General features: G+C 64.4%; 103 protein-coding genes and 2 tRNA genes (1 of these 105 only partly in view). 40 read left to right on the forward strand and 65 right to left on the reverse strand.

The features are described from left to right. Positions 1-268 precede the first annotated feature (268 nt). Entirely contained in the window at positions 269-1,138 is an 870-nt protein-coding gene (gene purU, locus ACIPHN_RS05725; protein WP_400434659.1) for a formyltetrahydrofolate deformylase, read from the reverse strand. Positions 1,139-1,461: 323 nt separating this feature from the next. After that, a complete protein-coding gene (locus ACIPHN_RS05730) occupies positions 1,462-1,989 on the reverse strand; it encodes a polymer-forming cytoskeletal protein (protein WP_400434065.1) in 528 nt (175 codons plus the stop codon). A 799-nt stretch (positions 1,990-2,788) separates the two neighbouring features. Here ACIPHN_RS05730 and ACIPHN_RS05735 point away from each other — a divergent pair. Further along, positions 2,789-3,505 carry a Pr6Pr family membrane protein gene (locus ACIPHN_RS05735; protein WP_400434067.1) on the forward strand — a complete coding sequence of 239 codons (717 nt, stop codon included), beginning with the start codon at positions 2,789-2,791 and terminating at the stop codon, positions 3,503-3,505. Between the two features lie 504 nt (positions 3,506-4,009). After that, on the forward strand, positions 4,010-5,722 hold the full coding sequence (locus ACIPHN_RS05740) for an acid phosphatase (protein WP_400434070.1): 1,713 nt from the start codon (positions 4,010-4,012) through the stop codon (positions 5,720-5,722). Positions 5,723-5,808: 86 nt separating this feature from the next. Here the strand turns inward: ACIPHN_RS05740 and ACIPHN_RS05745 are convergent, their stop codons facing one another. Next, a complete protein-coding gene (locus ACIPHN_RS05745; protein ID WP_400434073.1) occupies positions 5,809-6,816 on the reverse strand; it encodes a sulfonate ABC transporter substrate-binding protein in 1,008 nt (335 codons plus the stop codon). Between the two features lie 207 nt (positions 6,817-7,023). Between ACIPHN_RS05745 and ACIPHN_RS05750 the strand changes: the two genes are divergently transcribed. Beyond that, on the forward strand, positions 7,024-8,742 hold the full coding sequence (locus ACIPHN_RS05750) for a chloride channel protein (protein WP_400434076.1): 1,719 nt from the start codon (positions 7,024-7,026) through the stop codon (positions 8,740-8,742). Between the two features lie 7 nt (positions 8,743-8,749). On the opposite strand, the gene ACIPHN_RS05755 is transcribed toward ACIPHN_RS05750, so the two are convergent. Continuing rightward, positions 8,750-9,109: a hypothetical protein gene (locus tag ACIPHN_RS05755; RefSeq protein ID WP_400434079.1), complete on the reverse strand. Its 360-nt coding sequence runs from the start codon at positions 9,107-9,109 to the stop codon at positions 8,750-8,752. A 662-nt stretch (positions 9,110-9,771) separates the two neighbouring features. Between ACIPHN_RS05755 and epsC the strand changes: the two genes are divergently transcribed. Next, a complete protein-coding gene (gene epsC, locus ACIPHN_RS05760) occupies positions 9,772-10,719 on the forward strand; it encodes a serine O-acetyltransferase EpsC (protein ID WP_400434081.1) in 948 nt (315 codons plus the stop codon). On the opposite strand, the gene ACIPHN_RS05765 is transcribed toward epsC, so the two are convergent. Both ACIPHN_RS05765 and ACIPHN_RS05770 read right to left on the reverse strand, forming a co-directional pair. Next, positions 10,716-10,871, reverse strand: a complete 156-nt coding sequence (locus ACIPHN_RS05765) for a hypothetical protein (RefSeq protein ID WP_400434083.1) — start codon at positions 10,869-10,871, stop codon at positions 10,716-10,718. The genes epsC and ACIPHN_RS05765 overlap by 4 nt on opposite strands. Before the next feature lie 133 nt (positions 10,872-11,004). Further along, positions 11,005-12,156, reverse strand: coding sequence for an MFS transporter (locus ACIPHN_RS05770; RefSeq protein ID WP_400434084.1), 1,152 nt, complete (start codon positions 12,154-12,156; stop codon positions 11,005-11,007). Positions 12,157-12,232: 76 nt separating this feature from the next. On the opposite strand from ACIPHN_RS05770, the gene ACIPHN_RS05775 reads away from it, so the two are divergent. Continuing rightward, the gene (locus ACIPHN_RS05775) at positions 12,233-13,129 is read left to right on the forward strand and encodes a LysR substrate-binding domain-containing protein (RefSeq protein ID WP_400434087.1); all 897 of its coding nucleotides are present in this window, start codon (positions 12,233-12,235) and stop codon (positions 13,127-13,129) included. Here ACIPHN_RS05775 and ACIPHN_RS05780 read toward each other — a convergent pair. From ACIPHN_RS05780 to ACIPHN_RS05845, 14 genes are all read right to left on the reverse strand, one after another. Continuing rightward, positions 13,126-14,004 (reverse strand): ABC transporter permease subunit, encoded by an 879-nt coding sequence (locus tag ACIPHN_RS05780; protein ID WP_400434088.1) that lies wholly within the window; start codon positions 14,002-14,004, stop codon positions 13,126-13,128. The genes ACIPHN_RS05775 and ACIPHN_RS05780 overlap by 4 nt on opposite strands. Continuing rightward, complete coding sequence (locus ACIPHN_RS05785; protein ID WP_400434089.1) at positions 14,001-14,822, reverse strand: taurine ABC transporter ATP-binding protein; 822 nt, start codon at positions 14,820-14,822, stop codon at positions 14,001-14,003. Before ACIPHN_RS05785 ends, ACIPHN_RS05780 begins: the two co-directional genes overlap by 4 nt. After that, positions 14,819-15,814, reverse strand: coding sequence for a taurine ABC transporter substrate-binding protein (gene tauA, locus ACIPHN_RS05790; RefSeq protein ID WP_400434090.1), 996 nt, complete (start codon positions 15,812-15,814; stop codon positions 14,819-14,821). Before tauA ends, ACIPHN_RS05785 begins: the two co-directional genes overlap by 4 nt. 881 nt (positions 15,815-16,695) lie before the next feature. Beyond that, positions 16,696-17,073 (reverse strand): glycine cleavage system protein GcvH, encoded by a 378-nt coding sequence (gene gcvH, locus ACIPHN_RS05795; protein ID WP_400434092.1) that lies wholly within the window; start codon positions 17,071-17,073, stop codon positions 16,696-16,698. Between the two features lie 27 nt (positions 17,074-17,100). Then, positions 17,101-17,703: a peroxidase-related enzyme gene (locus ACIPHN_RS05800; RefSeq protein ID WP_400434094.1), complete on the reverse strand. Its 603-nt coding sequence runs from the start codon at positions 17,701-17,703 to the stop codon at positions 17,101-17,103. Positions 17,704-17,714: 11 nt separating this feature from the next. Then, positions 17,715-18,236: a CMD domain protein gene (locus tag ACIPHN_RS05805; RefSeq protein ID WP_400434096.1), complete on the reverse strand. Its 522-nt coding sequence runs from the start codon at positions 18,234-18,236 to the stop codon at positions 17,715-17,717. Further along, positions 18,237-19,565 (reverse strand): acyl-CoA thioesterase/bile acid-CoA:amino acid N-acyltransferase family protein, encoded by a 1,329-nt coding sequence (locus ACIPHN_RS05810; protein ID WP_400434098.1) that lies wholly within the window; start codon positions 19,563-19,565, stop codon positions 18,237-18,239. Positions 19,566-19,569: 4 nt separating this feature from the next. Beyond that, the gene (locus tag ACIPHN_RS05815; RefSeq protein ID WP_400434100.1) at positions 19,570-21,156 is read right to left on the reverse strand and encodes an ABC transporter substrate-binding protein; all 1,587 of its coding nucleotides are present in this window, start codon (positions 21,154-21,156) and stop codon (positions 19,570-19,572) included. Positions 21,157-21,256: 100 nt separating this feature from the next. Beyond that, a complete protein-coding gene (locus tag ACIPHN_RS05820) occupies positions 21,257-22,264 on the reverse strand; it encodes an ABC transporter ATP-binding protein (protein WP_400434102.1) in 1,008 nt (335 codons plus the stop codon). Next, entirely contained in the window at positions 22,257-23,282 is a 1,026-nt protein-coding gene (locus ACIPHN_RS05825; protein WP_400434104.1) for an ABC transporter ATP-binding protein, read from the reverse strand. The genes ACIPHN_RS05820 and ACIPHN_RS05825 overlap by 8 nt, the downstream gene beginning before the upstream one ends. Further along, complete coding sequence (locus tag ACIPHN_RS05830; protein ID WP_400434661.1) at positions 23,279-24,223, reverse strand: ABC transporter permease; 945 nt, start codon at positions 24,221-24,223, stop codon at positions 23,279-23,281. Before ACIPHN_RS05830 ends, ACIPHN_RS05825 begins: the two co-directional genes overlap by 4 nt. Before the next feature lie 26 nt (positions 24,224-24,249). Next, positions 24,250-25,224 carry an ABC transporter permease gene (locus ACIPHN_RS05835; protein ID WP_400434106.1) on the reverse strand — a complete coding sequence of 325 codons (975 nt, stop codon included), beginning with the start codon at positions 25,222-25,224 and terminating at the stop codon, positions 24,250-24,252. Continuing rightward, positions 25,221-26,693, reverse strand: coding sequence for an NAD(P)-binding domain-containing protein (locus tag ACIPHN_RS05840; protein ID WP_400434108.1), 1,473 nt, complete (start codon positions 26,691-26,693; stop codon positions 25,221-25,223). Before ACIPHN_RS05840 ends, ACIPHN_RS05835 begins: the two co-directional genes overlap by 4 nt. Positions 26,694-26,996: 303 nt before the next feature. Beyond that, a complete protein-coding gene (locus ACIPHN_RS05845; RefSeq protein ID WP_400434110.1) occupies positions 26,997-27,935 on the reverse strand; it encodes a LysR family transcriptional regulator in 939 nt (312 codons plus the stop codon). Positions 27,936-28,248: 313 nt separating this feature from the next. On the opposite strand from ACIPHN_RS05845, the gene ACIPHN_RS05850 reads away from it, so the two are divergent. From ACIPHN_RS05850 to ACIPHN_RS05865, 4 genes are all read left to right on the forward strand, one after another. Continuing rightward, positions 28,249-29,445 carry an aminotransferase class V-fold PLP-dependent enzyme gene (locus ACIPHN_RS05850; RefSeq protein ID WP_400434112.1) on the forward strand — a complete coding sequence of 399 codons (1,197 nt, stop codon included), beginning with the start codon at positions 28,249-28,251 and terminating at the stop codon, positions 29,443-29,445. Between the two features lie 139 nt (positions 29,446-29,584). Further along, complete coding sequence (locus tag ACIPHN_RS05855) at positions 29,585-30,595, forward strand: methionine ABC transporter ATP-binding protein (protein ID WP_400434113.1); 1,011 nt, start codon at positions 29,585-29,587, stop codon at positions 30,593-30,595. Then, positions 30,592-31,272: a methionine ABC transporter permease gene (locus ACIPHN_RS05860; protein ID WP_400434115.1), complete on the forward strand. Its 681-nt coding sequence runs from the start codon at positions 30,592-30,594 to the stop codon at positions 31,270-31,272. The genes ACIPHN_RS05855 and ACIPHN_RS05860 overlap by 4 nt, the downstream gene beginning before the upstream one ends. Before the next feature lie 89 nt (positions 31,273-31,361). Continuing rightward, on the forward strand, positions 31,362-32,153 hold the full coding sequence (locus ACIPHN_RS05865) for a MetQ/NlpA family ABC transporter substrate-binding protein (RefSeq protein WP_400434117.1): 792 nt from the start codon (positions 31,362-31,364) through the stop codon (positions 32,151-32,153). 94 nt (positions 32,154-32,247) lie between these two features. Here the strand turns inward: ACIPHN_RS05865 and ACIPHN_RS05870 are convergent, their stop codons facing one another. The 9 genes from ACIPHN_RS05870 to ACIPHN_RS05910 all read right to left on the reverse strand — a co-directional run bounded on the left by ACIPHN_RS05870 (position 32,248) and on the right by ACIPHN_RS05910 (position 40,303). After that, entirely contained in the window at positions 32,248-32,853 is a 606-nt protein-coding gene (locus ACIPHN_RS05870) for an SCO family protein (RefSeq protein WP_400434119.1), read from the reverse strand. Then, positions 32,850-33,653 (reverse strand): formylglycine-generating enzyme family protein, encoded by an 804-nt coding sequence (locus tag ACIPHN_RS05875; RefSeq protein ID WP_400434121.1) that lies wholly within the window; start codon positions 33,651-33,653, stop codon positions 32,850-32,852. The genes ACIPHN_RS05870 and ACIPHN_RS05875 overlap by 4 nt, the downstream gene beginning before the upstream one ends. Positions 33,654-33,661: 8 nt before the next feature. Then, entirely contained in the window at positions 33,662-35,134 is a 1,473-nt protein-coding gene (gene nirK / locus ACIPHN_RS05880) for a copper-containing nitrite reductase (RefSeq protein ID WP_400434663.1), read from the reverse strand. 140 nt (positions 35,135-35,274) lie between these two features. Continuing rightward, positions 35,275-36,414: a hypothetical protein gene (locus ACIPHN_RS05885; RefSeq protein ID WP_400434122.1), complete on the reverse strand. Its 1,140-nt coding sequence runs from the start codon at positions 36,412-36,414 to the stop codon at positions 35,275-35,277. Continuing rightward, a complete protein-coding gene (locus ACIPHN_RS05890; RefSeq protein ID WP_400434123.1) occupies positions 36,414-36,761 on the reverse strand; it encodes a metal-sulfur cluster assembly factor in 348 nt (115 codons plus the stop codon). Before ACIPHN_RS05890 ends, ACIPHN_RS05885 begins: the two co-directional genes overlap by 1 nt. Positions 36,762-36,795: 34 nt before the next feature. Continuing rightward, positions 36,796-37,245 (reverse strand): Rrf2 family transcriptional regulator, encoded by a 450-nt coding sequence (locus ACIPHN_RS05895; RefSeq protein WP_400434125.1) that lies wholly within the window; start codon positions 37,243-37,245, stop codon positions 36,796-36,798. Positions 37,246-37,267: 22 nt separating this feature from the next. Beyond that, a complete protein-coding gene (locus tag ACIPHN_RS05900; protein ID WP_400434127.1) occupies positions 37,268-39,544 on the reverse strand; it encodes a nitric-oxide reductase large subunit in 2,277 nt (758 codons plus the stop codon). A 165-nt stretch (positions 39,545-39,709) separates the two neighbouring features. Continuing rightward, complete coding sequence (locus tag ACIPHN_RS05905) at positions 39,710-40,015, reverse strand: HigA family addiction module antitoxin (RefSeq protein WP_400434129.1); 306 nt, start codon at positions 40,013-40,015, stop codon at positions 39,710-39,712. 9 nt (positions 40,016-40,024) lie between these two features. After that, positions 40,025-40,303, reverse strand: a complete 279-nt coding sequence (locus ACIPHN_RS05910) for a type II toxin-antitoxin system RelE/ParE family toxin (protein ID WP_400434131.1) — start codon at positions 40,301-40,303, stop codon at positions 40,025-40,027. A gap of 347 nt (positions 40,304-40,650) precedes the next feature. On the opposite strand from ACIPHN_RS05910, the gene ACIPHN_RS05915 reads away from it, so the two are divergent. Further along, complete coding sequence (locus ACIPHN_RS05915; protein WP_400434133.1) at positions 40,651-41,457, forward strand: transporter substrate-binding domain-containing protein; 807 nt, start codon at positions 40,651-40,653, stop codon at positions 41,455-41,457. A gap of 64 nt (positions 41,458-41,521) precedes the next feature. Here ACIPHN_RS05915 and ACIPHN_RS05920 read toward each other — a convergent pair whose 3' ends face one another. Both ACIPHN_RS05920 and ACIPHN_RS05925 read right to left on the reverse strand, forming a co-directional pair. Continuing rightward, positions 41,522-42,892 carry an NAD(P)H-dependent oxidoreductase gene (locus ACIPHN_RS05920; RefSeq protein ID WP_400434135.1) on the reverse strand — a complete coding sequence of 457 codons (1,371 nt, stop codon included), beginning with the start codon at positions 42,890-42,892 and terminating at the stop codon, positions 41,522-41,524. Between the two features lie 64 nt (positions 42,893-42,956). Beyond that, positions 42,957-44,306: a gluconate:H+ symporter gene (locus ACIPHN_RS05925; protein WP_400434137.1), complete on the reverse strand. Its 1,350-nt coding sequence runs from the start codon at positions 44,304-44,306 to the stop codon at positions 42,957-42,959. Between the two features lie 213 nt (positions 44,307-44,519). Between ACIPHN_RS05925 and ACIPHN_RS05930 the strand changes: the two genes are divergently transcribed. Continuing rightward, positions 44,520-45,239, forward strand: coding sequence for a GntR family transcriptional regulator (locus ACIPHN_RS05930; RefSeq protein WP_400434139.1), 720 nt, complete (start codon positions 44,520-44,522; stop codon positions 45,237-45,239). Here the strand turns inward: ACIPHN_RS05930 and ACIPHN_RS05935 are convergent, their stop codons facing one another. Both ACIPHN_RS05935 and ACIPHN_RS05940 read right to left on the reverse strand, forming a co-directional pair. Continuing rightward, a complete protein-coding gene (locus tag ACIPHN_RS05935) occupies positions 45,240-46,886 on the reverse strand; it encodes a methyl-accepting chemotaxis protein (RefSeq protein ID WP_400434141.1) in 1,647 nt (548 codons plus the stop codon). A 174-nt stretch (positions 46,887-47,060) separates the two neighbouring features. Continuing rightward, positions 47,061-47,858, reverse strand: a complete 798-nt coding sequence (locus ACIPHN_RS05940) for a transporter substrate-binding domain-containing protein (RefSeq protein ID WP_400434143.1) — start codon at positions 47,856-47,858, stop codon at positions 47,061-47,063. A gap of 633 nt (positions 47,859-48,491) precedes the next feature. On the opposite strand from ACIPHN_RS05940, the gene ACIPHN_RS05945 reads away from it, so the two are divergent. The 5 genes from ACIPHN_RS05945 (at position 48,492) to ACIPHN_RS05965 (ending at position 51,533) form a co-directional block, all read left to right on the forward strand. Beyond that, a complete protein-coding gene (locus ACIPHN_RS05945; protein ID WP_400434145.1) occupies positions 48,492-48,692 on the forward strand; it encodes a hypothetical protein in 201 nt (66 codons plus the stop codon). 429 nt (positions 48,693-49,121) lie between these two features. After that, positions 49,122-49,523, forward strand: a complete 402-nt coding sequence (locus ACIPHN_RS05950; protein ID WP_400434147.1) for a response regulator — start codon at positions 49,122-49,124, stop codon at positions 49,521-49,523. A gap of 10 nt (positions 49,524-49,533) precedes the next feature. Next, positions 49,534-49,764, forward strand: coding sequence for a hypothetical protein (locus ACIPHN_RS05955; protein WP_400434149.1), 231 nt, complete (start codon positions 49,534-49,536; stop codon positions 49,762-49,764). Between the two features lie 565 nt (positions 49,765-50,329). Beyond that, positions 50,330-50,830: a winged helix-turn-helix domain-containing protein gene (locus ACIPHN_RS05960; protein ID WP_400434151.1), complete on the forward strand. Its 501-nt coding sequence runs from the start codon at positions 50,330-50,332 to the stop codon at positions 50,828-50,830. Further along, positions 50,814-51,533 (forward strand): diguanylate cyclase domain-containing protein, encoded by a 720-nt coding sequence (locus tag ACIPHN_RS05965; protein ID WP_400434153.1) that lies wholly within the window; start codon positions 50,814-50,816, stop codon positions 51,531-51,533. The genes ACIPHN_RS05960 and ACIPHN_RS05965 overlap by 17 nt, the downstream gene beginning before the upstream one ends. Here ACIPHN_RS05965 and ACIPHN_RS05970 read toward each other — a convergent pair. Together ACIPHN_RS05970 and ACIPHN_RS05975 are read right to left on the reverse strand one after the other, a co-directional pair. After that, positions 51,510-53,132, reverse strand: coding sequence for an FAD-dependent oxidoreductase (locus tag ACIPHN_RS05970; protein WP_400434155.1), 1,623 nt, complete (start codon positions 53,130-53,132; stop codon positions 51,510-51,512). The two genes, ACIPHN_RS05965 and ACIPHN_RS05970, sit on opposite strands and share 24 nt — an antisense overlap. Positions 53,133-53,201: 69 nt before the next feature. Continuing rightward, positions 53,202-53,753 (reverse strand): VOC family protein, encoded by a 552-nt coding sequence (locus tag ACIPHN_RS05975; RefSeq protein WP_400434157.1) that lies wholly within the window; start codon positions 53,751-53,753, stop codon positions 53,202-53,204. Between the two features lie 172 nt (positions 53,754-53,925). Between ACIPHN_RS05975 and ACIPHN_RS05980 the strand changes: the two genes are divergently transcribed. The 12 genes from ACIPHN_RS05980 to ACIPHN_RS06035 all read left to right on the forward strand — a co-directional run bounded on the left by ACIPHN_RS05980 (position 53,926) and on the right by ACIPHN_RS06035 (position 64,776). Further along, a complete protein-coding gene (locus tag ACIPHN_RS05980; protein WP_400434159.1) occupies positions 53,926-54,387 on the forward strand; it encodes a MarR family winged helix-turn-helix transcriptional regulator in 462 nt (153 codons plus the stop codon). Positions 54,388-54,538: 151 nt separating this feature from the next. Continuing rightward, complete coding sequence (locus ACIPHN_RS05985) at positions 54,539-55,525, forward strand: LysR family transcriptional regulator (protein ID WP_400434161.1); 987 nt, start codon at positions 54,539-54,541, stop codon at positions 55,523-55,525. A gap of 257 nt (positions 55,526-55,782) precedes the next feature. Beyond that, on the forward strand, positions 55,783-57,264 hold the full coding sequence (locus ACIPHN_RS05990; protein ID WP_400434163.1) for a 2-hydroxymuconic semialdehyde dehydrogenase: 1,482 nt from the start codon (positions 55,783-55,785) through the stop codon (positions 57,262-57,264). 11 nt (positions 57,265-57,275) lie between these two features. Then, positions 57,276-57,674, forward strand: a complete 399-nt coding sequence (locus ACIPHN_RS05995) for a RidA family protein (protein WP_400434165.1) — start codon at positions 57,276-57,278, stop codon at positions 57,672-57,674. A 7-nt stretch (positions 57,675-57,681) separates the two neighbouring features. Further along, positions 57,682-58,485, forward strand: coding sequence for a 2-keto-4-pentenoate hydratase (gene mhpD, locus ACIPHN_RS06000; protein WP_400434167.1), 804 nt, complete (start codon positions 57,682-57,684; stop codon positions 58,483-58,485). 4 nt (positions 58,486-58,489) lie between these two features. Next, entirely contained in the window at positions 58,490-59,434 is a 945-nt protein-coding gene (locus ACIPHN_RS06005) for an acetaldehyde dehydrogenase (acetylating) (RefSeq protein ID WP_400434169.1), read from the forward strand. A gap of 8 nt (positions 59,435-59,442) precedes the next feature. After that, positions 59,443-60,474: a 4-hydroxy-2-oxovalerate aldolase gene (gene dmpG, locus ACIPHN_RS06010; protein WP_400434171.1), complete on the forward strand. Its 1,032-nt coding sequence runs from the start codon at positions 59,443-59,445 to the stop codon at positions 60,472-60,474. Continuing rightward, positions 60,471-61,250, forward strand: a complete 780-nt coding sequence (locus ACIPHN_RS06015) for a 2-keto-4-pentenoate hydratase (protein WP_400434172.1) — start codon at positions 60,471-60,473, stop codon at positions 61,248-61,250. Before dmpG ends, ACIPHN_RS06015 begins: the two co-directional genes overlap by 4 nt. Continuing rightward, entirely contained in the window at positions 61,247-61,678 is a 432-nt protein-coding gene (locus ACIPHN_RS06020) for a RidA family protein (RefSeq protein WP_400434174.1), read from the forward strand. Before ACIPHN_RS06015 ends, ACIPHN_RS06020 begins: the two co-directional genes overlap by 4 nt. Positions 61,679-61,741: 63 nt before the next feature. Then, on the forward strand, positions 61,742-62,284 hold the full coding sequence (locus tag ACIPHN_RS06025; protein WP_400434175.1) for a 3-hydroxyanthranilate 3,4-dioxygenase: 543 nt from the start codon (positions 61,742-61,744) through the stop codon (positions 62,282-62,284). Between the two features lie 23 nt (positions 62,285-62,307). Beyond that, the gene (locus ACIPHN_RS06030) at positions 62,308-63,315 is read left to right on the forward strand and encodes an amidohydrolase family protein (protein ID WP_400434177.1); all 1,008 of its coding nucleotides are present in this window, start codon (positions 62,308-62,310) and stop codon (positions 63,313-63,315) included. Positions 63,316-63,378: 63 nt separating this feature from the next. Next, the gene (locus tag ACIPHN_RS06035; RefSeq protein WP_400434178.1) at positions 63,379-64,776 is read left to right on the forward strand and encodes an amino acid permease; all 1,398 of its coding nucleotides are present in this window, start codon (positions 63,379-63,381) and stop codon (positions 64,774-64,776) included. 124 nt (positions 64,777-64,900) lie between these two features. Here the strand turns inward: ACIPHN_RS06035 and ACIPHN_RS06040 are convergent, their stop codons facing one another. From ACIPHN_RS06040 to ACIPHN_RS06100, 13 genes are all read right to left on the reverse strand, one after another. Further along, positions 64,901-65,233: a c-type cytochrome gene (locus ACIPHN_RS06040; protein WP_400434180.1), complete on the reverse strand. Its 333-nt coding sequence runs from the start codon at positions 65,231-65,233 to the stop codon at positions 64,901-64,903. Between the two features lie 228 nt (positions 65,234-65,461). Continuing rightward, a complete protein-coding gene (locus tag ACIPHN_RS06045; protein ID WP_400434182.1) occupies positions 65,462-67,168 on the reverse strand; it encodes an LVIVD repeat-containing protein in 1,707 nt (568 codons plus the stop codon). A gap of 91 nt (positions 67,169-67,259) precedes the next feature. Further along, positions 67,260-68,294 carry a porin gene (locus ACIPHN_RS06050; protein ID WP_400434184.1) on the reverse strand — a complete coding sequence of 345 codons (1,035 nt, stop codon included), beginning with the start codon at positions 68,292-68,294 and terminating at the stop codon, positions 67,260-67,262. A 142-nt stretch (positions 68,295-68,436) separates the two neighbouring features. Next, positions 68,437-69,672, reverse strand: a complete 1,236-nt coding sequence (kynU, locus tag ACIPHN_RS06055) for a kynureninase (RefSeq protein ID WP_400434186.1) — start codon at positions 69,670-69,672, stop codon at positions 68,437-68,439. A 294-nt stretch (positions 69,673-69,966) separates the two neighbouring features. Further along, positions 69,967-70,566, reverse strand: coding sequence for a malonic semialdehyde reductase (locus ACIPHN_RS06060; RefSeq protein WP_400434188.1), 600 nt, complete (start codon positions 70,564-70,566; stop codon positions 69,967-69,969). Next, positions 70,563-70,937, reverse strand: a complete 375-nt coding sequence (locus ACIPHN_RS06065) for a RidA family protein (protein WP_400434190.1) — start codon at positions 70,935-70,937, stop codon at positions 70,563-70,565. Before ACIPHN_RS06065 ends, ACIPHN_RS06060 begins: the two co-directional genes overlap by 4 nt. Before the next feature lies 1 nt (position 70,938). Then, positions 70,939-71,850: a dihydrodipicolinate synthase family protein gene (locus tag ACIPHN_RS06070; protein ID WP_400434192.1), complete on the reverse strand. Its 912-nt coding sequence runs from the start codon at positions 71,848-71,850 to the stop codon at positions 70,939-70,941. Between the two features lie 35 nt (positions 71,851-71,885). After that, positions 71,886-72,806 (reverse strand): alpha/beta hydrolase, encoded by a 921-nt coding sequence (locus tag ACIPHN_RS06075; RefSeq protein WP_400434194.1) that lies wholly within the window; start codon positions 72,804-72,806, stop codon positions 71,886-71,888. After that, positions 72,806-73,579 (reverse strand): ABC transporter ATP-binding protein, encoded by a 774-nt coding sequence (locus ACIPHN_RS06080; protein WP_400434665.1) that lies wholly within the window; start codon positions 73,577-73,579, stop codon positions 72,806-72,808. Before ACIPHN_RS06080 ends, ACIPHN_RS06075 begins: the two co-directional genes overlap by 1 nt. 61 nt (positions 73,580-73,640) lie before the next feature. Beyond that, complete coding sequence (locus ACIPHN_RS06085; RefSeq protein WP_400434196.1) at positions 73,641-74,384, reverse strand: ABC transporter permease; 744 nt, start codon at positions 74,382-74,384, stop codon at positions 73,641-73,643. Positions 74,385-74,426: 42 nt separating this feature from the next. After that, positions 74,427-74,969 (reverse strand): VOC family protein, encoded by a 543-nt coding sequence (locus ACIPHN_RS06090; protein ID WP_400434198.1) that lies wholly within the window; start codon positions 74,967-74,969, stop codon positions 74,427-74,429. A 39-nt stretch (positions 74,970-75,008) separates the two neighbouring features. Then, positions 75,009-76,025, reverse strand: a complete 1,017-nt coding sequence (locus tag ACIPHN_RS06095; RefSeq protein ID WP_400434200.1) for an ABC transporter substrate-binding protein — start codon at positions 76,023-76,025, stop codon at positions 75,009-75,011. A 95-nt stretch (positions 76,026-76,120) separates the two neighbouring features. Beyond that, entirely contained in the window at positions 76,121-77,053 is a 933-nt protein-coding gene (locus ACIPHN_RS06100) for a fumarylacetoacetate hydrolase family protein (RefSeq protein WP_400434202.1), read from the reverse strand. A 144-nt stretch (positions 77,054-77,197) separates the two neighbouring features. Between ACIPHN_RS06100 and ACIPHN_RS06105 the strand changes: the two genes are divergently transcribed. Then, positions 77,198-78,142 carry a 2-hydroxyacid dehydrogenase gene (locus ACIPHN_RS06105; protein WP_400434204.1) on the forward strand — a complete coding sequence of 315 codons (945 nt, stop codon included), beginning with the start codon at positions 77,198-77,200 and terminating at the stop codon, positions 78,140-78,142. A 107-nt stretch (positions 78,143-78,249) separates the two neighbouring features. Here ACIPHN_RS06105 and ACIPHN_RS06110 read toward each other — a convergent pair whose 3' ends face one another. Then, on the reverse strand, positions 78,250-78,720 hold the full coding sequence (locus ACIPHN_RS06110) for a VOC family protein (RefSeq protein WP_400434206.1): 471 nt from the start codon (positions 78,718-78,720) through the stop codon (positions 78,250-78,252). A gap of 244 nt (positions 78,721-78,964) precedes the next feature. Here ACIPHN_RS06110 and ACIPHN_RS06115 point away from each other — a divergent pair, with 244 nt between their 5' ends. Together ACIPHN_RS06115 and ACIPHN_RS06120 are read left to right on the forward strand one after the other, a co-directional pair. Next, positions 78,965-79,609, forward strand: a complete 645-nt coding sequence (locus tag ACIPHN_RS06115) for a GntR family transcriptional regulator (protein WP_400434208.1) — start codon at positions 78,965-78,967, stop codon at positions 79,607-79,609. 283 nt (positions 79,610-79,892) lie between these two features. Then, complete coding sequence (locus tag ACIPHN_RS06120) at positions 79,893-81,002, forward strand: porin (protein ID WP_400434210.1); 1,110 nt, start codon at positions 79,893-79,895, stop codon at positions 81,000-81,002. Positions 81,003-81,073: 71 nt separating this feature from the next. Here the strand turns inward: ACIPHN_RS06120 and ACIPHN_RS06125 are convergent. Continuing rightward, positions 81,074-81,164: transfer RNA gene (locus ACIPHN_RS06125), tRNA-Ser, on the reverse strand. 175 nt (positions 81,165-81,339) lie between these two features. Continuing rightward, positions 81,340-83,322: an acetate--CoA ligase gene (acs, locus tag ACIPHN_RS06130; RefSeq protein ID WP_400434212.1), complete on the reverse strand. Its 1,983-nt coding sequence runs from the start codon at positions 83,320-83,322 to the stop codon at positions 81,340-81,342. A 418-nt stretch (positions 83,323-83,740) separates the two neighbouring features. On the opposite strand from acs, the gene ACIPHN_RS06135 reads away from it, so the two are divergent. The 4 genes from ACIPHN_RS06135 to ACIPHN_RS06150 all read left to right on the forward strand — a co-directional run bounded on the left by ACIPHN_RS06135 (position 83,741) and on the right by ACIPHN_RS06150 (position 87,054). Next, positions 83,741-84,340, forward strand: coding sequence for a YqhA family protein (locus ACIPHN_RS06135; protein WP_400434214.1), 600 nt, complete (start codon positions 83,741-83,743; stop codon positions 84,338-84,340). Between the two features lie 32 nt (positions 84,341-84,372). Then, positions 84,373-85,914, forward strand: a complete 1,542-nt coding sequence (locus ACIPHN_RS06140) for a fumarate hydratase (protein ID WP_400434216.1) — start codon at positions 84,373-84,375, stop codon at positions 85,912-85,914. 42 nt (positions 85,915-85,956) lie between these two features. Next, positions 85,957-86,850 (forward strand): glutamate racemase, encoded by an 894-nt coding sequence (gene murI / locus ACIPHN_RS06145; protein WP_400434218.1) that lies wholly within the window; start codon positions 85,957-85,959, stop codon positions 86,848-86,850. A gap of 128 nt (positions 86,851-86,978) precedes the next feature. Then, a tRNA-His gene (locus ACIPHN_RS06150) sits at positions 86,979-87,054 on the forward strand. A 141-nt stretch (positions 87,055-87,195) separates the two neighbouring features. On the opposite strand, the gene ACIPHN_RS06155 is transcribed toward ACIPHN_RS06150, so the two are convergent. The 3 genes from ACIPHN_RS06155 to ACIPHN_RS06165 all read right to left on the reverse strand — a co-directional run bounded on the left by ACIPHN_RS06155 (position 87,196) and on the right by ACIPHN_RS06165 (position 89,058). Continuing rightward, on the reverse strand, positions 87,196-87,861 hold the full coding sequence (locus ACIPHN_RS06155) for a response regulator (RefSeq protein WP_400434220.1): 666 nt from the start codon (positions 87,859-87,861) through the stop codon (positions 87,196-87,198). 100 nt (positions 87,862-87,961) lie between these two features. Further along, positions 87,962-88,270: a hypothetical protein gene (locus ACIPHN_RS06160; protein ID WP_400434223.1), complete on the reverse strand. Its 309-nt coding sequence runs from the start codon at positions 88,268-88,270 to the stop codon at positions 87,962-87,964. After that, positions 88,267-89,058: a ferredoxin--NADP reductase gene (locus ACIPHN_RS06165; protein WP_400434225.1), complete on the reverse strand. Its 792-nt coding sequence runs from the start codon at positions 89,056-89,058 to the stop codon at positions 88,267-88,269. Before ACIPHN_RS06165 ends, ACIPHN_RS06160 begins: the two co-directional genes overlap by 4 nt. A gap of 279 nt (positions 89,059-89,337) precedes the next feature. Here ACIPHN_RS06165 and ACIPHN_RS06170 point away from each other — a divergent pair, with 279 nt between their 5' ends. The 4 genes from ACIPHN_RS06170 to ACIPHN_RS06185 all read left to right on the forward strand — a co-directional run bounded on the left by ACIPHN_RS06170 (position 89,338) and on the right by ACIPHN_RS06185 (position 97,183). After that, a complete protein-coding gene (locus ACIPHN_RS06170) occupies positions 89,338-91,113 on the forward strand; it encodes an autotransporter assembly complex family protein (RefSeq protein ID WP_400434228.1) in 1,776 nt (591 codons plus the stop codon). A gap of 48 nt (positions 91,114-91,161) precedes the next feature. Beyond that, positions 91,162-95,166, forward strand: coding sequence for a translocation/assembly module TamB domain-containing protein (locus tag ACIPHN_RS06175; RefSeq protein WP_400434231.1), 4,005 nt, complete (start codon positions 91,162-91,164; stop codon positions 95,164-95,166). Positions 95,167-95,284: 118 nt separating this feature from the next. Then, positions 95,285-96,847 (forward strand): diguanylate cyclase, encoded by a 1,563-nt coding sequence (locus ACIPHN_RS06180; RefSeq protein WP_400434234.1) that lies wholly within the window; start codon positions 95,285-95,287, stop codon positions 96,845-96,847. 45 nt (positions 96,848-96,892) lie between these two features. Continuing rightward, positions 96,893-97,183: a hypothetical protein gene (locus tag ACIPHN_RS06185; protein WP_400434237.1), complete on the forward strand. Its 291-nt coding sequence runs from the start codon at positions 96,893-96,895 to the stop codon at positions 97,181-97,183. 10 nt (positions 97,184-97,193) lie between these two features. On the opposite strand, the gene ACIPHN_RS06190 is transcribed toward ACIPHN_RS06185, so the two are convergent. From ACIPHN_RS06190 to ACIPHN_RS06225, 8 genes are all read right to left on the reverse strand, one after another. Then, on the reverse strand, positions 97,194-98,636 hold the full coding sequence (locus tag ACIPHN_RS06190; protein WP_400434239.1) for an ABC transporter ATP-binding protein: 1,443 nt from the start codon (positions 98,634-98,636) through the stop codon (positions 97,194-97,196). Next, positions 98,633-99,469 carry an ABC transporter permease gene (locus ACIPHN_RS06195; RefSeq protein ID WP_400434242.1) on the reverse strand — a complete coding sequence of 279 codons (837 nt, stop codon included), beginning with the start codon at positions 99,467-99,469 and terminating at the stop codon, positions 98,633-98,635. Before ACIPHN_RS06195 ends, ACIPHN_RS06190 begins: the two co-directional genes overlap by 4 nt. Next, the gene (locus tag ACIPHN_RS06200) at positions 99,466-100,413 is read right to left on the reverse strand and encodes an ABC transporter permease (RefSeq protein ID WP_400434245.1); all 948 of its coding nucleotides are present in this window, start codon (positions 100,411-100,413) and stop codon (positions 99,466-99,468) included. The genes ACIPHN_RS06195 and ACIPHN_RS06200 overlap by 4 nt, the downstream gene beginning before the upstream one ends. Further along, positions 100,404-101,819, reverse strand: coding sequence for an ABC transporter substrate-binding protein (locus ACIPHN_RS06205; RefSeq protein WP_400434667.1), 1,416 nt, complete (start codon positions 101,817-101,819; stop codon positions 100,404-100,406). Before ACIPHN_RS06205 ends, ACIPHN_RS06200 begins: the two co-directional genes overlap by 10 nt. A gap of 201 nt (positions 101,820-102,020) precedes the next feature. After that, positions 102,021-104,138: a TonB-dependent siderophore receptor gene (locus ACIPHN_RS06210; RefSeq protein WP_400434248.1), complete on the reverse strand. Its 2,118-nt coding sequence runs from the start codon at positions 104,136-104,138 to the stop codon at positions 102,021-102,023. Between the two features lie 193 nt (positions 104,139-104,331). Further along, positions 104,332-105,318, reverse strand: coding sequence for a magnesium and cobalt transport protein CorA (locus ACIPHN_RS06215; RefSeq protein ID WP_400434251.1), 987 nt, complete (start codon positions 105,316-105,318; stop codon positions 104,332-104,334). A gap of 53 nt (positions 105,319-105,371) precedes the next feature. Then, the gene (locus ACIPHN_RS06220) at positions 105,372-106,268 is read right to left on the reverse strand and encodes a DMT family transporter (RefSeq protein WP_400434668.1); all 897 of its coding nucleotides are present in this window, start codon (positions 106,266-106,268) and stop codon (positions 105,372-105,374) included. Positions 106,269-106,294: 26 nt separating this feature from the next. Continuing rightward, positions 106,295-107,698 (reverse strand): MFS transporter, encoded by a 1,404-nt coding sequence (locus ACIPHN_RS06225; RefSeq protein ID WP_400434253.1) that lies wholly within the window; start codon positions 107,696-107,698, stop codon positions 106,295-106,297. A gap of 143 nt (positions 107,699-107,841) precedes the next feature. On the opposite strand from ACIPHN_RS06225, the gene pabB reads away from it, so the two are divergent. After that, the gene (pabB, locus tag ACIPHN_RS06230; RefSeq protein WP_400434256.1) at positions 107,842-109,680 is read left to right on the forward strand and encodes an aminodeoxychorismate synthase component I; all 1,839 of its coding nucleotides are present in this window, start codon (positions 107,842-107,844) and stop codon (positions 109,678-109,680) included. A gap of 50 nt (positions 109,681-109,730) precedes the next feature. Here pabB and ACIPHN_RS06235 read toward each other — a convergent pair whose 3' ends face one another. The 3 genes in view from ACIPHN_RS06235 to ACIPHN_RS06245 are tightly spaced (at most 22 nt apart) and all read right to left on the reverse strand, a layout consistent with a single transcriptional unit that may run on beyond the window. Then, the gene (locus tag ACIPHN_RS06235; RefSeq protein WP_400434259.1) at positions 109,731-111,254 is read right to left on the reverse strand and encodes an efflux transporter outer membrane subunit; all 1,524 of its coding nucleotides are present in this window, start codon (positions 111,252-111,254) and stop codon (positions 109,731-109,733) included. 22 nt (positions 111,255-111,276) lie between these two features. Then, entirely contained in the window at positions 111,277-114,513 is a 3,237-nt protein-coding gene (locus ACIPHN_RS06240) for an efflux RND transporter permease subunit (RefSeq protein ID WP_400434262.1), read from the reverse strand. Between the two features lie 12 nt (positions 114,514-114,525). Next, positions 114,526-115,092 carry the 3' end of an MdtB/MuxB family multidrug efflux RND transporter permease subunit gene (locus ACIPHN_RS06245; RefSeq protein WP_400434265.1) on the reverse strand. It continues 2,592 nt past the right edge of the window, so the window shows 567 of its 3,159 coding nt (coding positions 2,593-3,159); its start codon lies beyond the right edge, outside the window — the gene reads right to left on this strand; the stop codon is at positions 114,526-114,528.

Below are 115,092 nucleotides of genomic sequence, written 5' to 3' on the forward strand. Positions count from 1 at the left end.
CTTGGTAAGCACCAACGCGGGAACCCTCCGAAGGAGGGCGGAGGCAGCAGCGGTCGCCTTCTTTTGCTTACTTTTCTTGGCGAGACAAGAAAAGTAAGCGGCTGCCGGGCCGCCCCCGGCGCTCCGCCCCGACCGGAGAAAGATCAGCATTAAGCCAGAGCGCACACAAGAATCCCGTGCAGACTACCCAAAATACAAAAGCAAAAGCAAAAACAAAAACGCCGCCCAGCCCAAGCCAGACGGCGTCCAAAAAACTAAAAAAACCAGATCAGTTAAAGATCACAGTCTTATGTCCATTGAGCAAGATCCGATGCTCGGTGAACCACTTGACCGCACGCGCGAGAACGACGCACTCGATATCGCGACCGATAGCGGTAAGGGTATCCGGCCCCATGGAATGATCCACCCGCTCCACACCCTGCTCGATGATAGGACCTTCATCCAGGTCACCGGTAACAAAGTGCGCCGTCGCCCCGATCAGCTTCACACCGCGATCATGCGCTTGGTAGTAAGGCTTGGCGCCCTTGAAGCTAGGCAGGAAGGAGTGATGGATATTGATCGCACGGCCGCGCAGGGCCTCGCACATCTCCGGCGAGAGGATCTGCATGTAACGCGCCAGCACCACCAGATCAATCTGGTTGGCATCGACGATTTCCATGATCCGCTGTTCCTGGACACGCTTGACCTCGGCAGGAGCACCGGTCGCCAGGGGCAGATGATGGAAGGGAATGTTATAGCTGGCTGCGAGCTGATAGAAGTCCGTATGGTTGGACACGATCGCCGGGATCTCCACCGGCAGCAGACCGCTCTTGTAGCGGAACAGCAAGTCATTCAGGCAATGCCCGATCTTGGACACCATCAGCATCACACGCGGCTTCTTGCCCGCATCATGCAATTGCCAGTTCATCTGCAAGGCCTCGCCCAGCAAACCGAACGCCGCGCGCAGGGCCGCGTCGGACACCGAAGCATCCTCCGACGAGAAATGCACGCGCATGAAGAAAAGCTTGGACTGGGCATCGCCAAACTGCGCCGAGTCGATGATGTTGCAGCCGTGTTCGGCCAGGAAGCCCGAGACGCGATGCACGATGCCACGCTGGTCCAGGCAGGACAAGGTAAGGATATATTCCGGGTGAGCCATGAGAATGAACTGAGATACTGAACTGTGATTCGCCAGCGTCCCGAACGACAGCACCAGCGAGGCGCTGCCATCGGCCAGCCAGGCCGGCGCAAAAGGACGAAAGGCGCTATTGTCGCACGGCCCGGCCATGCGGACAAATACACCGTCTCCTTTGCCGCGTCAGCTCAGCCAATCCAGCAATGAAGCACGCAAATCAGCGCAGGATAACAACAGAAGACAGGATCTTCCCACCTGATCACACGCGAGCCAACAGTTCATTCCACCCAGGAAACATCACCAGGCACCGCCAGGCCGGCATCCGGCCCCACGGTGCCCGGCCTGCCTCAGGCCGTCTTCTGCAGCAGGTCCTTCTGCTCGTGACCACCGCCGACCTGCAGATCGCCGGCCAGTTGACCACCTTCCTCGATGACCAGCTTGCCATAGCGGATCTTGCCGGTGACCTTGCCGCTGGAATAGATCACCAGCTTCTGGCGCACCGTCAGGTCGCCGTCGAACTCGCCACGGATCTCGGCCAGGTCGATCTCCGCCGATCCCTTGAAGGCACCGCGCTCGGCGATCTGCACCACACGGCAGTTGATGGTGGCCTGCACGCGGCCCTCCACTACCAGCGTGTCGCAATCCTCGATCTCGCCCTTGACCTTGATGTTGGGGCCGACGGTGAGCTTGCTGCCGGTCTCCTCGGCAGCCGCCGGGGCGCTGGTGGCAACGGAAGAGGGATATTGGGCCGGTTTGTTGACGCTGGTCACATTGCCACCTGTAGATGTAGAAGAGACGCTGCTGCCCGCATTGCTGAACGGGGAATTGGTCGAGCTGGTTTCGCGTTTGCCGAAGAGGGATTCTGAGCGAAGCATGGGATCTCCTGAAATTGATGATGCCTTGAGCGGGCAGATAAGCGAAAAATACGCGGATAAATGAGCGTACAAAAACGAGCGTACAAAAATGAGCGTGCAAAACGGGAAGCACGAAAACAGCGGCGCGCATGGATCGGATGGTCGCAGGCAAGCGTCCTTGCCCTGCCCTCCGAAAGACCTTCTGGGCGGGTCCAGGAGTCCAGCGGCGCGTCGCAACGTCGACAGGTTTCCATGATCTCGGACAGCGGCGACACGATGTCACCAAGCCTTGCCAGAGAAGAAACCTGTGCGGTTCGGCAGGTTGCCTTTTCGAAAGTTCACGACAATTTTGTAACAGCCCGGCACGTCCTTACAGCCGAGACCGTTGACGCAAATTATTTATATTTCAGGCGGCCTTGTAACTAAAAAAAATGTAACAGTCGAGCACGCCACATCGTCGCCATATGGCGACACATACCTTCTCCAAAAGCGCTCCGCGACTGCCTTCCAGGAGACCATGCAATTTTCCGGATGGAATTTTCTTCCCGATGAAACGAAAAAAAACTTAGTCTTTCACCCCACGTCATCGCGGCCATCATGAGCCTCGCATCGCCGCAGGATTTCACGCACCGGGCACAGCAAGTTCACGCCCTCACAGCATGTGACGCAATGTAAGCAGTGCAAGTGAATGTCATCAATGCAGCGGATCGGCGCCAGCCGATCTATCATGTCGGGCATTGCCGCTGTCCTTGCTGCGCCTGCCTTGCCCAGGAGCGCGGCAATCCACCAGCGGCGCCACGACCGTCTCCCGGAAAATCCCATGAGCCACGACCAGAAACCTACGCCGGAATCGCTGGATTCCTTCGGCACTCACCTCTTTCCCGCCCACCGGGGATCCAACGTCTCGCGCGCCCTGGCAGCACTCATCGCCGCCATCAGCTGGCTCGCCTTCGTGGCGCAGACCGATATCACCATCAACCGCCTGCTGGCACACGGCGGTGGCGTGCTCGACGGGCTGGACCGGCTGACGATGTACCTCACCAATCTCACCATCCTGATGAGCGCGCTGTGCTTTACCTCGCTGGCGCTGTCGCTGAAGACGCCGATGAGCCGCTTCTTCCGGCAACCCTCGGTGATCTCGGCGGTGGTGGCCTACCTGGCCTTCGTGGGGATCGCCTACAACCTGCTGCTGCGCCAGTTGTGGACGCCAACGGGTTTTCGCGCGCTGGTCAATGAAAGCCTGCATACGGTGGTGCCGCTGCTGGCCATCGTGTACTGGATCTTCTTCGTGCCGGTGTTCCAGGCCTCGCTGAAGAAATCGATGCTGTGGCTGGTCTATCCGCTGGGATACCTGTGCGTGACGTTATGGCGTGGGGCCTTGTCGGGCTTCTACCCCTACCCCTTCATCGACGTCAACAAGCTGGGCTATGGGCGTGTCCTGGTCAATTCCAGCTTGCTGCTGGCAGGATTCATGGTGTTGATGGCACTGCTGATGGCCGTCAACCGGTCTGGCAAACCGGTCTTGCTGCGCAAGTAGCGAGCGGGCGGCAAAGGAAGGCACGCTGGTCCCGGGACGGGGCCAGCTCTCCGGGAACAGGGTCCCGGCGATTACGTCAGCGGTTCGGTCACCGCCAGCGCGAACATGAACAACATGCAGGCACTGAAGCCCGCGGCGATGAGCACGTATTGGAAAGTTCTGATCAGCATGTTTCCCTCGACAAACAGGCCTGCCGCATATTTCCTGGCAGGCAGCCCCCCTCGGACAATCAATCGGCCTCCCTCCCCAGGAAAACCGCTCCACATCGCTCGCCAATCAGATCAACCAGCGCCGATGTAGTCGGCCAATTTTAGATGACAGTTGATCTACAGTACGTATCATAATGTTTCATTTACATGCTTTTTCATTGTCTATTGGTACAGATTCCCACGGCCTGGCTGCTTGCAGAGCTGACTAAAAAGACACATCCTTGTCACACGGTCGCGCTATGCTCCCCCCGCTTACGCGCCAACCCTCCACAACAATAGCCGACAGGAAACATCCATGAGCAAGCAAGACGACCTCGCGGGCAGCCAGCCTGCGTCCCTCGACAGCACGCCCGCCACGCCGCAGAACAACAGCCGCCGCCGCTTCCTGGGTGGCATGGCCGCGCTGGGCGCCGGTGGCGCGCTGAGCGCCTGCGCCACCGACGGCCCGGGCAATGCCGCCTACGCCAGTGGCAACCCGGCCGAGGCTGCAGCGCTGGACCGCACCCTGCGCGAGAACGTCAAGACCATCGTGGTCATCTATGCCGAGAACCGCAGCTTCAACAACCTCTTCGCCAATTTCCCCGGCCTGGAAAAGCCGCTGTCCTCGCTCAAGCCCTCGGACTACCAGCAGCGCGACCGCGACGGCAGCCTGCTCAAGCAATTGCCGCCCGCCTGGAGCGGCGTGGTCAGCCAGGAACAGAGCATCGAAGGCGTGACCTACGAGGCCGGCAAGCAATACCAGACCAACCTGCCCAACGCCCCCTATGCACTCAAGGGCCCGCAAGGCGAGGCCCTGCCGCTGGGCCTGGTCACGCGTGACCTGTGGCACGTGTTCTACCAGAACCAGATGCAGATCAATGGCGGCAAGAACGACGGTTTCGTGGCCTGGGCGGATTCGGGCGGGCTGACCATGGGTCACTACGGCGACACCCAGTACAACCTGCGCCTGTGGGATATCGCCCGCGAATTCGTGCTGTGCGACAACTTCTTCCAGGGCGCCTTCGGTGGCTCCTTCCTGAACCACCAGTACCTGATCTCGGCGGCTGTCCCGTTCTATCCGAACGTGATGAACTCGGTCTCGCGCACCCAGGTCGCCAGGACCAAGAACAACGATCCCCTGGCCACCGAACTGGAAGTGGCCGAGAACAGCCCGGCCAGCGCCCTGCAAGGCCCGCCCAAGTTCGGCCCCAGCGCGCTCACCCCGGACGGCTATGCCGTCAACACCATGGCCCCGCCCTACTGGCCGACCTGGAGCCGCGACCGCAACAATCCGGCCTATGCCGAACCCAACCAGCCCAGCGTGCTGGTGCCGCAGACCCACGAACACATCGGCGACAAGCTCAACAAGAAGGGCGTGGAATGGGCCTGGTATGCCGGCGCCTGGCAGGCCACGCTGGACGAGTTCAAGGATTCCAAGGGCATCCCCAAGATCCCCAACTTCCAGTACCACCACCAGCCCTTCAACTACTTCAAGGCCCTGGGTCCGGAAAATCCTGCCGAGCGCAACAAGCGCCTGCGTGATGGCGGCCTGGGCGACGAGTCGCGCACCAACCGCTTCCTGGCCGACGTCGAGGCCGGCCGCCTGCCGGCGGTGACCTTCTACAAGCCGCAGGGCAACCTCAACCTGCACGCCGGCTATGCCGACGTGGCCTCGGGCGACCGTCATATCGCCCACATCATCAAGAGCCTGCAAGCCAGCCCGCAGTGGCAGAACATGGTGGTGGTGGTCACGGTGGACGAGAACGGCGGCTGGTGGGACCACGTAGCGCCGCCCAAGGGCGACCGCTGGGGTCCGGGTACGCGCGTGCCGGCGCTGGTGGTCTCGCCCTTCGCCCGCAAGGGCATGGTCGATCACACCATCTACGACACCGCCTCCATCCTGCGCCTGATCACCCGCACCTTCGGCCTGGAAAAGCTGGATGGCCTCCAGCAGCGTGACAGCGCCATGATCGCGCGCGGCCAGCAACCCATGGGTGACCTGACCAACGCCCTGCAGTTCAAGGCCTGATCCGTTTCATCGCAGCATACGAAAAACGCCGTCGCGGTTGAGCCGCGACGGCGTTTTTCATGTCGGCAGCAAGGCCTGGCAGGTGCTCAGGCCAGCCAGGGCGGCGCGGTCTCGCGCAGGTTGATCTTCCTGGGGATCAGCTTGAGATCAAGGAAGGCATCGGCGATCTGCTGCTGTTCCTCCAGGATCGCGTGGGTGATCGGCAGGGTGCCATAGGTATAACGCCGCACCATCACGTCCAGTACGCTCCTGGGCAGGCCCAGGATGGTCGCCAGCTCGGCGGCATAGTCGTCGGGCCGGGACTTGGCCAGCTCATCGACCCGGCCCAGTTCATCCAGGGCGATCTTGATCAGGTCGGCGTTCTCGCGCGCATAGTCGCGCGTGGAAAAATAATAGGCGCGGTTCTTCACCACCCCGTCGGCATCGGCCAGGATGCGCGCCTTCAGGGTCTGCTGGGCCGCCGCCAGATAGGGTTCCCAGATGGCCCAGGCATCGACCGAACCACGCTCGAAGGCGGCGCGCGCATCGGCCGGGGCCAGCCACACCGGCGTCACATCGCCATAGGCCAGGCCATGTTTTTCCAGCAGCTTGACCAGGAAGTAATGCACGTTGGAGCCCTTGTTGAGGGCGATGCGCTTGCCCTTGAGCTGCGCCGGCCGACTGATCCCGGACTCTTCCCTCACCAGCACCGCCTCCACATAGGGGCGCGGCACCGTCGCCCCCACATACACCAGCGGTGTGCCGGCGGCCTGGGCAAAGATCGGCGGCGCCTCGCCGACATCGCCAAAATCGATGGACCCGGCCCCCAGGGCTTCCAGCTGCACGGGACCGGCGCTGAACTCGACCCATTTCACGGTGGCGCCCAGCGGCGCCAGGCGCTGCTCCAGCGTGCCGTGGGCGCGGATGATGCTCAGGGCACCCTTCTGGTAGCCGATGCGCAACTGCCGCGTGGCGGCCCGCGCCAGGCGCGGGGCCAGCGCCGCGCCGATCCCGGCCAGCCCCAGGCCCAGGCCGCCGGCGATCAGGCGGCGACGCCTGCTGTTCTGTTCGACGTAGTGGATGGCCTTGCTGCGTTTTTCTTCGCGCTGCGACATGCATGCTCCCTGCTGGATGGTTGAGTCTGGCGAGATTAGCCACCCTGCCCGCCGATGCGAACGAATACTTCCGCCACTGCATAGAAGAAAAGCGGATATGCCCATCGAGGCCATCGACCTGCCGTTTGCGGGGCTTCGTCAATTTATATCACGTTATGATATATTATCGCTCTCCACCTTTACCCTGGCGCCCCTCCTCCCATCACCATGAAACACAAACGCGACTACACGGCTGACCAGCGCCTGCCCTACCTGTGCGCCATCGCCCTGCCGATCGGCGTACTTTCCACCGGCGCGGCCTGGCTGCTCCTGAAGCTCATTGCGCTCTTTACCAACCTGTTCTACTTCCAGCGCCTGTCCTTTGCCGCCAGCTCGCCGGCCACGCATACGCTGGGCTGGATCGCCGCCCTGCTGCCGGTGGTGGGCGGCCTGATCGTCGGCCTGATGGCGCGCTACGGCAGCGAGAAGATCCGGGGTCACGGCATTCCCGAGGCGATCGAGGCCATCCTCTTCGGCAAGAGCCGCATGTCGGCTCAGGTCGCGCTGCTCAAGCCCCTGTCCTCGGGCATCGTGATCGGCAGCGGCGGCCCCTTTGGCGCCGAAGGGCCGATCATCATGACCGGTGGCTCGCTGGGCTCGCTGCTAGCCCAGTGGCTGCATGTCACCGCGGCCGAACGCAAGACCCTGCTGGTGGCCGGCGCCTGCGCCGGCATGACGGCCATCTTCGGCACGCCCCTGGCGGCCGTGCTGCTGGCGGTGGAACTGCTGCTGTTCGAACTGAAGCCGCGCAGCCTCCTGCCGGTGGCGCTGGCCTGCGCCGTGGCCGGCTTCCTGCGGCCGTGGCTGGTCGACGCCGGTCCGCTGTTCCCCCTGCAGGTGGCCACACCCGCGCCGGTGGCCCTGCTCTCCTGCCTGGCGGCGGGACTGGCCAGCGGCGTGCTGGCCGCCCTGCTGACGCTGGCCCTGTACCGCATCGAAGACGGCTTCCATCGCCTGCCCCTGCACTGGATGTGGTGGCCGGCACTGGGGGGCATCGCCGTCGGCCTCGGTGGCCTGTTGCAACCGCGCGCGCTGGGCGTGGGCTATGACGTGATCGGCGACCTGCTGCACCAGCACATGCTGCTCTCGGCGGCCCTGGCATTGCTGGCGGTGAAGGCCGTGATCTGGTTGCTGGCGCTGGGTTCGGGCACCTCCGGTGGCGTACTGGCGCCGCTGCTGATGATGGGTGCCGGGCTGGGCCTGCTGCTGTCGCCCTGGCTGCCGGGTGGCTCGCCGGGCCTGTGGCCGCTGGTGTGCATGGCCGGTGTACTGGGTAGCGTGCTGGGCGCACCGCTGACGGCGATCGTCTTTGCCTTCGGCCTGACCCATGCCGACCAGGCCCTGCTGCCGCTCATTGCCACCACGGCCGTGGCCTATGGCGTCAATGTGCTGGTCATGAAGCGCTCCATCATGACCGAGAAGATCGCCCGTCGTGGCCTGCACGTGCATCGTGAATATGGCGTCGATCCGCTGGAACGCCTGCATGTGGAAGAACTGATGAGCGCCGCGCCCCAGGCCCTGGAGGCCGACATGCGCGCCGATGCCGCGCTGGCCCTGTGCCGTGCCGCCAGCCATACCCACCGCTACTATCCGGTGGTCCGGCAGCGCCACCTGGTCGGGATGCTGGCCTTGCGTGGACTGGAAAGCGCGCCCCCGGAGCAGCCCTGCGCGGCGCTGGCCGAGCGGCCCTCGGACTACCTGCTGCCGCACATGAGTGCACGCACCGCCGCCGGCCTCATGGCCAGGCTGGGGGTAGCGCGCCTGCCCGTGGTCGCGGGCCCGGAACGCAGGCAGCTGGTGGGGGTGCTGTCGCTATCGGACCTGGCGCGAGCCAGCGTCCCCCATGCGGAAGAAGAATCGGTGCGCGAGAAATTGCTGGGGCGCTGACGCGCGCCTAGATCCCGCCGCTCATGCGACACATCAGGTTGTCATGCGACACCAGCACCACGTTGATGCCGGCCGTGCCATTGTCCATCCGGAATTCGCTATTGCCATTGGAAAGCGAGATGATGCGCACCGCCCGGCTGGCCTGCTCGGTCAGCACGGTCTCGGCCGCCATGTTCAGGCAGGTCAGCACGCAACCGGCGCTGGCGCTGCAATTGCGGGTGATATCGCTGGCCACCGGCGTGGGCGGCGCATTGAGTACCGTGGCCGGCGGTGCCGGCTGGGCGGGTGCGGCGACCTGCGCCTGCACGGCGCTACAGGACAGCAACAGGGTGGCAAGGGCCGCAAGAGCGGACAGGACAAGGCGCATGGATGGATCTCCTCCTCGGGACCATGGATGTTCAGGTCGGGCCGGGCCAGCGCCCGTCCCCATGCGCTATTGCATCACAAACAAAAAAAAGGCGCACTTCCTTGCGGAAGTACGCCATAAAGTAAGCCCCCCTCAGGGCTCCCGGTTACACCTGGTCGGGCGGCGACATGCATCGCCAGGCCCGAAGACATCTGTTGCTGCGGCACGCCCTGTTCGTTGTTGCCTGAACCGACTTGCCAGTGCTGCTCCGTTGAAGACACTTTACCGGCGACACCCCCGGGGCCATATCAGGAGCTTCCTGATAGGCGCCTCTTTGGACTCAGGAAATTCCTGAGTGCACAATCCCCAACACTGACCACCACCATCACGCCAACCCTGCGGGAAAATCTGGAAGAACCCTGCCAGCAAGGCTTTGCGGCAGATCAAATTTCGAATTTAGATATTCTCAATGATTGTTTGTGTAATTCTGAATTACGCGTTAAAGTTGTTTCCAGAGCAGATTCAACAGGCGGCGCCACTTTTCAGATAGAACTGGGCGCCGCGAATCTCTCTGCATTCTCCCCCGCCCTTGCATTGCCTCCCCCTCCTGCCCATTTCCACGCAGCATGTGCGCGCGTGAGCCATGCCGACGCCGTTTGCGCATTTTTGATAGCATGCGGGGCATGGATACCTCCAACACCCCCGAATTGAGCGCCCTGGCCGATACGACCGGGCTAGGCCTGTCCGCCGTGGTCGCGGGACTGCGCACCTCGCGTGAAGTGACCAACAAGATCCGCCATCGCGGCGAGATCCGTGAACTGCCCTCGCGCGAGGCCATGCAAGAGCTGCTGCAACACCTGCAGGCGGCCCTCTTCCCCACCCACTACGGCCATACCGACCTCTCCGACGAAACCATCGACTACTTTGTCGGCAGCCAGTTGAATGCCGCGCTGTGCATCCTGAAGGAGCAGACCCGCCGGGGCCTGCACTTCAGCAGCGAATTCAGCAGCCAGGCAGGAGAAGACGACGCCCTGCGCGAGCGCGCAGCGACGATCACGCGCGACTTCGCGCATCAGTTGCCGTCCATTCGGGATGTACTGGTCAGCGATATCCAGGCGGCCTATCACGGCGACCCGGCGGCTTCCAGCATGTCGGAGATCCTGTTGTGCTATCCGGGCATCACCGCCATCATCTACCACCGGCTGGCGCATGCCCTGCAACAGCTGGGCGCGCCGCTGCTGGCGCGACTCATTGCCGATATCGCCCACTCGGCCACCGGCATCGACATCCACCCGGCCGCGCAGATCGGCCCCAGCTTCTTCATCGACCACGGCACCGGCGTGGTCATTGGCGAAACCACCATCATCGGCCGCAACGTGCGCCTGTACCAGGCTGTCACGCTGGGCGCCAAGCGATTCCCGCAGGAGCCGGATGGCTCGCTGGTCAAGGGCATCCCGCGCCATCCCATCGTCGAGGACGATGTGGTGGTCTATGCCGGCGCCACCCTGCTGGGTCGCATCACCATCGGTCGCGGCTCGGTCATCGGCGGCAATGTCTGGCTCACCCACAGCGTACCGGCTGGCAGCAACGTGGCGCAGGCCGAGATGAACAGCGAGTGCAAGCAGTTCTAGGCGCCGAGCGGTAACCAGCGCTGCAGGAAGAACAGCGCCCCCAGCAGGGCCAGGCCGAAGAGGAAGATGAAGCCGATCAGTTTCCTGTCGGATGGCTGCAGGGGCTCCAGCGCGAGGTTGCCGAGCTCCTGGTAGATGTGGGGGTCGTTCATGCGTGCTCCGGATGGGTCCTGAGAGGACATCAACCGTCATGCTAGGCAAGAACCCGCGTGGCGTGAACGAAGCGATGGTCGCATCGATATCCGCTGGCCGCATATGCGCCAGCGCAACCACTTCCCCTCCCCCTTACGAACTCCGCGACACCTCGGTCCCGACAGGATGCGCCGGCTCGCGCCCGCAGGCCACGGCGGCCAGCGCCAGCGCGGAGGCCGCCAGTCCATACAACCACAGCGACGACATCACCGGCAGCAGCAGGCCCGCCATCATCGGGCCCATGCCGGCGCCGATATCACGCCAGATGGCCCGTCCTGCCAGCGCATGGACACGCTGCTCCGGCGGCGTGCGGGCCGCCACGATGGGCGCCAGCAGCGGCAGCTGCAAGGCGCGCAGCACCACGATGATGCCGGCAAAGAGCCACAGCAAGCCACCACCGAAACCCACCAGCGCCGCGCAGGTCGCCAGCGACAGGGTCACCAGCACCTTGACCGCGCCAAAGCGCTCAGCCATCCAGCCGCCCAGCGGACTGAGCACGATCTCGCCGGCATAGCGCAAGGCCATCAGCACGCCAGCCACCAGCTCGCCATCGGCACCGAAGGATTGCTTGCTCATGTAGGCCAGGCCGATGATGAACAGGCCATCCAGCGTCAAGCCCTCCAGGAAGGACCACCAGTCCAGCGCATTGGGCATCTTCCAGCGCCGCGCCAGTGGCGGCGGATAGGCATGTGCCGGCAGCCGGCGCGCGGCCAGCAGGCCCAGCACGGCTGTCATCGCCACCAGCAGGAACACCGGGCGCGGCCCCAGGTGCGCGGCCAGCAGTGCGGCCAACGGCAACCACAGCATCGGCCCGATGGCGATCACGCCACGCGAACGCCCCGAGCGGCGCGCCGCGCCCTGCGGGTTGGCCGTCGACATGGCCTGGGTCGACAGGTTCAGCCCGGCAAAGGCCATCCCCCACAATAACCGCAACGGCAGCAAGGCCCAGAAGCCGCTGGCCACCGTATAGCCCAGGGCGCAGGCGATGGCCGCCAGCACGGCCAGCAGGCAGGTGGGGCGATCGCCACGACGGGAATAGAAACTGGCCACCCAGCGATAGCCGGCAATCCGCACCAGCCGGTTGGCCGCCAGCAGCACCCCGGCCTCGGCCAGGGTCACATGGAACTGCTCGGAGTACATCGGCAACAGCAGGTACAGCACAATGTCGCAGGGCAAGGCGGCCGAGAGCGACATGGCGGCGTGGCGCGAATCCAGGTCGGCCTGGCGGAGATCGGGAGTGGTCATGGGCTTGATGATGCGCCGCGCATGGTAGCGCTGACAAACGATATTAATTCCGACCGTGCGTGATAAAATCTCACGCATGGCCGACCTCACCCTCCCGCTCAACGCCATCCGCGCCTTCCTCGCGGCCGCGCGCCATCAGAGTTTCACGCTGGCGGCACAGGAACTCAACGTCACCCATGGCGCGATCAGCCGCCAGATAAAGAATTTGGAAGATTACCTGGGCATGCCGCTCTTCGAGCGCCGCATCCGCCAGGTCCTGCTGACCGAACGCGGGCGGCAGTTCTTCGAAGAAGCCAGCCCGGCCATGGACAGCCTGGCCGGCGCGGCGCGCCGGGTCATGCGCGATGCACCGACCCGCACCGTGGTCATCAACGTACGCCCCTCCTTCGCGGTGCGCTGGCTGATTCCGCATCTCTCCGACTTCGTCGAGCGCTATCCCGGCATCGCCCCGCAGGTGGTGACCAGCACTGCGGCCGTCAGCAAGGCCGGCAGCACCTTCGACATCGCCATCCGGCGCGGCGAGACCAACTGGCCCGAGACGCTCAAGGTGCAGCGCTTCATGGAAGACGAACTGGTACTGGTGGCCTCACCTGCCCTGCTGGCATCACAACCGCTGGAAGACCTCGCCCAGATCACCCGCCACACCCTGCTGCTCTCGCGCAGCCGCCGCAATGACTGGGAAGACTGGCGCCGCCTGGCCGGACTGAAGCGCTCGCGCGGACAGGCCATGCTGCACTTCGACCACGTCCACTTCGTGTTGCAGGCGGTGGTCGATGGACTGGGGCTGGCACTCTCCCCCATTTCACTTGCCGACAACGACCTGCGCTCAGGGCGACTGGTCTGCCCCCTGCCCGCGCTGCGCCTGGAACTGGCGCCCTACTATCTCGGCATCAGTCCCCAGGCCGGCGCCGAAGCCCAGCTGTTTGCCAAATGGCTGGGCGAATACCGGGGCTCGCTGGTCCACACCGGCTAACGACGCGCACGCCACGGCGTGAGCGCATCGGCCACCCGGCGCATGAGCAGATCGAACAGATAGGCGATCACCCCGATCAGCAGGATGCCCATCACCACCACATCGGTACGCAGGAAATTGGAGGCATTGAGCACCATCTGCCCCAGCCCGGCAGTAGCCGCCACCATCTCCGCAGCCACCAGCGTAGTCCAGCCGAAGCCGATGGCAATGCGCAAGCCGGTCAGGATATCGGGCAAGGCCGCCGGCAGGATCACATGCCGCAGCAACTGCCAGGCACTGGCCCCCATGGACTGGGCGGCATGCAACTGCTCCTCCTGCACCGCCGCCACCCCGGCTCGGGTGGACACCGCAATCGGCGCAAAGCAGGCCAGGTAGATCAGCAGCCACTTGGCGACCTCATCGATACCGAACCAGATCACGATCAGCGGCAGGTAAGCCAGCGGCGGCAAGGGCCGATAGAACTCCAGCAGCGGATCGACCACACCCCGCGCCACCCGGCTGGTTCCCATGAGCAGGCCCACCGGCACCGCCGTCAGGGCCGCCAGCAGGAAGGCACCGAACACCCGCAACAGGCTCCAGCCGATATGCGTGAGCAGCGGCAAGCCCCCCTGCACGTTACCGCCCCAGGCCTGACGCGCCGCCTCCCACACCGCCGCCGGCGCCGGCAGGAACAAGGGCGGGATCCAGCCCGCCGCCGTCACGCCCCACCATAGCACCAGCAACACCAGCACCGTCACCACAGCGATCCCGCTACTGGAACCGCTACCGGGCCGGGAATGCACCCGTGCAGGAGGCAATGTCTGCGCCTCTGGCGACACCGTACCCGGTGCCGTCACGCCCGTCATGGCCGTCGTCGATGAAGAAAGCTTGCTCATATTCCCTGCCCATGGACCAGTTGCAACAGACGCTCACGCCAGGCGATGAAATCCGGCGCCGACTTTACCGCCCGCGCATCGCCGGTCTCGACATAGCGCGCCAGGAAAGGCAAGGCGAAGTCATGCTCGATACGCCCGGGCCGCGCCGACATGACGATCACGCGACTGCCCAGGAACACGGCCTCTTCGACGCTATGGGTAATGAAGAAAATGGTCTTGCGGGTTCGCGCCCAGACCTGGGCCAACAGCTCCTGCACGCTCTCGCGGGTAAAGGCATCGAGCGCCCCCATCGGCTCATCCATCAGCAGCACGCGCGGATCATTGGCCAGCGCACGCGCAATCCCCACGCGCTGCTGCATGCCCCCCGAGAGCTGGTAGACCGGCGAACGCGCCTGGCGCTCCAGCCCGACCAGTTTCAATTGCGCATGCGCCACCGCCAGCCGCTCGGCCCGGCCCAGCCCACGAAAGCGCAGACCCAAGGCGACGTTGTCCTCGACATTCAACCAGGGCATGAGGGCATGCTTCTGGAACACCACCCCGAGCCCCGGTCCCGGCCCAGACACCGGCAACCCATCCAGCAGCACCTGCCCCTGCGACGGCCCGACGAAGCCCGCCAGGCAATTGAGCAAGGTGGTCTTGCCGCACCCGGACGGCCCCAGCGCCACCACGAACTCCCCCGGCGCGATTGCCAGATCCACCCCGGACAAGGCTGGCGGCTCATCGGCACGTGCCGAAGCAAAACGCACCGACAAGCGGTGCGCCTCGATACGCCCACCGACGACGGCAGGCGCAACCAACGGAATTGCCGACTGGCTCACTGAGCCGCCTTACGCACCCAGGTCGCGTTGACCCCATTGGCATAATCGGGCAAGACATTCTGGATCGTACCCTGGCTCTTCAGGAAAGTCGCCGTCGCCGCCAGCGACCGGGCCGCCCCGCCCCCGAGCCACTCGGCAGAAGCCTGCTGCTGCAGCGTCGGAAACTCATACAGCCCCAGGCTGGCCGGCACCTCCGCCACCTCCGCCCCCGACCACTTCGCCACGGCCCGCGCCTGTGCCGAATCGGCAGACCAGGCCGCCTTGTTCTTGCGGTACTGCTCATCGGTATCGGCCAGCACCTTGACCAGTTCGCTCAGGAAAGCATCGTTATCCCTGGCAAAGGCACGCGAGACGACGATGCCGTCGAAGGTCGCCTTACCGGTCTCCCTGGCGATCTGGCCGGAAGTGGTCAGCACCGTCCCCGACTTCTTGGCCTTGGCCAGCACCGGATCCCAGACGAAGGTCGCATCGATATCACCGCGCTCCCAAGCCGCAGCGATTTCTGGCGGACGCAGGTTGACGATCTTCACCGCACGCGGATCGACCTTGGCATTCTCCAGCGCCAGCAGGGTATGGAAATGGGAAGTCGACACGAACGGCACCGCCAGGCGCTTGCCCTTGAGATCGGCCAGCGAATGGATGCCGCTACCGTTACGCACCACCAGCGCCTCGGCGTCGTTGATGTTATCGAGGATCCAGAACAACTGGATATCCAGCCCCTGCGACAGGCCCGACGCGATCGGCGCCGAGCCAGCCTCACCGATCTGCACCGAGCCCGACGCCAGCGCCCGGATGACATCGGCACCGCTGGCCAGTTTGCGATAGGTGATCTTGTAACCGGTCTTCTTCTCCAGGGCCTGGGTTTCCTGGGCATAGCGCCAAGGCACGACCATGTCCTGATAGGCGATCACGACCTCTTTTGATTGGGCATAGGCTTGCGAAGCGAGCACGAGGGAAGCGGCAAGAGCGAGGGTCTTGAGGAGCGTCTTCATGGTTTCTTGTCTTTATTGTGGATGGCGTTCCAGTATAGGAAGCGCGATTTTTGACAGAAACTAATATTTTCGTACTTGCTTATTCTTTTAGCTTAGAGACCAAGAACTTGGCTTGACTGTGGTTATTGTTCGCTGGTTTTGGGTAGTCTGCACGGAATTCTTGTGTGCGCTCTAGCTTAATGCTGATCTTTCTCCGGTCGGAACGGAGCGCCGGGGGCGGCCCGGCAGCCGCTCACTTTCTTTGGCCCGCCAAAGAAAGTAAGCAAAGAAAACGGCCCCCTAAGAGCCAGCCCTCCTTCGGAGGGTTCCCGACGGAGCGGGGTAACAAGTGGGAAAAATAGATTCGCTTCGCTCAAACTATTTTTCTTATCCACTTGTCACCCCACTCCGTCGGCTGGCCCCCAAGGGGGACCCCGGACGGCTCGCCTACGGCTTTGCCTTGGCGTTCTTCGCCTTCGATACGTCGCTGCGCGACTACTCAGTCCGAACGGACGGTAAATAATTCAGAGAAATAACATCTTCCCCCAATCGGCCGATCGAAGAAAAAACGATGCCGCAGGCGAGCCCCCGGCAAAGCCGAAGGCGAGCCGGATGTCTGTCCGCTTCTGACCCGCCGCGTCGGTGCGTACCAAGACGGATCAGGAAAATAGTTTGAGCGAAGCGAATCTATTTTCCCCATTTTTTGCAGCACCAACGCGGGGACCCTCCGAAGGAGGGCGGAGGCAGCAGCGGTCGCCTTCTTTTGCTTACTTTTCTTGGCGAGACAAGAAAAGTGAGCGGCTGCCGGGCCGCCCCCGGCGCGCTCCTTCGACCGGAGAATGGTCAGTATTAAGCTAGAGCGCAGAAAGATATTCCGTGCAGATAGCCCAAGAAGCACTAACTCAAGAGATCAGCTTGAGATACCCCTGAGCAGACAAAAATCCCTCAGGAGAAAACGCCACAACCGGCTGCAGCTTGAAGATCCACTGATCATAGGGCGCATCATTAACAGCATCAGGCGCAGCAACAAGCGCCTCGTTGACAGCCAGCACAACCCCATCAACAGGCGCATGCAAATCGGAAGCCGTCTTGTTGGACTCGACGATCCCCGACTCCTCCCCCTGCACCAGGGAACGGCCAACAGCCGGCATATCGACATAGACCAGTGGTCCCAACTGCTCCTGCCCAAAATCGGTAATACCGATGGTCAGCGAACCGTCCTCCTCCACCCGCACCCACTCATGGGTCTGGGCATAGACAAGATGATCGGGAATCAGCATCACAGTCTCCTAAAAAAAAGATGAACCTCAAGCCTCGGCCTTGGAGCCATCAGCAAACACCGGCTCGCCCAGGTTAAGCATGAGGCGATTGGCCCAGGCAAAGATGGCAACGGAGTGGATCAGATCCAGCACCTCCAGCTCGGACAGCCCCACGTCATAAAGCGCCTTGATCTGCGCCGCACTGATATCACCCGGCGTCTCGGTCAGCTCCGCCGAGAACTTGGCGATAGCCTGCTCACGCGCATCCACACCCGCACCATAAGGCGTATCGAACACCTGCCGCACGGTATCGTTACGCTTGGCCAGCTGCTCGAAACGCTGGGCATGCACCGACGCGCAATACACACAGCCATTGATGCGCGAAACCACCAGCGAACCCAGCTCACGCTCCGCACGCGACAAGCCGCCCGGCGCATACATGATGGCGTTGAAGGCCGCCGAACGCTGACGCAGGATCTCCGGCTGGTGCGCCAGGAACAGGTAATAGTCGGAGGTCTTGGCCTTGGGATGGCTTTCTTCCAGCACCTTGACCTGGTCGGCACTGGCCTGCTCCAGCTGGATCACATCCAGCCAGGCATCCCACTCCAGGGTTTCATTGGTAAAGCCATTGGCCTTGATGATGTCGCTCATGTCGACTCTCCTTACTGGGCAGCCGCAGCACGCATGGCCTTCAGGCCCGCGACCACGCGCAATTGATAGGACACGAAGGCGATCAGCTGCGACAGCGCCACCACGGCGGGTGTGCTGATGCCAGCCGCCGGCAGCTTCTCGATGGCGGCCTTGTCGCCCTCCACCGGCCGCTCGGTCAGCGCGCGGGTAAAGACCAGCATGGCGCGCAGGCGCCCCTCGGGCAACTGCTCCGGCTCGCCGCTGTCGGCCGCCGCCAGGTGCGCCGCATCGGCCGGCACCGCCTGCGCGCGCACACGATAATGCGCAGCCAGGTCGGTGGCACCGGCCAGGCGACAGGCGTACAGCGCCACCAGCAGGCGCTCGTCCAGGCCGATACCGGCCAGGGCCGGATCGAACAGGGTGTCATAGCTGCCCTGGGAAGCGACGGCGACCTTGTCACGCTGGTGACGCAGGCCATGCAAAGGGCTGCCGTCGGCCAGGCCGGACAGCTGGTCGATGACATCCTTGCTGATGTCGTAGACGGGGGTAGTCATTCAGGTCTCCTTGATGGATGGATGCTTGGCAATGGCATCGCGCAGGAAGTGCTGCGCCTGCTGCCAGGAATCGAGATCGGCACGCGCATTGGCGGCCGGCTCGCCGCCACCGGTACTCACGCGCCCCGAGACCGGGTGGGCGTAGGTCGTCTGCGTGGTCGGCACGAACGGGAACAGGATGGAATGGCCGGCATTGGCATAGTTGCGCCACACCACCGGCCAGGGATGCGCCACCTCGGCCAGCTTGTCACGCACCATGGCGCAGTACAGGCTGGAGGGCCAGGAACCGTCATCGGTGGCCGAGAGCAGCAACACCGGTGCGGCAATACGCTCCACCGGGATGCGCGCACGCGCGACCGCGTCCGCATCCTGCAAGGCGGTCAGCATGGCCAGCTCGTGACGATGCGGCGCCGGACCTTCATCGAAGGGCGCCCAGCTCGCCGTGCGGTTGCCCTGCCACTGATGCGGCAGCGGTTCGCCACGCAGCAGCCAGGTCGGCCCTTCCCGACCCACGGCCGGATCGGCGGCGTTCTGGCCACTGTGGACCAGCGCGCTGGGCACATAGGCCAGCACCGCCGACACCTTCTGCGGGAAGGTCGCGCCCAGCAGCAGGACCAGCTCGCCACCACGCGACTGCCCGCTGATGGCCACGAAGTCGTGCAGCGGCTTGACCTCAGCGCGCAGCCAGTCCAGGCCGCGCTCGAAGTATTCCAGCGGGGTGTTGGAGATATAGTCCGACAAACCCGGCGCCTTGAAGTAGGCCAGCGCAAAGGCGGCATAGCCGCGCGAGGCATACAGCGCCGCACGCGGTTCGTTGATGCCGCCACCGGAACCGTTGACGATCATCACCGCCGGATGCGGGCCTGGCGTGGCCGGCAGGAACAAGGTACCGACCAGGCCCTGCTCGCGCACCTCGCGCCGGATCACACCCTCGGCGGCCAGGCGCTGCACCAGCACCGTGCTGGCCGGGCGGCACGGTGGCAAGCCCGGCTGGTCCAGTGCGGACACGGTCAGCGTGGTCTCCAGCGGCGCCATGACATCGGCATGGAAGTTGTCGCGACGGCCGGCCTGCACCGGCTTCTGCGACCACAGCAGGCCCATGGGATCGATACCGTAGTAGTCGCCGTCGATGGCCGGGTTCATGCTCAGGTCGACATTGCCATAGGCATCGGCGATGAAGCAGGCGCTGCTCTGCCACTGCGCGCCGTGGCGCACGGTGGCCGACGATATCCGCACCGGCTCGCCCGGATGCGCGCCGCGCACCACGATGCGGCGCGGCACGTCGATCAGCTCATCGGCCGGGCTGACCTCGATGGAGAAGTTGGGCATGGCCTTACTTCTTGTCCTGGGTCACCATCATGGCGGTGGTGCGGTCGCTGCTGATGGGGGTGACCTTCAGGCCCTTCTTGGCGGCCCAGATGTTCTGGTAGTGGTACAGCGGGATCACGCCGACGTCGTCGGAGACCAGCTTGGCCGAATTGCGCAGGATGGCTTCACGCTTGGCGGCGTCGAATTCCGCGGTGGAATCGGCCAGGGCCTTGTCCACGGCAGGATTGCTGTAGTGGTTCCAGTTGGAGGCGCCGATGCCCTTCTTGGCATCGACCGTACCCAGTACGTTGACCAGCGCATAGCTGGCTTCGCCGGTGCCATTGCCCCAGGCCAGGACCGAGACGGCGAACTCGTTCTTGTTGGCACGTGCGGAGTAGGACGCCCACGGCAGCACCTCGACCTGGGTCTTGATACCGATGCGGGTCCAGAACTGGGCCACGGCCTGCAGGGTTTCAGGCGCTTGCGGGTAGCGGTCGTTGGGCACGTGGATGGTCAGCTTGAAGCCGTCCGGGAAGCCGGCCTCGGCCAGCAGCTTCTTGGCCTGCGTAGCGTCGAAGGGGATGTTCTTGATCTCGGGGTTGTAGCCGAAGGTATCGGCCGGCATCCACTGGTTGGCTTCGGTGGCCGCGCCCTGCAGGATGCGGTCGATCAGGGCCTTGCGGTTGATGGCCAGCGACATGGCGCGACGCACGCGCACGTCCAGCAGCGGGTTCTTCTCCAGCTGCTTGCCGTTGTTGTCGGTGATGAAGGGGCTGGGACCTTCATGGAAGCTCGGCTGGATCAGCAGCACGCGCAGGCCGTTGTACGGATAGACCTTGACGTTGGGCGACTGCTTCAGCTTGGCCAGGTCGGAGACCGAGACCTTGTCGATCACATCGACGTCACCCGAGAGCAGCGCGGCGGTGCGGGCCGGGCCGTTGTTGATGTAGCGGTAGTTGACCTTGTCCCACAGCGCCTTGCCGCCCCAGTATTCGTCGTTACGCTGCATTACCACGCGGTCGCCCGGGGTATAGGAGACGAACTTGTAGGGACCGGTACCGATCACGGCCGCGCCGCTGTTGTAGTTCTCGGTGGTGGACTTCTCGCCCACGTGCTTGCTGACGATATGCACCGACGCCAGGTTCAGCGGCAGGTCGGGGTTGGCGATGTTGGTCTTGATGACCAGGGTCAGCGGATCCTTGGCGGTGACCGACTCGACCGTACGCAGGTAACCGGCGAAGGTGGCCACGCTACCCGGCACGGCACGCGCGCGCTGGTAGGAGAAGATCACGTCCTCGGCGGTGAAGGGCTTGCCATCCTGCCACTTGACGTTGGGACGCAGCTTGAACTCCCAGGTCTTGGCATCGATGTTCTTCCAGCTCAGGGCCAGGCCCGGCACCAGCTTGTTGTAGTCGTTCTGGACCAGCAGGTCCCAGAAATGCAGGTCCACCGAACGGTCGCCGGCGTGGTTGTTCAATTGCGGATCCAGCGACGACAGCGGGTCGGCGAAGGCGATGTTGAGGTTCTGCGCGTGCGCCGCATCGGCGGCGGCAGTCAGGGCCACGCCGGTCAGGGCGATGGCCAGCAGGCGGGTCAGGAGGGTCTTCTTCATGGTCGGGTTCCTCTGTGTGGTCATGGTGGAGGCACTGCGGGATTTCCAAGTTCTTGACTGCTCGGTACTAGATCTTGATACGGTTTCTTGCGTTTGCTGTTCATCGGCCATCATTGAGATGGCAGGCACTCAGATGGCCCGGCGCGATCTCGCGCAGGACCGGCTGCTCCTCACGGCAGCGCTGCGTGGCATGCGGGCAGCGCGGGTTGAAGTGGCAACCGCTGGGTGGGTTCAGGGGACTGGGAATCTCACCCTTGATGGCGGTGAATTCCTTCCGGCGCGCCGCCATGCGCGGCACCTCGGCCAGCAGCGCCTGCGTGTAGGGATGATTGGGCTGGCCGAACAGCTCGGCCACCGGCGCACTCTCGACCACGCGGCCCAGGTACATGATGACCACGCGGTCCGAGACATGCTCCACCACGCCCAGGTCATGGCTGATGAAGAGATAGGTCAGGCCCAGTTCTTCGCGCAGGTCCATGAAGAGATTGAGGATCTGCGCCTGGATCGACACATCCAGCGCCGCTACGGCTTCATCGCAGACCAGCATCTGCGGCTGCACGGCCAGCGCGCGGGCAATGCCGATGCGCTGGCGCTGGCCGCCCGAGAACTGGTGCGGATAACGGTCGCGCAGCGCCGGATCGAGGCCGGCGCGCAGCAACTGGCGGCAGACGTAATCATCCAGGTCGCCCTCGACCTTGCCATTGACCTGCGCCGCCTCGCCCACGATCTGGTCGATGCGCAGGCGCGGGTTCAGGCTGGCATAGGGATTCTGGAAGATCATCTGCACCTGCAGGCGGGCCTCGGCCTCTTCCTTGCTGGAGAGCGTGGAACGCTCGCGACCGTTGACCAGTACCTGTCCGTCGGACGCGTCGAGCAAGCCGCAGGCCACCCGCCCCAGCGTGGACTTGCCACAGCCGGATTCACCGACCAGCCCGACCACTTCGCCGGGCAGCACTGTCAGATCGACCTTGTCGAGGGCATGGGTAACGGCCGGCGGACGGCTCCAGCCGCGCTGCTGCAGCTGGCGCTCCAGCCAGCCCTGGCGGCGCTCACCGAAGCGGCGGCTGACGGCGCGGGTTTCGATCAGGGGAATCTGGGCCTTATCCATGGGGCATGCTCGCTGGCGTACTGCTGGGGGTACTCAAAGGGGTACTGATGCTGGCCTGGGTCGGGTGATAGCAGCGCACCAGATGCGCCGGCAGCGCTTCGCTGATCTCGGGTGCACTCAGGCAGCGCTGGCTCACGCGCTCGCAGCGCGCGGCAAAGGCACAGGTCGGCGGCAGGTGCAGCAGATTGGGCGTCATGCCCGGGATCTGGCGCAGGCGCGCGCCGCGCCGGTTGTTGCTGGGCAGGCTGCCGATCAGGCCCTGGGTATAGGGATGCAGCGGCGCGTCGAGCACCGCATCGACGCGGCCCTGCTCGACGATGCGTCCGGCATACATCACCGCCACTTCATCGGCCAGGCCGGCCACCACCGACAGGTCGTGGGTGATCCAGATCAGCGCCGTGCCATGCTGGCGCGCCAGCTTCTGTACTTCGGACAGGATCTGCGCCTGGATGGTCACATCCAGTGCCGTGGTGGGTTCGTCGGCGATGATCAGGTCGGGCTTGTGCAGCATCGCGATGGCGATGGCCACGCGCTGGCGCATGCCACCCGAGAGCTGGTGCGGATAGGCCTGCAGCCGCTCCTCGGGACTGGCGATGCCCATCATGCCCAGGGTGTCGCGCGCCAGTTCGCGTGCCTGCTGGCGGCTCACCTTGCTGTGCGCGAGCACGGCATCGACCATCTGCGCCTCGATCTTCAGGACCGGGTTCAGGGTCATCATCGGGTCCTGGAAGATCATGGCGATGCGATTGCCCTGCAGCTCGCGCAAGGAAGTCTTGTCCATGCGCACCAGGTCGCGTCCCTGGAAGAGGATTTCGCCACCGACGATGCGGCCCGGCGCATCGACCATGCCCAGGATGGAAAAGCCGGTGACGCTCTTGCCCGAGCCCGATTCACCGACCAGGCCGAGGATGCGACCACGACCCACCGACAGCGAGACGTCATCCACCGCCGGCAGCACGCCATCGGGCGTGAAGAAGTGGGTGCGCAGGTTGCGTACTTCCAGCGTGAGCGCACTCATTTCTGCCACCTTGGATTGAGAATGTCGCGCAGGCGATCGCCCACCAGGTTGATGGCGACGATCACGACCAGGAGCGTGATGCCGGGATAGAAGCTGATCCAGTATTCGCCCGAGAGCATGTATTGGTAACCGTTGGAGATGAGCAGGCCCAGCGAGGGTTCGGTGATGGGCACGCCCAGGCCGAGGAAGGACAGCGTGGCTTCCAGCGTGATGGCGCGCGCCACCTGCAGGGTGCCGATGACGATCAGCGGCGGCAGGCAGTTGGGCAGGATGTGGCGCGTCATGATGCGCCAGGACGACAGGTTCAGGCCGCGTGCCGCTTCCACGTATTCCTTGCGTCGCTCCACCAGCGCCTGGCCGCGCGCGGTGCGGGCATAGTAGGCCCACTCCAGCACCACCAGCGTGGCCATCACGTTGAAGATGCCCTTGCCCACATAGGCCAGGATCAGCATCGCCACCAGGATGGAGGGAAAGGACAGCACCAGGTCGGCCAGACGCATCAGGAGCGTGTCGACCTTGCCGCCCGCATAGGCCGCCAGCAGTCCCACGAGCGTACCGATGACACCGGCGATCAGGGCCGAGCCGACGCCGATGCCCACGCTGATGCGCAAGCCATAGAGGATGGCCGAGACCAGGTCGCGGCCCTGGCCGTCGGTGCCCAGCCAGTAGGTATAGGTACCGGCGCCGTTGATGGTGCCGGGATGCAGGCGCGCGTCGAGCACGTCCAGCTGCATCAGGTCATAGGGATTCTGCGGCGTGATCCAGGGGGCGGCAATCGCGCCCACGATCAGCAGCAGCACGATCACCAGGCCCAGCATGGCCGAGCGCGAGGCCACGAAGTGGCGCACCACGCGGCGCCAGGGGGACTCGCGGCGCGGCGCCTGGAAGGCCGACAGTTCGGCCACGCGGGCACGCACCTGCTCCTGGGTCATTGGGGTCATTGGGCTCATTTCGGTCTGCGGCGTGCTCATGCCTTGGCCTCCACCCGCACGCGCGGGTCCAGTATCTTGTAGAGCACGTCGACCACCAGGTTGATGGTGACGAACATGCAGACGATCACCATCAGGTAAGCCACGATCACCGGGCGGTCGAGGGCGTTGATGCTATCGAGGATGAGCTTGCCGGCGCCGGGCCAGGCGAAGATGCTCTCGGTGACCACCGCAAAGGCGATGGTGGAGCCGAACTCCAGGCCCACCACGGTCACCAGCGGGATCAGGGTATTGCGCAACACGTACATCAGGACCACGCGGGCCGGCGAGAGGCCCTTGGCGCGGGCAAACTTGACGAAGTCCATCGGCAGCACCTCGCGCACGTTGGCGCGGGTCAGGCGGATCACCAGCGAGATCTTGAACAGCGACAGGTTGATGGCCGGCAGGATCATGTGGCGCCAGCCGTCCGCCGTCAGCCACGACCATTGCACGCCAAACAGTTCGGCGGTCTGGCCGCGCCCGCCCGAGGGCAGCCAGCCCAGCGTGACCGAGAAGGCCATGATGAGCATCAGGCCGATCCAGAAGGTCGGCAGCGAAAAGCCCAGGATGCTGGTGGTCATCACCAGGCGCGAGAATGGATGGTCGGGCTTCATGCCCGCGAACAGGCCCAGCGGCACCCCCACCAGCAGCGCCAGGAACAGCGCGGCGAACGCCAGCTCCAGCGTGGCCGGCAGGCGCTGGAAGATCAGGATGATGGCCGGGGTGTTGTAGACGAAGCTGTTACCCAGGTTGCCATGCAAGGCGCCATTCAGGAAGGACAGGTACTGGTACCAGACCGGCTGGTCCAGCCCCAGCTCCTTGATGATGCGCAGGCGATCGACCTGGTCGACATCCTGGCCGATCAGGATATCGACCGGATTGCCGATCATGTGCAGGCCGAAGAAGACGATCACCGTCATCAGCAGCACCACCATGAGCGCCTGCAGGACGCTCTTTGCAATGGCGACGGTCATGCCGGCAGCTCCCAGTCGGAGGGGGTCCACTCGTCGCCTTCCAGTTCCGGTTCGACGTAGGACTGGATGTTGTGGTAGTGATACTCCACGTCCTCGCTGTACATCAGCGAGGCGATGCCTTGCGCCAGACGGTAGGCGCCATCGCTGATGGCGGGGATGTCACCCGACACCGTGCCATGGCTGGCCGCGGCCGCATAGCAGAAGCAATGCACGCGCTCCAGGCCCGGCAAGGCGCCCGGGGTCTTCTGCTGGAACTCGAACACCGGTCCCAGGTAGGGCGAATCGGCCAGCTCCTCGTCTTCCTCGCCGACGGGCGGGGTGTAGCGGTCGCTCCAGTTGAGGACGTGCGGGGCGATGTCCTTGAATTCGGGACGGATGCTCCAGTCGATCTTGAAGCCGGTGGAGAAGAACAGGAAGTCCAGCGCCAGCGGGCCACGGTTGGTGTGCAGCAGCAGCGAACCGTCGTCCTTGACGTCCACCGATTCAATCGAAGTGCCCAGCAGGAAGCGCGCATTGGCAAAGCGCGACACGCGGCGCGTGCTGCCCGAGGGCGGCGGCACCTGCTGCACGTTGACGTAATGGCGGATGCGCCACTTCCAGGCATCCGGCAATTGCTGGTGACCGTTGACCAGGCCGGGGTTGCCCGAGCCCTTGCCCTTGTTGATGCGCGGCAGCTCCTGCCGGCGGATCAGCAGGTCGACGCGGGCCGCACCCTGTTCCAGGGCGGTGGCGGCGCTATCCATGGCCGAGGAACCACCGCCGATGACGCCCACGCGCTTGCCTTTCAGGCTGGCGTAATCGAGCACGTCGGAGGAATGCGCCCAGCGCTCGCGCGGCAGTTGCGCCGCCAGCGGCGGCAGGGATGCGCCCCCCAGGCCGTCACGGCCGGTGGCAACTACCACGCGGCGCGCCAGGACGGTGGTGTCGCCGGCAGGCGCGCGCAGGCGCAGTTCCACCACGCCATCGGCACGCGGCTGCACGGCCAGCACGCGGTGCTCGTTGCGGACATCCAGGTGCATCACGCGGCGGAACCAGCGCAGGTAATCCATCCACTGCAGGCGCGGGATCTTGTCCAGCGCCTCCCAGGCGGCCAGGCCGAACTGGGCCTCGAACCAGGCGCGGAAGGTCAGCGCCGGGAAGCCCAGCGCCGGGCCGGTCAGGGTCTTGGGCGAACGCAGGGTTTCCATGCGGGCCGTGGTGGCCCAGGGGCCTTCGAAATCCTTGGGTGACTGATCATAGATGACATTGGGGATACCCAGGTGCGTCAGGGCGACCGATGCCGCCATGCCGGCCTGGCCGCCGCCGATGATGGCCACGTCGATGACCGGCACGCCGTCGCGCTCCACCGTGGGCGTCCACGACTTGCCGGGCAGCGCCAGCCATTCCAGGTCCTGGCGCACGCGCGCCTCCAGGGCAGCCAATCCGGCCGGGCTGGCCGCGCTCGATGTTGTCGCTTGGGTGTTGTCCATATCGCCTCGTCAAAAGCATGAAAAGACGTCGCCAGCACGCTAGTGTGCCGCCGATCGTCTCGTTTCGGGTTTTTGTGATGCGGCGCCCTTCCCGGTTGACGTCGCTGTTTGGAGACTGTGCTGACATCAGTCACCTACCGTTCGACCTGAGTAGGCCCTTTCAGGGCCGTATCGAAGGCTTACCTGCGTGGCGCCTTCGATACGCGGCGATGCCGCTACTCAGGTCGAACGGTGAGTGGCGACACACAACATCTGCCCCAGCCTCTTTGTTACTTCCTGCGGTGCTACACACTACAAAATCATTTACAGCAATTCATCATGCAGGCTGGCGTCACGCTTGACGAAGCCCCGCAAGGTATTGCGCGCGGCCGTTTCCACCGCGTCGATCAGGCGTTGCGTCACACCCTCGACCGGCTTGCCGAAAGGCGTGACCACGCCGAAATAGAAAGGAATCTCCACCGCCAGCGGCTTGACCACCATCCCCTCGATGGGCATGCCATAGGCCGTGGCCGGCTCCACCAGCGCCACCCCCAGTCCGGCGCGGGCGGCCATGATGGCGTTGAAGGAGGTATTGGTATCGATGGCCACATCCAGCAGGCTGTCTTCGCCCAGCGCCGTTTCCACGCGCTGGCGCAGGCGATAGCGGTTGGACATGGTGATGACGCGCTGCCCCCGCAGGGCCGCGCGGGTCAGCTTGTCGCGCGAGGCCAGCGGATGGTCGGCGCGCACCACCGCCACGCAGGGCGCTTCGCCGATCCAGTGCAGGTCCAGTCCGCGATGGGCTACCGGCAACGAGGTCAGCCCCAGGCTGACGGTACGGTGCAGGATGGCATGCACGACCTGCTCGGCCGAGGCACTGCGCAGGTGGATGTGTTCGGGGAAAGCATGTTGCTGTTGCAAGGACAGCAACTGCAAGGCCGCCGGGGCGATGGTCGAGGCCAGCGCGGGCGTGGCCACCAGGTGCAGCGGATGGACTTCCTCGCGGGCAATCTCCTGGGCGCGCTCGCGGATGCTGCGCAGGCCCACCAGGGAGCGCTCCACTTCCTCATACAGCAGGAAAGCCTTGGCCGTGGGCGTCACGCGCGGACCATTGCGGTCGAACAGGGCATAGCCCAGCTCTCCCTCCAGGTCGCCGATGGCCTTGCTCACCGCTGGCTGCGAGCGGCCCAGGCTGCGACCGGCACCGGTCACACTGCCCAGGGTCATGACCGCCGCAAAAGCTTCCAGCTGGTTGAGGTCCATCGAAATCGCTTTCCTTGATCAAAATGCTTGCATATGTTTTTCGAATTATAAGTTTGTCTGTATTCTATTTCAGTATAATAATTTTGTATAAGCTAATGCAGGGCGTGGAGATCGACCGGGAATCGCCGCCACGCCTGGCTAGGCAGCATTACCTGCATGCAACAGTGAAAAACATATATATAAATACGTCCAAAGTCGTTTTCCATATAAGGCGACCGGCGTAATGTAATGAGATATATGCTCACCTGAGCCGCCCCACCCCAAAAAACGCATCGCCTATCTGGACACCCCTGGACTTTCCGGAAATACCGTCATGAACGCCCCTGCTCCCTGTCGCCCGCCAGCCGACCTCCGCTTCCCCATCTATCTGGACTACGGCGCCACCACGCCGGTCGATCCGCAGGTCGCCCGTGTGATGTGCGACTTCCTGACCGACAAGTTCGGCAATGCCGCCAGCAGCTCCCATCCCTTCGGCTGGGAAGCGCGGCGCGCGGTGGAGCATGCACGCGCGCAGGTGGCAGGACTGGTTGGCGCGCAGCCCGGCGAGATCGTCTGGACCTCCGGCGCCACCGAATCCAACAACCTGGCCATCAAGGGTACGGCCCATGCCCTGCGCGCCCAGGGGCGCGGCAAGCACCTGATCACCGTCGCCACCGAGCACAAGGCCGTGCTGGACACCATGAACACGCTGGAGAAAGCCGGCTTCGACGTCACCTACCTGCAGCCGGGGGCCGACGGCCTGGTCACGCTGGAACAGTTCCGCGCGGCGCTGCGTCCGGACACGCTGCTGGCCTCGGTGATGTACGTCAACAACGAGATCGGCGTGATCCAGCCCATCGCCGCACTGGGTGAGCTGTGCGCCGAACGTGGCATCGTCTTCCACGTCGATGCGGTGCAGGCCGCCGGCAAGATCGTCATCGACCTGACCCGCCTGAAGGTGGACCTGATGTCCTTCTCGGCGCACAAGGTCTACGGCCCCAAGGGCATAGGCGCGCTGTATGTACGCCACAACCCGGCCCTCACGCTGGAAGCCCAGATCGACGGCGGCGGTCACGAGAACGGCATGCGCTCGGGCACCCTGGCCACCCACCAGATCGTGGGCATGGGCGAAGCCTTTGCCCTGGCCGGGCAATTGCTGGAGGAAGAAGGCCAGCGCATCCGCGCCCTGCGCGAGCGCCTGTGGGCCGGCCTGGCCGACCTGCCGGGCGTGCAACTCAATGGCAGCGCCACAGACCGCGTGCCGCACAACCTGAACGTAAGCTTCCCGCCCACCCGCTACGGCACGCTGGCCAGCCAGTTGCTGGGCATCGCCGTCTCGGCCGGATCGGCCTGTAACTCGGCGGCGGCAGCGCCCTCCTTCGTGCTGCTGGCCATCGGCCGCTCGCCGGAGGTGGCGCGCAATGCGGTGCGCTTCTCGCTGGGGCGCGGCACCACCGAGGCCGAGATCGACTACGTGGTGGCGACCGTACGCCAGATACTGGCGCACGAGGCCATCGACGGCGCGGCTTGAGCCCCGGCTAGTCCGGCAATGACATTCCCGCCCGCTGGGCGGGTCTCATTCATTTTTCTCATAAGCTAAAAACTTTTAGTACGTTCCCCGCCTAATAACTAAAAGTTAGACTTGATCAGTCCCTTTAAAACTGATCAACGTGATTCGCATCGAGCAACTCCACAAGACCTACCATGCCGGCCAGCGCGACATCATCGCCCTGCACGACATCAACCTGGATATCGCCCAGGGAGAAGTCTTCGGCATCATCGGCCGCTCCGGCGCCGGCAAGAGCACCCTGATCCGCACCCTGAACGTGCTGGAACGTCCCGACAGCGGGCGCGTCCTCATCGACGGTGAAGACATCACCGTACTGGGCCACGACGCCCTGCTGGGCCTGCGCCAGCGCATCGGCATGGTGTTCCAGCATTTCAACCTGCTCAACGCCAAGACGGTGGCACAGAACATCGACTGGCCGCTCAAGATCACCGGCCGCTACAGTCGCGAGGAACGCGCCGCGCGCGTGGACGAGCTACTGCAACTGGTGGGACTGGAAGCCCATCGCGACCAGTATCCCTCGCAACTGTCGGGCGGCCAGAAGCAGCGCGTGGGCATCGCACGCGCCCTGGCCAATACGCCGCGCCTGCTGTTGTGCGATGAAGCCACCTCCTCGCTGGACCCCGAAACCACCCAATCCATCCTGCGCCTGCTGCTGGAAATCAACCGCAAGCTGGGCCTGACCATCGTCCTGATCACCCACGAGATGGAAGTCATCCGCACCATCTGCGACCGCGTTGCCGTGCTGGACGCCGGATCGGTGGCCGAACAGGGCCGTGTGGTGGACATCTTCCTGCGTCCGCAGCACGCCGTCACCCGCGCGCTGCTGGCCGAAAGCCATGCCTATGAGGCCGGCGACAGCTTCTACCAGCGTCGCCCCGACGGCAAGCTGGTGCGCCTGACCTATGCCGGCGAGATCGCCGCGCAACCCATCCTGTCGCAACTGACGGCGGCCACCTCGGCGCTGGCCACCATCGTGCGCGGCACCGTCTCACGCATCAAGGACACGCCCTACGGCCAGTTGCTGGTCGAGTTTTCCGGCGGTGAAGCGGCGGTCAGCCAGGTGCTGGCACGCCTGCGCGACTCCGGCATCGATCATGAGGTGCTGGCATGATCGCGCTCAACAACCTGATCGACCTGTCGCAGATCGACTGGAGCGAAGTCTGGGACGCCACCGTGGAAACCCTGGCCATGACCGGTGGCTCGCTGTTCTTCACCATCCTGCTGGGACTGCCGCTGGGCATCCTGCTGTTCCTGACCAATCGCCGCCAGTTGCTGGAGCAGCGTGGCATCTACCTGGTGCTGTCGCTGCTGGTCAATGTGCTGCGCTCGGTGCCTTTCCTGATCCTGCTGATCGTGCTGATCCCCTTCACGCTTTGGTTGGTCGGGACCTCGCTGGGCGTGACCGGCTCCATTCCGCCCCTGGTGATCGGCACCGCACCCTTCTTTGCGCGCCTGACCGAAAGTGTCCTGCGCGAGATCGACCGCGGCATCATCGAAGCCTGTACCGCCATGGGCGCAAGGCGGCGCCAGATCATCTTCGGCGCACTGCTGCCGGAGGCGCTGCCTGGCCTGCTGGCGGCGGTCACCATCACCGCCATTACCCTGATGTCGTATGCCGCGATGTCGGGCGTGATCGGTGGCGGCGGCCTGGGTGACCTGGCCATCCGCTACGGCTACCAGCGCTTCCAGACCGAAGTGATGGTGGTGACGGTGTCCATCCTGGTGGTGCTGGTGCAGTTGCTGCAATTCTTTGGCGACCGCCTGGTGCTGCGTTTTACCCGCAAGTAAATCCCCGGGTGCAGGCTGACAAGGCAGGCACCCACGCGTTAGAGAACCGACGTACAACGTCAACTTTTATTAAAAGACTGGAGAAAACCATGATCCGCAAACTGATCCCTCACCTCTTCGCCGGCGCTGCGCTGGCCTTCTCCGTGGGCGCGCACGCCGCCGACAAGCTGGTGATCGCCGCCACCCCGGTGCCGCACGCCGAGATCCTGGAACACATCAAGCCGGTCCTGGCCAAGGAAGGCATCGACCTGCAGATCAAGGTCTTCACCGACTACGTACAACCGGCCGCGCAGACCAACGAGAAGCAGGTCGATGGCAACTTCTTCCTGCACCTGCCCTACCTGGAGCAGTTCAAGAAGAGCCACAAGAACGATATCGAAGTAGCCGTCGCCAAGGTCCACGTCGAGCCCTTCGCCGCCTATTCGCAGAAGTACAAGAAGGTGGCCGACATTCCTGAGGGCGCCACCATCGCCATCCCCAATGACCCGTCCAACTCCGGTCGCGCCCTGCTGCTGCTGGCCCGCAATGGCCTCATCAAGCTCAAGGACAGCTCCAACATCTCCTCGACCCAGAAGGACATCGTCGAGAACCCGAAGAAGCTGAAGTTCCGCGCCCTGGAAGCAGCGACCCTGCCGCGCGTGCTGAACCAGGTCGACGTCGCCCTGATCAACACCAACTATGCGCTGGAAGCCAAGCTGAACCCGGTCAAGGATTCGCTGTTCATCGAGGATGCCAATTCGCCCTACGCCAACCTGCTGGTGGCGCGCGAGGATAACAAGGACAGCGCCGCCATCAAGAAACTGGCCGCTGCCCTGAACTCGCCGGACGTCAAGAAGTTCATCGAAGAGAAGTACCAGGGCGCCATCGTCCCGGCCTTCTAAGCCTTACCCGGCAATACCCCTTCCTGTCGTTCCCTGCTCCTGGCAGCGCCGCGCAAGCGGCCCGCCAGGACGCGCCTCCCCCACCGGCCCGCGCCTACTGCGCCGCCGCTTTCACCTGTTTCAAGAATGTCGGATCCACGCCGGTCAGCTGCGCGGTGCGTCCGGCCACGCGTCCATCCGCATCGAGCAGGATCAGGTCGGTGCTGTGATTGAAATCGCCATTGGACAAGGCGCGATACTGCAGGCCCAGCACGGCAGCGAGCTTGCGCGTGGTGGCCGCATCGCTGCGCGCCAGCGTCCAGTGCGCCGGGTCGAGCGTGCGCTGCTGTGCGGTGCGCTTGAGCACGGCAACCGTGTCGCGCGCCGGATCGATGGTGATGAGCAGCACGCTCAATTTCGCCCGCTCCTGCGCGCTGAGTTTGGCCTCGGTATTGCGCAGCGCCTCCACCAGCATGGGACAGACAAATTCGCACGAGGTATAGAACATGCCCACCAGCACGGGCTGGCCGCGTTTCTGCGTGAGCGTGAAGTCGCGGCCCTCCTGGTCGGTGAGTTTGGCATTGAGCTGATAGACCGAATCGCCGGGCAGCGCGGCTGCGCCACTGGCAGCAGGATGCACCTCTGGCGTGGCTGCCGTGGCAGCCGCAGCCGTGAGGGCGGCAATGGCCAGGATCATGGCGGCAAGTCTGGATGTATTCATGGTGTCTCCCTGGAAGCAAGCGGGCGTACGCAGCGAAAGCCCAGGCTGCTGGTGCTGTCGGCGGCGCCCAAGGATGAAAGCAGTGCGATGCGCATCAGCACGGCGTAGTTCTCGCGTTGCTGCAGGCTGATGGCACCGGCACCACAGAACTGCAGTTTGTCGGGGTCATCCCCCGAGCGGCTGTCGGGACTGACCAGCAAGGCATTGAAGTCGTCGACCCATTCCCAGACCAGGCCATGCAGGTCGCGCACGCCATAGGCATTGGCCTCGCCGCCCACCTCGGGCGGCGCGCTGCTGGCCGGTCGGGCATACCAGTTGAGGATGCGTGCGCGCCAGGCGGGATCGTCACGGGCGTCACGACGGCGGGCGTCGGCGGCGGCCACGTATTCCCACTCCTGCCAGGTCGGCAGCCTCGCCCCTTCGGATTCGCAATAGGCCTGTGCCGCAAACCAGCTGACGTTGACGACTGGCTGGCGGCTGGCTGGACCGCTGGCGGGGGCTAAAGGCGTGGCCCAGTCCTTGAGGTAGCCATCGTCGGCAAAGGTGCGCGGGGCCTGCCCGCGCTGCCATTGCGGATGGGCGATCACGAAACTGCGGTACTCGCCCTGCGTCACCGGTGTGACCCGCATGTCAAACCCGTTCACCGGTGCCGGCACCTGGTCGGCATCGCCGTCCAGCACACTGCGCAGGGTACCGGCCGGAATCCCCACATAAGCGGGCACCTGGGCCTGTGCCAGCGCTGCACAGGCCAGGACAGCAAGGCCGACGCCCGCCAGACCACGTGTCACGGCATGGATCACGGCACGACTCAGTGCTCTGCCGCAGCCGCTGCGCCCGGCTTGGCCGCACGCTGCTTCTTGACGTCCTCGGCCGAGACACGTCCGCCCGGGTTGCCCCATTCGTTGGCCACGTAGGTGAGGATATTGGCGATCTCGTCGTCGTTGAGCTGGTTCATCGGCGGCATGACCGAGTTGTAGGCAACGCCATTGACGCTCACCTGGCCGTTGAGCCCATGCAGCACGGTCCTGATCGCACGGCTGTAGTCGGCGGCGAAGTAATCCGACTTGGCCAGTGGCGGGAACACGCCCGGCAGGCCGGCGCCATTGGACTGGTGACACACCGAGCAGGTACCCGCGAACAATGCCTTGCCGGCCTGTACCTGGTCCTGCAGCGTGAGCTTGCCGCTGGCGGCGTTGGCGGTCGCCGTGGCCACCGCGCTCAGGTTGGGCTGGGAGCGGTCACCCAGGTAGACGGAGTCGAGTTCCTTGCCCGAATAGATGGCCTTGTTTTCGGGACCATTGACCTTGAGGATGGCCAGCGCGCCCTTGTTGAAGGCCCGGAAGATGGAGTGATCGACCAGCACGTAACTGCCCGGTACCTTGGTACGGAACTCGACGATGGCCGCACCGCCAGCGGGAATCAGTGTGGTCTGCACATTCTTCTGGGCCAGCGATCCGCCTTCGAACTGCACCTTGTCGAAAATGGCGCCGATGACGTGGAAGCTCGATACCAGGTTGGGGCCGCCATTGCCCACGAACAGACGCACCGTCTCGTTGACCTTGGCGGTGATGGCCTTGTCACCGGTGAGCGCACCTTCGGCGCCGTTGAAGAGCACATAGGTGGGCCGTTCGTCGATGGCCTTTTCCATGTCGAAGGGCTGCTGGCCCTTTTCGCGGTACTTGCCGGTGGTGTAGAAGTCGCCCTGCATGACGTAGTACTCATGGTCGACCTTGCTCAAGCCCTGCGGCGGCTCCACCAGGATCAGGCCATACATGCCGTTGGCCACGTGCATGCCCACCGGCGCGGTGGCGCAGTGATAGACGTAGATGCCTTCATTCAGGGCCTTGAAGCTGAACTGCGACTCATGACCCGGCGCGGTGAAACTCGATGCGGCGCCACCACCCGGACCGGTCACGCCATGCAGGTCGATGTTGTGCGGCATCTTGCTGCTGGGGTTGTTCTTGAGGTGGAACTCCACCGTGTCGCCCTGGCGCACGCGGATGAAGCTGCCGGGCACGGTGCCACCGAAGGTCCAGAAGGTATAGGACACGCCTTCCGAAATGGGCATCTCCTTCTCGATCACTTCGAGGTCAACGATCACCTTGGCCGGATAATTGCGATTGGTCGGCGGCGGTACTTCAGGCGGGCTGGTGAGCACGGCGCGGATGGGGGCGCCTTGCGGCGGGCCGAAGTCTCCGCTGGCCTTGTCGGGGGTTGCCTTGTTGGCGGGCAGCGTTGCCGCCGTCACTGGCAGCATGCCGGCCAGTCCCACGGCCAGCATTGCGCCGGCCAGCGTTTGCTTGATCTTCAATCTCACGACGTTCTCCTTGGTGATTGGCGTCGATGGTCAGAGCCGATAAACATTCATGCAAAATGAATCTTCATGGTAAGAACTGCCGACCGGGAGTGAGTTGATACACATCAAGCAGGATGACTCGGTGCCTCAGCATGTTGGTGTTGGCGCCGCCATGCCCAGGCGGAGCCCAGCATCGTCAGCACGAACAGGGCGATGGCCACGGCATTGAGCAGCGCGCCGAGCGAACGCAGTCCGGGATGCCCCCACGCTCCGGCACAACGTAACGGCAGCGCGCCATGCAGCAGCGCCAGCGGCGCATAGAACCAGGGACCGAACAGCACTTTCACGCGCGCGACAGCAGGCAGGATGACCGGTGCATGGCCCATGACCATGCTCATCACGAAGCCCAGAGCGAGGGCATGCAAGGCCACGTCGCGCAGTGCGATCCCTTGCTCCAGCTCCAGGGCCTGCACCATCCAGGCCAGCCCCGACAGCATCAGCCAGCCGTAGCCGCTCAACAGGCACAGCGCCATGTAGCGGCTCAAGCCGTGCGTGCGCACGGTTCGCCGCGCCACGTCGAAGGTGACAAGCCAGAGCGCCAGCATCAGCAATGCCACCCCAAAGAGCAGGCAACCATGGCGCAGGTCGAACATCGCTGTCACCAGTCCTGCCAGCAGGCACAGGAGTGCCACCATCAACAGCGGACGCGACAGCGGGTGCCGTGGCATGAGCCGCGCCATCTCCAGCCGCTCGGCAGTAATGGTCAGCACCACGAAGGCGAACCACCACAGCAGCGCAAGCCCGGCATCCTGCTGCCAGGCGTACACGCCATTGCCCACCAGCCAGGCCAGCGAACCTGCGAACATCACCACCATGTGGGCCTGGGGCTGACGCGCCAGCAGCACCACGTTGACCGCCACGAAGCACAGCGCGGCGAGCACCCCGAACGCAGCCGCCAGGGGAAAGGACAGCGGGCCTGCGACCAGCAGCAGGCAAGCCCCCTGCGCCACGCCACACAGTGGCGCCAGGTAGGCCCAGCGCTGGCGCAAGGCGACCGCACGCTCCACTGCGATGACGCTGCCCAGGAAGGATGAAAGCATCAGCGCCGCATGCAGCACGGCGGCCCGCCCGATGAACTCACTACCCGCCAGGGGGAGGCCGATGGCTCCCGCACGCAGCAGACCACCCAGCACGGCCGCCACCAGCATGCCGCCCAGCACGATGGCAACACCCAGGCGCGCAGCAGTAGCAGCAGGCGAGGACATCACCACCCCATCAGGAGACGGGCCTTGGCGCTCAGGCGGGCAGGCTCCCAGGGCGGCTCCCAGACAAGCTGGAGGTCTACCGCGTAGCCATCGGGCAGCACCCGGCGCAACTCGCTGCCGGCATCATCCAGCACGACTTCCGACATGGGACAGGCCGGGCTGGTCATGGTCAGCCTGACCCGCACGACACCGTCGGCGATATCGATGCCATAGACCAGGCCCACATCGACGATGGACAGGGACAGTTCGGGATCGACCACGCGCGCCAGCGCCGCCCGTACCGGCCCTTCCAGTTCAGCCGGGCCGCGATAGGGAAATGGACAGGAATCTGCTTGCGTGGCATCCATGATGAAAAAGAAAAAGTAAGGCCGTCGCCCGCCCTCAGGCCGCGCGCTCCGGCCGCAGTTGCAGGATCTGGGCGAGCACGGTGCGGTTGCGCACCAGGTCGGCCAGGGTGTATTCGTCGAGCACCGCGTAGAAAGCCTCTGCCGCCTTCCTGAGCACGGCCTTGAGGCGGCAGGCATCGGTGATCACGCAGGTGTCGGCTTGCGTACCGAAGCATTCGGCGGGAACGGCCGGACCTTCGGTGGCCCGCACCACCTGGCCAATGCCGATCTCGACCGGTGGCATGCCCAGGCTCATCCCGCCGCCCTTGCCCCGGACCGTCATCAGCCAGCCCTGCTGGGCCAGGAAATGCACCACCTTCATCAGATGGCTTTCAGAGATATCGAAGATCCTGGCGATCTCGGCGATGGTGGCGCGCCGCTCGGGCTGCGCCGCCAGGTAGATCAGCACGCGCAGGCTGTAGTCGGTGAAGCTGGTCAGTTTCATGGCAATGCTCCAGGCAGGATGCTCAACGACGGGCGGCGGATGCCGGGGCCGCGCCCTTGATGCCCTGGCGCTTGTGACGACGCAGCAGGCCGATGGCGTAGCACGCCAGCATCAGCGAACCCGCGGCGAAGACGATGTCACCCGGCACGCGCAGCCACACCAGCGTTTCCATGACCTTCGAATGGACGATCTCGGGGGAGCGCGCAAACCACATGCCGCGGTCGATACTGGCCCAGGCCTGGTAGATGCCGGCCGGCAGCAGGGACATGAATACCATCATCGCCAGGCCGATGTTCATCCCCCAGTAGGCGGGCCTGAGCAAGCCATCGGCATGCAGGTCGCGGGCATAGAGGCCGCGCAGGCAGAACAGCATGAGCCCGATGCCCAGCATGCCGTAGACCCCGAACAGCGCCGCATGGCCGTGCGCCGGTGTCATGTTCAGACCCTGCACGTAGTACAGCGAGGCCGGCGGATTGATGGCAAAGCCCAGCACGCCCGCGCCCACCGTGTTCCAGAAGCCGACGGCCACGAAGCACAGGATCGGCCACCTGTAGGCCTGCATCCAGGGCGCGGCCTGGGCGCGGCGATAGGTCTGCAGGGCCTCCAGGCCGATCATGGCCAGCGGCACCACTTCCAGGGCGGAGAACACGGCCCCCACGGCGATGACCGAAGTCGGCGTGCCGGTGAAGTACAGGTGATGCAGGGTGCCCAGGATGCCGCCGAAGAGGAAGACGATGGTCTCGGCCACGATGGCACGGTTGGCCGTGACGGTACGCACCAGGCCCAGGCGGGTGAAGATCAGCGCCACCACGGCGGTCGCAAACACTTCGAAGAAACCTTCCACCCACAGGTGGACCAGCCACCAGCGCCAGTATTCGATCATCGAGTAATGGGTGTGCTGGCCCCACATCAGCGAGCTGGCATAGAAGCCGCCGATGCAGGTCGCCGACAGGAACACCATGGCGATCAGGCCACGGCTCTCCGAGGGCGTCCTGAGGGCGGGCCAGAGGGCGCGTCCCAGCAGGAGCAGCCAGAACAGCAGGCCCACGAACAGCAGGATCTGCCAGACGCGTCCCATGCTGGTGTATTCAAGACCCTGGTTGCCGATCCAGAAGCTGAAGTTGGCGCCGGCGTGCTCCAGACTGCCGTACCAGCCCGTGGCGGTTGAACCCACCACGATGGCGATCAAGGCCCAGAACAGCACATCCACCCCCAGTTTCTGGAAACGCGGCTCGCGGCCCGACAGCAAGGGCGCGATATACAGCCCCGTGGCCAGCCAGGCCGTGGCGATCCAGAAGATGCCCACCTGCGTGTGGACGGTACGGCTCACCACGTAGGGCAGCCACTGCGCCAGCGGAATACCGAAGAAGCCCTCGCCCTCGACCGCATAGTGGGCAGTGATGGCCCCCATGCCGACCTGCAGCAGGAGCAGGCCGATCACGGCAAAGAAATACTTGCGCGTGGCCTTCATGGACGGCGTCGCCACGGCATCGAGGAAGGGATCGGCCTTCAGCGGCGTGAGCGCGTCCTCGTGCTTCTGGCCGCCATGGAACCACACCATGGCCGCGATGCCGGCGATCAGCAGCACGATACTGGCCATGGACCACATGGCGGCTGGCACGCCCATCTCGTTGCCCACCAGCGGTTCGTGCGGCCAGTTGCTGGTGTAGGAAAGACCGGCCTCACCCGGACGGTCAGCCGCTGCAGCCCAGGACGACCAGAAGAAGAAGGCGCCCAGCGCCTTGCGGTCTGCGGCCTCCGGCAGGCTGCCGGCGGTCATGGCGTATTGCTCGCGCAACGCCTGCAGCGAGGGATCGCTGCCGAACAGGGCCTCGTAATGCGCGGCCGTGTCGCGGATGGCCTGCGCCCGCTCATTGGAGACGGTGAGGACCTGGGTGGAGGCGTCGTAGCCGTTGTGACGCATCTCGTCGCGCACGACGGCATCGACGCTCACGCGCTCCGAGGGCGTCAGTGCGGAGGATGCACTGGCAAACTTGCGCGAGCGCAGTTCGCGCAAAGCCACGGCCTCGCGATGCAGCCAGTCGGCCGACCAGTCCGGCGCGACGTAGGCGCCATGCCCCCAGACGGTACCCAACTGCTGACCGCCGGCGGACAGCCAGGCCTGCTGCCCGGCCTGGATCTGCTCGCCCGAATACAGCACTTCACCCTGCACCGACATCACGGCCTTGGGAATGGGCGGTGCCGACAGGTAGATCTGGTAACCCAGAAAGCCCAGCGCACCGAAGGAAAGAACGAAGATCAAGCCCAGCCAGCGCCAGAGCCTGTGATCTGATTTCATGGCGACTCCATAAGATTCATTTCAGATGAATCTATGGTAGGGCGCGGATTCTCTGGCAACTTTGCGCCAGATCAAGCAAAGCCGCCCGCAACCGTGGGTGGTGCGGACGGACTGCGAAGCGATGTATGCAGCCGCCGTAGGCTGCGTTATGACGACCGGCCGGTATCAGACGCCTGGCAATGTCATCGGACGAATGCGCGCCCTGATCGCAGGAAGCAATTCACGTTGCGCAACACGCACATCATATTCGGCCTGCAGGTTGAGCCAGAAGCGCGGATCCATCTTGAAATAGACCCCCAGGCGGACCGCCGTATCAACAGTAACGGGGCGCTTGCCGTTGATGATCTCGCTGATGCGCGACACCGGTACGTCAATATCTGACGCCACCCGGGCGCCCGTGCTGCCCATGGGCTTGATGAACTCTTCCAGCAGGATTTCACCCGGATGGATTTCGTCCAGTTTCTTTGCCATCGTTTTCTCCTAGTGATAATCCACGATTTCGACATCGTATACGCCGTCGGCAGTCCAACGAAAACAGATGCGCCATTGGTCACTGATACGGATACTGTGCTGACCTTTCCTGTTTCCCCGTAGCGCTTCAAGGTGATTGCCTGGCGGCACCCTCAGCGTCGCCAGCGTGGGCGCAGCATGAATCATCAGGAGCTTGCGGCGTGCGGCTCGTTCGATATTCCTGAACCGCTTCACCGGAATGCTCTCAAAGAGCAGCTCACTATCCGAGCAAGAGAATGAAAGGATCATCTGTGGAGGAATTTTATACCGTTAAACAGTTTCTGTTAAACAGAAACATATTGAGATAGCGCGGTAAATCCTAGCTGATCAGATATGGGGCTCGACCGAAGCCGTGAATTTATCCCATGGCGCTTGAAGATTTTTTGACCAGGTAATCGGGCGCGACCGGCTTATCAAGCAATGAGACAAGCCCAAGCTTGGTGAACCCACGCCCCAACTTCGCCCCCGGCTGCCCCGTCATCACCCGGCATCCACCGCCACCCCACCCGTCAGCGCACTGTCAGGCGCCCTCCCGGCTGGCACGCTCATTGCAGAACAGAAAGCTCCTGCCGTATCTTTTTCTCAAGGAGTTGTTGATGAAGTTTGCAAAACCGGCGCTGGCCGCTTCCCTGGGCCTGCTGGCCCTGCTGTCCCTGGCCGCCACCTCCGCCCGTGCCGATGCACTGGCTGACATCCACAAGAGCGGCGTGCTCAAGATCGCCGTGCCGCAGGACTTCGCGCCTTTCGGTTCGGTCAATGCCGACCTGCAGCTGCAGGGCCTGGACATCGACGTGGCCAAGCTGCTCGCCCAGAAGATGGGCGTGAAGGTGCAACTGGTGCCGGTGGCCAGCGCCAACCGCATCGCCTACCTGCAGACGCACAAGGCCGACCTGGTCATCTCCACCCTGGGCAAGAATGCCGAACGTGAAAAGGTGATCGATTTCTCGCAGGCCTATGCGCCCTACAACAACAGCGTCTTCGGCGTGGCGGCCATCAAGGTGGCCGGTCCGGCCGACCTGGCCGGCAAGACGGTGGGCGTGGCGCGCGGCACCTTCCAGGATCTGCAGCTGACCGACACCGCGCCCAAGAACACCACCATCAAGCGCTATGAGGACAACAACGCCATGATCTCGGCCTATGTCTCGGGCCAGGTACAACTGGTGGGAACGGGGGATTTCGTGGCCTATGCGCTGGCCGAGAAGGCACCGGACAACAAGCCGGTGCTGAAGTACATCATCAATGAATCGAGCTGCAGCGTGGGCTTGAACAAGGGTGAACCCGCCCTGCTGGCCAAGGTCAACGAGGTCATCACGGCCGCCAAGAAGAGTGGCGAACTCAATGGCATCGTGCAGAAATGGCTCAATGTGCCGCTGCCGCAGAAGATGGCGACCAGCTTCCAGTAAGCACTGCGTCCGGCCTGCAATCCACCGGCATGGCAGCTACGGCGCCATGCCGGTGAGGCCGCCCTCATCCAGGCAGTTTCTGCCACGCAGAATAGAGCGTGCTCTGGTCGAATTCCAGCATGTCCAGAGAGATGATTTCCCCCGCGGCCACATCGACCTTGAGTCGGCGATTGGCCGCCAGGTAGAACGGTGCGTGGATGCGATGCGCTTGCGCCGCCGGCAGCAGCAAGGGCTTCATGCCATCGATGTTGTGATGATGGCCGCCCATGCGCAGCACTTCTCCCGCCTTGAACGCGCGCTGCGTCTGTGCCGCCATGACCGCATGCACCTCTTGCGTGGTGCTGCCCGAGGCTCGTCCGTGCAGTACGGCCGAGAACAGGCTGATCGGTGTCTCCAGGCCCATCAGGTGATACGGCAGGTAGATGCAGGCGTACTTGCCATTGCGCCCCAGCACGTGGCCCTTCTGGCCCAGCGTCTGCCACACCTCGTGGTCGGTACAGCGCACCACCACGAAGACGCCGCCACCGAAGCTGGCTTCGTCCGGAAGACGCAGGCAGTTGAAGACATCGACCACGCCTTCGCGGTCGAGGATGCCGCCGTCGGCGCGCGGAATGAAGATATCGGCCAGCTCCGAGATGCGGCACAGCGGATAGCTCAGCGCATCGCAGGCCGGCGTGAGGCCGGTGGAATTGGCTACCACGTTCATCTCGCAATAGTCGGGCGTGGCACTCTGCGGCAAGGCGCTGATGGCCTGGCTGCGTTGCTGCAGGCGCGCCGCCGTGTCGCCCTCCAGGGTCAGCAAGCCCGACAGGGCCGGCACCTGGTGGCGCTGATCGGTATAGGCCAGCTCGCCCGAGGCCGGATTGTAGATGTAGTCGTATTCGCTGGACTTGCCCGCGGCCACCACCTCGAAGCCCAGCACGCGGGCCCAGGTCACCAGTCCGATCAGGTTGCTGGGCTGGTCGCCATCGGCGGTGGTGTAGACCACCTTGCGCTCGCAGGCCAGGGCATTGAGGTAAGGACCGACGACGGCATCGGTTTCCTTGCTGACCATGGCCACATGGACGCCGTGCTCGATGGCGTTGATGGCGATCTGGGCACTGATATCGGGGTTGCCGGTGGCTTCCACCACGATATCCAGCGCAGCCGCATCGAGCAGGCGGTAGTCGCTCACCAGGGCGGTCTGGTCCTGTTCGTTGGCGGCGCGCACGGCGGCGGCGTCATGGCAGATCGCCAGGCGCTCCGGGGCGTAACCGAGTTCGATCAGCATGGCGCGCGTGCCTTCCACGTCCAGGTCGCACAGGGCGGCCACGCGCAGGCTCTTGATGTGACGGCATTGCACCAGCAGCGAACGGCCGAAGCCGCCCTTGGCGCCGGTCAGGGCGATGCTGATGGCACGGTGTTGCAGTTCCTGGAAAAGAAGTTCGTAGTTCATGAGGGTCTGTGCTTTCTATGTCGAAAAGACGGTATCCGTATCGGGAGCAGCGTCGATCCGGGGATCAATGGAGGAAGGCGTCGATCAGCAACACCCCGGCCAGGCCGATGAGCGATTGCAGGGACACCAGCAAGGTCCAGCTCTTGAGCGTTTCCGACACGCTCAACTTGAAATATTCCTTGAACAGCCAAAAGCCCGAATCATTGAGGTGCGACAGCATCAGGCCGCCCGAACTGGTGGCCAGCACCAGCAGCTCCAGGCTCACGTGCGGATCGGCCGCGGCCAGCGGGGCGACGATGCCGGCGGCCGTGACAGTGGCTACCGTGGCCGAACCGATGGCCACGCGGATCAGGGCGGCGATGGCCCAGCCCAGGATCAGGGGATTGATCTGCCAGGTCACTGCCCAGTGGGCGATCAAGTCGCTGACATGGGTCGCCACCAGCATTTCCTTGAGGCCACCACCGGCGCCCAGGATCAGGATCACACCCGCCGCCGGCGCCAGGCTCTTGCCCAGGATCTTCTGGATCTGCGTGAGCGAGAAGCCACTGCGCACGCCCAGCGCATAGAAGGCAAAGAGCACGGCGATGAGCAGCGAGACAATGGGATCGCCCACGAACTCCAGCCAGCGATGGGCCATGCCGTGGCTATCGACCAGATTGCGCCCGAAGGTCCGCAGCATCATCAGGCCCGGCGGCAGCAGCACGGAGATCAGCACCAGCGGCAGTGAGGGTAGACGACGCGCTTCGGCTGGCGCGGCGGCGGCCGGTTCGACAGCGACATCAGTGGCAGCCGAGGCCGAGGCCGGAAACCAGCGCATGATGAAGGAGGTGAACAGCGGCCCCGAGAGGATGGCCATCGGCACCGCGATCAGGAATCCGTAGAAGATGGTCTTGCCCGCGTCGGCGTGATAGGCCGCCATGGCCAGCGTGGGCGAGGGATGCGGTGGCAGCAGGCCATGCGAGACATACAGGCCCGCAGCCAGCGGCACGCCGATGCGCAGGATGTAGCTGTTGGTGCGACGCGCGATCACGAAGGCCAGCGGCACCAGCATCACGAAGCTGACGTCGAAGAGGTGCGGCAGGCCGATCAGCAGGGCCGCCGCGCAGATGGTGGTGGGAATCCAGCGCTGCGAGCCCAGGCCCACGAAGGCATTGGCGATCTTGTCGGCGCCGCCCGACTCCAGCAACAGGCCACCGAGCATGCTGCCCAGGCCGACCACCAGGCCCACCGAACTGAGGATGCCGCCGAAGCCCTTCTGGAAACTCTTGACGGTATCCACCGGGGAGACCCCGCTGGCGATGCCCAGGAAGCCGGCGGCCAGGATCAGCGCCAGGAAAGGATGGAAACGCAGGCGCGTAATGAGCAGAATCAGTAATAAAATCGCCAGCACCGGGCTGACCAGGGGCATGAACATTGTCTCTCTCCCGCTTGGAGTATGGTTTTACAAACGTATGATGTGCGGTTGCCGCGGATCGGGCGGCGCGACAAATGGTATACCAAAATTTATTTTTGGCGATTTATTTTTTATATTTTATTTCAAGTCATTGATTTTATTGATTAAATGAATAATCCTATTTGGAATACCAAATAGACATCAATGCGCAAAAGAAGAAAGCCGGGAACAGACATGGCGCAGCAAGGCAAGCACACCGTCGGCAGTGGCAAGACGGCTATCGAAGAACAGGAAGAACGGCACGAAGACCGCCAGGAGGCGGCTGGAGAGCTGCTCTCGGAGCAATTGGCCGAGCAGTTGCGCAACCAGATCGTCACCGACGAACTCAAGCCCGGCACGCCCCTGCGCGAGCGCACGCTGGCCGAGCAATTGCAGGTATCGCGCACGCCCTTGCGCGATGCGCTCAAGATCCTGGCCGCCGATGGCCTGGTCAAGCTGCTGCCCAACCGCGGCGCGGTGGTGGCCGAGCTGACGCCGCAGCAGATCGAGGAAAAGCTGGACGTACTGGGCGTGATCGAGGAATTCGCCGCCGTGCGCGCCTGCCAGTTCGCCACCGACCAGGAAGTGGCCGAACTGCGCGCGCTGCACCACGAGATGCTGGCGGCCTACGAGCGGCGCGACCGCATCAGCTATTTCCACCTGAACCAGCGCATCCATCGCGGCATCGTCCAGGCCGCGCGCAACGATACGCTGGCCGAGGTGCATGGCCAGTTGAACCGGCAGCTGTATCGCTACCGCTATCAGGGCAGCGTGAGTTCAGAGATATGGCATACCGCCATCGATGAGCACCAGGTCATCATCGACCTGCTCAGCCGGCGCCAGGCGCAGGAGCTGGGCCAATACCTGCGCCGCCACGTCCACCGGACGTGGGAGCAGTTGCTGGGTACTCCCTGATCAGGAAGCCGCGACGCGCTGGCCCGGGAGCAGCGACACCCCCGCTGGCGACAAGCTATCGGCCACCAGCACGGCCGTGGCCGTCGCCGGTGCCGACGCACTTTCCACCGCAAAGACGCTGACCAGCTCGGTGAGCCTGCCGGCCTGGCTGCGCATGGAGGCTGCCGCCGCCGCGGCCTGCTCGACCAGGGCGGCATTCTGCTGGGTCACATCGTCGAGCTGGGCGATGGCATCGTTGACCTGCTGGATACCCTCGCTCTGCTCGGCGCTGGCCACGCTGATCTCGTTGACGATGGCACTGACCTGCTGCACGCTCTGCACCACCCGCGTCATGGTGCTGCCGGCCTGCTCCACCAGGGTGCTGCCGGCATCGACCTTGGTCACCGAGTCATCGATGAGCGCCTTGATTTCACGGGCGGCGGCGGCCGAACGCTGGGCCAGCGAACGCACTTCCGAGGCCACCACGGCAAAGCCGCGTCCCTGCTCGCCGGCACGGGCCGCTTCCACGGCCGCGTTCAGGGCCAGGATATTGGTCTGGAAGGCGATGCCATCGATCACGCTGATGATGTCGACGATCTTGCGCGAGGAGGCATTGATATCCGACATGGTCTGCACCACCCGCCCCACCACCGCCCCACCCTCGCCGGCAATGCCGGACGCGGTCGCCGCCAGGCGACTGGCCTCATGGGCGTGATCGGTATTGGTGCGCACGGTGGAGATCAGCTCTTCCATGGCCGAGGCGGTTTCTTCCAGGGCGCCGGCCTGCTGTTCGGTGCGCGCCGAGAGATCCTGGTTGCCTTCGGCAATTTCGCCCGAGGCCGTGCCGATGGCATCGGTGCCCTGGCGCACGCGCGCGACGATGTCGCGCAGGCGGGTACTCATGTCCTGCAGCGACGTTAGCAACTGCCCGACCTCGTCGCGCGAACTGACCGTGATCCGGGCGGTGAGATCCCCCGCCGCGACGCGCTGCGACAGGGCCACCGCCTGCCTGAGCGGTGCCACGATGCTGCGAGTGAGCAGCCAGGCGCACAGCACGCCGAAGGCCAGTGCGGCCGCTTCCAGCCCCATCAGCAGCAGGCGGCTTTGACGGGCCAGGCTGACGATGTTCTCGGAGGCGAGATCGATCTCTTCCTGCTCGGCCTGCTGCAGCTTGCGCATGACGGCCTGGTACTTCTTGGACAGCGGCATGAATTCCTGGATCAGCACGCTGCTGGCCGCATCCTGCTCACCGGTGGACTTCAGATCCATCATCTTCAGGTAGACCGTCTTGTAAGCCTTCTGCAATTCGGCAATCTCGCCATACAGGGCTTGCTCGGCGGGCGTATCGAGCATGGGCGCCAGCTCCTTCTGGATGTCCGCACTCTCCTTGACCGAGGCCAGCTCCTCGTTGAGGAAATAGTTGTTCAGGGTCAGATCGGTGCTGCGCGACATCGCCACCGTACGCAGGATGGCCGCGCGCAGGTTGCCGTACCAGGCCGAGATCAGGCGCTCCTTGCGCACCGACTGGCTGACCATGTCCTGCGTCACCCCCGCGACCACGTCAAGACGCCACACGGCTATGCCCATGACCAGGACCGACAATGCCAATACCAAGGCGAAACCGGCGGCCAGACGGCTGCCGATGCGCAGGTTCCCAACGACCTTCATGATGAATTCCCCTGTGATGATGCATGCACGGCGGCCGCCCCCTAGGCCGCCGCTCGCGGTGATTTCCAGCAAGAAACGTACCCGCACGAGATAGACGAAAAAAAGGGCCACAGCGCCGGCAGCGATGTGGCCCCTGGGCTGGACGCCCGATGCGACTGGCGGCTCCGCGCCCGCTTACTGGTAGGTCGTGGCGATCTTCTCCGGCAGCGGGACGTTGAGCCATTTCTTGACGATGCCATTGAGCTCGCCGCTCTTCTTGGAGGCGGTCAGGGCATCGTTGACCTTGGCCATCAGGGCGGGCTCGCCCTTGTTCATGCCGACGTAGCAGGTCGAGACATTGATGATGTACTTCAGCAGCGGCTTGTTGGTAGGCGTCTTCTCGGCCAGGGCATAGGCCACGAAGTCGCCGGTGCCGACGATCTGCACCTGGCCCGAGACATAGGCCGAGATCAGGCCGTTGTTATCCTCGTAGCGCTTGATGGTGGTGCTCTTGGGCACGCTATCGGTGAGCATCAGGTCCTCAAAGGTGCTGCGCGCCACCCCCACGGTCTGGTTGGCCAGGTCGGCCGGACCGGCAACCTTGATGGCGGCCACGCCGAAGACGCTGTTGTTGTAGGGCGCATAGCCTTGCGAGAAGTCCATGACCTTCTCGCGCTCGGCGTTCTTGCCCAGGGTAGAGATGATCAGGTCGATCTTGTGCGTCTGCAGGAAGGCCATGCGGCTGGAAATGGGCACCGGCACCAGTTCGGCCTTCACGCCCAGGCCCTTGCCCACCAGCTTGGCGACCTCGATGTCGAGGCCCTGCAGCTGCAGCTCGGAATTGACCGAACCATAGGGCGCGAAGTCCTGTGGCACACCGATCTTGACCACGCCAGCCTTCTGGATATCGGCCAGCGTATCGGCCATGGCCTGGCCCGCGAATGCGGCCATCAGGCCCAGGGATGCCGCCACTGCTGTCTTGACCAACTTCATGATTGTTCCTCGTCGTCTGGTATTGTTGGAACGGGCAAGCCGTATCGAAACTAACTAATTCCCCTTTTCGTCGGGCGTGCGACAAATGCATCTGAATCGCTGCACAGCACGCCCATGCCCCCGCAAGGCAGTGCAAGGAGCATGCCAGCAACACTCACCGCAATGGCGCACGAGGGCGGCAACGCCAGCAGCAAGCCGGGTCTCGGGGGGTGGTCGTGAGCGATTGTCAGGCATGGACGGCAAGCGCTCATGGACTTAGTTTTTTTGCTTTGCGTCATCATGCCGCAAGCCTTTGTCCGCCGAGGAATACGGCGGACACAGGCGGCCTGGCAGGCCGGCAGGAAAATTAGATTATTGCGAAGCATTCCCGTTGGGACAGGTACCAAGGCCCTACGCCTGCGGCGTCCAGCGATGCGGCGCTGCCCAAAGTGTCAGGAAATCCGACGTTGCGATCACGCCAAAACGAAAAATCTCTTTCCCATGATGTAAGAGATCGACGAGAAAATACGTAAAATCGAAAAAATAAACTCTAAACTTTTTCAGATAAAAGTTATATTGCCGCATTCCCCGAGAATCCATTTGACCACCAGACCAATCATTAGGGAGATCCCCATGCCAAGGCGCGCCAAACAAATGCCAGAACCCGTCGTCGTCGTCCCGCCCCGTTTCATCACCGAACCCGATGGTTTCATCAATGTGCCGGTCAGCAAGAAGACCCGCGAGGAAATCCACCACCTCAAGAAAAGCATGAAGGTCACCAGCCAGGCCGAAGTGATCGAAAAGGCCGTGGCCATCGTGCGCGCCATCGACATCGCCGCCAAGGGCGGCAACTGAGCCAGTCCGGCCGCGGCATCCTTGCCGCGGCCATCACCGCCCTACCGGATGGGTGCCGGGCGTACTTCTCCGTCCTGGCCAAAACCATATAAACAATTCACTCAATAATTCATGGCAGGCTGGCAGCTTGTCCTGAAATACGTGAGCTCATCCACATCATTCTTTTCATCTGGCCCGCCCTCTGCGCCGATTTCCCGAATGCTGCATAATTGAGGGAATGTCGGGCCATCACGGGGGAACCCGGATCTGGTCCGCCCGCCCATGGCGGAACCTCCCACGCGACCTGCGACTTTCCAGGTCGCTTTGTTTTTTTTGAATCTTTTCAGCCAGCACGTGTCAAGAACGGGTCATCTTGCCCGATTAAAGTGCATGGCAGCGACCCCATCAATTGCTGTCCCAGGGGGACAGGGCATTAACGCAAGGTAAAACATGGCAGCGAAAGAACAGCATTTCCTGGTAGTGGACGATTTCTCGACGATGCGCCGCATCGTCAGCGGCTTGCTCAAGGAACTTGAGTACACCAAGATGGTGGAAGCCGACGATGGTTCCACCGCCCTGAAGATCCTGGAATCGGGCGCCTCCGGCATCACCTTCGTCTTGACCGATTGGAACATGCCTGTCATGGATGGGCTGACCCTGCTCAAGAAGATCCGCGGCAACCCCGCCCTGTCGCATCTGCCGGTGCTGATGATCACGGCCGAAGCCAAGAAGGAAAACATCGTCATGGCCGCCCAGGAAGGTGCGGATGGCTACATCGTCAAACCCTTCAATGCCGCTACGCTCAAGGAAAAGATCGAGAAGATCCTGTCCCGGCGTGCCAACATGCAATAAACCCGACACCATGGATATCCCTTCCAACGACAAGCAGCAAGAGCCCGACGTCGGGGCTGTCATCAAGCAGGCCTCCATGACGACACGCATCCACCAGACCGTCTATACGCTGGAGAGTCGCATGATCCAGCAGGCCGCCGGCCTGGTGCGCTCGGAGTACCGCGTCCTGCTGGAACGCGACGTCATCAAGGACTGGACAGAAGGCGACGTGGCCCAGTACTTCGGGCTGGATATCTACTGATCTTGTCCATGCAGGCCGGGTTCGTGGGGAGCATCACCGCTCCCTGATCCGGCTATACGGGCAGGTGTTCTCCGGCCTCCCCCTTGCCTTGCCAGGCGATTCTCCGCTGCGCCGCTCTCCCCGTCCCACCATTCCCCCGCGTCTCTCCGCCCTCTTTGCCACTGACTGGTCCGCCAATGGATGTCATCGGCGCATTGCTTTGATGGCTCTCAAAATAGTTACCAACATTGAAACTAATGTGAGATTTTCTGTGAATCCCGCTTACGCCAAAAGCAGGTATAACGTAACCAACAATCATATCTAGCCGCTAATGGCGTGGCTGCAGGTGTTTCATTTTGGGGATGTGAGCCGACGTGGGAGTCTTAATCGTAGAGCATCCTTACGGGGGATCCGGCAGTGTCTACAAGGCGCTTCATGCAAGCGGCCTGCCAGTCAGGTCGATTCCGACGATGGCGCTGCTGGGCGCCGAGATTCAAAAAAAAAGCCGACTGTCCTCATCCTTGAGGAAGATCGGCAACTGGGTAATTTCCGGCCACTGATCGCAGATCTGCGCCAGAAATTCCCCATGCTGGGCATCGTGGTCATTGCCGAGAATACGGGCAGTGTGGCGCATGAGATGGTCCTGCACGATGGAGCCGACTACTTCCTCCACAAACCGATCAAGGATTCGGTCGTGCTGGCGACGGTGTGTTCCTTCTTGCGACGACTGCACATCCTGCATGCTCCCGCGGCCAATACCATCGAGGCCTGGGCGCTGTACCGTCGCAACGGTACGCTGATCAGCCCCAGCAATGAGCGCATTGCCCTGAGCGACAAGGAGTGCGCGGTGCTGACGACGCTGTTCCTGAGCCCGTATTTCCCGGTCAGTGCCGAACATCTTCTACGCGCCCTGAACATCACGGCCGAGCTGTTCGACCCGCATCGCATCGACACCATCATCTATCGCATCAGGAAGAAGCTCAACCGGCTCACCCATGCGAGATTTGAAATCAGGAACATCTACGGAAGAGGCTTCCTCTGCGTAGGAATGAAGGAAGGCACGGTCTTTTATGTTTGGGATGGATAACCACGAGATGGCGACGATGGGCAGCCTGCTGCTGGGCATCGCGGCCCCGGGACTATTGCTGACCCTGCTGGCCCGTGCCAGGTCGCGCTGCCGGCAACTGGACCGGCAGCTGGAGCAGGTCCGCGCAAGCACCGAGGCCCTGCGCCGCCAGGCATTGCACGACAGCCTGACCGGTCTGCCCAACCGCGTGCTGCTGGAGGACCGGATCGAACAGGCCATCGCCAAGGCCCATCGCGACCATGGCCGCTTCGCGCTGCTGTTCATCGACCTGGATGATTTCAAGCGGGTCAACGACGAGCATGGACATGCCGCTGGCGACCTGCTGCTGGTCCAGCTCGGCCGGCGTCTGCTGGGCAGCCTGCGCCAATCCGATACGGTGGCCCGCATCGGTGGTGACGAGTTCGTGGTGCTGACCGAGATTGCGGCCAACAACGATGTCAGCGCGCTGCGCGAGAAAATCACGCACGCCCTGGCGCAACCCTTCCAGATCGGGGCAGCCCGGCTGCAGGTAAGTGCCAGCCTGGGTCATGCGCGCTTTCCTGAAGAGGGCCTGTCCATGGCCGAGCTGCTGGCCAGGGCCGATGAGGGCATGTACCACCTCAAGCGCCAGCGCCGCCCCGACCTCCTCCGGGGTGCCGCACCGCCCCATCCGGAGACGGCGACGGCGCGGCCATTGACCTCAATGGCAGAGACAACGCGCTAGGGCCGCCTGGATCTGATCGGCATCGAAGCGTTTCCAGCGCGCTGCGACATGCTGGTCGGGCCGGATCAGGTAGGTGGTACCGGCCTGGGCGCCATAGCGCGCCGCCACCAGGCCATCGCGATCGATGAGATCGGCGCCCGAGCCAGGCGCGCCGACAGTCTTGACCTGCACCGCGATGCCCGGCACCGCGACGGCTGATGTGGGTGCATCGCCAAAGACCAGCACCGTAAAACCCTCACCCAACTGCTTGAGCAGCCAGCCCTCCCGGCCTTGGCTGACAATGGGGGCATCGGCGCAAGGAGTGCCGGGTGCCATCAGGCCAGCGAAATCACCGGCATCCGGGGTATTGAGCGACGACTCCAGGTAAGGCGTCGGCGTGGACAGGCGCCCGCTGTTGACCAGGGTGCGTGCGAACGGCTCGGTCTCGGCCAGCACCAGCACGGCATCGCGCAAGACACGGCTGGCATGGCTCTTGGGCGTGATGAAGTCGGTCGAACGGGTCGACTGGCGCAGATTGTCGTCAGCGGCGAAGGCGCGCTCCTCGTGATAGCTGTCGATGAAACTGACCGGCGCATGGCCATCGATGACCAGCTTGAGCTTCCAGACCAGGTTGTCGATATCCTGCACGCCGGTATTGGCGCCACGCGCACCGAAGGGCGAGACCTGGTGCGCCGCGTCGCCGGCAAACAGCACGCGCTGGTAGCGCATGTTGTCGATGCGGCGGCAGGCAAACTGGTAGACCGAGACCCACTCCAGCTCGAACTCCACGTCCGGCCCCAGCATGGCCTGGATGCGCGGAATCACCCGCTCGGGCTGCTTCTCCTCGTCGGGATTGGCATCCCAGCCCAGCTGGAAATCGATGCGCCAGACGTTGTCGCACTGCTTGTGCAAGAGCACGCTCTGGCCGCGATGGAAAGGCGGATCGAACCAGAACCAGCGCTCGGTGGGGAAGTCGGCCTTCATGATCACATCGGCGATCAGGAAGCGATCCTGGAAGAACTGCCCGGTAAACTCCGCCCCCAGCATCTTGCGCGTATCGCTGTTGGCGCCATCGCAGGCGATGACCCAGTCAGCCTCCATGAGGAAGACACCATCGGGAGTTTCGACCGTCAGCACGGCGTGGCTCTCTTCCTGGCGGATGCTGAGCAGCTTGTGCTTCCAGCGCAGGTCGATGAGATCCTCCCTGTCGCAGGCATCGACCATGTATTGCTCAAGATAGTATTGCTGCAGGTTGATCATGGCCGGCATCTTGTGCCCCGGCTCGGGCAACAGGTCGAAACTGTAGACCTGGCGGTCCTCGAAGAACACCTTGCCCACCTGCCAGCTCACGCCCTTGTCCACCATGCGAGCGGCCACGCCCAGGCGGTCCCAGATTTCCAGCGGGCGCTTGGCGTAGCAGACCGCGCGCGAACCGATGCTCACGGTATTGTTGTCGTCCAGCACCACCACGGGCAAGCCGCGGGCGGCGCACTCGAGAGCAGCAGTCAGGCCGATGGGGCCGGCGCCGATGACCACCACCGGATGGCGCTCGGTGCGTCCCTCACGCTGGGCTGCGGATTGCCGGTAGTCGAATTGGGGATAGGTATAGGTACTCTGCATCTTGTCTCCTTGTGGCCCGTGGGGCCGATGGGTTTTCTTATGATCGTGCTGGCAGTGTCAGCACAGGGTTCAGTGACCCTGGCCCGGTGCCGCGAATTCCTGCTCATGCATCCAGGCTGCATGCTTGGGCGCGCGGCGGGTACGGGACCATTCTTCCAGCATGTCCCACTTGACCTGGTCCAGGCGCTGCATCTGCCTGTCGCTGGCGCAATCGGCGGCCAGCTCCACGCGATGGCCGCTGGGGTCGAAGAAATAGATGGACTTGAAGATGGTGTGGTCGGTGATGCCGATCACCTCGATGCCATCGGCCTGCATGCGCTCCTTGACCTCGTTGAGGCTCTGTTCGCTGTCGACCTTGAAGGCCAGGTGCTGCACCCAGTCCGGGGTATTGGTATCGCGCCCCATGGGCGGCGAATTGGGGATCTCGAAGAAGGCCAGCACATTGCCCTGGCCCGCATCGAGGAACACATGCATGTAGGGATCGGGCGCCTTGGTGGAGGGAACCTGGTCTTCGGCGATGGCCAGGATGAAATCCATGTTCAGGTATTTCTGGTACCACTCGACGGTCTGCTTGGCGTCCTTGCAGCGGTAGGCGACGTGGTGGATACGTTCGATCTTCATGCGGGTCTCCTCGGTGATTTCATCCAATTAGTAACGGTTGTTACTATATGGAGAAGCCGACGCAATGGTCAATGCAGGCCCGGCCTCAGCGGATGGCCGCGTGACGCCGTCTTGATCTGGATCAAACCCGAACGGGGCGCTGTGGCTTGGTAACGTCTGTTACCATGCAGGCATGAAACTTCAAGCATTCTTCCCCTACCAGCTGGCGCAACTGGCCGAGGCGGTCAGCCGCTCGGTGGCGACCGTCTATGCCGACCGCTTCGGGCTGAGCCGCGACGAATGGCGCATCCTGGCGGCCCTGGCCGAGGAAGGCCAGATGAAGGCCACCGATCTGGTACCGCATACCTCCCTGGACAAGATGCAGGTCAGCCGGGCACTGGCCAAGCTGGAAGAAGCCGGCCTGATCCTGCGCGAACCCAGCGCCGACGACGCCCGCGCGCGCATCGTCAAGCCCACGGCGCAGTTGCGTAGGCTCTACAAGAAGATCGTGCCGATGGTGGAAGAGCGCGAGGCCTATCTGCTGGCGGCCCTCAGCAAGGCGGAACGGGAAGTGCTGGTGACGGCCATGGAGAAGATCCGCCAGCGGGCCTCGCAGGATGAGAATGCAGCCACCGGCGCCCCGCCCCAGGCCTAGCGCCATCCTCTCCTCCCCTCCTCCTCCCCCCCGCCCACCCATGGCACCTGCGGCACTTGTGCAGTACACTGCGCGGCATTGACCCACGCCCCAGGCTGGGCTGCACAGAACAGACCGGTGCGCGCATGACGCTGCCGGCAGGGAGACCCGCATGTCCGATCCAAGCGCCGCCGACGCAGTCGGTGGTCACGCCAGCATCACGCTCAATGACGTCATGCTGCGCCGCCTCAAGCTCAAGCCCCTGCTCATCTTCGAGCGCGTCCTGAGTTCTTCCTCGATTGCCCGCGCCGCGCGCGAGCTGAACATGACCCAGCCGGCCGTGACCAAGGCCATCCAGGAGCTGGAAGCCGACCTTGAGGTGGCCCTGTTCGAGCGGACCAATCGCGGCGTCTCGCCCACCTGCTACGGACAATTGCTGGGGCAGCGGGTCAAGACCGTCATCGCCGAACTGCGCTACCTGACCGACGAGATCAACGCCTTTCGCACCGGCGACAGCGGCCATGTGATCATCGGCACGGTCATCGCCGCCTCCGCCCGCCTGCTGCCCATGGCCATCACCCGCCTGAAGCAGCAACGCCCCGGGGTGCTGGTGACCGTGCGCGACGGGCCGACCGACCAGCTCTTCCCGGCACTGGCCACGGGCGAGCTCGACATCGTGGTGGGCCGGCTGCCCGAACGCGACCTGCCGCTAGGGCGCATGGCTGCCGTCGAGCACACCCGGCTGTATCGCGAGGCCTTGTGCGCCGTGGTCGGCGGCAAGCATCCGCTGGCCGGTGCCAGCGACGTCCGCCTGGACCAGTTGCTGGACTGGCCATGGATCTTCCCCCTGCAGGTGTCGCCGGCCCGCCTGCGCGCCGAGCAGCTGTTTCGCGATGCCGGGCTGGAGCTGCCCACCAATGTGGTCGAGTCACTGTCGCTGTTGACCAATCTCGGGCTGATGCATGATTCGCCCTCGATCTCGCTCATGCCGCGCGCCGCCGCCGAGCATTTCGCCAGCCTGAACCTGTTGTCCATCCTGGCGCTGGGAGAGCTGGGCGACTTCGGCGACATCGGCTATTCCATCCGCAGCGATCGTGCGCCGACCCCTGCGGCACAGGCCATGATCAAATGCCTGCAGGAGACCGCCTCCAGCTTCTGAGAAACACCCCTCACCGAGCCGGAAATCCGCCTCCATGGCGGCTTTCCGGGCCATCAATTTATGGAATACCGGAGTCCCGCTTTTTCATTATGTGGCCTTCTGGCTTCTCCCTATACTCGCTTCAAGCAGTGACCCGGCAGGGTCGTAGCGAAAGCGACGAAGCATGTAGCACCAGGGCCTGATTCACCAGCGTTGCACACGCAACGACGCCCTCCTCACCTGCCGGTCCACCATGATTTCTAACGGGAGACCTGTACGTGAGTTCCATCCGCCCTGCACCGGCGCGCCCCCTGCTGCGCCATTTCATCAACGGCCAATTCGTGGCCGGTGAGCACCGCTTCCCCAACATCTCGCCGGTCAATGGCGAATGCATCGCCGATGTCGCCCATGCCGACGCCAGCACCGTCGATGCCGCCGTCAAGGCCGCGCAAGCCGCGCTGCAAGGCCCCTGGGGCCGTGCCACGGTGTCCGAACGCGCCGCCGCCCTGCACCGCATCGCCGATGGCATCCAGGCGCGCTTCGATGAATTCGTCGCCGCCGAAGTGGCCGACACCGGGCGACCGGTACACCAGGCACGCACGCTGGATGTGGCACGCGGCATCGCCAATTTCCGCACCTTTGCCGACCTGGTCAAGTGCGCCAACACCGAGCTGTTCCAGAGCGAAAGCGCCGATGGACTGGGCGCGCTGAACTACACCGTGCGCAAGCCGTTGGGCGTGGTCGCGATCATCTCGCCCTGGAACCTGCCGCTGCTGCTGTTGACCTGGAAGATCGCACCGGCGCTGGCCTGCGGCAATACGGTGGTGGCCAAGCCCTCGGAAGAATCGCCTTCCTCGGCGACGCTGCTGGCCGAAGTCATCCGCGATGCCGGCCTGCCCGATGGCGTCTTCAACCTGGTGCACGGCCTGGGCGGCGGCTCGGCGGGCGAGTTCCTGACACGCCATCCCGGCATCGACGCGGTCACCTTCACCGGCGAATCCCGCACCGGCAGCACCATCATGAAGGCCGTGGCCGATGGCATGAAGGAGGTCTCCTTCGAGCTGGGCGGCAAGAATGCCGCCGTGGTGTTTGCCGATGCCGACTTCGACGCCGCCGTGGCGGGCGTGGTGCGCTCTTCCTTCACCAATTCCGGCCAGGTCTGCCTGTGCTCGGAACGGGTCTATGTCGAGCGTCCCCTCTTCGAGCGCTTCGTGGCGGCCATGAAAGAGAAGACCGCCGCCCTGAAGATCGGCTATCCGGCCGAGGACAAGGTCGACATGGGTCCGCTGATCTCGCATGGCCACCGCGACAAGGTGCTCTCCTACTATCGCCTGGCCCGCGAGGAAGGCGCCACGGTCGTGACCGGCGGTGGCGTGCCGCAGTTCGGCGACGAGCGTGATGGCGGCGCCTGGGTCGAGCCCACCATCTGGACCGGCCTGCCCGACAACGCCCGCTGCGTCACCGAGGAAATCTTCGGACCGGTCTGCCATATCGCCCCCTTCGACAGCGAAGAGGAAGTCGTGCGCCGCGTCAACGACAGCCAGTACGGCCTGGCCTGCGCCCTGTGGACCTCCGACCTCAAGCGCGCCCATCGCGTGGCGCCACAGATCGAGGCCGGCCTGGTCTGGGTCAACACCTGGTACCTGCGCGACCTGCGCACGCCCTTCGGCGGCGTCAAGCAATCCGGGCTGGGGCGCGAAGGCGGTCGGCATTCGCTCGATTTCTATTCGGAAATCACCACTATCTGCATCAAGCTCTAAGGAGTCCCGACATGCCCCGCAACCATCGTATCTGCATCCGCTCCGAGGCCATCCCGGCACCGCGCTTTCGCTACAGCCCCTGTGTCCAGATCGGCCCGGTAGTGCAGGTGTCGGGCATGGTGGCGCTCGATGCCACCACCGGCCAGCTGGCCAGCGGTGGCCCCGGCGCCGAGACCGCCCTGATCCTGGCCAACCTGCTGCGGGCCCTGCCCGACTACGACGTCACGCTCGATGACCTGCTGATCGCGCGCATCTTCACCACCCGTTTCGATGCCTTCGCCGACATCAACGCCGCCTGGGAAGAGGTGTTCGGCGAAGACGTGACGCCGCCGGCCCGTACCACCGTGGGCGTGAGCGCCCTGCCACTGGGCGCGACGGTGGAAATCGAATTTTCCTTTGTCCAATCCTGAACCCATCATGACCAACGCCATTGAACAAGCCGCCGAACGCCTGTGGCAGGCGCATGCCAACGCCAGCCCCTGCGCACCCGTGCGTGAGCTGATCGGCGCCGGCGACATCGAGGCCGCCTATGCCGTCCAGCAGCGCAACACGCAGCGCTGGCTGGCCCAGGGACGTCGCCTGGCCGGCCGCAAGATCGGCCTGACCTCGCGCGCCGTGCAACAGCAACTGGGCGTGGACCAGCCCGATTTCGGCATGCTCTTTGCCGACATGTGCATCGCCGATGGCGAACCCATCGACAGCTCCCGCCTCCTCCAGCCCAAGATCGAAGCCGAGATCGCCCTGGTGATCGAGCGCGCATTGACGCACGAGAAACACACCGTGGCCGACATCATCGGCGCCACCGCCTACGCCCTGCCGGCGCTGGAAATCGTCGGCAGCCGCATCGCCGGCTGGGATATCCGGCTGGCCGACACGATTGCCGACAACGCCTCCAGCGGCCTGTTCGTGCTGGGTTCGCGTCCGGTGCGCCTGGCCGATGTCGACCTGATCGGCTGCGGCATGCTCATGGAGCGCCGTGGCGAGCAGGTCTCCAGCGGCACCGGGGCAGCCTGCCTGGGCAACCCGCTGCATGCCGCGGTCTGGCTGGCCGACGTCATGGTCCGGGTCGGCATGCCGCTGCAACCGGGCGACATCATCATGACCGGCGCGCTAGGGCCGATGGTGCCGGTGCAGGCCGGCGACGTATTCGAGGCGAAGATCGACGGCCTGGGCCGCGTCAGCGCCAGCTTCCTCTCCCCATCCCATCCAAGCGAGGCATAGCAGCATGAGTGACACCCACAACACGCGCGTGCAGGTGGCCATCATCGGCTCCGGTAATATCGGCACCGACCTGATGATCAAGGTACTGCGCAACTCCCGACATCTGGCCATGGGCGCCATGGTGGGCATCGACCCGGCATCCGATGGTCTGGCACGCGCCGCCCGCATGGGCGTGACCACCACCCACGAAGGCGTGGCCGGCTTGACCCGCCTGCCCGGCTTCGACCAGATCCGCATCGCCTTCGATGCCACCTCGGCCGGCGCCCATGCCGAACACAACCGCCTCCTGCAGCAGCATGGCATACAGGTCATCGACCTGACTCCGGCGGCCATCGGCCCCTATGTCATTCCCGTGGTCAACCTGGCCGAGCACCTGGACAGCCCCAATATCAACATGGTCACCTGCGGTGGCCAGGCCACCATTCCCATCGTGCGGGCGGTCTCGCGCGTGGCCCCGGTGCACTACGCCGAGATCGTGGCGTCCATTGCCAGCAAGTCGGCCGGCCCGGGCACGCGTGCCAACATCGACGAATTCACCGAGACCACCTCGCGTGCCATCGTCAGCGTGGGCGGTGCCGCACGCGGCAAGGCCATCATCGTCATGAACCCGGCCGAACCGCCGCTGATGATGCGCGATACCGTCTTCTGCCTGGCCGACGAGAGCGCCGACGAGGAGCAGATCCGCGCCTCGGTAGAACAGATGGTGGCCGCCGTGGCCAGCTACGTGCCCGGCTACCGCCTCAAGCAGGCCGTGCAGTTCGAGCGCATCCCGGCGCAACGCCCGCTCAACATCCCGGGCCTGGGGCTCAAGGCCGGCCTGAAGGTCTCGGTGTTCCTGGAAGTCGAGGGCGCCGCCCATTACCTGCCGGCCTATGCCGGCAATCTCGACATCATGACCTCCGCCGCCCTGGCCGCCGCCGACAGCATCGCCGCGCGCCGCTTCACTTGAGGATACGCATGCAACCCGACAAGAAAATCCATATCTCCGACGTCACCCTGCGCGATGGCATGCATGCCATCGGCCACCGCTATACCGTGGAACAGGCCGTGGCGATCGCCCGCGCCCTGGATGCAGCGCAGGTCGACAGCATCGAAGTGGCGCACGGCGATGGCCTGTGCGGCTCCAGCTTCAACTACGGCTTCGGCGCCCATACCGATCTGGAATGGATCGAGGCGGTCGCCGGCGTCTTGCAGCACGCACGGGTCGCCACCCTGCTCATCCCCGGCATCGGCACCGTACATGACCTCGATGCCGCCTATGCCGCCGGCGCGCGCACGGTGCGCGTGGCGACCCACTGCACCGAGGCCGACATCTCGCGCCAGCACATCGAACACGCCCGCAAGCTGGGCATGGACACGGTGGGTTTCCTGATGATGTCGCACATGACCACGCCCACCGCGCTGGCCCAGCAGGCGCTGCTGATGCAATCCTATGGCGCCCAGTGCATCTACGTGGTGGACTCCGGCGGCGCCCTGTCGATGCGCGATGTGGCCGACCGCTTCAAGGCCTTCAAGGATGTGCTGGACCCGCAGACCGAGACCGGCATGCATGCCCACCACAACCTGGCGCTGGGCGTGGCCAACTCCATCGTCGCCGTCGAGCACGGCTGCGACCGCGTCGATGCCTCCCTGGCCGGCATGGGTGCAGGCGCGGGCAATGCGCCGCTGGAAGTCTTCATCGCCGCCATCGACAGGCTGGGATATCGCCATGGCACCGAGCTGTTCAAGCTGATGGACGCCGCCGATGACCTGGTGCGTCCGCTGCAGGATCGTCCGGTCCGCGTCGACCGCGAGACCCTGGCGCTGGGCTATGCGGGCGTGTATTCGAGCTTCCTGCGCCATGCCGAAGCCGCAGCGCGACGCTATGGCATCGCCACCGTGGACATCCTGGTGGAACTGGGTCGCCGCCGCATGGTGGGCGGGCAGGAAGACATGATCGTCGATGTGGCCCTGGACCTGGTCGCCCGGCGCAAGCAGGTGGCAGCATGAGCGCCGTCAGCCTGGACCAACTGGCGGCAAGCCTGGACGATGCCGCCCGCCAGCGGTGCGAGATCGATCCGCTCACGCCCCGGCACGGCTTTTCGCTGGAGCAGGCCTACCTGATCCAGCGTGCGTCGATGGCCCGCCGTCATGCCCGTGGCGAACGCTCCATCGGCATCAAGCTGGGCTTCACCAGCCGCGCCAAGATGATACAGATGGGCGTGGACAGCCTGATCTGGGGCTGGCTGACCGATAGCATGCTCTACGAGGAAGGCGCCAGCGTCGATCTGTCCGGCTTCATCCATCCGCGCGTGGAGCCGGAGATCTGCTACCTGACACGACGCCCGATCGAACGCCCCCTGAGCCTGCTGGAAGCCGGCAGCTATCTGGAGGCCGCCGCGCCGGCCATGGAAATCATCGATTCGCGTTATCGCAACTTCAAATTCACGCTGGAAGACGTGGTCGCCGACAACTGCTCCTCGGCCGGTCTGGTGGTGGGCAGCTTCACCGATGACTTCGCCAGCCTGGCCAATCGCGGCGTGACCATGCGCATCGATGGCCACGCCGTGCAGCTGGGCAGCACTGGCGCCATCCTCGGCAATCCGCTGCGCAGCGTGGTGCAGGCCTCCTACCTGCTGGCCGGCGCCGGCCTGGTGCTGCCGGCCGGCTCGCTGATCATGGCCGGTGCCGCCACCGCCGCCGAGGCCCTGCGCCCCGGCCTGCATGTCAGTACCGATATCGGCGGCCTTGGCCGCGTTGAATTCACCACCGGAGCCGCAGCATGAATTCCAGACAAGGCAATAACGGCGCAGCACTGGTCGCGGGCAAGGCCCAGCCGCGTGGCAAGTTCCCCCATCTCAAGCGGGCCGGGGATTTCCTGTTCGTCTCGGGCACCAGCTCGCGCCGGCCCGACAACAGCATCGCCGGCGCCAGCGCCGATGCGATGGGGGCCACCGACCTCGACATCCGCGCGCAGACCCGCGCAGTCATCGAGAACATCCGTGACATCCTCGCCAGCGTCGGTGCCGATCTGGGCGATGTCGTCGAGATTTCCAGCTTCCTCGTTAACATGAACGACTTCGCCGGGTATAACGAAGTGTACGGTGACTATTTCGATGTCGATGGTCCCACGCGCACGACTGTGGCGGTGCATCAGTTGCCTCATCCGCACCTGCTCATCGAGATCAAGGCAATTGCCTGGAAACCGCAATAGGCGGCACTGGCAGCGGCAACACCAATAACAGCAGCAACAACAACGACAAGAACAGGAGACACCATGTTCAGCTATGGCATGCCATTGAATTTCAAGCAATGGCTGGAGGATCATGCCGACCGGCTCAAGCCGCCGGTGGGCAATCAACAGGTCTGGCAGGACGCCGACTTCATCGTCACCGTGGTCGGCGGTCCCAACCACCGTACCGACTATCACGACGATCCCCTGGAAGAATTCTTTTACCAGTTCAAGGGAAATGCCTTCCTGAACGTGATGGATCGCGGCAAGGTGGAGCGGGTCGATCTCAAGGAGGGGGACATCTTTCTGCTGCCGCCCCATGTGCGGCACTCGCCGCAGCGCCCCGAGCCCGACAGCCGCTGCCTGGTCATCGAGCGCCAGCGACCGGCCGGCGTCATGGATGGCTTCGAGTGGTACTGCCTGCAGTGCCATCACCTGGTGTACCGCGTGGACGTCCAGCTCAAGAGCATCGTGGCAGACCTGCCGCCGCTGTTCGAGCGCTTCTACGGTGACGCCAGCCTGCGCCAGTGCCCGCAGTGCGGCCAGGTCCATCCGGGCCGCACTGCCCCGCCGCCGGCCTCCGAATAATCTTTTACACAAAGGGCTACGCCTTGAGAAATACCGCACCGCAAGTGGTGGATATCCACTCGCACTTCTTCCCCCCGATCACGCAGGCCGAAGCCGCCGCCCTCGACCCGGCGCTGGCCCCATGGTTGCGCGACGATGGCAACGGCCAGGGCATGATCATGACCGGCGACAAGGCCTTCCGTCCGGTGTACTCGGCGCTGTGGGATCCGGCCCGCCGCATCGAGGAAATGGATGCCAATGGCGTGGACCTGCAGATCATGTGCGCCACGCCGGTGATGTTCGGCTATCGCTACCCGACCCAGCGCGCCCTGCCCTGGGCGCAACGCATGAATGACTACGCCATCGAACTGTGCGCGCACGATCCGCAACGGCTCAAGGCCCTGGCCCAGGTACCGCTGCAAGACCTCGACGCCGCCTGCCGGGAAGCTTCGCGCGCCATGCAGATCGGCCACATCGGCGTGCAGATCGGCAACCACCTGGGTGACAAGGACCTGGATGACAGCAACCTGCTGGCCTTCCTGACCCATTGCGCCCACGAGGGTATCCCCTTGCTGGTACATCCCTGGGACATGATGGGGGGCGAACAGCGCATGAAGAAATGGATGCTGCCCTGGCTGGTGGCCATGCCGGCCGAGACCCAGCTGGGCATCCTGTCGCTGATCCTCTCGGGCGCATTCGAACGCCTGCCGCGCTCGCTGAAGATCTGCTTTGCCCATGGCGGCGGCAGCTTCGCCTTCCTGCTCGGCCGGGTCGACAACGCCTGGCGCGAACGCGACATCATCCGCGAGGATTGCCCGCAACTGCCCTCCTCCTACGTCGACCGCTTCTCGGTCGACTCGGCCGTCTTCGACCGGCGCGCGCTGGAGTTGCTGGTCGATGTGATGGGCGAAGAGCGGGTCATGCTGGGCTCCGACTATCCCTACCCGCTGGGCGAGCAGAAGATCGGCCAGCTGGTGCGCGATGCCCGCTTCAGCGCGCGCACCCATGCGCGCCTGCTGGGCGGCAACGCGCGCACCTTCTTCGGCCTCTGACACCATCAACGATAACAAGAGCGTCGGCCCTGCCCGCGCCGACGCTCATCACGGAGACTACACATGCACGACAATGCCAATCCGGCCAACCCCTTCCAGGACATCGTCGCCCAGGAGCAAGGCCTGCAGCGCCGCCTCAGCGGCAGCCAGATGTCCATGATCGCCATCGGTGGCGCCATCGGCACCGGCCTCTTCATGGGCAGCGGCTTCGCCATCGGCTTTGCCGGCCCCAGCGTACTCATCAGCTATGCCATCGGTGCGGTGATCGCGCTGCTGCTCATGGGCTGCCTGGCCGAGATGACGGTGGCCCATCCCACCTCCGGCTCCTTTGGCGCCTATGCCGGCTACTACGTCACGCCCTGGGCCGGCTTCATGGTGCGCTATGCCTACTGGGCCTCGATCGTGCTGGCCGTCGGCACCGAGGTCACGGCGGTGGCGCTGTACATGCAGTACTGGTTCCCGCAGTCGCCGGCATGGGTGTGGATCGTGCTGTTCTCGGCGGCGCTCATCGGTGTCAATGCCCTCAGCGTCAATGTCTTCGGCGTGATCGAATATGGCTTCTCGATGATCAAGATCGTCGCCATCGTCGGCTTCATCCTGCTGGGCGCCTACATCGTCTATGGCGCGCCGGCCGACAGCCAGATCGGCCTGCGCAACTATGTCGAGCATGGCGGCTTCTTCCCCAAGGGATACTGGGGCTGCTGGGTCGCCGTGATCGTGTCCATCTTCAGCTACCTCAGCATCGAGATGATCGCGGTGGCCGCCGGTGAAGCCAAGGAACCCGAAAAGGCCATCACCCAGGCCTTCCGGGCCGCCATGCTGCGCCTGGTGGTGTTCTACCTGCTGACCCTGGCGCTGATGCTGGCGATCCTGCCGTGGACGGCAGCCGGTACCGACAAGAGCCCCTTCGTACTGGTGATGGAAGCCATCCACATTGCGGGGGCGCCGGCCATCATCAACTTCGTGGTGCTGGTGGCAGCGCTGTCGGCCATGAACAGCCAGCTCTATATCACCACCCGCATGATGTTCAGCCTCTCGCGCGCCGGCTATGCCTCGCCGGCGCTGGGCAAGCTGAGCCGGCGCGGTGTTCCGGTGCGTGCGCTGGCGCTGTCCTGCATCGGCATTGCCGTGGCCATGGCGCTGAGCGTGCTCTATCCCAAGGCCTCGTTCTCGCTGATGATGTCGGTCTCCATGTTCGGCGCCATGTTCACCTGGCTGATGATCTTCGTGACGCACTACTGTTTCCGCCGCTGCTGGAACGCGACCGGCGGCGCGCCCCTGGCCTTCCGCATGCGTGGCTTCCCGGTGCTGACCTTGCTGGGCGCCGCGCTGATGATCGCCACCATGATCACTACCTACTTCACCGATGAGTTCAGGGCCACGCTGGTGACCGGGATTCCCTTCGTGGTGGTGCTGAGCGTGATCTACCATCTCTGGTATCGCAAGCCAGCCCCGCGCTGACGACCTCTCTCCCTCTTGCTGCAAACAGAAAAGCCGTGAAGCGATTCACGGCTTTTCTGCTTTTGGCGTCACTACCCCGCACCTGCCCCGCCGCCCTTCAGAACTTGCGCCGGGGGCTCTGCGCTCACGGCTTCGCGGCCGGCTTGTTCAGGCTCATGATCCAGTGCGCAAAGCGTTCTGCCTCGGCGTCGGTCAGGCCGGTGTTGGGCGGCATGGCCATGCTTCCCCATTTTCCGCTGCTGCCCTGGAGCATGCTGCGCTTGAGATGGCCGATGGCATCGCTGTCCTTGGCATAGCGGGCCGCCACGTCCATGAAGGCCGGGCCGACCAGCTTGCTGTCGATCTTGTGGCAGGCACGGCAGCTCTGCTCGGCGGCCGAGGCGGCTTGCGCGACCATGGGCGCTGCGTACAAGGCGGCCGTAATCAGTGCGCAGGGGAAGAGGAAATACGGTTTCATGATGGTTCCTGTAGGTTGGAGATGGGCCTGGCTTGCCGACGGGACCGGCCTCGGCCAGCGCGCCCGGACCAAAAAAAATGCCATCCAGCGGTGGCTGGATGGCACAAGCTCAAGAGAAGGACAACTTCCCGAATCGCCGGACTCCTCATGGAATCCGGACTGTATGCGGCGCGGTGGACGCTCCTGCCTGGAGGACCGCCGCGCCCCATTCTTGCGCGCCGGGCGCGCTTATTTTTTCTCAGGCATGCCAAACACCGGCTTGCCCAGCAGCGGCACCGACAGGGTGTAGATGCCATGGTTGGAGAAGACCCAGACCAGATTGCGATCCCATTCCACGAAGATGCTGTGGACCGGGTTGGGCAAGGCGCGGATCGATTGGGTCTGCTCGTCCTTGGTATGACGCGACGGATCGATCATCTTGGGCACGAAGTAGGCGGCAATCGTCGGGTTCAGCGGATCCTTCACGTCAAACATCTGCATGCCGGCGTTGTAGTACGAGTACGGCATGTAGCGCGGGCTGGGCGTGCCAGGCTGGATCTGGGCGTAACCGCTGCGCTTGGGACCGAAGCTGCCACGACGCTGGCAGAAATCGGTGAACGGGGCTTCCTTGGGCGGCACCGGGGTGGGCAGCGTGTTGACGATCTTGGGATGGGTCGGATCGCGCACGTCGATGGTGTAGATCGCCTTGAGCGGTTCGTAGCAATCCTCGGTCATCGGATAGCCGCTGTAGTAGATCATGCCGGTGGCTTCCACCTTGGAGACATCGATGTTGTCGCCTTCGGTACCGGTCACGCTCACGGGCATGTCCAGGTGCGCCACCTGCTTCATGTTCTTCGGGTCCGAGATATCGATGACATAGAACCCGAATCCACCCATGGCCGCATAGCCGTACTTGCCACCCTGCTCGACCGGCTTGGGAATGAACAGCGGCATGCGCGAACCCATCCAGGAGGTCTTGTTGCCGGCCCGCGGATTCTTCTTGTATTCCTCTTCCTCACCCAGGCGCGATCCGGGCGCCCACCACATCGACAGGCGCTTGGGATTGCTCGGATCGGACACATCGAAGGCCAGCTGGCCACCGGTATAGAGGTAGTTCTTGTATTCCTGGTTGGCGAAGCTGTTGTCCGGAGCGCCGGCCACGAACAGGTACTGGTCGCCGTTGTAGACCGGCACGTCCTGGCAGCCGGAACCTTCCTGCGGCTGTTGCTGTGCGGAGTGATACGGGTCCAGCGAGGTCTCCGAGAGCAGCTTCCAGTCGGTCCACATCGGGCTGGTCACTTCGAAGATGCGGAAACCGCGCAGCATCTGGCGCTCGCGCACCTTCTTGACCTCGTCCGGCTTGGTGTACTTGTTGGAGAGCAGGCCATAGCGGGTGATCTCGTAGCACTGCACCGCGATCATCTTGTTGAGCTTCTTGTTGTACTTGACGTTGAAGGGCCCGAACTGGTGTTCGCCGGCGCGGGTGTTGAACGTCTTCTGTTGCACCACCTTGATGTCATGCGGGTCGGTGATGTCGAACAGGTTGTACATCCAGGTTTCGTAGTCGTACAGGTAGCGGCGGCCGTTCCAGTCGAACGAGGCCTGCCAGCTGTGACCGGCACCGGCGACGTAGGGGGTGAAGTTCTCGACCTTGACGTTCTTTTCGTACTGGTTCAGGTCAAGGTAGGGCAGGCTGCCCTCGACCGGGTGCGCGCCATAGGCGTCGGGCGCCATGTCGGGGCTCTTGAACTTGCCGGTGGCCTTGTCATAGCCCCAGCTGCCCGGTGCCGGGTACGGCGGCTCACCCGGCAGCAAGGGATGCTGGGGCGCGGCGGCCGGTGCATCGGGCGCGTTGAGGTTCACGCCGCTGCGCGGCTGCTGCGCCTGCGCCGGCAAGGCCAGGGCAGCGGCCACCAGGGCGGCCACGGTAGTGAGTTGGAACAGACTTGTTTTCATGACTCCTGCTTTCATAGTATGACCTCCTTGAAACTTGCCGGGCCGGCGCCCTGGACTGCATTGCGCCGGCCCGCCTGCCAGTGCCGCCCGCTCAGAAGGCGTGGCGGATGCCCAGCTGGATACCGCTGTTGGGCGCCGGCGAACCGCTGCTGTTGAATGTCATCGGATAGGCGACCGTGGTGTTGTTCTTCATCCAGATGCGCCCCCAGTTGGCGTACAGGTCGGTGCGCTTGGACAGGTTGTAGCCATAGCCGATCAGCGCGCCCTTGGCGTCCGAGATGGCGACGTTGTTGTCATCCTTCTTCAGCACGAAGCTGCCGAAGAGGCGATGCCGGTCGGTGATCTGCCAGCGCGCGCCCACCTGCGCATCCCAGCCGCTGGTCTGAAAACCGACATAGGGGGGATAGGCGTAGTAACCGTTGTAGGTGTGATAGATGAAGGTTGGCTCCACCGAGCCGAGACGGTAGGTCAGGGCAAAGTAGTTGTCGCGCGAGGTGCGGATGTCGGAGCCGAACACGTTCTTGTTGTACTTCAGGTCGCTGACCGCACCGGCAAACAGCGCGCCCTGCCGGTACTCCACTGCAGTGCTGACATAGCGACCATTGGTGCTGCCATCCTCCTGCCCGGCGGTGACCATGAAGCGGCCCATGAAGCCGGCCACCCGTGGGGTGTTGTAGGCCAGCGAATTGTTTTCGCGGTAGGGAGCATAGAAGAACTGCATGTTGCTCACCAGGCTGTAGTCGGCTGACCAGCTGGGGTCGGCATAGCCGGCGATCCAGTAGGACGGAGTATTCTGGCGCCCCATGGAAATGGCGCCCCAGTCACCGGCCAGGCCCACGAAGGACTGGCGCGGCGTCGGTCCGGCACCGGTATCGGCGCTGAACTGCATCTCGTGGGTAAAGAACGCCTTGCTGCCACCGCCGAGGTCTTCCGAACCACTGAAGACCAGGCGCGAGGCATTGAGGCCACCGCTGGAGACACGGTTCACGGTCTGCTTGGGCGTGGACAGACGCTCCAGGTTGATATCGACAAAGCCCGAGATCGTGACTCCGTCCGCGGCCAGCGCCGATGTGCAGGCACAGGCCAGCACGAGCGCGGATGCAACTGCACCTTCAAGTTTCCTCACAACTCCTCCCTATTTTGGTTTTCTACCCGTGACGATCTATTGCTATCTCGAGAGCGTTGATGCCCATCGCCTTCTGCGAGGCCATTGGGGACAAGCTGGGTAACGCCGCCCATGGCGGCGTAGGCGCATGTACCTGCGCTTTTCAGGTCACCGCTTTGCGGGTGATGAACTTCTCCTGGTTCCATTCGCCGCTTTGCATGATCTCGACGATGGCCTGGACCGTGTCGTAGACATCCGTATAGCCCACATACAAGGGCGTGAAGCCGAAGCGCAGGATGTCGGGCATGCGGAAGTCGCCGATGATGCCGCGCGCGATGAGGGCCTGGACGATGGCATAGCCCTGTTCATGCGTCAGCGAGACCTGGCTGCCACGTACCCGCGACTCGCGCGGCGAGGCCAGCCCGAATCCGTAGTCGGCCAGCTTTTCATCGACCAGGCTGATGAACAGTTCGGTCAGCGCTACGCTCTTGGCCCGCAGGACGGCCATGTCGATGCCATCGAAGACCTGCAGCGCCGACTCCAGCGCCAGCATGGACAGCAGCGGCGGCGTGCCGCATTGCATGCTTTCGATACCGCGTGCGGCCTCATAGGCCAGGGTGAATTCGAATGGTCGGGCGTGGCCGTGCCATCCCGACAGCGGCTGGCGCATCTGTTCGTGGTGGCGCGTGGCGACAAAGACGAAAGCCGGCGCACCAGGGCCGCCATTGAGGTACTTATAGCCACAGCCCACGGCCATGTCGGCGTCGGCCTCGTTCAGGGCCACCTCCACCGCGCCGGCACTGTGCGCCAGATCCCACAGCGCCAGTGCGCCGACCTCGTGGGCGCGCGCCGTGATCTCGCGCATCGGGTAGATGCGACCGCTGCGATAGTTGACGTGGGTGAGCATGACCACGGCCACGCTGTCATCCAGACCGGCCAGCACGGCCTCGGGGGTGGAGTCGACGTAGCGGATCTCCATGTTGAACATCTCGGCCACGCTCTGGGCGATGTAGAGATCGGTGGGGAAGTTGCCGCGTTCGCTGAGGATCACGCGGCGACCGGGACGCAGTCGCACCGCAGCCACCAGGGCTTTGTAGAGATTGACCGAGGTGGAGTCGCCCACCATCAGCTCGGCGGGCGCCACGCCGATCAGGCGCGCCACCTTGGCGGCCACGCGCCGGGGCAGCTCGATCCAGCCCGCATCGTTCCAGGAGCGGATCAGGCCCTGGCCCCACTCCTTTTCCATTACTTCCTGCATGCGCGCCACGACGTGCCGGGGCATGGCGCCCAGCGAATTGCCATCCAGGTAGATCTCGCCGGCAGGCAGCGCGAACTTGTCGCGGCATGCTGCCAAGGGATCCTGTTGGTCGAGGGTGATGCAGTCCTGTCTCGTAGTCATGTGTTTTCCTGATTGCCGAATTGCTGATTCCAATAACACTGCCGGTCGATGTGCGGCATGTCTGCTTCGCGTTTCATGGGTGCCGCGTGTTGCGCTTCGTTCTCTGGTGAGCGCTTGTGCAAGCAGGCGGCAAGGATGCGCAGTTCAGTATGGAGCGACGTGGAAATAAGCGAAAATGAATAATTCCAACCCAGCTATTCCCTTAATTTATAGTCCGCCGGTTGATAGGTCCCGGTTGATAGGTCCCGGTTGATAGGTCCCGGTTGATAGGCCCCGGTTGATAGGCCACCGCGCTCACAGCACGCTGCAGGCCTGCTCGAATGCCAGACGTGGACTGCGCGGGAACAGCATGCGTGTATCGCCATAGCCGATATTGCACAGCAGGTTGACGCGACAACGCCCGTCCGGGAAGAAGCTGGCATTGACCTGTTGTGCATCGAAGCCCGACATCGGCCCCACATCCAAGCCGATGCTGCGTGCAGCCAGCATCAGGTAGGCCGCTTGCAGACTGCTGTTGCGCACCGCCGTGGCATCGGCCAGGGTGGCATTGCCCGCGAACAGGTCGCGCATGCCCGGGTTGTGCGGGAACAGTTGCGGCAGCAGTTCATAAAAGTGCGTGTCGTAGCCGATCACGGCCACCACCGGTGCGCTCATGGTCTTGTCGACATTGCCGGGACTGAGTGCCGGTCGCAGCTTCTGCCTGGCTTCATCACTGCACAGGAAGAGGATGCGGGCCGGCGCACAGTTGGCGCTGGTGGGCGCCATCTTCATCAGCGCATACAGTTGCTGCAACTGCGCCTGGCTGACCGGCCGCGGCAACCAGCCATTGTGGCTGCGTGCCTGCAGGAACAGCTGGTCGAGGGCCGCGTCGGACAGGCTGGTCGGGTCGTTCATGGCTTGCTTTCAGGACTGGGGTAATAGGCCGTGGCCGTCAACTCCACCCGCATGTCGGGATGCGGCAGCTGGTGTACGGCCACCGTGGTCCGGGCTGGGCCGGGTGCCGCGAAGCTGGCGTTGTAGACCTCGTTGTAGGCGGCGAAGTCGCGCATGTCGACCAGGTAGCTGGTGATGGCCACGCAGTCCTGCAGCGAGGCGCCGGCACTGGCCAGCGCCGCGCGGATCTTGTCGATGACGACGCGGGTCTGCTCGCGCGCATCGCCGGGCACGCTGCCATCGGCCTGGCGCGCACTCATGCCGGAGACGAACAGGTAATCGCCGCCGCGCCGCAGGTTGGGGTATTGGCCCAGTGGCTGGATCGGCATCATCTCAGCGCCCCACGTCCGGCATGGAAAAATCGATGCGCTTGAGCGCGGCCTGCAATTCGCCCTGCTGCTGCGCGCCCAGCGCCACGAGGGGCGGACGCACCGTGGCCCAGCCAGGATTGCCGCTGTAGCAGGCGGTGGCGAACTTGAGTGCGGCAATCATCGGGAAGGACTGGAAGGTCTGTCGCACTGCGTCGGCCTGCTGCTGCAACAGGGCCGCGTCGGGCTGGTCCCACTGCGCATACAGACGCCTGATGCCGGCCGGATTGACATTGGCCGTGGCCGAGATGCAACCGGCCGCGCCCAGCGGCAGCGCCCGCGAGAGCAGCGACTCCGAGGCCGGGAACACTGCCATGTCGGGGAAGGCTGCCAGCATGGCGGCGAGGTTGTCCCAGTCGCCGGAGCTGTCCTTGATGCCCACCACGGTCTCGGGAAAATCGCGCCGCAGGCGCTCGATCAGGCCCAGCGAGATGGGCAGGCCGGTGAAGGCCGGGATGTGATACAGGTAGAGCTTCAGGCGCGGCGAGTCGACCCGGGCGATCACCTCGGCATAGTAGCGATACAGGCCCTCGTCGGAGATGCCCTTGTAGTAGAACGGCGGCAGCATCAGCACGCCGGCACAGCCTGCGGCCACGGCATGACGGGTCAGCGCGACCGTGTCGTCGATGGCACAGCAACCGGTGCCGGGCAGCATGCGCTGCGGATCCAGCCCTTCGGCGATGAGGCGATCCAGCAACTGGCGCCGCTGTTCCAGCGACAGGGAGTTGGCTTCGCTGTTGGTACCGAAGATCGCCAGGCCGGCGCCCTGCGAGAGCAACCAGCGGCAATGCTGCACGAACAGGTCGTCATCGACGCCCAGATCGGCCTTGAAGGGGGTGACGACAGGCGCAAAGACGCCTGAGAGCAATGGTCTCATCTTGCTTCCTTCTTTCTATCAGAGTGGATGGACGCTCAGGGCGGCCCGATGAACTCGCGGATCTGCTGTCCGAGCATGTCCTCCTCGCTACCCAGGTGGGCGACGATGGAGGTGTGGTTGTGGTGCGGCACCTGTACCAGTCGCGGCGCCCTTCCCCGCGCCTGCGCTACGCGCCAGAACAGCTCGGCGGCATAGACATCCAGGTAGGGATTCTCGTGCTCGGCCACGGCGATCATCAGCGGGATGTCGAGATGCTCGGCATGGGTCACCGGTGAACGCTGTTCGTAGCGGCTGGCATCCTCGCCCCAGTAGGCAAGCACACCCGCGGCGTTGGGATTGTCGGCATGCACGTCGGCGCGCAGGCGGGCGCTGATCAATACCAGCGCGCTCACGCCGTGACCCTGCCAGCGCATCTCCTGCAACGCCGGATCGGCCACGTAGGAGCAGACATGGGCACCACCGGCGGAATGGCCGATCAGCACCACGCGCTGCGGATCGCCACCGAACTCGTGCGCATGCGCCCTCACCCAGGCCACGGCCGCAGCCACGTCAAGCGATCCGGCCGGATACGGGGCTTGCGGCGCCAGGCGGTATTCGACATTGATGCCCACCATGCCATGCCGCGCAAAGTAGGACGGCACGTTGCCGTAGATGTGCGCGTTGGGATTCATGCTGCCACGCAGGAAGGCGCCGCCATGCACGAACATCACGACCGGCCGCAGCGCCGCACTCGCACCCCGCGGCAGGTAGAGATCCAGCCGCTGGCGCTCGTGTTCGCCATAGGCGATATCGCGCGTGACGATGACATCCTGCTGCTCCCTGGCCGCATGCAGGGGCGAATAGATATCGACCACGGCCTGGCGGTGGGCATTGATGTCCTCGCGCCAGACCGGCCCCAGCGCCAGCATCTGCTGGCGCGCCGCCGGTGACAATCCGGGAAACACCTGCGGCGCCATCAGTAGACTCCCATGATCTTGCTGATCTCGGCGATGTACTGGCCGTAGCGCGGGTTGCCCTTGATGTTCTCGGGTAGGCGCGGGCGTGGCAGGTCGATGCGGATGTCATGCAGGATGCGGCCCGGACGCGGCGACATCACCAACACCCGGTCCGACAGGAAGACCGCCTCCTGGATGCTGTGCGTGATCAGCATCACGGTCTGCATGCGCTCTTGCCAGATGCGCAGCAATTCGACGTTGAGCAGGTCGCGCGTGAGGGCATCGAGGGCGCCGAAGGGTTCATCCATCAACAGGATGGAGGGCTCCAGCGCCAGGATCTGCCCGATCGAGGCCCGCTGCCGCATGCCGCCCGAGAGCTGGTGCGGATAGCTGTGTTCGAAGCCGGACAGGCCCAGCATGCGGGTGAGTTCGCGCACCCTGGCCTGCGACTGCTGGCGGGGCAGCTTGCGCAACTGCGTGCCCAGCAGCATGTTCTTTTCCACGCTCAGCCAGGGGAGCATGTTACTGGTCTGGAACACCACGCCGATGTCGGGCGATGGTCCCGCCACCGGCTTGTCATTGACCAGCACCTCGCCCTCGGTGCGATCGACCAGTCCGGCCACGATGCGCAGCAGGGTGCTCTTGCCGCAGCCACTGGGGCCGAGGATGGAGACGAATTCACGTTCGCGGATGGACAGCGAGACGTCTTCCAGTGCATTGAAGGCGTTCTTGCCCGGATAGCGCTTGAGCACATTGCGCACGCAGATGACGTCGCGTGCCGGGGCGCTTTCCATATTGCCCACCGCCCCCTCCACCACCACCTTGAGATTGGCTGTTGTCATGATCTGTTTCACCTTACACCGCCTTTCCGCGCCACCACACCAGGCGCGATGCCATTTCGACCAGCCAGTACAGCAGGGTCGCCATCACCGTAATCACCAGGATCGCCGCAAACATGAGGTCGCTCTTTGCATTGGCGGTGGCCAGCGTGATCAGGTGGCCCAGGCCCTCCTCGGCCCCGATGAATTCACCGACGATGGCACCGATCACCGCCAGTGGCATGGAGATCTTGATGCCGTCGATGAAGCTGGGCATGGCGGCCGGCACATGCAGGCGCCAGAAGGTATCCCAGCGGGATGCGCCCAGCGCGCGGAAGTGCTCGTCGAGATTGGCGGCCACACCCGAGAGTCCGCCCAGGGTCGCGATGACCACCGGGAAGAAGGCGAACAGGAAGGTGGCGGCGATCTTGGAGGCGAATCCATAACCGAACCACACGATCATCAGCGGTGCCAGGGCGATCTTGGGCATGCTCTGCAGCGCGGTGATGAAGGGATAGAGCGTGCGTCGGGTAAAGGCGCTGAAGTGGATCAGCATGCCCAGCACCACGCCACCCAATACGGCCACGGCAAAGCCGATGAGGACTTCGCACAGGGTCACCCAGGCGTCGCCGACGACCATTTCCCGTTCAGCCCAGCCTGCCTGCAGCACCGCCGACAGCGGCGGCAGCAGATAGCGTCGGATGCCCAGGGCAGCCACGCCGTATTCCCAGAGCAGCGCGAACGCGCCCCAGAAAACGATGGTTTCGAGCCAGCGTTTCATATGTCTCCTCCGTTGTATCGGTATGTGTTTTTATTGTTTTTATTATTTCTTGTTGGACTTGGCGTCGATCACGGCCTGTGGCGGTGGCACGACGAAGTGCTTGAAGTGGTACTGGTCGAAGGAATCGATATTGCGTTCCCATACCTTGGGCTGGTAGTTCGACTCGGGCGTGATCTGCGTCATCTCGCAATAGATCTCGACGTTGTTGCCATCGGGATCCTTGAACACCAGGAACAGGTTCTCGCCCGGGCCATGCTTGCCGATGCCACGTACGATCTCGATGCCCTTGGCCTGCAGGAAGCGGGCCGCATCGTCCATCGCCGCGCGGTCCTCGACCAGGTAGGAGAAGTGCTCCATGCCGGGGCGGCCATAGTGCGGCAGCTCATTGATGGCGGCCGAGTCCCTGGGAATCTGCGACAGCGCCAGGTCGTGGTGGTCGGTACCGGCGCGCAGGAACACCATCTGGTCGCTGATCCAGTCCGACACTTCCAGGCCCAGGATCTCGGTGTAGAACTTGACCGAGGCGTGGATGTCGCGCACGGTCAATACCAGATGTCCCAGCCGTTTCGGGCGTATTTTTTCCATTGTCTCCTCCTGTTGGATGGGCCGCGTTGGGGCGGCTCCTTATTCGATGAATTGATTGGTGTAGATGTCGCTCGCCTTGATCGGCGCCTGCACGCGGAAGGCCTTCTTCACGAAATCGGTGGTGGCCTGCATGCGGTCGGCGCGCATCCAGCCCAGCTTGCGATTGCTGGCGCCGGCATCCTCGATGATCTGGTTGGTTTCAGTGATCTGCTGCAGCAGGATGTTCTTGTCCATGAGCTTCTGCTGCGAGGCGATGGCGTCGGCCGCCTCACGCGGATGGCTGCGCTGGAACGCGTAGCCCCGATAGGTCGCCTGCACGAAGCGACGCACCAGTCCGGGATTCTGCGTCACCAGTTTTTCGCTGGTCACGATGCCGTTGCCGTAGAGGTCGAGATGGAAATCGCGGTAGCGCATCCAGCCCAGTTGCTTGCCTTCCTTTTGCAGCAAGGCCTGCAGGATGGGCTTGTTGGCGCCCTCCCAGCATTCGGCCAGGTCGATGCGTCCCTCCAGGAAGGAGGAATTGATCACCGACGGATCCAGGCGCAGCAGCTTGATATGGTCGGTCGCGAGCTGGTTGGCCTGCAGCCAGCTGGGGACGATGTTCTGCAGCGGCGAAGCTGCACCACCGCCCAGCGAGAGCCCCTTCAGGTCAGCCGGGGTCTGCAGCTTGCGGCCTGGCTTGTCGACATAGCACAGGGCCGCCGGCCATTGGGTGTTGATGATGCCGACCATCACCGTCTTGCCCCCTTCGACGCGATTGAGCATGACGCTGATCGGATCGCCATAGCCGAATTCGAACAGGCCCTGATCGATCTCGTTGACGGTACGCTGGCCGCCATAGCCGCGCACGGCACTGACATCCAGTCCGGCCTCGGCATAGAAGCCCTTGGCAATGGCCACCAGGATGCCGCCGGTACTACCCTGCGGCAGCCACGCCAGGTTGAACTTGACCTTGTCGGCCGCATGGGCCGGCGATGCGGCCAGGGTACAGCAGGCCACTGCGGCGACTGCGCTCAATGAGCAGATGAAACGCTTGATGCTGTTGCAAAGGACCATTCCGTTCTCCATGAGACTGCGGGATGAAGCAGGATACGTGCAGGCGAGGCCTACCGATAGTACCCCCGCCCCATGCCAGGTATCGGGCCTCGGGCTCAGCGGCCGGACGCCACCACCTTGTTGCGGATGCTGCCGATGCGGTCGATCGAGGCCACCATCTCGTCACCCGGCTTGAGATAGACGCCGCGCCCCATGCCCACGCCATCGGGCGTGCCGGTCGCGATCAGGTCGCCGGGCTTGAGGGTCAGGATGGAGGACAGGTAGGCGATCTGCTCGGCGATGTTGAAGATCATGCCCTCGGCCGTGCCATCCTGCATCACATCGCCATTGACCTGCAAGCGCATGCGCAGCTTCTGCGGCTCGGCGATGCAGTCGCGCGGCACGATCCACGGCCCCATCGGCCCGAAGGTATCGAAGCTCTTGCCACGGAACCAGTCATGCTTGAAGGGATAGTCGGTACGACGGTTGAGGTCGCGTGCGCTGATGTCATTGAAGACGGTGTAGCCGGCGATCACCTCGTAGGCCCGCTCCACCGGGACATCCTTGCAGGTACGGCCGATCACCACGGCCAGCTCCACTTCCCAGTCCAGCTTTTCGGTGCCATCGGGCATGACCACATCGGTCTCGGTGGCCGTCACGCTGCTCTCGGCCTTCATGAAGCAGTAGGGCGAACTCTCGGTACGGGGCGCCAGCTCGGTCCCCATCTCGGCGGCATGCTCGTAGTAGTTGGAGGCCGTGGCAAAGATGCGCCCCGGTACGAAGGGTACCGCCAGGGTATAGCCACCCTGCAGGGGCTGGATGGCCCCGGCCGCGCGCAGGCCGGGTACCGCTTCGGCCAGCGCCCGCAATTGCCCGGCCTGGCTTTCCCAGGATTGCAGCAGGGCCGCCACGCTGATCATCTCGCCAACGGCCAGGCCGGCGCCGCGTGCCGCCTGCACTACTCCAGCCAGGTCGAAGAGCTCTTCACCCAGCACCAACGCCGGACGCGCCTGGCCGGCCTGTTCAACTGTCGCTATCGCATGCCACACCACAATGTCTCCCTTTTTTAATTTATGAACATAGAACTTAGTATGTGAATACATTAAGTCTTATACGTATACATTGCAATACAAATGTGCAAAAATTTTCTCCAGGGATTTCCCTATGCATTTATTTAAATGGAGACTGATGACATGAGCGAGCATCCGGAACTGCTGGTATTGATACCGCTGGCAGAAAGTACGCTGACGCAGTTGCGCCACGCCGCCGCACCCATCGTCCTGCGCGCAGCGCCGCAGGGCGTGGACTGGCAGGATCCGGCACTGGCCGGGGTGCGCTACGTGCTGACCAATGGCTCCACCGGCCTGAGCGCGGCGCAGATGCAGGCCTTGCCAGCCCTGCAGTGGGTCGCCGCCTTCGGTGCCGGCTACGAGAACATCGACCTGCAGGCGGCCCACGCGCGCAAGCTTGTTGTCACCCACGCGCCCGGCGCCAACGATGCCACCGTGGCCGACCACGCCATGGCACTGCTGCTGGGGATCGCGCGGGGCGTGCATCTGCTGGATGGCGCCGTCAAGGCCGGGCACTGGGAGAGCGTGCGTGCCGCACGACCGGCCATCCACGGCAAGCGGCTGGGCATCCTCGGCCTGGGCAACATTGGCGCAAAGATCGCCCGCCGGGCTAGCGGCTTTGACATGGACATCAGCTATCACACCCGCCAACCGCGCGCGGGACTGTCCTATCGGCATTTCCCGGACGCGCTGGCACTGGCCGCACACAGCGACTACCTGGTGCTGGCCTGCCCGGGCGGCCAGGCCACGCGACACCTGGTCGACGCGGCAGTACTGGAGGCGCTCGGCTCGACAGGCTTCCTGATCAATATCGCCCGTGGCAGCGTCGTCGATACCGCCGCGCTGGTCAGCGCCTTGCAGGCGGGCGGCATCGCCGGTGCCGCACTGGACGTGTTCGAAGGCGAACCGGCACTGCCGGCGGCCATGCGCGATTTGCCCAACCTGCTGCTGACGCCGCATGTATCGGGCCGCTCGCCGGAATCCCTGCAAGCCCAGATCGACATGTTCCTGGCCTGCCTGGGTGCGGTGGCCACAGGCGCTACGCCGCCCCATCTGGTACGCCCATGAAAAATGCCGCCGCCTGCTGCATGCAACAGGACGGCGGCAACACCTCCCACCTCAGGAAGTTCGGTGCGCAGCGGCTGGCAGGTCAGCGCGAGCCGCTGCGGCTGGGCCTACAGGCCGCTACGGTCGGCTTTCAGGTCGGGATGACGCAGGGCCGGGCCGCTGTTGTCGGACGCGCCATCCTTGGAGGCGCCGCCCCAGCCGTGGTCGGTCAGGTCGCAGATGACGCCATTGGGGTCCTTGTACTTGACCTCGTAGAAGATATTGCCCTTCACCGGCACTTCGCCCATGTAGTACTGGCCGCCGGCCTGCTCGACCTCGCGGCGGGCGTCGACGATGTTGTCGACCCACACGCCGATGTGATGCAGCCCCACATACTCGCGGCCACGATCACCGGCGGCCTCGTCGGTCTTGTAGTTCAGCAGGGCCAGCGACATGGTGCCGTCGCTGAGATAGACGCCGCGGGCCAGCGAAGAATCGGTCTCGCCCACCTTGGTGAAGCCGAAGGCCTGCTGGTAGAACTCGGCCGTCTTCCAGGGATCGGGTACCGAAATCGCAATATGACGCAGTTTGTTAGCCATGTGCCTGTCTCCTTTTTTGAATTGAATGAGTCCTTGCCTGTTGCGACCGATTCTACTGAAATGGTTTTTATATGTATACTTTATTTTCCAAATGAATTGATAATTAAATATATAAATACATTAAATGAGATCCAGGTGGGTCACTGGATTTTCCTGAAGTGGCGGGCGATGTAAAATACGCCCGGCCGGATACCGTTGCCCCGGTTCAACGCGGGGCCAGACAAGAACACCGAGAACATCAAGAATGGAAACCATCTCCCTTCGCATCTACCGCACCCTGACTGACGAAATCATCAGTGGCACCCTGCCGCCGGGCTCGGCCCTGGAGGAAATCGCCCTGTCGGAACGCTTCAAGGTATCGCGCACCCCGATCCGCCAGGCGCTGCGCGAACTGGCGGCACGCGGCATGATCGAGCTCAAGCCGCGCAAGGGCGGCATCGTCACCAACATCGGCGTGGAGGAGCTCTCCGACATGCTCGAAGCCATGTGCGAGCTGGAAGCCCTGTGCTGCCGCATCTGCGCCGAGCGCATGAGCGCCGTCCAGAAAAAGCAGCTGGAACTGGTGCACCTGGAAAGCCAGGAGTGCGTCGCCAATGGCGACGATGCCGGCTATCTCGCCCTGAACAAGAAATTCCATCACCTGATCTGCGCCGGCGCCCACAACAAGAGCCTCTCGGACATGATCGACAACCTGCGCGATCGCCTGGCGATGTTCCGTGCCGCCCAGACCGGCGTGGACAAGCGCCTGACCATGTCGCATGACGAGCACGACGCGATCATTTCCGCCATCCTGGCGGCCGATCCCGAAAAGGCCTACCTGGCCATGCGCAACCACACCACGCGCCTGAGCATCCACGTGCTGGAAGTCATCAAGGAACACCAGGGCTAACCCCTCCCCGCCACCGCACCAATCCCGCTGCACGAGGCTGATTCGGCAAACGCCGGTCAGCCTCTACTGTTTTCCCCGCCCGGCATTCCCTGCTTCACGCGCCAATCCGGCACGTTCCCCCTGCATCTCCCGCCGCCCATGGCCCATGTACAGCATGTGGCCAGATCATCCATTCCGAATTCCAATTACAACAAAAGTATTTTTTATATATTTATCCGTATACATATAAATTTATATAAATTAGGATTAGCCAAAACAAACCATAACAAGGAGGAGACCAAGCATGCAGGGATTGAAAAGAGCGGCCATCCTGGCCACCTGTGCCTCAGGCATGGCAATGGTGTTGCTACCCGCCCGGGCGGACAGCGACACGGTGACCATTTATGGATTCCTGAAGGTGGATGCCGAGAACGTCTGGGCCAGCGGCGCCAATGGCGGACAAGGCCGCATTGCACGTATCTCCAACAACCTCTCGGTACTGGGGTTCAAGGGGGTGGAAGACCTGGGGGGCGGCCTGCAGGCGTTCTTCCAGATCGAATCGAATGTGGGCGTCGACACCGGTGCGGGCAGCTTCGCCGACCGCAACGACAATGTCGGCCTGCGCGGCAGCCTGGGGGAGATCTTTGCGGGGCAGTACGAGACGCCTTACCGTTTCGTCTCGGTGTATGCGATCGATCCGTTCACGGCCGGCATCTTTGCCTCCAACTCCATCATGGGCAATGGCTTCACGACGGCGGCCAACGCCCAGTCACCGGCGTCGTTCGACCGCCGCCAGAAGAACCTGGTGCAATACGCCACGCCCAATCTGGGCGGTCTGGTGGGCAAGATCGCCTACGCCGCGCGCGAAGAGCGCACCGCCACCAGCGACCCCAGCCTGGTCTCGGCGCTGCTGACCTATGAGAATGGTCCGCTCTACCTGGCCTACGGCCACGAGGAGCACAAGGATTACTTTGCCGGCGGCACCGTGGACACCGGCAACAAGTTCGGCGCGGCCTATTCGCTGGGCAACACGCGCCTGCGCTTCGTGTGGGAACGACTGCGCTATGAGCCCACCACCAGCACCAGCCTGCGTCGCGATGCCTGGCAACTGGCACTGACGCATAACGTGGGCAATGGCCAATGGCGTGCCTCCTATGTGCGGGCGGGTCGCTCTTCGGGCAATGCCACCGCCGGCATCGGCGGCATCGGCAAACCCGGCAGCGCATCGGGCGCGCAGCAGGTGTCGCTCGGCTACGGCTACAACCTGTCCAAACGCACCGAAGTATGGGGCGCCGTCACGAAGATCTTCAATGAGCAGAATGCCAGCTACAACCTGTCGGCCAATCCTATCCCCGGGCTGAGCGCGGGACAAAGTCCGGCCGGGGTGGGACTGGGGATCACCCACAAGTTCTGAGCGACGCAAGGGAAGGAAATACTGTCCGGAAAAACAAAAAGGCCCGCATTTCTGCGGGCCTTTTCAACTACTGGCGGAGAAGGGGGGATTCGAACCCCCGATAGGCTATTAACCTATACACGCTTTCCAGGCGTGCGACTTAAACCACTCATCCACCTCTCCTGGATTCGGGTTCGCGTTCAGCGAAGCCACGCATTATAGCAAGCTTTGCGACGATGCCAAGTCTTTTCTTAATATTTTTCAAACCAGCAATGAAAAAGGCCGGCAGGGCCTGGGCGAAACCGCTTGCCCACTGCCCTGCCGGCGCTTGCTGACTACCGCTGTGCTGCCTGTGCTCTTATTGCGCTTCCTTCAACTGGTCCAGGATGGCCGGGTTTTCCAGTGTGGAGACGTCCTGGGTGATGGCCTCGCCCTTGGCCAGCACGCGCAAGAGGCGACGCATGATCTTGCCGGAGCGGGTCTTGGGCAGGTTGTCGCCGAAGCGGATTTCCTTGGGCTTGGCAATCGGGCCGATTTCCTTGGCCACCCAGTCGCGCAGTTCCTTGGCGATCTGCTTGGCTTCGTCGCCGGTGGGACGCGGACGCTTCAGGACCACGAAGGCGCAGATCGATTCACCGGTGGTTTCGTCCGGCTTGCCGACCACGGCGGCTTCGGCCACGAGGCTGTTGGCGACCAGGGCCGATTCGATTTCCATCGTGCCCATGCGGTGACCGGAGACGTTGAGCACATCGTCGATACGACCGGTGATGGTGAAGTAGCCGGTGTCCTTGTTGCGCACCGCGCCGTCGCCGGCCAGGTAGATGTTGCCGCCCAGCTCTTCGGGGAAGTAGCTCTTCTTGAAGCGCTCGGGATCATTCCAGATGGTACGGATCATCGACGGCCACGGACGCTTGACCACCAGGATGCCGCCATTGCCATTGGGGATGTCATTGCCGGTCTCGTCGACGATGGCGGCCGTGATGCCCGGCAGCGGCAGCGTGCACGAACCCGGCACCTGCGGGGTGGCGCCCGGCAGCGGCGAGATCATGTGGCCGCCGGTTTCGGTCTGCCAGAAGGTATCGACGATGGGGCAGCGCTCGCGGCCGATGTTCTTGTAGTACCACATCCAGGCTTCCGGATTGATGGGCTCGCCCACCGAACCGAGGATGCGCAGCGTGGACAGGTCGTATTGCTTGGGATGGATCTTCTCGTCGGCGTCGGCGGCCTTGATGAGCGAACGGATCGCCGTGGGCGCGGTGTAGAAGATGGTGGCCTTGTGGCGCGCCACCATGTCCCAGAAGCGGCCCGCATTCGGGTAGGTCGGCACGCCTTCGAAGACGATCTGGGTCGCACCCACGGCCAGCGGGCCATAGGCAATATAGGTGTGGCCGGTGATCCAGCCGATGTCGGCGGTACACCAGTAGACATCGTCGGGCTTGATGTCGAAGGTCCACTTCATCGTCAGCACGGCCCACAGCAGGTAGCCGGCCGAGGCGTGCTGCACGCCCTTGGGCTTGCCGGTGGAACCGGAGGTGTAGAGGATGAACAGCGGATGCTCGGCATCGACCCATTCGGGCTCGCAGCTGTCGGCCTGGTTGGCGATCACGTCGGCCAGGCGCAGGTCACGGCCCTCGACCCAGTTGATCTCGGCGCCGGTGCGCTGGTAGACGATGACGTGCTTGAGCGTATCGCAGCCGCCCATGTCCAGGGCTTCGTCGACGATGGCCTTGAGAGGCAGCTGCTTGCCGCCACGGACCTGGTAGTCGGCGGTCAGCACGGCCACGGCACCGGCATCGATCACGCGCTCGTGCAGCGACTTGGCCGAGAAGCCGCCGAAGACCACCGAGTGGGTCGCGCCAATGCGGGCGCAGGCCTGCATGGCGGCCACGCCTTCGACCGACATCGGCATGTAGATGACCACGCGGTCACCCTTCTTGATGCCCAGCGACTTCAGGCCATTGGCGAACTGGCAGACCTTCTGGTGCAGCTCGCGATAGGAAACGCGGGTCACCTTGCCATCGTCGGATTCGAAGATGATGGCGGTCTTGTCGGCATTGCCGTTCTCGAGGTTGACGTCGAGACAGTTGTAGGAAACGTTGACCTGGCCATCGGCAAACCACTTGTAGAAGGGTGCGTTGGATTCGTCCAGGGTCTGGGTGAAGGGCTTGTGCCACTTCAGGTTGTCCTTGGCCAGACGGGCCCAAGTGCCTTCGTAGTCCTTGGCGAATTCGGCGTTCAGGGCATGGTAGGCGTCCATGCCCGAAATGGCGGCGTGCCTGGCCAATTCGGCCGGCGGTGCGAATACGCGATTTTCCTGCTTGAAAGTTTCGATGTCTGCCACGGTAGTCTCCACAAGGTTTGTTTTTGCTTTCCGCAAAACATAGGCCGTTTCACTTACTCAGTCCTTACACAAACGGCGGCGTCCCGCCGCGGGAAGCCGCCTGCATCAAGGCTGCAGCGATGCGACACTCTGTCATGCCAGCAACATGGGGCGCTGCCACCCCAGGCTCCAGTCAAGGAGACCTTCATCTTGTCCTTATGTTCAGGACAACATTTGTTCATTTTGGCATAGTCGGGTGTTTCCCGCAGGCAGCTCCTGGCTCACGTTTGATCTGCATGGGACTGCAGCAATCCCGACGGAATCTGCCTGCGGCGTGTAAAATACGGCCCCAAATCCGAAGCCGCGCCGCGGAGACAATAATCGGAACCTGCATTCATCCGCCAGAATCAAGCGTACCTGCACACCCATGAACAACCCGATGCACAAGTCTCCCCGCAAGATCGGCGTGCTGCCCAACCTGATTTTCATGAGCCGCTGGCTGCAGCTGCCGCTCTACCTCGGCCTGATCCTGGCGCAATGCGTCTACGTCTACCACTTCTGGGTGGAACTGGTGGACCTGATCGGCGCGGCCATGGGCCATGCCGGCTCGCTGGACCATATCCTCGATGCCGTGGCCATTGCCGGCGCGCCGCGTCCGGACAAACTCAACGAACAGACCATCATGCTGGTGGTGCTGGCGCTGATCGACGTGGTGATGATTTCCAACCTGCTCATCATGGTCATCGTCGGCGGCTACGAAACCTTCGTCTCGCGCATGAACCTGGAGAGCCACCCGGACCAGCCGGAATGGCTGTCCCACGTGAACGCCTCGGTGCTCAAGGTCAAGCTGGCCACGGCCATCATCGGGATTTCCTCGATCCACCTGTTGAAGACCTTCATCAACGCCAACCTGTACGACGTCAAGACCCTGGTCGCGCAGACCGGGATCCATATCGCCTTCCTCCTGTCGGCCATGGCCATCGCCTATTGCGATCGCCTGATGGCGCATGCGCCTGACCCGTCCGACAAGCCGCACTGATTTTGCCTCATCCAAACCTGAGAGAACCAGCCATGACCATCATCAAGCAAGACGATCTCATCGAATCCGTCGCCGCCGCGTTGCAGTACATCAGCTACTACCATCCGGCCGACTATATCCAGCACCTGGCCCGCGCCTATGAAACCGAGCAGAGCCCGGCGGCCAAGGATGCGATCGCGCAGATCCTGACCAACTCGCGCATGTGCGCCGAGGGCAAACGTCCGATCTGCCAGGACACCGGTATCGTCAACGTGTTCCTGAAGATCGGCATGGGCGTGCGCTTCGAAGGCTTCCCGGGCTCAATCGCCGATGCCGTCAACGAAGGCGTGCGTCGCGGCTACTCGCACCCGGACAACGTGCTGCGCGCCTCCATCGTGGCCGACCCGCAGTTCGAGCGCAAGAACACCAAGGACAACACCCCCGCTGTGATCCACATGGAACTGGTGCCGGGCAACACCGTGGACGTGCAGATCGCGGCCAAGGGCGGCGGCTCCGAGAACAAGACCAAGTTCGACAAGCTGTACCCCACCGACAACCTGGTGGACTGGGTCTTGAAGACCGTGCCGACCATGGGCGCCGGCTGGTGCCCGCCGGGCATGCTGGGCAGCGGTATCGGCGGCACTGCCGAGAAGGCCATGCTGATGGCCAAGGAAGTGCTGATGGAAGACATCGACATGTACGAGCTCTTGAAGCGCGGCCCGCAGAACAAGACCGAAGAGCTGCGTATCGAGCTCTACGAGAAGGTCAATGCCCTGGGCATCGGCGCGCAAGGCCTGGGTGGCCTGACCACCGTGCTGGACGTGAAGATCATGATGCACCCGACCCACGCGGCTTCCAAGCCGGTCGCCATGATCCCCAACTGTGCCGCAACCCGTCACGGCCACTTCGTGCTGGATGGCTCCGGCCCGGCCTACATGGAACCGCCGTCGCTGTCGGACTGGCCGGAAGTGCACTGGGTGGCCGACACCGAGAAGTCCCAGCGCGTCAACCTCGATACCCTGACCAAGGAAGAAGTCGCCTCCTGGAAGCCGGGCCAGACCCTGCTGTTGAACGGCAAGATGCTGACCGGCCGCGATGCCGCCCACAAGCGCATCCAGGACATGCTGGCCAAGGGCGAGAAGCTGCCGGTGGACTTCACCAACCGCGTGATCTACTACGTCGGCCCGGTCGATCCGGTGCGTGACGAAGTGGTGGGCCCGGCTGGCCCGACCACGGCCACCCGCATGGACAAGTTCACCGACATGATGCTGGAACAGACCGGCCTGATCTCCATGATCGGCAAGTCCGAGCGCGGCCCGGCCGCCATCGAGGCGATCAAGAAGCACAAGTCGGCCTACCTGATGGCCGTGGGCGGCTCGGCCTACCTGGTCTCCAAGGCGATCAAGTCGGCCAAGGTACTGGGCTTTGCCGACCTGGGCATGGAAGCGATCTACGAATTCGACGTCAAGGACATGCCGGTGACGGTCGCCGTCGACGCCAACGGTATCTCGGTGCACAACACCGGTCCGGCGGAGTGGAAGGAAAAGATCGCCCAGAGCGTGTCGCTGTCGAAGATCCCCGTCACCACCGCCTGATCCCCATCCAGGCAAGCCCATCGCAGGAGCGCGCGCAGCACCATGAATGACGCAGTCAAGCAAGTCCCCGCGCCTTCTGCAGTGACGCCTGCGAGCACGACCCCGATGCCGACCGTGGCCGATGCCGCGGTCGGCATTTTCGATTCCGGCATCGGCGGCCTGTCGGTGCTGCGACACATCCACGCCGCCCTGCCCCGCGAAAAGCTGCTCTACTTTGCCGACTCCGGCTATGCGCCCTATGGCGACAAGACCGAGCAGGAGATCGTGGCGCGCTCACTGGCCATTGCCGACTTCTTCATCGGCCAGCAGGTCAAGGCGCTGGTGGTGGCCTGCAATACCGCGACCGCCGCCGCCATCCAGGCCATCCGCGAACGCTGGCCGCAACTGGTGGTGGTGGGCATCGAGCCCGGCCTCAAGCCCGCCGCCCAGGCCACCCGCAGCGGTACCGTCGGTGTGCTGGCCACGCGCAGCACGCTGGCCAGCAAGCGCTTTGCGAGCTTGCAGGCACAGATGGAGGCGCAGTATCAGGTGCGTTTCCTGCCGCAGGCCTGCGTGGGACTGGTGGACCTGATCGAGAAAGGCGAACTGTATTCGCCGGCTACGGTGCAATTGCTGGAACGCTACCTGGCACCACTGCTGGAACAAGGCGCCGATACCCTGGTGCTGGGCTGCACGCACTACCCCTTCGTGCGCCAGGCCATCGAGGATGTCTGCCGGCGCCTGTCGGGCCGCGTTCCCGGCATCATCGATACCGGACAGGCAGTCACGCGGCAACTGCTGCGACTGCTGGAACACGATCGCCTCGTCACCCAGGCGGCCCGGGGTTCGCTGGCCGGCTTCACCACGGCCAGCCGTTCCACGCTGGAACATGCCTTCCAGGGCTTGCTGCAACTGCATCCGGAAGTCCATGCCTTGCAGCCGCAAACGGGGACCTGAAGCGGCTGACGACACTTTTTGATGCAGCCTTGCCAATTAGCATCGAAAAAGTATTGCCAAGTCCTGCAAGTGTTTGTATAATCTTTTGCTTACTTGATGACGGACGCAAGTCAGTCAGACAGTCGACGGTGGCTGTAGCTCAGTTGGTAGAGTCCAGGATTGTGATTCCTGTCGTCGTGGGTTCGAGTCCCATCAGCCACCCCACAGATTCAAATGAAAAGCCCGGTTCCTGCGAACCGGGCTTTTTGTTTTTCTGCGCGCATTTCCTGTCCTCGCATCCGAAAAAAAAAGGGGCAGCGGGAAGGTGGCAAGTGGCCGTCGCACCACCCGCCCCCGCCCTCAGGCTCAGTTGATCATTCCGGTCGAATAGGCGTACTTGATCAGGTCGGCATCGGTATTGAGGCCCAGCTTGCGCATCGCATTGTTCTTGTGCGTGCTGATGGTACTGGGCGTGCGCGAGAGCCGTTCGCAGATATCGCCCAGCGATTGCCCCTCGACGAACAGGCGCACCACCTCCAGCTCGCTCTGGGTCAGCTCGCGCGCCAGGCCGAAACCATCGCCCTGGGCCCAGCTCATTTCCAGCTCGCCGCGCAGCGACACCGGGAAATACAACTGCTTGCTGCTCTGCGTGGCCAGGCAGGCATTGATCAGCTCGTCAGGCTTCTCGCGCTTGTTGATGACCGCAAAGACCCCCATGCGATAGAGACGCCGGATCACCGCGCCATTGTTCATGGCCGTATAGACGATGAGCTTGCTGGAAGGATGCTCGGCCTTGATGCGCTTGACCAGCGCAAAACCGTCGGAGTCTTCGCTGTCCTCGGCTGGCATGGCGAAATCGGTGATGACGATCTCGCAAGGCGCGCGCTTCAACGCCGCCAGCAGGGCCTCGCCGGTGTCGACCTCGAGATCCACGCGCACCTCCGGCAAGCGCGCAAGCTCGTTCTTGAGCGCGCCCAGCACGATAGGGTGATCATCAGCGATGGCCACGTGCAGGACTTTCTTCAAATTCATGCTACCCCCAAATGGTTCAATTAACAGACAGGTGGCGATACCGCCGCCCGGAGAGCTGCCCTTCCCTGGCATCCCTCGGCTCACATGCCCTCGATTTGCATCAATCGATGTCGGCCCCCTGCGTTCTTCGTGCCGTGACGGCATCGAAAAAACTTCCGTAATAAGGAGATAGAGAAAATCGGAGAAAAACAGAAAGGAAATCGCGATATTGCTGAGTAAAATCGAAAAAATTCGAGAAGGCAATAGAAGAAATTTTCAATACAGCTTTTTTTAGCGAGCTCGAAAAATTATCAACTCCCTGCTCGACAAGCGACCGGGCGAGCCGAAACAGGCGCCCCGCAAGGCCCTTTCCAGATGCGCCCGATGTGCCAGATGCGCCCGTCGTCCCCGACAAGGGGCGCGCACTCACCAATAGTCTTCGGTCACGAACTGTCCGCCGCCGGTGCGGCGCAAGGGCGTCATGCCACGCTCACGCAGCAGCTCGCGCAACTCGGTGACCATCTCGGGATTGCCGCACGCCATCACGCGCGTCTGCTCCAGGCTCATCGGCAGGCCGACGACCTGCTCCAGCAAGCCATCCCGCAGCAGGGTCGTGATACGGCCGGCCAGCAGGCCCTCGCCGGGCGGCAGGTCGGTTTCCCGGGTCACACAGCGCAGCATGTGCAGGCGCGCCGGCCAGCCCTGCTCGCCGGCCTGGCGGCGCAGCGCCTCGAACTGCTCGATGTAGGTCAGCTCCTCACGCTGGCGCACGCCATGCACCACGACCAGATCGTCGAAGCGACGCCATACCTCCGGCTGCTGCAGGATCGAGACGTACGGCCCCAGGCCGGTGCCGGTGGCCATCATCCACAGCTGCCGGCCATCGGTGAAGCGATCGGCGGTCATGAAGCCATAGCTGAGCTTTTCCACCCAGACCGGGTCGCCCGGCTGCAGCGCGTCCAGCCGGGTCGTGAACTGGCCGCCGGGGACGATGATGGCGTAGTACTCCAGCACGTCGGCATCTTCGGCGGAGGTGATGGAATAGGCTCGCGAGACCATCTCGCCATCGACCTCCAGCCCCAGGCGGGCGAACTGGCCAGCGGTGAAACGGTAACCGGCCGGTCGCGTGGTTCGGAAACTCAACAGCTTGTCGGTCCAGCGGTGAACCGACAGCAGGCGCTCGCAGCTGGCCTTTTCCGAATACGCTTGTATGCTCACACAACTCTCCTTGGTCGCACCGGCCGCCCGCTCACGCAGGGAGAGCGGCACGGATACTGATTTGAAAACAGCCCTGCGGCACGACCGCCGGGCGCATTACAATAACGGCTACAACACAGGCAGGCTTGCCGCCGGCGCGCCATCGGGCGCCAGGCAGGAACTATCGGCGCCATGCACGGGTCAGGTTGGGAGGCACGACGCCCCCATCCAACATCCTACCCGACTTGCCAACAGTCCGGCCGGCAGCCTCAACCGATAACAACGTGACGCAATGAATCAATGACTTGGACCCGCAGCCTGGCCATCGCCTTCCTCTGGTGTACCGCCCAAACCGCCTATGCCGCCTACAAGGTAGAGATCGAGGCACCCAAGCCGGTGCAGTCACTGCTCAAGGATTTCCTGGACCTGTCGCGCTACCAGGATCGCGATGACATCAGCGACGAGCAGCTCAAGTTCATGATGGACACCGCCGGCGACCAGGTGCGCGACCTGACCGCCACCGAGGGTTATTTCTCGCCCCAGACCAAGGTAGCGATGAAGACCGATGCCGCCGCCGATGGCAAGCCGGGGATGCGCCACATCACGGTCACGGTCGATGCCGGCCCACGCACCAGTATCGCCTCGGCCGAGATTGCCGTGACCGGCGCAGCCCAGCAGCAGGATGCCGCCCGCATTGCGCGCATCCGCAACGACTGGTCGCTGGCGCCCGGCCAGCCGTTCCGCCAGGAAGACTGGGACAAGGCCAAGAACGCCGGCCTGGAGTCGCTGCAGCAGAAGAAATATGCCGCCGCCCGCATTGCGTCTTCCGAAGCGCGGGTGGATCCCGATGAACACCAGGCCGATCTCTCGGTGCGCTATGACAGCGGCCCGGCCTTCACCCTGGGCCCCTTGCAGGTCACCGGCACGCGCCGCTATCCGCAATCCATCATCGACAACGTCAATCCGCTCAGCGTGGGCGAGCCCTATGACGCCGACCGCCTGCTGGCCCTGCAGCGCCAGATCCAGAATACGCCCTACTTCTCCAATGCCATCGTGGCCATCGACGACGATCCGGCCCATCCCGACCTGACCCCGGTGAAGGTGCAGGTGACCGAATACCCGACCCAGCGCATCCGTACCGGGGTGGGCTATGGCACCGATACCGGCGCCCAGGTGGAAGGCCGCTATTCGCACTACAACGTCTTCGACCGCGCCTATGTGTTCGACAGCCAGGCGAGGCTGGAACAGAAGCGCCAGTACGGCCTGCTGTCGCTGGCCATGCCACCGGATGGCAAGGCTTTCGTCAACAGCATCAATACCTCCTACGACCGCACCACGCTGGAAGGCATCGACCTGCGCAGCCAGCAGGTCGGCTTCAAGCGCGCGCGCAACAGCGAGAACTACGACACCACCTATTCGCTGACCTACTACCGCGATGAGCTGACCCAGGAAAACGGCGCCACCCTGCCCGCCGACACCATCGTCACTCCCGGCAAGCACCGGGCGCTGGTACCCGGCTTTGCCTGGTCGCGACGCAACGTGGACAACCCCATCTTCCCGCGCCAGGGCAACCTGGTGACGCTGGAAGCCGGCTTCGCCCTCAAGGGCGTGCTGACCGACCAGAGTTTTTCCCGCCTGTATGGCCGCTTCAAGCAATTCGTGCCGGTGGGCAGGCGCGACATCGTGGTGCTGCGCTCGGAACTGGGCGGCGTCTTCACCACCGGCAGTGCCGGCTCGGTGCCGGCCTCGCTGCTGTTTCGCACCGGCGGCAACGACTCGGTGCGTGGCTATAGCTACCAGAGCATCGGCAACGAGCAGAACGGTACCGTCTATCCGACCAAGTACCTGGCCGTGGGCAGCGCCGAATACCAGCGCTGGTTCAGCCAGAGCTGGGGGGCGGCGGTGTTCTATGACCTCGGCGCGGCCGCCGACAACTGGAGCAACCGCACCTTCTATCACGGCGTCGGTACCGGCGCGCGCTGGCGCAGCCCGGTCGGCACGCTCAACCTGGACCTGGCCTATGGCATCCAGAAACGCCAGATCCGGCCCCATGTCTCGCTGGGCATTGCCTTCTAGCCAGCCCGCGACACCGATGACTGACCCGATTTCGATCCACGACCACGCATGAGCGACCAGCCCCACGATCCACATACCCCAACGCCATCACCGGCCCAGCGCCGTGGCCGTACGCTGGCCTGGTGGGCCGGTGGCAGTACTGCGCTGCTGCTGGTGGCGCTGGCCGGCACCACGCTGTTCGCCCTCAAGACCGAGCGCGGCGCCCGCCTGCTCTGGAACGGCGCGGTACAGGCCCTGGGTGGCAAGCTCTCCGGCGAACTGGCCGGCGGCACCGTGGCCGATGGCCTGCACCTGCGCCAGCTGCACTACCGCGATGAACAACGCATCCTCGACATCGACCGCATCGATGCCAGCTGGCACCTCTCGCTCCTGGGGCGCAAGCTCACCGTCAACTCGCTGCGGGTGGGAACGGTACAACTGACCCAGCAACCCAGCCCGTCCGAACCCAGTACCCTGCCCGGCTCGCTGTCACTGCCGCTGGCGCTGGAGATCCGCGAGGTCGCGCTGGATCGCCTGAGCCTCACGCAAGGGACCTCGACCACCGAACTGGGCAAGCTCGCCCTGCACGGCAACTCCGATGGCGTGCAGCACACCCTGGTGCTGGACAGCCTGTCCACCCCCTATGGCGACGCCACCGCGCTGCTGCACCTGAACGGGCGCCGGCCCTTTGCCCTGAGCGGGGCGCTGGAACTGCGCGGGGCCTACCAGAGCGACAGCCTGAAGGAGCAATACCAGCTGGCGGCCCAGCTCTCGGGCTCGCTGCAAGAGCTGGGCATCGCACTCAAGGCCAGCGGCGACCGTCTGCAGGGCTCGGCCGACGTCACCGCCACGCCGTTCGCGCCGGTGCCGCTCAAGCGCGCCCGCATCGACCTGCAACACCTCAATCCGCAAGCCTTCCAGGCCACCGCGCCCCAGGCCGACCTGGGCCTGCGCGCCGACCTGGCGCCGGTGGCGCAAGCGGCCGCCGACGGCGCCCTCAAGGTGGCCGGCCGGGTGGACATCACCAATGCCCGTCCCGGCAGCCTGGATCAACAATTGCTGCCGCTGCTGTCGGCCAGTGCCGATGTGGCCCTGGACCTGCACCAGCAAACCCTGTCGCGCCTGGAGATCCGCCTGCCGCGCGATGCCCGCATCGAAGGCAGCGGCCAGTTCCGCCCGGGCAGCCAGGAAGCCGGCCACGCCGAGGACATGGCCGGCCAGTTCAAGCTGCGCATCGCCGACCTGGACCTGAACCAGATCCATCGCCAGGCAAGGCCCACCCGGCTGTCCGGTCCGCTGGAGCTGACGCTGGCGCCGAACGTGCAACAGATCCTGCTGACCCTGCAGGACCAGGCCCTCAAGCTGCATCTGGACGGCACCCTCGGCGCCGGCCAGGTCACGCTCAAGGAGGCAACGCTGAACGCCGGCCGCTCGCGCCTGGAGGCCTCCGGTACCTTGCAGACCGTGGGGGCGATGGACTATGCCATCAAGGGCCGGCTGGTGGACTTCGACCCGGCAGCGGTGCTGCAGGCCGTCGTACCGCCGCAGCCAGCCACCCGAAAAGGCCGTGCCGCCCCTGCCGTCGCGCCGGTGCGCGCCCGCATCAACATGGATGTCAGCGCCAGCGGGGTGCTCTCGCCGGAGATGCGCGTCAAGCTGGGCTTCGCCATCCACGACAGCAGCTATGGTGAGCTCCCCATGGGGGGCCGCGGCGAGATCAACGTGGCCGGCATGCGCCTGTTGCCCAGCAAGGCCAATCTGCAGATCGCCGGCAACAGCGTGGACCTGGACGGCAGCTTCGGCGCCGCCAGCGACAGGCTCAAGCTGAAGATCGATGCCCCCCAGCTGGCGCGCCTGGGCTATGGCCTGTCGGGCCTGCTGCGCCTGGACGGCCAACTGAGCGGCACGCGCCAGCGTCCCGCCCTGCAGGCCAGCTACCAGGCCGAGCAACTGGCTTTTGGCGCGCACCGGCTGCACCACCTGGCCGGCCAGGCCGATTTCCACAGCAACCTGGCCGCTGGCGTCGCCTCGCCCGATAACCGCCTGGCGCTGACGCTGGAGGCCGACGGCTACGAGGGGCCACAAGCCGAACTGGCGCGCCTGGCGCTCAAGCTGGACGGCACCTACGCCGCCCATGCCCTGTCCGTGCAGGCCAACGGCAAGCTGCAGGGCCATGCACTGGAACTGGCCGTGCGCGCCCATGGCCAGGTGACCGAAAAGAGCCGGGGCCAATATGGCTGGGCCGGTAGCATCGACCAGCTGGAGAATCGCGGTTTCCCGCGTATCGCCATGACCGCGCCACTGGCCCTGCAAGCCTCGGCCAGCGCCATCGAAGCCGGTAGCACCCGCATCGAGATCGACCGTACCGCGCTGGAACTCAGGCAATTGTCCTGGCGCCAGGGCCGCATCGCCTCGGCCGGCCAGGTCCATGCGCTGGACGTGAACCGCCTGCTGGAGCTGCTGCAGCAGTTCACCGGTACGCCGCCACCGGTCAAGAGTGACCTGGTGCTCGACAGCGACTGGGATTTCTCACTCGACGAGCGTGCCAGCGGCTACCTGCAGGTGGCACGCCGCAGCGGCGATGTACGGGTCAACAGCAGTGTCGGCGAAGCCGCGCTGGGCCTGTCGGAACTGAAGCTGCGGGCTGACTTCCAGGGTGAGCAGATGCGCGTGAACGGTCGCGTGGAGGCCGCCCGCATTGGCAGCCTGGCGCTCGATGGCCAAGTCGGCCTGCAACGGCTGGACAGCCTGCTGACCCTGGCTGCGGGCTCGCCCCTCGACCTCAAGGCCAGGCTGGCGGTCCCCGAGTTGAAGCGCGTGGGCGACCTGATCGGCCCGCAAGTGAGTCTCAACGGCACGCTCTCGGCCGATCTCAATGCCGCCGGCACCCTGGCCCAGCCCAGGTTGTCGGGCGCCATCAATGGCGACAAGCTGGCCGTGACGCAATTCGACCAGGGCATCCAGTTGAAGGATGGCATCGTGCGCATCGTGATGGACAGCAACGTCATCGAATTGCGCCAGTTCGAGTTCCACGGCGGCAACGGCACCCTGCGTGCCGATGGCAAGGTGCAACTGGGCGCCGACAACCCCGATCTCATGGCCAGCCTCACCGCCGACCGCCTGGAACTGTTTGCCAGCCCCGACCGCCAGCTGATGCTCTCCGGCCAGGGCAAGATCAGCAACGTCAACGAGCAATTGCATGTGGATGGCAAGTTCACCGTGGACAAGGCCTTGTTCGACTTGCCCAAGAGCAGCGCCCCCAAGCTGGGCGATGACGTGGTCATCGTCAGCCGCACCGGCAAGAACCGGGTGGGCGGGGCCGCCTCCTCGGCGCAGAAGCTGGAAGCGGCCACCGAGAAGCCGGCCAGCAAGTTCGCCCCGGTCATGCAGATCGCCGTCGACCTGGGCAACGACTTCCGCTTCCGGGGCAGCGGCGCCGACCTGCGCCTGCGCGGCGACATGAGCGTGCGCAGCGAGCCGCTCTCGCCCCTGCGCGCCACCGGCACCATCAATGTGGCCGAGGGCAGCTACGAAGCCTTCGGCACCAAACTCAATATCGAGCGCGGCATCATCAACTTCCAGGGGCCGATCGCCAATCCCAACATCAATATCCTGGCCATGCGCCGCAACCAGGATGTCGAAGCCGGTGTTTCGGTAACGGGCAATGCCAGGCAGCCGCGCGTGCAGCTGGTGTCGGAGCCGAATGTCCCGGACGACGAGAAGCTGTCCTGGATGATGTTCGGCCATGGCACCGACAGCTCCAGCATCGGCCAGCGCACCGCCAGCAGCCAGGCCCTGGCGCTGGTGGGCAACATGGGCGGCAAGCGCATCGCCAAGGACATCGGCCTGGACCAGTTCAGCATCGGTTCCAGCGAATCGGGCCTGACCGACGAACAGGTGGTCAACCTGGGCAAGGCCATCACCGAGAAGATCACCCTGGGCTACGAGCAAAGCCTGCAGGGTGCGGCCAGCGTGGCCAAGGCAACCTGGCAGATCTCGCGGCGCTGGTCAGTAGTAGCCCGTGCGGGTACCATCAATGGATTGAACATCCTGTTCAACCGACGTTACGACTGAGCAACTATGGAACGCCTGAAACCGCCGTATCCGGTGGCGTCAGGCATTCCCCGATGGACGCGGCGCCCGGGATTGGGAACAATAGGCGTCAAGGAAAGTCGTCTCCAGGAAAAGCGTCATGCCAGAATTCAGAAAACTCAACGCATCGCAAGCAGCGCAATGGTTCGTTGTGGTGGTCTGCGTCGTCATCGTCGTGCTGGAGGCATGGACCGGCTGGCGTTCCTATGAGGTGGCCGTCGACGAGGCCACGCGCAATACGGCCAACACGACGCTGGCCCTGATGCAGCATGCCGACCAGTCCTTCAAGGAGGTCGATATCGTCCTGCAGGGCGTGCAGGAACACCTGCAATACAACGGCAACTCGGCCAGAGCACGCGAGCGCACCCATGACTTCATGGTCAGCTCGGTGGCCAGCCTGCCCCAGCTGGCCGATCTCTATGTCTACGATGAAAACGGCCAGTCGGTACTGAGCTCCCAGCCCGCCCTGGACAGCCGCTATATCCAGGATGACTACTTCCTGCATCACCGCCGCCTGCGCAGCAACGAGGCCTTCATCGGCCAACCCATGCGCAGCCGCATCAGCGGGCAATGGGTGGTGACGGTGAGCCGGCGCATCAACTTCGTCGATGGCAGCTTTGCCGGCGTGGTGGTGGCCGACATCGACCTGGCCTATTTCCAGCGCTACTACGAACAGTTCAGCATCGGCCATGACGGTGCCATCGTCTTCGGTCTCAACGAAGGCATCGTGATCTATCGCCTGCCCCTGCAGAACCATTCCATCGGCCTGGACATCTCCAAGTCCGATCTGCAACAGGACTACCTGCTGCGGGGTCAGCAAGGCTCGTTCGAGATGCGCTCGCCCCGTGACGACATCGTGCGCATCACCAGCTTCCAGCATTGCCGGCTCTATCCCCTGTTCGTGACGGTGGCACTGGCCAAGGACGAAGTGCTGCAGGACTGGCGCCGCCGTGTCTGGATACGGGGCGTGGCAGTGTTCCTGCTGCTGGTGGTGATCTGCTTTGGCGGCAACCGCCTGGTGGCCCAGGTGGCCCGCCGCGAGATGGCCGAAACCGAAGCCGTGGCGGCGCGTACCGAACTGGAGCGGCTCTATCGCACCCTGGAAGCACAATCCCAGAAGGATGGCCTCACCGATGTCTTCAACCGCCGCTACTTCGATGCCGCCCTGAGCGCCGAGCTGGCCCGCCTGAACCGCTCCGGCGAGTCGCTCTCGCTGGTCATGGTGGACGTGGATCACTTCAAGCAGTTCAACGATACCTACGGGCATGTGGCCGGTGACCTCTGCCTCAAGCGCGTGGCCGGCGCCATCGGCAGCATCGCGCGCCGCCAGGGCGACATCGTGGCGCGTTATGGTGGCGAAGAGTTTGCCCTCATCCTGCCCAACTGCAATGCCGCCAGCGCCAAGGCGATCGCCGGGCGCCTGCTGCAGGCGGTACGCTCTCTCGATATTGCCCATGAACGCAGTCCCATGGGCCACGTGACCATCAGCGTGGGCGTGGCCAGCCTGGCCAGCGGCAAGGGCATCCAGATCGCCCCGCGCGAGCTGGTCGATGCTGCCGATGCCGCCATGTACCTGGCCAAGGAACAAGGACGGGATCGCGCGGTACAACACGAATTCCCGCGGCTCACGGTGATCTCGAATCACCAGGGCAGCACCCGTTAAGCCATGCGCTGCCTGATCCGCTACCAGCTCCGTGCAGAGGCGACCATGGGTCGCTATCAGTTCTGCTCGGAAGCCCCCGACCTGGACCAGGTGATCCTGCATCTGAGCCGCTTCCTGCATCCCGAAGTGGTCTACGAATTCCCGCCGATGCGCGGCAATCATCACGACTCGATCGCGCAACTGCGCCAGCGCATGACACATGCGCGTCACTTCCTGGAACAGTACTGCGGCATCAGCAAGCTCTCCTACATGATCCTGCCGGAAGATGCCGACATCAGCACGGGCCAGTGGACCACCCTGCTGGAGAGCGACGACGAGGACTCCCTCACCGGGTAGGTGGCAGGCGTCAGTCCAGGCGGATCTGGCGATCGGCCACGCTGCGCACGATATCGGCATCATGCGTCACCAGCAGCACCGCACAGCCCAGCGCCCTGGCCTGCTCCACCAACAGGTTCATGACCTCCTGCTGGGTCAGCGGGTCCAGCCGTGAGGTCGGCTCGTCGGCAAAGATCAGCGCCGGCTTCATCCACAACACCCGCGCCAGTGCGATGCGCTGCAACTCCCCGCCGGAGACCTGCCGTGGCAGGCGATCCAGCAGCGCTGGCACAATGCGCATGCGCACCAGCAGGGTCTCCAGCATGGTCCAGTCCAGTGCATGCAGGCGCATCAGGTCCTGCAGGGAGCAGCGCAGGCTGACCGTGGGAACAAAAGCCGCTGCCGGATCCTGGTAGATCTTCTGGAAGGCCGTGCGCGGCAGTCCGCCGGCACGCACCACCTCGCCCGCATCGGGCTTGAGCAGGCCCAACGCGATATTGCCCAGGCTGGTCTTGCCGGCGCCGCTGGGACCGGCTACGGCGACGATCTCACCGGCATGGATGCGCAGGTCCAGCGCCGCAAACAGTCGCTGCTTGCCGAAGGACTTGCCCACCTGGCGCAGTTCTGCAATCACCGGGCCGGCAACCGCCGGACCCGATGCCGCCGTCCAGCACGCCGGATCGGCGGCCAGCAGTCGCCGCGTATAGGCATAGTCCGGCGCGGCCAGTATTTCAGCGGCCGGCCCCTGCTCCACCATCTCGCCATCGCGCATGACGGCCAGTTGCCCGCCCAGCGCACGTGCCAGCCAGACATCGTGGGTGATGCACAGCAGGCTCATGCCCTGCGCGCGGGCCGCCAGCAGCAAGGCCAGCACCTCGTCACGCCGGCCGGCGTCCAGGCCCTTGGTGGGTTCGTCGACGATCATCAGCGGCGCACCGGCTGCGTGCGTGGCCAGGAAGGCCACACGCTGGGCCATGCCGCCGGAGATCATGAAGGGATATTGTCCGGCCGCCGCCTGCAGGCCCAGGCTGTCCAGCGCGGCGGCGGCACGTTCGTGCGCATCCGCGCGCGCCGTGCGTGGCTGGTCGCGGTCAGGGTCGGCGGCGGGATGGCTGACCAGCTCGTAGGTCTCGGCCACCTGCTGTATCACGGGCATGGTCGGATCCAGCGCCAGCCAGGGTTCCTGGGGCAGCAGCGCAATGCTGCGCCCCCATCCGCGGCGGCGCGAACGGGGGTCGGCGGCGTCGCTACGGTGACCGGCGATCTCGATGGTGCCACTGCTGCGCAGGGAAGCCGGCAGATTGCCCATGATGGCCTGGGCCAGCAGCGACTTGCCTGACCCGCTCTCGCCCAGCAGGGTCAGTACGCCCCCCGCCGGAATCGAGAAATGCACGCGCCTGACCAGCGTGTGGCCACCCTGCCAGACCGTCAGGTCGACCACGCGCAAGGCCGCTGGCGTGAGGGCAGCGCTCATGCTGCCTCCTGCGCCGGCGCGAGCAACTGCAGCCCCAGCAAGGTCAACAACAGCACCAGCACTGGCGCGCCGACCAGCCAGGGGGCCTCGCGATAATACGGCAGCAGCTCGATCATCATCACGCCCAGCTCGGGCGTGGGCGGCTGCAGCCCGACACCGACAAAGCCCAGCGCCGACATGGCCAGTACCGCGCCGGCCAGGCCGAAGCGCATCAGCGTCAGCAGGCGTGGCAACAGCGCCGGCAACAGGTGACGCCGGACGATGTAGAACGCGCCAAAGCCCAGCAGGCGCGAAGCCTCCACCTGCGGGCTGGCCAGCAGGATATGGCAGGCCGCGCGCACCACGCGGAAATATTCCACCCACAAGGCCAGCGCCAGGCCCACATACAGGGGCCAGAAACCGCCCGGGGCGAAGGCCGCCAGCAGCAACACCAGCAACAGCCCCGGCAGGGCCAGCACCGCATCGGCCAATGCCGCCAGCAGGCGCTCGCCCCAGCCACCGCACCATGCCGCCAGGATGCCCGCCAGCGTGCCCGGAATGGCTGCCGAGAGCACACTCAGCAAGGCCAGCGACAGCGACAGGCGACTGCCGTACAGCAGCCGCGCCAGCATGCTGCGCCCCAGGGGATCGTAGCCCAGTGGCTCGGCCAGGCTGGGCGCCTGCAGGAAGTGATCGAGATGCTGGCGCGCGGGATCACTGGAGATCATCAGCGGCCCCAGCAGCGCCATGACCGCAATGGCACCCAGCAGGATTGCGCCGGCGTGCTGAGCTCCGGTCCGGCGACGAGGCAGGGCCTGCGCCTCCGGCACGGGGGAAGAAGACAGGATACTCATGGTCGGCGACGTGGATCGATGAGGGCGCAGGCGGCATCCACCAGCGCATTGAAAAGAACGAACATCAAGCCCAGCACCAGTGCCGTGGCCTGGATCATCGGCACGTCGCGGCCGAAGATGGCGTGCACCAGTGCGTGGCCGATGCCGGGCCAGGCGAAGATGGTTTCCACCAGCACCACGCCCTCGACCAGCATCACCAGCTGCACGCCCAGGTAGGCCGTGACAGGCGCGGCGACATTGCGCAGACCGTGTCGTGCCAGCGCCTGTGCCGGCGTCAGCCCCTTGGTCAGGGCGAAGGCGAAATAGTCGGATGCGCGCACCTGCACCATGGCATCGCGCGCCACCCGGCAAGACATCGCCGCCAGGCCCAGCGCCAGCGTCAGCGCGGGCAAGAGGATGCCACCGTGATCGGCATGGCCGGCCGCCGGCAAGGCCCCCAGCTGCACCGAGAACATCAGCACCAGTACCAGCCCCAGCAGGAAAGGCGGCAAGGCGCGCAGGGTCACCGACAGCGCCAGCGTGGCACGATCGAGCCATCCGCCTGGCACCAGGCCTGCCAGCACGCCGAGCGTCGGGCCGAGCAGCAGCGACAGGCTCATGGCCAGCAGGGAGAGGCGCAAGGTCGGCCCCAGTTGCTGGGCAATCTCGTGCAGCACCGGTTGCGCGGTCACTTGCGATGTTCCCAGCTCCAGGTGCAGCAGCCGGCCCCACCAGTCCCCGAGCGCGGCCAGCCAGGGGCGGTCCAGGCCCAGTTCGACGCGTACCGCCTGCGCCGCTTCGCTGGTGACCATGTCGTAACCGTAACGGCCCGCAGCGATGCGATAGGCCATGTCGCCGGGCAGCATGCGCGTCATGAAGAAGCACAGCGTGCCCACCAGCAGCGCCACCAATACCGCTTGCAGCAGGCGCTGCAGGAGCTTGGGCAATAAGTGTCTCAGGTCCATTGCAGTCGTGAAATCCGGTAGCTGCGTTCAAAGGGATCGATACTGGCGCCGCGCACGCGACGGCTGACCGCGCAGGTCTGGCGGTACCAGACCACCGGGATCACCGGCAACTGCTCCTGCAGGATGGCAGCAATGCGGGCGCGCTGGCTGCGGCCGCGATCGCCATCGTGCGCGGGGCTTGCAGCCAGCTGCGTCAGCAAACCCGTCACCTCGTCATTGCGCCAGCCCATGGCGCCCCAGTCCCCGCCCTCGGGGCCGAAGTCCTGCAGCAGGCTGGCCACCGGGTCGGGCAGGTTGCCGTAGTTGCGGGCCGCCAGCGCCATCTGCAGCAGGCCGCTACGATGGCCGGCCGGGATGTCGCCGGAATTGCCGATCACCACCCGCACCGTGATGCCGATCTGGCGCATCTCTTCCTGCAGGGCGGTGGCGATCAGCGGCAGCTCGGGCCGATCGACGAAGGTGGTCAGGCTCAGGGCCAGCACCTGGCCATCACGATAGCGCTGGCCATCGGCCCCTTGTCGCCAGCCGGCTTCTTCGAGCAGGCGCCGGGCCTGGCGCAGGTCGGTGCGCAAGGGCGGCAGGCCCGGATCATGCCAGCGCGACAGCGAGGGCGGGAACAACTGCGTGGCCCCCAGCCCCGGATCGCGCAACAGGGCGCGGGCGATGCCCTGGCGTTCCACACACAGGGCGATGGCCCGGCGCACGCGCACATCGGCCAGCAGCGGATGCCCCGCATTGAGCTTGATGATGGTGGTACGCGGCAGCATGGCCGAGACCAGCTGCGCACGCGGGCTATCCTGCAAGGCCCGTATGCTGGGCGGATCCAGCGAAAACGCCAGATCGGCCTGACCACTCTGGACCAGCAGGGTACGTGTCTCGGCGCGGGCCACGCTGATGTAGCGGGCACGTTGCACCGCCCTGCCGATAGCGGGTGGGTGGCGTTCGACCTCGAACTGCTGTGGCAGGGACAGGGACTTGATGCGCATTGGCCCGCTGCCGATGATGGCCACCACCTTGCCCCCGGCATCAAAGGAGGCTGGCGCCAGTATCTGGGTGGAGTAATGGGTCAGCAGGTAAGGCAAGGGACCGAAGGGCCGGCGCAGCGCGATCACCAGCTCGCCGCCCTGCACGGTCATGGTGGCGATATCGGCCAGGCGCAGTACGCCCGGGCGCGCCTGCGCACGCTGCAGGCAGCTCAGGATGCTGGCGGGCGTGATGGCGCTCCCATCGTGGTAGCGGCCCTCGCGGCGCAAGGCAAAGCGCCACTGCAGGCCGTCGGCGCTGACGCGCCACGAAGTGGCCAGCGCGGCGTGCAGCTGGCCATCGTCATCGACCTCCAGCAAGGTCTCCACCACTTCCATGCGGCTGAACATGTAGCCGGCGCGGGAGGGATCGAGGCCGGTCATCTCCCAGGGGCCCACCACGGTCAGTACATCGGCATCCGCTTGTCCCGGCGGACCGGAGCCGTGGGCATGCTCGTCCTCATGGGCCAGTGCGGTACGCCAGGGCGCCGCGGCCAGGGGCGCTGCCGCCAATACCGCGGCGGCCGCCGGCAAGGCCAGCAGCCGGCGCCGCCGTGCGATCGGGTGCTGATCCAAGGCTACCCCTCAGAACTTCACGTTCAACGCCAGCGTGGCGTTGCGCTCGTCACCCGGCATGATCCACACATTGCTGTAGGAGCTGCTGTAGTAGCGCTTGTTGAACAGATTGTTGACGTCCAGCGAGAGCTTCATGGCCGGCGTGAATTGCCAGTAGGCCAGCGCCCGCGCCGTCATGTAGCCGGGCAGCGTGAAGCTGCCGGCCTGGTCGCCGGTGCGCGCGCCGACATAGTTCAGGCCGCCCCCCAGTCCATAGGGCGCGCCACGCGCATCGGCATCCTCGAAGATGGCCAGCACGCTGCCGGAGAGGCGCGGCACATTGATCAGGCGCGAGCCCACGGCCAGGGTGTTGTCCTTGGCCACGAATGCATCCGTATAGGCCAGGTTGCCGGTGAAGCGCCAGTGGTGGCCCAGCTTGCCGTTGGCATCCAGTTCCACGCCACGACTGCGTACCTCCCCGGCGGCGATCGAGAATGCCGTGTTGTTGGGGTCGGTGGTCAGCACGTTCTGCTTGGTGATATCGAAGACGGCGAGCGTGGCACCGCTGCGCTTGTCCTCGCTCTGGAACTTCAGGCCGGCTTCGGCGGCGCGTGCGGTCTCGGGGCTGAAGGCATTGCCGTTGGCATCGCTGCCCGTATTGGGACGGAAGGACTTGCTGGCGCTGGCATAGAGCGACCAGGCCGGCGTGACCAGCCAGGTCAGGCCCAGGCGCGGCGAGAAGGCGCTCTTGTCCTGGCGCGTGCTGGTGTTGCTGCGCCAGTTGTCCAGGCGCGAGCGGAAAGAGTCGGCCCGGATGCCCGCCAGCAGCTTCCAGCGCGCCGCCAGGCTGACCTGGTCCCGCAGGTAGAAGCCGGTGCTGACCTGGTGTTCGCTGGTGGCGGTATTGGGCAACAGGGCCGGTTGCGCCTGTCCGTAGACCGGATCATTGATGTTGATGGCATAGGGCGAGGTCGCGCTCGGGTTCACGCGCAGCATGCGCTGGTCCAGCGTCAGCCAGTCGGCTTCCACGCCCGCCAGTAGCTCATGGCCCATGCCGCCGGCCTGCAGCTTGCCGCCCAGCTCGGCCTGGATCGAGGTGTCGTGCCAGCTGTAGTCGCGATAGCGGCGCTGGCGCCACAGCGTGGCATTGTCGGCCCGCAGGGACGATGCTTCGGTGGAGTAGCCATCCAGCTGGCCATCCTTGTGGAAGAGGCCGGTACGCAGGTGCCAGTTCTCGTCGAGCTGGTGTTCCAGTGTCAGCAGGTGGTTCTGGTTATCCATCTTGATGTCGCCATCCCCGGGTTCGCCCAGGAAGCGCGATATTGGCAGCACACCGGGATTGCCACCAACCGCGACGATGCCACGATCCAGCGGCGCCTTCTGGCGCAGGAACTCGCCCTCGTAGTTCAGCACCGTCTGCGCCCCCAATACCCAGGTGAAGGCCGGCGCCAGGAACTCGCGCTTGCTGCTGACGTTGTCGCGCATGCTGCCCTTGTGCTCGATGGCGGCATTGAGGCGATAGGCGACTTCGCTGTTGAGGGCACCGGTGGAATCGACGGCCGTGCGGTAGGTATCGTTGGTGCCGATGGACAGGTCCAGCGCATTGGCCGCCTTGAACTGCGGCTTCTTGGTGACCACGTTGATGGTGCCGCCCGGCTCGCTGTTGCCGTACAACGCCGCGGCCGGCCCCTTGAGGAAGTCCACGCTCTCCACATTGGCCAGGTCGCGCGGCGGCGCATAGCCACGGTTGGAGGCGAAGCCATTCCAGAGGATGTTCAGGCCGCCGTTGTCGCTACCCGCAAATCCCCGGATGGCGTAGCTGTCCCACAGGCCGCCGAAGTTGTTCTGCCTGGCCACGCCGCTGACGTACAGCAGCAGGTCATCCAGGCGGGTGGCGGCCAGGTCATCGATGAGCTGGCGCGATACCACCTGCACCGACTGCGGCAGTTCCTGCAGGGGTGTCTCGGTGCGGGTGGCGCTGGTGGACGTACTTTGACGATATTGCTTGCGCTCGCCTTCGCCGGTGACGACGATCTGGCCCAGGCTGCCGCCCTCCCCTTGTTCGGCATCGGCGCCCCAGGCCGTGACGGGTGTCTGGCCCAGGGCCATGGCGCCCAGCACGGCCGCCCGCAGTGCGGTCATTCTCATCGTTTTCTCTCTTGTGATCGTGGCATGCGCCGGCATTTTATGCAACTATGTTGCATTTATCAAGCGAAATGACTCGCATTTAGGACAAGGCCGGCAGGAGCAGGAGTATAGGGAGATGCGCGGGCCAACGGCGGCGATGCGACGATTTGTCGCACCCGCTGGCCCGCAAACGGGGAAGAGACGATCAGGGAGATTAAAGCCAGCCGGCCTTGCGCAGGCGCCGCCACAGCAGCGAACAGGCGGTGAAGATGCCCCCCAGTACCAGCGGGAAACTCCATTGCCAGGACAGCCCCGGCATGTTGGCGAAGTTCATGCCGTAGAGGCTGAAGACCATGGTCGGGATGGCCAGGATGGCACCCCAGCCGGCCAGGGTCTGCACGATCTCGTTCTGGTGGATGGTGACCTGGGCCAGGTTGATCTGCACGGCCGACTCCACCATCTCGCGCAGGCGGTCGCCGGTATCGATGAAGCGCACCACGTGGTCGTAGATGTCGCGGAAGTAGGCCTTGCCTTCCTTGGTGATCAGGCCCTCATGGAAGCGCAGCAGCTGGGTACACACATCCAGCAGCGGCGAGGCGGCTGAGCGCAGGCGGATCAGTTGCCGCTTCAACTGGTAGAGCTCTTGCAGATAGGCCTTGCCACTGATGGCACCGGGGTTGAAGAGCTGTTCCTCGTACTGGCTGAACTTGGCTTCGAGGTCGTCCATGATGGGACGATAGTTGTCGACCACGAAGTCCATGATGGAATACAGCACGAAGCTGGGGCCGCGCACCAGGCGCTCGGGCAGCATCTCGCAATGCTCGCGCACCTTGGCATAGCTGCGCGAGGCGCCATGGCGCACCGTGACCACGAAGCGCGGACCGGTGAGGATGTGGGTCTCGCCGAACTGCACCTCGCCGCCAGCCAGCTGGGCCGTATGCAGCACCACGAAGAGGGTGTCGCCGTATTCCTCGATCTTGGGGCGCTGGTGGGCGGCATAGGCGTCTTCCACCGCCAGTTCGTGCAGGCAGAATTCTTCCCTGATCTTGTTCATCAGCTCGACATTGGGCTCCAGCAGGCCCAGCCAGACGAAAGTACCCTCCTCTTCCAGCACGTCGCTGATCTCGTCGAGGGTAATGTCCCGGAGTTTCCGGCCCTTCTTGTAGACCGTGCAATTGACGATCATGTTGGGATCGATCATGTCTCTTTCCTGTTCTTGTCTGAGCTTGTCCGTGCTTGTCCATACTTGTCGGCTCAGCCGGCGCCCACGCGCCAGCGCAACCTCTGCTTGAAGACCTGGGCCATGATCACGCCGGCCAGCGTGATGACGCCACCGACGGCATGGTAGCCATGCAAGGGCTCGCCCAATGCGGCCACAGCGATAATGACCGTCAAGACCGGCATCAGGTTCACGAAGATGGCGCAACGGCTGGCCCCCAGGTGGGCCACGCCGCGCATCCACAGGAATTGCGAGATGATGGAAGCGGCAATACCGGCATAGAGCAGGATGGGCAGGTTGTCGCGGGTCAGCGGCGAATGATGGCCCAGCACGAAGCCCGGGAACAGCAGCACCACCGCCATCAGCACCTGCACATACAGCAACTGCCAGGTCCGCAGCGGCAAGGCCCAGCGCCGCAGCATCACGCCATACAGGCCATAGGCGATGGTGGCCAGCAGCATGAGCAGGTCGCCGGTGACCACGCCCTGGTCGAACAGCGCCAGCGGATGGCCGCGCCCGATCAGCACCGCCAGCCCGAACAGCGACAGCACGCCACCGGCCAGCGTACCCACGGTGGGCGGCTCGGACAACAGCCGGATGCTCAACACCAGCGTCAAGAGCGGCATCAGCGAGGCGATGATGCCCATGCTGGTGGCCGAGGCCGTGGCGGCGGCGAAATAGGCCAGGCTCTGGAACAGCACCATGCCCAGCAGCGCCAGCACCAGGATCTTGCCCAGGTAGGGGCGGATCTGGGTGCGCGCGGCCCAAGTACTGCGCGCCAGGAAGGGTGACATCAGCAGCGCCGCCAGCACCCAGCGATAGAAGGAAATGTCTTCCGGCGCGATCACCCCGGCCGACATCTTGCTGATGACGGTGTTGCCGGCCCAGATCGAGACCGCGCCCAGGGGGAACCAGAGATATTTGTAGGGCATCGCCGTGCTGCTCATGCAGGATTCCTTCAGGCCGACTTGGCCTGTTCGTGGCCGGCCATCTCGGCGCCGGCATTATGCGGCAGCTGGCGCAGCATCAGCAGCGCGCAGGCAGCTACCGCCCCCACCACCAGGAAGGCCGGCCAGAAGTCCTGTGCCACCAAGGTGGCATGGCCCTGGATCTCGTTGGACATCTGCAGCGCAAAGCCGGCCAGCACCACGCCCATGCCGATGGACAGCTGCTGGGCCACGCTGGCCATGCTGGTGGCCTGGCTCAGGCGCTGCTTGTCGACGTCGGCATAGGAGATCGCATTGAGACTGGTGAATTGCAGCGAGCGGAAGCAGCCGCCGATGAGCAGCACCAGCACCATCAGCAGATAAGGCGTCTGCGGCGTGAAGCAACCGATGGCCCACAGCCCCAGCACGCCCAGCGCACCATTGACCAGCAGCACCTTGCGGAAACCGAAGCGCCGCAGGAAGCGCGCGGCGATGGTCTTCATGAACATGGCACCTCCAGCCGACACGCAGGTCAGCAAGCCGGAGTGGAAAGGCGAATAGCCAAAGCCCAGTTGCAGCATCAGCGGCAGCAGGAAGGGAATGGCGCCGATGCCGACCCGATAGAACGAGCCCCCGAACACGCCGGCGCGCAGCGTGGGGATCTTCAGCAGCGCCAGGTCGATCAGCGGCGCCTCGGCGCGGCGCGCATGCCAGACATAGGCCACCAGGAACACCGCCCCGCCGGCCACGCAGGCCAGCGAGATATCGGCAGCCACCAGATGGCGGCCGGCCGTGGCCAGGCCCATCATCAACAGCGAGCAGCCCAGCGCCGAGAGGATGAATCCGCGCAGGTCCAGCGGCGCCACCTCGTCGGCCTTGAGGTCGGGAATGAAGCGCGTGGCCAGGTACAGGCCCAGGACGCTGATGGGAATGTTGATGAAGAAGATCCAGCGCCAGTGGAAGTAGGTCGTAATGAAGCCCCCCAGCGGCGGCCCCAGCACCGGCCCGAACAGCGCCGGGATGGTGAGGTAGGACAGCGCCTTGACCAGGTTGATCTTTTCCACACTGCGCAGGATCACCAGGCGTCCGACCGGCACCATCATGGCCCCGCCTATGCCTTGCAGGAAACGGGCAGCCACGAATTCCGGCAGGGTCGAGGAAATGCCACAGAGGATGGAGCCCAGCATGAACACGCAGATGGCCGAACGGAAGATGGTCAGCGAGCCGAAGCGATCAGCCATCCAGCCCGAGATGGGGATGAACACGGCCAGGCTGACCAGATAGGACGTCAGGGCCAGCTTGAGCGAGATCGGGTCCACGTGCATGTCCAGCGCCAGCGCCGGCAGCGAAGTGGAAATGACGGTCGAGTCCATCTGTTCCATGAACAGCGCACAGGCGACGATCAGGGGAATGATGAAGGTGCGGGGAATGGGCATGGGTATTGGCGTTGGAATAGGCTCTCGCCGGCCGGGGCGGGCAGGCGTGGCAAGCCTTCAAGTATACCTTTTACGCTATCATGCTGCCGGACGCCCCCGCGTCCTGCCCATCTGCACCAACCCCGCCCTGCCCTGCCCGCCTCATGAACGATTGCTTCGCCCTCCTCGACGACCACCTGGCCACGCCGGCCGAACCGCGCTCGCGCCTCTATACCGACCACCTGCGCACGCTGGCCTGCGCCGAGGCAGCGCAATTCCCGGCGTTGCTGGCGGAGATGCAGGCGGCGCTGGCCGAAGGCCACCATGCGGTGGCGCTGTGGAACTATGAACTGGGCGCGGCCCTGCAAGGCTTGCCGGGTCTGGCACAGCGCCATGCCGGCGGACCGCTGGCGCAGGTGATGCTGTTCGAACGCTGCGAACGCCTGGGCGCCGCCCAGGTCGATGCCTGGCTGACACAACAGGTCGCGGACGACCAGGGCGCCGGCCTGCTCAGGCTGCGCGCCAGCGTCGATGAAGCCGGCTTCCATGCCGCCATCGCCCGCATCCGCGACTACATCGCCGCTGGCGACACCTATCAGGTCAACTACACCTACCGCCTGCAGTTCGATGCCTATGGCGACGCCATCGCGCTGTATCGCCGCCTGCGCGCGCGCCAGCCGGTCCCCTACGGGGCGCTGGTGCGCCATGCCGATGGCAGCATGGTGCTGTCCCGCTCGCCGGAACTGTTCGTCTCGCATCAGGAAGGCGTACTCAAGGCCAAGCCCATGAAAGGCACGGCGCGCGCCGCCGGTGCCGAGGAGAAAGACGCCGAAGCCATCAATGCCCGGCGTGCACTGGCACTGGCCGCGGACGAAAAGAACCGCGCCGAGAACCTGATGATCGTGGATCTGCTGCGCAATGACCTGGGCCGCGTGGCGGTCGCCGGCTCGGTGCAGGTGCCGCATCTGTTCGATGTGCGCCGCTATGGCCAGGTCCTGCAGATGACCTCCACCATCCGCGCCCGCCTGCGCGCCGATGTCACGCTGGCCGAGATCATCACCGCCCTCTATCCCTGCGGCTCCATCACTGGCGCCCCCAAGCGCCGCACCATGGAAATCATCCACGAGCTGGAAGACACGCCACGCGGCCTCTACACCGGCGCCATCGGCTGGTTCGATCCGCCGCGCCAGGACGCTCAGGCAGTGGGCGACTTCTGCCTCTCGGTACCGATCCGCACGCTGGAACTGCAACCGCCACAGGCGGGCATGCGACGCGGTGTGATGGGCGTGGGCGCCGGCATCGTCCACGACAGCGACGCCGCCTCCGAATTCGCGGAATGCCGCCTCAAGGCCGCCTTCCTGACCGGGCTGGCACAGGAGTTCAGCCTGTTCGAGACCCTGCACGCCAGCCGCGATGGCTGCCGTCATCTGGCACTTCACCTGCAACGCCTGCAAGCCTCGGCGCAGGCCTTCGGCTTTCCCTTCGACGAAGCGGCCCTGCGCGCCGGCATCGCCGCCACCTGTGCGCAACTGGATCCCGCACATGCCTATCGGCTACGCCTGGCTCTGGATGCGGAGGGGGCGATCAGCATCCAGCATGCGCCGCTGACCGAGCTCACCGAGCCGGTCACGGTGTTCCTGGCCGACACGCCCATGGACAGTGGCGATCTCTTCCTGCGCCACAAGAGCACGCGCCGCGCGCGCTACGACGCCGCCTGGAAAGAGGCCGAGCGGCGTGGCGGCTTCGACATGCTGTTCTTCAATGAACGGGGAGAGTTGACCGAGGGGGGGCGCAGCAATGTGCTGGTCCGGCTGGACGGGCGCTGGATCACGCCGCCGATGGCAGCGGGTCTCCTGCCGGGTGTGATGCGCCAGGTCTTGCTGGCCGACCCCGACTGGGATCTGCAGGAAGGTACCCTCACCCGCGCCGACCTGCTGCGCGCGCAGGAGATCGTGGTGTGCAATGCCCTGCGCGGGCCGTTACGGGCGGTGATCGGCAAATGAGATTGCGGTAGACGATTGACCCCACCACCGCGACACACCCACCCTGCAATTCAGCGCAGGGCGGCGTTGTCCTTCAAGGCTTTGGCCTTCTCGGCCTGCTGCCGTTGCAGCGGGCCCAGATCATCCAGGTCATGCGCATCCCAGCCACCGCCCAGCGCCTTGGCCAGCAGCACGCTGGCGGCCATGCGGCGGTTGATGATATTGAGCGAGGTCAGCTCGGCCGACAGCGCCGTGGCCTGCGCCGTGATCACGCTGACATAGCTGACCGTGCCGGCCTTGTACTGGTTGGTCACCAGCGTGACCGCCTGGCGTGCCGCCTGCAAGGCCTCGTTCTGCACCGCCGCCTCCTGCTCCAGGATGCGCAATGCGGCCAGGTTGTCCTCGACATCCTGGAAGGCCGTCAGCACCGTCTGCTTGTAGGTGGCCACCGTGCCGTCGTAGCTGGCAATGGCCTGGTCGGTGGCGGCGCTGCGCGCGCCACCATCGAAGATGGTCTGGGCCAGTTGCGGCCCCAGCGACCACACTCGGCCCGGCAGCGTGAACCAGTCGGCGAAGCTGGAACTCTGGTAGCCCCCCGAGGCCGACAGCGTCAGGCTGGGGAAGTAGGCCGCCTTGGCCACGCCGATCTTGGCATTGGCCGCAGCCACGCGGCGCTCGGCAGCGGCCACGTCGGGGCGGCGCTCCAGCAGCATCGATGGCACGCCTTGCGGCACCGGCGGCGCCACGGCCGTCAGCGGGGCCTTGGGCAGGGAGAAGTTTGAGGGTGTCTTGCCCACCAGCAGCGCGATAGCGTGTTCCACCTGGGCACGGGTGACGCCGTTGTCCAGCGCTGACGCCTGGGCCGACTTCAGCTGGGTCTGCGCCTGGATCACGTCGGACTTGGCCACCATGCCGGCGGCATACTGGTTCTGGGTCAGCTGGTAGGAGCGCTGGTAGGCCTCCACCGTGTCCTGCAGCACCTGCTGCTGGGCGTCCAGCACGCGCAATTGCAGATAGTTCTGTGCCAGCTGGGCCTGGGCCGACAAGCGTGCTGCCGCCAGGTCGCCGGCACTGGCCTGGGCGCTGGCCTGGCTGGCCTCGACATCGCGTCGCACCTTGCCCCAGATATCGGCTTCCCAGGAGGCCGTCAGTGCGAAGTTGTAGCTGTTGCGCACGCTGCCGGAGCTCGACGATGACGACGACGAAGAAGAGGAACTGCTGCTGGAGTTGCCACCGCTGCGGGAGGCCGAGGCCGACGCCGCCAGCGTGGGCGAATAGGCCGAGCGCGAGCTCTGCACCAGCGCCACGGCACTGCGGAAATTGGCTTCGGCCAGGGCCAGGTTCTGGTTCGAGATATCGACCTGCGCCACCAGCGCATTCAGTTGCGCATCGCCGAACATCTCCCACCACTTGCCATCGGTCACCAAATCACGCGGCTGGGCCGGGTGCCAGTCCTGGCCTTCCTTGAAGACGGCCGGGGCCGGGTCCAGTTGCGGTCGCACGTAGTCGGGTCCGACCGAGCAGGCCGTCAGCGCGAAGCCGGCCAACAACACGGCCAGCAGGGGCTTCAATTTGAACAGGTCTTGTTGCGTCATGCGATTCTCCATGGCGGCAGCCTCAGGCCGCCGATGTTGCTGTCTTGTTCTTGCGACCGAAACGACGATGGCCCCAGGCGCTCAGTCGTTCCATGTACAGGTAGACCACGGGCGTGGTGTAGAGCGTGAGCAACTGGCTCACCACCAGTCCGCCGACGATGGAAATGCCCAGCGGCTGGCGCAGCTCGGCGCCGTCGCCATGGCCGATGGCCAGCGGGATCGCGCCCAGCAGCGCCGCCATGGTGGTCATCATGATGGGACGGAAGCGCAGCTTGCAGGCCTCGAAGATGGCATCGCGCGGCGACAGGCCGTGGTTGCGTTCGGCGTCGATGGCGAAGTCCACCATCATGATGGCGTTCTTCTTGACGATACCGATGAGCAGGATCACGCCGATCAGGGCGATGAGGCTGAAGTCGGTCCCGGTCACCATCAGCGCCAGCAAGGCGCCCACGCCCGCCGAGGGCAGCGTGGAAATGATGGTGATGGGATGGATCAGGCTTTCATAAAGGATGCCCAGCACGATATAGACCGCCAGCAGCGCCGTCAGGATCAGGATGGGCTGGCTGGAAGTGGAGGACTGGAAGGCATTGGCGGTGCCAGCGAAGGTCCCCAGTACATTGGTGGGCACGCCCAGCTGCGCCATGGTGCGATCGATGGCGGCGGTGGCCTGCGACAGCGACACGCCTTCGGCCAGGTTGAAGGACAGCGTAGAGGCCACGAACTGCCCCTCATGGCCCACCGACAGCGAGGTCGTGGTCGGCTCGAAGCGGGCGAAGGTGGCCAGCGGGATCTGCCGCGAGGCCGCCGTCGAGATGGTCTGGGCCAGCCCGGTATTGGCGTTGAGCTTGCCCGCGGCCGACAGCGCCGGTGGCGTCGACAGTGTCGAGGTGGTCGGCGACAGGTTCGATGAACCGGCCAGGCTGACGTAGGTATCGTGCAGGATCTCGGGGCTTTGCCAGTACTGCGGCGCGGCTTCCATCACCACGTGGTACTGGTTCATGCCACTGTAGATGGTGGAGATCTGACGCTGGCCGAACAGGTCGGAGAGGGTCGAATCGATCAGCTGCGGCGTCACCCCGGCGCGCATGGCGGTATCGCGGTCGATGGTCAGGGTGGTCTGCAAGCCGTTGTCCTGCTGGTCGGTGCTGATGTCTTCCAGCTCCTTGAGGTTGGAGAAGGCCAGGCGGATCTTGGGCTCCCACACCCGCAGCAGCGCCACGTCATCGGACTTGAGCGAGTACTCGTACTGCGAATCGCTCTGGCGCGCACCGATGCGGATATCCTGCACCGGCACCAGGAACACGCGGGCGCCAGCCACCTTGGCAGTCTTGATGCGCAGGCGCGCCACCACCTTGTCGGCGCTGTCCTTGCGCACCGTCAGGGGTTTCAGGGTCACATACATGAAGCCGCCATTGCGCCGCTGCCCGCCCGTGAAGGCCACCACGTCCGAGACGTCGGGGTCGGCCTTGACGATATCGATGAACTCGTTGAGCTTGGTGCGCATGGCCTGGAAGGAAATCGCCTGGTCGCCACGGATGCCGCCGACCAGGCGGCCGGTATCCTGCTGCGGGAAGAAGCCCTTGGGGATGGCCTTGTAGAGATAGACGTTCAGGGCCACGGTGGCCACCAGGATCAGCATCATCAGCGGCGCTGCGCGCAGGGCCCAGGCCAGCGAGCGCTCGTAGGCCAGCAGCATGTCCTGGAAGATCATGGCGCCCTGGTCGGCCAGCTTCTGCAGCCAGGGATGGCGGCGCTTGCGGCGTTCTTCCTCGGCGGCCGGATCGTGGCGCAACAGCTGCGCGCACATCATCGGTGTGGTGGTCAGCGATACCACCAGCGACACTAGGATGGCCACCGACAGCGTAATGGCGAACTCGCGGAAGAGCCGCCCGACGATGCCTTCCATCATCAGGATGGGAATGAAGACGGCGATGAGCGAAATGCTCATCGACAGCACCGTGAACCCCACCTCGCGCGCGCCCAGCAGCGCCGCCTGGTAAGGCTTCATGCCGGACTCGATGTGGCGCGAGATGTTTTCCAGCACCACGATGGCATCGTCCACCACGAAGCCGGTGGCAATGGTCAGCGCCATCAGCGACAGGTTGTCCAGGCTGAAACCGGCCAGGTACATGATGCCGAAGGTACCGATCAGCGAGACCGGCACAGCCACCGCCGGGATCAGCGTGGCGCGCGCATTGCGCAGGAACAGGAACACCACCATGATCACCAGCGCCACCGAGAGCATCAGGGTGAACTCGGTTTCCTTCAGGGAGGCGCGGATGGTCGGGGTGCGGTCCAGCACCACCTTCATGTCGATGGCCGCCGGAATGGACGCCTGCAACTGTGGCAGCAGGGCGCGCACGTTGTCGACCGTGTCGATGATGTTCGCGCCGGGCTGGCGGTTGATGATGACCAGCACCGAGGGCTTGCCATTGGAGGAGCCGGCATTGCGCACGTCGGCCACCGAGTCGCGCACCTCGGCCACATCGCGCACGCGCACCGGCGTGCCATTGCGGTAGGAGACGATCAGCGGCGCATATTCGGCGGCGGTCTTGGCCTGGTCATTGGCGTAGATCTGCCAGTTGCGGTCATCGTCTTCCAGTATGCCCTTGGGACGGTTGGCATTGGTGGCCGCCACCGCGGTACGCACGTCGGCGCTGCCGATGCCGTACTTGTTCAGGGCCGTCGGGTTGAGCTCAATGCGCACGGCCGGCTGCGAACTGCCGCCCACGCTGACCTGCCCCACGCCGCGCACCTGTGACAGTTTCTGCGCCACGATGCTGTCGGCGGCGTCGTACATCTGGCCCTGGGTCATGGTGTCGGACGTCATGGCCAGGATCAGGATGGGCGCGTCGGCCGGGTTGACCTTGCGATAGGTCGGATTGCTCGGCATGCCGGTCGGCAGCAGGTTGCGCGCGGCATTCAGGGCCGCCTGCACATCGCGGGCGGCGCCATCGATGTCACGGTTGAGGTCGAACTGCAGCGTGATGCGGGTGGAGTTCTGCGAGCTGGTCGAGGTCATCTCGGTGACGCCCGCGATCGACCCCATGGCCCGTTCCAGCGGTGTAGCCACGGTGGCGGCCATGGTTTCCGGGCTGGCACCGGGCAGCGAGGCCGCAATCGAGATGGTCGGGTAATCCACCTGCGGCAGCGGCGACACCGGCAGCAGGCGGAAAGCCACCATCCCGGCCAGGGCGATGCCGATGGTCAGCAGCGTGGTGGCGATCGGCCGCTTGATGAAGGGAAGCGAGATATTCATCGGGGCATCCGCTCAGACCGCCGGCGGCAGCGTGGCCGGCTTGCCTTCACCGTGGTCATCATCATCCTCGCCGCCATGGCCGGACTCGCGCTGGCCAAAGCGCTGGCGCAGGCGACGGCCCAGGCTGTCGAAGCCGAGATAGATCACCGGCGTGGTGAAGAGCGTGAGCACCTGCGACACCAGCAGGCCACCGACCATGGTGATGCCCAGCGGCTGGCGCAGTTCGGACCCCACGCCGGTACCCAGCATCAGTGGCAGCGCTCCCAGCAGGGCCGCCATGGTGGTCATCAGGATGGGCCGGAAGCGCAGCAGGCAAGCCTGGTAGATCGCCTCGCGCGGGCTCTTGCCCTCGTGGCGCTCGGCTTCCAGGGCGAAGTCGATCATCATGATGGCGTTCTTCTTGACGATACCGATCAGCAGGATGATGCCGATGATGCCGATGATGCCCAGGTCGGTCCCCGAGATCATCAGCGACAGCAGCGCACCCACACCGGCCGAAGGCAGCGTCGAGAGGATGGTGATGGGGTGGATGTAGCTCTCATAGAGCACGCCCAGCACGATGTACATGGTCACGATGGC

Origin of the sequence: Herbaspirillum sp. NPDC087042, from assembly GCF_044745245.1 — a bacterium.
Taxonomy (GTDB): Bacteria; Pseudomonadota; Gammaproteobacteria; order Burkholderiales; family Burkholderiaceae_D; genus Herbaspirillum.

Coding starts and splice junctions, on each gene's coding strand:
- murI (WP_400434218.1), top strand. CDS start 85,957: ATGAATGACGCAGTCAAGCAAGTCCCCGCGCCTTCTGCAGTGACGCCT.
- pabB (WP_400434256.1), top strand. CDS start 107,842: ATGAACGATTGCTTCGCCCTCCTCGACGACCACCTGGCCACGCCGGCC.
- mhpD (WP_400434167.1), top strand. CDS start 57,682: ATGACCAACGCCATTGAACAAGCCGCCGAACGCCTGTGGCAGGCGCAT.
- ACIPHN_RS06020 (WP_400434174.1), top strand. CDS start 61,247: ATGAATTCCAGACAAGGCAATAACGGCGCAGCACTGGTCGCGGGCAAG.
- ACIPHN_RS06200 (WP_400434245.1), bottom strand. CDS start 100,413: ATGGACCTGAGACACTTATTGCCCAAGCTCCTGCAGCGCCTGCTGCAA.
- ACIPHN_RS05965 (WP_400434153.1), top strand. CDS start 50,814: ATGTTTGGGATGGATAACCACGAGATGGCGACGATGGGCAGCCTGCTG.
- ACIPHN_RS05800 (WP_400434094.1), bottom strand. CDS start 17,703: ATGAGCGACATCATCAAGGCCAATGGCTTTACCAATGAAACCCTGGAG.
- ACIPHN_RS06035 (WP_400434178.1), top strand. CDS start 63,379: ATGCACGACAATGCCAATCCGGCCAACCCCTTCCAGGACATCGTCGCC.
- ACIPHN_RS05915 (WP_400434133.1), top strand. CDS start 40,651: ATGAAGTTTGCAAAACCGGCGCTGGCCGCTTCCCTGGGCCTGCTGGCC.
- ACIPHN_RS06060 (WP_400434188.1), bottom strand. CDS start 70,566: ATGAACGACCCGACCAGCCTGTCCGACGCGGCCCTCGACCAGCTGTTC.
- ACIPHN_RS05770 (WP_400434084.1), bottom strand. CDS start 12,156: ATGACCACTCCCGATCTCCGCCAGGCCGACCTGGATTCGCGCCACGCC.
- ACIPHN_RS05895 (WP_400434125.1), bottom strand. CDS start 37,245: ATGAAACTGACCAGCTTCACCGACTACAGCCTGCGCGTGCTGATCTAC.
- dmpG (WP_400434171.1), top strand. CDS start 59,443: ATGCAACCCGACAAGAAAATCCATATCTCCGACGTCACCCTGCGCGAT.
- ACIPHN_RS05955 (WP_400434149.1), top strand. CDS start 49,534: ATGGATATCCCTTCCAACGACAAGCAGCAAGAGCCCGACGTCGGGGCT.
- ACIPHN_RS05815 (WP_400434100.1), bottom strand. CDS start 21,156: ATGAAGAAGACCCTCCTGACCCGCCTGCTGGCCATCGCCCTGACCGGC.
- ACIPHN_RS05885 (WP_400434122.1), bottom strand. CDS start 36,414: ATGTCCTCGCCTGCTGCTACTGCTGCGCGCCTGGGTGTTGCCATCGTG.
- ACIPHN_RS06180 (WP_400434234.1), top strand. CDS start 95,285: ATGCCAGAATTCAGAAAACTCAACGCATCGCAAGCAGCGCAATGGTTC.
- ACIPHN_RS06110 (WP_400434206.1), bottom strand. CDS start 78,720: ATGGCTAACAAACTGCGTCATATTGCGATTTCGGTACCCGATCCCTGG.
- ACIPHN_RS05750 (WP_400434076.1), top strand. CDS start 7,024: ATGAAACACAAACGCGACTACACGGCTGACCAGCGCCTGCCCTACCTG.
- ACIPHN_RS06105 (WP_400434204.1), top strand. CDS start 77,198: ATGAGCGAGCATCCGGAACTGCTGGTATTGATACCGCTGGCAGAAAGT.
- ACIPHN_RS05890 (WP_400434123.1), bottom strand. CDS start 36,761: ATGGATGCCACGCAAGCAGATTCCTGTCCATTTCCCTATCGCGGCCCG.
- ACIPHN_RS05755 (WP_400434079.1), bottom strand. CDS start 9,109: ATGCGCCTTGTCCTGTCCGCTCTTGCGGCCCTTGCCACCCTGTTGCTG.
- ACIPHN_RS06015 (WP_400434172.1), top strand. CDS start 60,471: ATGAGCGCCGTCAGCCTGGACCAACTGGCGGCAAGCCTGGACGATGCC.
- ACIPHN_RS05810 (WP_400434098.1), bottom strand. CDS start 19,565: ATGCCCAACTTCTCCATCGAGGTCAGCCCGGCCGATGAGCTGATCGAC.
- ACIPHN_RS05970 (WP_400434155.1), bottom strand. CDS start 53,132: ATGCAGAGTACCTATACCTATCCCCAATTCGACTACCGGCAATCCGCA.
- ACIPHN_RS05905 (WP_400434129.1), bottom strand. CDS start 40,015: ATGGCAAAGAAACTGGACGAAATCCATCCGGGTGAAATCCTGCTGGAA.
- ACIPHN_RS05740 (WP_400434070.1), top strand. CDS start 4,010: ATGAGCAAGCAAGACGACCTCGCGGGCAGCCAGCCTGCGTCCCTCGAC.
- ACIPHN_RS05820 (WP_400434102.1), bottom strand. CDS start 22,264: ATGGATAAGGCCCAGATTCCCCTGATCGAAACCCGCGCCGTCAGCCGC.
- ACIPHN_RS05860 (WP_400434115.1), top strand. CDS start 30,592: ATGATCGCGCTCAACAACCTGATCGACCTGTCGCAGATCGACTGGAGC.
- ACIPHN_RS06155 (WP_400434220.1), bottom strand. CDS start 87,861: ATGAATTTGAAGAAAGTCCTGCACGTGGCCATCGCTGATGATCACCCT.
- ACIPHN_RS05825 (WP_400434104.1), bottom strand. CDS start 23,282: ATGAGTGCGCTCACGCTGGAAGTACGCAACCTGCGCACCCACTTCTTC.
- epsC (WP_400434081.1), top strand. CDS start 9,772: ATGGATACCTCCAACACCCCCGAATTGAGCGCCCTGGCCGATACGACC.
- ACIPHN_RS05985 (WP_400434161.1), top strand. CDS start 54,539: ATGTCCGATCCAAGCGCCGCCGACGCAGTCGGTGGTCACGCCAGCATC.
- ACIPHN_RS06075 (WP_400434194.1), bottom strand. CDS start 72,806: ATGGCGCCGCAGGTGTTTCCCGGATTGTCACCGGCGGCGCGCCAGCAG.
- ACIPHN_RS05805 (WP_400434096.1), bottom strand. CDS start 18,236: ATGACTACCCCCGTCTACGACATCAGCAAGGATGTCATCGACCAGCTG.
- ACIPHN_RS06070 (WP_400434192.1), bottom strand. CDS start 71,850: ATGAGACCATTGCTCTCAGGCGTCTTTGCGCCTGTCGTCACCCCCTTC.
- ACIPHN_RS06025 (WP_400434175.1), top strand. CDS start 61,742: ATGTTCAGCTATGGCATGCCATTGAATTTCAAGCAATGGCTGGAGGAT.
- ACIPHN_RS05840 (WP_400434108.1), bottom strand. CDS start 26,693: ATGGACAACACCCAAGCGACAACATCGAGCGCGGCCAGCCCGGCCGGA.
- nirK (WP_400434663.1), bottom strand. CDS start 35,134: ATGCTGGCCGTGGGACTGGCCGGCATGCTGCCAGTGACGGCGGCAACG.
- ACIPHN_RS06045 (WP_400434182.1), bottom strand. CDS start 67,168: ATGAAAACAAGTCTGTTCCAACTCACTACCGTGGCCGCCCTGGTGGCC.
- ACIPHN_RS05845 (WP_400434110.1), bottom strand. CDS start 27,935: ATGGACCTCAACCAGCTGGAAGCTTTTGCGGCGGTCATGACCCTGGGC.
- ACIPHN_RS05730 (WP_400434065.1), bottom strand. CDS start 1,989: ATGCTTCGCTCAGAATCCCTCTTCGGCAAACGCGAAACCAGCTCGACC.
- ACIPHN_RS06210 (WP_400434248.1), bottom strand. CDS start 104,138: ATGAGAATGACCGCACTGCGGGCGGCCGTGCTGGGCGCCATGGCCCTG.
- ACIPHN_RS06005 (WP_400434169.1), top strand. CDS start 58,490: ATGAGTGACACCCACAACACGCGCGTGCAGGTGGCCATCATCGGCTCC.
- ACIPHN_RS05940 (WP_400434143.1), bottom strand. CDS start 47,858: ATGAAGTTGGTCAAGACAGCAGTGGCGGCATCCCTGGGCCTGATGGCC.
- ACIPHN_RS05960 (WP_400434151.1), top strand. CDS start 50,330: ATGCTGGGCATCGTGGTCATTGCCGAGAATACGGGCAGTGTGGCGCAT.
- ACIPHN_RS06220 (WP_400434668.1), bottom strand. CDS start 106,268: ATGCCCTACAAATATCTCTGGTTCCCCCTGGGCGCGGTCTCGATCTGG.
- ACIPHN_RS05865 (WP_400434117.1), top strand. CDS start 31,362: ATGATCCGCAAACTGATCCCTCACCTCTTCGCCGGCGCTGCGCTGGCC.
- ACIPHN_RS05735 (WP_400434067.1), top strand. CDS start 2,789: ATGAGCCACGACCAGAAACCTACGCCGGAATCGCTGGATTCCTTCGGC.
- ACIPHN_RS06065 (WP_400434190.1), bottom strand. CDS start 70,937: ATGATGCCGATCCAGCCACTGGGCCAATACCCCAACCTGCGGCGCGGC.
- ACIPHN_RS06095 (WP_400434200.1), bottom strand. CDS start 76,025: ATGGTCCTTTGCAACAGCATCAAGCGTTTCATCTGCTCATTGAGCGCA.
- ACIPHN_RS06240 (WP_400434262.1), bottom strand. CDS start 114,513: ATGAATATCTCGCTTCCCTTCATCAAGCGGCCGATCGCCACCACGCTG.
- ACIPHN_RS05780 (WP_400434088.1), bottom strand. CDS start 14,004: ATGAGCAAGCTTTCTTCATCGACGACGGCCATGACGGGCGTGACGGCA.
- ACIPHN_RS06225 (WP_400434253.1), bottom strand. CDS start 107,698: ATGCCCATTCCCCGCACCTTCATCATTCCCCTGATCGTCGCCTGTGCG.
- ACIPHN_RS05835 (WP_400434106.1), bottom strand. CDS start 25,224: ATGACCGTCGCCATTGCAAAGAGCGTCCTGCAGGCGCTCATGGTGGTG.
- ACIPHN_RS06195 (WP_400434242.1), bottom strand. CDS start 99,469: ATGAGTATCCTGTCTTCTTCCCCCGTGCCGGAGGCGCAGGCCCTGCCT.
- ACIPHN_RS06040 (WP_400434180.1), bottom strand. CDS start 65,233: ATGAAACCGTATTTCCTCTTCCCCTGCGCACTGATTACGGCCGCCTTG.
- ACIPHN_RS05995 (WP_400434165.1), top strand. CDS start 57,276: ATGCCCCGCAACCATCGTATCTGCATCCGCTCCGAGGCCATCCCGGCA.
- ACIPHN_RS05870 (WP_400434119.1), bottom strand. CDS start 32,853: ATGAATACATCCAGACTTGCCGCCATGATCCTGGCCATTGCCGCCCTC.
- ACIPHN_RS05830 (WP_400434661.1), bottom strand. CDS start 24,223: ATGACCCCAATGACCCAGGAGCAGGTGCGTGCCCGCGTGGCCGAACTG.
- ACIPHN_RS05775 (WP_400434087.1), top strand. CDS start 12,233: ATGGCCGACCTCACCCTCCCGCTCAACGCCATCCGCGCCTTCCTCGCG.
- purU (WP_400434659.1), bottom strand. CDS start 1,138: ATGGCTCACCCGGAATATATCCTTACCTTGTCCTGCCTGGACCAGCGT.
- ACIPHN_RS06190 (WP_400434239.1), bottom strand. CDS start 98,636: ATGAGCGCTGCCCTCACGCCAGCGGCCTTGCGCGTGGTCGACCTGACG.
- ACIPHN_RS05900 (WP_400434127.1), bottom strand. CDS start 39,544: ATGAAATCAGATCACAGGCTCTGGCGCTGGCTGGGCTTGATCTTCGTT.
- ACIPHN_RS05850 (WP_400434112.1), top strand. CDS start 28,249: ATGAACGCCCCTGCTCCCTGTCGCCCGCCAGCCGACCTCCGCTTCCCC.
- ACIPHN_RS06170 (WP_400434228.1), top strand. CDS start 89,338: ATGACTTGGACCCGCAGCCTGGCCATCGCCTTCCTCTGGTGTACCGCC.
- ACIPHN_RS05925 (WP_400434137.1), bottom strand. CDS start 44,306: ATGTTCATGCCCCTGGTCAGCCCGGTGCTGGCGATTTTATTACTGATT.
- gcvH (WP_400434092.1), bottom strand. CDS start 17,073: ATGCTGATTCCCGATCATCTTGTCTATGCCCAGACCCATGAGTGGGTG.
- ACIPHN_RS05930 (WP_400434139.1), top strand. CDS start 44,520: ATGGCGCAGCAAGGCAAGCACACCGTCGGCAGTGGCAAGACGGCTATC.
- ACIPHN_RS06080 (WP_400434665.1), bottom strand. CDS start 73,579: ATGGAAAGCGCCCCGGCACGCGACGTCATCTGCGTGCGCAATGTGCTC.
- ACIPHN_RS06120 (WP_400434210.1), top strand. CDS start 79,893: ATGCAGGGATTGAAAAGAGCGGCCATCCTGGCCACCTGTGCCTCAGGC.
- ACIPHN_RS05910 (WP_400434131.1), bottom strand. CDS start 40,303: ATGATCCTTTCATTCTCTTGCTCGGATAGTGAGCTGCTCTTTGAGAGC.
- ACIPHN_RS05920 (WP_400434135.1), bottom strand. CDS start 42,892: ATGAACTACGAACTTCTTTTCCAGGAACTGCAACACCGTGCCATCAGC.
- ACIPHN_RS06090 (WP_400434198.1), bottom strand. CDS start 74,969: ATGGAAAAAATACGCCCGAAACGGCTGGGACATCTGGTATTGACCGTG.
- kynU (WP_400434186.1), bottom strand. CDS start 69,672: ATGACTACGAGACAGGACTGCATCACCCTCGACCAACAGGATCCCTTG.
- ACIPHN_RS06140 (WP_400434216.1), top strand. CDS start 84,373: ATGACCATCATCAAGCAAGACGATCTCATCGAATCCGTCGCCGCCGCG.
- ACIPHN_RS05745 (WP_400434073.1), bottom strand. CDS start 6,816: ATGTCGCAGCGCGAAGAAAAACGCAGCAAGGCCATCCACTACGTCGAA.
- ACIPHN_RS06175 (WP_400434231.1), top strand. CDS start 91,162: ATGAGCGACCAGCCCCACGATCCACATACCCCAACGCCATCACCGGCC.
- ACIPHN_RS05935 (WP_400434141.1), bottom strand. CDS start 46,886: ATGAAGGTCGTTGGGAACCTGCGCATCGGCAGCCGTCTGGCCGCCGGT.
- ACIPHN_RS05945 (WP_400434145.1), top strand. CDS start 48,492: ATGCCAGAACCCGTCGTCGTCGTCCCGCCCCGTTTCATCACCGAACCC.
- tauA (WP_400434090.1), bottom strand. CDS start 15,814: ATGAAGACGCTCCTCAAGACCCTCGCTCTTGCCGCTTCCCTCGTGCTC.
- ACIPHN_RS06215 (WP_400434251.1), bottom strand. CDS start 105,318: ATGATCGATCCCAACATGATCGTCAATTGCACGGTCTACAAGAAGGGC.
- ACIPHN_RS06235 (WP_400434259.1), bottom strand. CDS start 111,254: ATGACGCAACAAGACCTGTTCAAATTGAAGCCCCTGCTGGCCGTGTTG.
- ACIPHN_RS05980 (WP_400434159.1), top strand. CDS start 53,926: ATGAAACTTCAAGCATTCTTCCCCTACCAGCTGGCGCAACTGGCCGAG.
- ACIPHN_RS06135 (WP_400434214.1), top strand. CDS start 83,741: ATGCACAAGTCTCCCCGCAAGATCGGCGTGCTGCCCAACCTGATTTTC.
- ACIPHN_RS05950 (WP_400434147.1), top strand. CDS start 49,122: ATGGCAGCGAAAGAACAGCATTTCCTGGTAGTGGACGATTTCTCGACG.
- ACIPHN_RS06115 (WP_400434208.1), top strand. CDS start 78,965: ATGGAAACCATCTCCCTTCGCATCTACCGCACCCTGACTGACGAAATC.
- ACIPHN_RS06185 (WP_400434237.1), top strand. CDS start 96,893: ATGGGTCGCTATCAGTTCTGCTCGGAAGCCCCCGACCTGGACCAGGTG.
- ACIPHN_RS06085 (WP_400434196.1), bottom strand. CDS start 74,384: ATGAAACGCTGGCTCGAAACCATCGTTTTCTGGGGCGCGTTCGCGCTG.
- ACIPHN_RS06205 (WP_400434667.1), bottom strand. CDS start 101,819: ATGACCGGCCTCGATCCCTCCCGCGCCGGCTACATGTTCAGCCGCATG.
- ACIPHN_RS05975 (WP_400434157.1), bottom strand. CDS start 53,753: ATGAAGATCGAACGTATCCACCACGTCGCCTACCGCTGCAAGGACGCC.
- ACIPHN_RS05765 (WP_400434083.1), bottom strand. CDS start 10,871: ATGAACGACCCCCACATCTACCAGGAGCTCGGCAACCTCGCGCTGGAG.